Origin of the sequence: Vreelandella neptunia (assembly GCF_000712975.1) — a bacterium.
Taxonomy (GTDB): Bacteria; Pseudomonadota; Gammaproteobacteria; order Pseudomonadales; family Halomonadaceae; genus Vreelandella; species Vreelandella qaidamensis.
The window spans coordinates 57,672-173,014 of sequence record NZ_JHQL01000004.1; the positions used below are offsets into that span (position 1 = coordinate 57,672).

At 52.4% G+C, this 115,343-nt stretch carries 100 protein-coding genes, 1 pseudogene and 1 riboswitch (2 of these 102 cut by a window edge); of the genes and pseudogenes, 48 read left to right on the forward strand and 53 right to left on the reverse strand.

Annotated elements, in window-relative coordinates:
- Positions 1-1,251: the 3' portion of a bifunctional GNAT family N-acetyltransferase/carbon-nitrogen hydrolase family protein gene (locus CR46_RS0112390; protein WP_030073342.1), read on the forward strand. 318 nt of this gene lie to the left of the window's left edge; only the last 1,251 of its 1,569 coding nucleotides appear in the window; its start codon lies off the left edge, out of view; the stop codon is at positions 1,249-1,251.
- Between the two features lie 67 nt (positions 1,252-1,318).
- On the opposite strand, the gene CR46_RS0112395 is transcribed toward CR46_RS0112390, so the two are convergent.
- The 4 genes from CR46_RS0112395 to CR46_RS0112410 form a co-directional block, all read right to left on the reverse strand.
- Complete coding sequence (locus CR46_RS0112395) at positions 1,319-1,618, reverse strand: MGMT family protein (protein ID WP_030073344.1); 300 nt, start codon at positions 1,616-1,618, stop codon at positions 1,319-1,321.
- 27 nt (positions 1,619-1,645) lie between these two features.
- Positions 1,646-2,251, reverse strand: a complete 606-nt coding sequence (locus CR46_RS0112400; protein WP_030073346.1) for an FMN-dependent NADH-azoreductase — start codon at positions 2,249-2,251, stop codon at positions 1,646-1,648.
- A 182-nt stretch (positions 2,252-2,433) separates the two neighbouring features.
- Entirely contained in the window at positions 2,434-3,885 is a 1,452-nt protein-coding gene (locus CR46_RS0112405; RefSeq protein WP_030073348.1) for an alanine/glycine:cation symporter family protein, read from the reverse strand.
- Between the two features lie 114 nt (positions 3,886-3,999).
- Positions 4,000-4,419: a secondary thiamine-phosphate synthase enzyme YjbQ gene (locus CR46_RS0112410; protein WP_030073350.1), complete on the reverse strand. Its 420-nt coding sequence runs from the start codon at positions 4,417-4,419 to the stop codon at positions 4,000-4,002.
- 171 nt (positions 4,420-4,590) lie between these two features.
- Between CR46_RS0112410 and CR46_RS0112415 the strand changes: the two genes are divergently transcribed.
- Positions 4,591-5,202 (forward strand): lipocalin family protein, encoded by a 612-nt coding sequence (locus tag CR46_RS0112415; protein WP_232222386.1) that lies wholly within the window; start codon positions 4,591-4,593, stop codon positions 5,200-5,202.
- A 17-nt stretch (positions 5,203-5,219) separates the two neighbouring features.
- Positions 5,220-6,293, forward strand: coding sequence for a tartrate dehydrogenase (locus CR46_RS0112420; protein WP_030073353.1), 1,074 nt, complete (start codon positions 5,220-5,222; stop codon positions 6,291-6,293).
- Positions 6,294-6,356: 63 nt separating this feature from the next.
- Here CR46_RS0112420 and wrbA read toward each other — a convergent pair whose 3' ends face one another.
- Positions 6,357-6,956, reverse strand: coding sequence for an NAD(P)H:quinone oxidoreductase (wrbA, locus tag CR46_RS0112425; protein ID WP_030073355.1), 600 nt, complete (start codon positions 6,954-6,956; stop codon positions 6,357-6,359).
- A 247-nt stretch (positions 6,957-7,203) separates the two neighbouring features.
- On the opposite strand from wrbA, the gene CR46_RS0112435 reads away from it, so the two are divergent.
- From CR46_RS0112435 to CR46_RS0112475, 9 genes are all read left to right on the forward strand, one after another.
- Entirely contained in the window at positions 7,204-7,644 is a 441-nt protein-coding gene (locus tag CR46_RS0112435) for a hemerythrin domain-containing protein (protein ID WP_030073357.1), read from the forward strand.
- A 192-nt stretch (positions 7,645-7,836) separates the two neighbouring features.
- Positions 7,837-8,820 carry a succinylglutamate desuccinylase gene (locus tag CR46_RS0112440; protein WP_030073359.1) on the forward strand — a complete coding sequence of 328 codons (984 nt, stop codon included), beginning with the start codon at positions 7,837-7,839 and terminating at the stop codon, positions 8,818-8,820.
- A 244-nt stretch (positions 8,821-9,064) separates the two neighbouring features.
- A complete protein-coding gene (locus CR46_RS0112445; RefSeq protein WP_030073361.1) occupies positions 9,065-9,835 on the forward strand; it encodes an ABC transporter ATP-binding protein in 771 nt (256 codons plus the stop codon).
- 15 nt (positions 9,836-9,850) lie between these two features.
- On the forward strand, positions 9,851-10,552 hold the full coding sequence (locus CR46_RS0112450; RefSeq protein WP_030073363.1) for an ABC transporter permease: 702 nt from the start codon (positions 9,851-9,853) through the stop codon (positions 10,550-10,552).
- A 1-nt stretch (position 10,553) separates the two neighbouring features.
- Positions 10,554-11,285, forward strand: a complete 732-nt coding sequence (locus CR46_RS0112455; protein ID WP_030073365.1) for an ABC transporter permease — start codon at positions 10,554-10,556, stop codon at positions 11,283-11,285.
- A gap of 168 nt (positions 11,286-11,453) precedes the next feature.
- Positions 11,454-12,224: a transporter substrate-binding domain-containing protein gene (locus tag CR46_RS0112460; RefSeq protein WP_030073369.1), complete on the forward strand. Its 771-nt coding sequence runs from the start codon at positions 11,454-11,456 to the stop codon at positions 12,222-12,224.
- A gap of 347 nt (positions 12,225-12,571) precedes the next feature.
- Positions 12,572-13,369, forward strand: a complete 798-nt coding sequence (locus CR46_RS0112465) for a transporter substrate-binding domain-containing protein (RefSeq protein WP_030073371.1) — start codon at positions 12,572-12,574, stop codon at positions 13,367-13,369.
- 93 nt (positions 13,370-13,462) lie between these two features.
- A complete protein-coding gene (iadA, locus tag CR46_RS0112470; protein ID WP_030073373.1) occupies positions 13,463-14,611 on the forward strand; it encodes a beta-aspartyl-peptidase in 1,149 nt (382 codons plus the stop codon).
- Between the two features lie 109 nt (positions 14,612-14,720).
- Positions 14,721-15,545, forward strand: a complete 825-nt coding sequence (locus tag CR46_RS0112475; RefSeq protein WP_030073375.1) for a TraX family protein — start codon at positions 14,721-14,723, stop codon at positions 15,543-15,545.
- Here CR46_RS0112475 and CR46_RS0112480 read toward each other — a convergent pair.
- The 3 genes from CR46_RS0112480 to purE form a co-directional block, all read right to left on the reverse strand.
- Positions 15,523-17,166 (reverse strand): sensor domain-containing diguanylate cyclase, encoded by a 1,644-nt coding sequence (locus CR46_RS0112480; RefSeq protein WP_030073377.1) that lies wholly within the window; start codon positions 17,164-17,166, stop codon positions 15,523-15,525. The genes CR46_RS0112475 and CR46_RS0112480 overlap by 23 nt on opposite strands.
- Positions 17,167-17,329: 163 nt before the next feature.
- The gene (locus CR46_RS0112485) at positions 17,330-18,469 is read right to left on the reverse strand and encodes a 5-(carboxyamino)imidazole ribonucleotide synthase (RefSeq protein WP_030073379.1); all 1,140 of its coding nucleotides are present in this window, start codon (positions 18,467-18,469) and stop codon (positions 17,330-17,332) included.
- Positions 18,470-18,481: 12 nt separating this feature from the next.
- Positions 18,482-18,994 (reverse strand): 5-(carboxyamino)imidazole ribonucleotide mutase, encoded by a 513-nt coding sequence (purE, locus tag CR46_RS0112490; protein ID WP_030073381.1) that lies wholly within the window; start codon positions 18,992-18,994, stop codon positions 18,482-18,484.
- A 217-nt stretch (positions 18,995-19,211) separates the two neighbouring features.
- Between purE and CR46_RS0112495 the strand changes: the two genes are divergently transcribed.
- The 4 genes from CR46_RS0112495 (at position 19,212) to CR46_RS0112510 (ending at position 24,795) form a co-directional block, all read left to right on the forward strand.
- Positions 19,212-19,484, forward strand: coding sequence for an XRE family transcriptional regulator (locus CR46_RS0112495; RefSeq protein ID WP_030073383.1), 273 nt, complete (start codon positions 19,212-19,214; stop codon positions 19,482-19,484).
- Between the two features lie 275 nt (positions 19,485-19,759).
- Positions 19,760-20,536: a sulfate reduction electron transfer complex DsrMKJOP subunit DsrO gene (gene dsrO, locus CR46_RS0112500; protein WP_030073385.1), complete on the forward strand. Its 777-nt coding sequence runs from the start codon at positions 19,760-19,762 to the stop codon at positions 20,534-20,536.
- Positions 20,520-21,707 (forward strand): NrfD/PsrC family molybdoenzyme membrane anchor subunit, encoded by a 1,188-nt coding sequence (gene nrfD, locus CR46_RS0112505; protein WP_030073387.1) that lies wholly within the window; start codon positions 20,520-20,522, stop codon positions 21,705-21,707. The genes dsrO and nrfD overlap by 17 nt, the downstream gene beginning before the upstream one ends.
- Positions 21,700-24,795, forward strand: coding sequence for a molybdopterin dinucleotide binding domain-containing protein (locus CR46_RS0112510; RefSeq protein WP_030073390.1), 3,096 nt, complete (start codon positions 21,700-21,702; stop codon positions 24,793-24,795). The genes nrfD and CR46_RS0112510 overlap by 8 nt, the downstream gene beginning before the upstream one ends.
- Before the next feature lie 19 nt (positions 24,796-24,814).
- Here the strand turns inward: CR46_RS0112510 and chrA are convergent, their stop codons facing one another.
- Entirely contained in the window at positions 24,815-26,008 is a 1,194-nt protein-coding gene (gene chrA, locus CR46_RS0112515; RefSeq protein ID WP_030073392.1) for a chromate efflux transporter, read from the reverse strand.
- 301 nt (positions 26,009-26,309) lie between these two features.
- Positions 26,310-27,986, reverse strand: a complete 1,677-nt coding sequence (gene ilvD / locus CR46_RS0112520; protein WP_030073394.1) for a dihydroxy-acid dehydratase — start codon at positions 27,984-27,986, stop codon at positions 26,310-26,312.
- A gap of 152 nt (positions 27,987-28,138) precedes the next feature.
- On the opposite strand from ilvD, the gene recC reads away from it, so the two are divergent.
- The 5 genes from recC to recD all read left to right on the forward strand — a co-directional run bounded on the left by recC (position 28,139) and on the right by recD (position 38,764).
- Positions 28,139-31,753: an exodeoxyribonuclease V subunit gamma gene (gene recC / locus CR46_RS0112525; RefSeq protein ID WP_030073396.1), complete on the forward strand. Its 3,615-nt coding sequence runs from the start codon at positions 28,139-28,141 to the stop codon at positions 31,751-31,753.
- Between the two features lie 115 nt (positions 31,754-31,868).
- Complete coding sequence (locus CR46_RS0112530) at positions 31,869-32,159, forward strand: hypothetical protein (protein WP_035536706.1); 291 nt, start codon at positions 31,869-31,871, stop codon at positions 32,157-32,159.
- Between the two features lie 3 nt (positions 32,160-32,162).
- On the forward strand, positions 32,163-32,450 hold the full coding sequence (locus tag CR46_RS18685; RefSeq protein WP_030073398.1) for a type II toxin-antitoxin system RelE family toxin: 288 nt from the start codon (positions 32,163-32,165) through the stop codon (positions 32,448-32,450).
- 96 nt (positions 32,451-32,546) lie between these two features.
- Positions 32,547-36,377, forward strand: coding sequence for an exodeoxyribonuclease V subunit beta (gene recB, locus CR46_RS0112540; protein ID WP_030073399.1), 3,831 nt, complete (start codon positions 32,547-32,549; stop codon positions 36,375-36,377).
- Complete coding sequence (gene recD / locus CR46_RS0112545; protein ID WP_030073401.1) at positions 36,374-38,764, forward strand: exodeoxyribonuclease V subunit alpha; 2,391 nt, start codon at positions 36,374-36,376, stop codon at positions 38,762-38,764. Before recB ends, recD begins: the two co-directional genes overlap by 4 nt.
- A gap of 140 nt (positions 38,765-38,904) precedes the next feature.
- Here the strand turns inward: recD and CR46_RS18450 are convergent, their stop codons facing one another.
- The 8 genes from CR46_RS18450 to CR46_RS18195 form a co-directional block, all read right to left on the reverse strand.
- Positions 38,905-39,072 (reverse strand): hypothetical protein, encoded by a 168-nt coding sequence (locus CR46_RS18450; protein ID WP_167520875.1) that lies wholly within the window; start codon positions 39,070-39,072, stop codon positions 38,905-38,907.
- A gap of 1,001 nt (positions 39,073-40,073) precedes the next feature.
- Positions 40,074-40,682, reverse strand: a complete 609-nt coding sequence (locus CR46_RS0112560; protein WP_030073405.1) for a hypothetical protein — start codon at positions 40,680-40,682, stop codon at positions 40,074-40,076.
- A 3-nt stretch (positions 40,683-40,685) separates the two neighbouring features.
- Positions 40,686-41,711 (reverse strand): hypothetical protein, encoded by a 1,026-nt coding sequence (locus tag CR46_RS0112565; protein WP_030073408.1) that lies wholly within the window; start codon positions 41,709-41,711, stop codon positions 40,686-40,688.
- Between the two features lie 52 nt (positions 41,712-41,763).
- Positions 41,764-42,621: a DUF2806 domain-containing protein gene (locus tag CR46_RS0112570; RefSeq protein ID WP_030073410.1), complete on the reverse strand. Its 858-nt coding sequence runs from the start codon at positions 42,619-42,621 to the stop codon at positions 41,764-41,766.
- A 194-nt stretch (positions 42,622-42,815) separates the two neighbouring features.
- Positions 42,816-43,139, reverse strand: coding sequence for a DUF427 domain-containing protein (locus CR46_RS0112575; RefSeq protein ID WP_030073412.1), 324 nt, complete (start codon positions 43,137-43,139; stop codon positions 42,816-42,818).
- Between the two features lie 406 nt (positions 43,140-43,545).
- On the reverse strand, positions 43,546-43,713 hold the full coding sequence (locus tag CR46_RS18190) for a helix-turn-helix domain-containing protein (protein WP_084180493.1): 168 nt from the start codon (positions 43,711-43,713) through the stop codon (positions 43,546-43,548).
- A 14-nt stretch (positions 43,714-43,727) separates the two neighbouring features.
- On the reverse strand, positions 43,728-44,063 hold the full coding sequence (locus CR46_RS0112585) for a zinc ribbon domain-containing protein YjdM (protein WP_030073414.1): 336 nt from the start codon (positions 44,061-44,063) through the stop codon (positions 43,728-43,730).
- A 140-nt stretch (positions 44,064-44,203) separates the two neighbouring features.
- On the reverse strand, positions 44,204-44,617 hold the full coding sequence (locus CR46_RS18195) for a HigA family addiction module antitoxin (protein WP_084180477.1): 414 nt from the start codon (positions 44,615-44,617) through the stop codon (positions 44,204-44,206).
- Positions 44,618-44,948: 331 nt separating this feature from the next.
- On the opposite strand from CR46_RS18195, the gene CR46_RS0112600 reads away from it, so the two are divergent.
- The gene (locus CR46_RS0112600) at positions 44,949-45,917 is read left to right on the forward strand and encodes a zinc-binding metallopeptidase family protein (RefSeq protein ID WP_030073419.1); all 969 of its coding nucleotides are present in this window, start codon (positions 44,949-44,951) and stop codon (positions 45,915-45,917) included.
- A gap of 137 nt (positions 45,918-46,054) precedes the next feature.
- Here CR46_RS0112600 and CR46_RS0112605 read toward each other — a convergent pair whose 3' ends face one another.
- Positions 46,055-46,438: a response regulator gene (locus tag CR46_RS0112605; protein ID WP_030073422.1), complete on the reverse strand. Its 384-nt coding sequence runs from the start codon at positions 46,436-46,438 to the stop codon at positions 46,055-46,057.
- Positions 46,439-46,668: 230 nt separating this feature from the next.
- Here CR46_RS0112605 and CR46_RS0112610 point away from each other — a divergent pair, with 230 nt between their 5' ends.
- The 9 genes from CR46_RS0112610 (at position 46,669) to CR46_RS0112650 (ending at position 62,579) form a co-directional block, all read left to right on the forward strand.
- Positions 46,669-49,791: a PAS domain-containing hybrid sensor histidine kinase/response regulator gene (locus tag CR46_RS0112610; RefSeq protein WP_030073424.1), complete on the forward strand. Its 3,123-nt coding sequence runs from the start codon at positions 46,669-46,671 to the stop codon at positions 49,789-49,791.
- 423 nt (positions 49,792-50,214) lie between these two features.
- Positions 50,215-50,652 (forward strand): hypothetical protein, encoded by a 438-nt coding sequence (locus tag CR46_RS0112615; protein ID WP_030073426.1) that lies wholly within the window; start codon positions 50,215-50,217, stop codon positions 50,650-50,652.
- Between the two features lie 36 nt (positions 50,653-50,688).
- On the forward strand, positions 50,689-51,462 hold the full coding sequence (locus tag CR46_RS0112620) for a hypothetical protein (RefSeq protein ID WP_030073428.1): 774 nt from the start codon (positions 50,689-50,691) through the stop codon (positions 51,460-51,462).
- 95 nt (positions 51,463-51,557) lie between these two features.
- Positions 51,558-52,820 (forward strand): OmpA family protein, encoded by a 1,263-nt coding sequence (locus CR46_RS17980; RefSeq protein WP_232222398.1) that lies wholly within the window; start codon positions 51,558-51,560, stop codon positions 52,818-52,820.
- A gap of 44 nt (positions 52,821-52,864) precedes the next feature.
- Positions 52,865-53,413, forward strand: a complete 549-nt coding sequence (locus tag CR46_RS0112630) for a hypothetical protein (RefSeq protein WP_030073431.1) — start codon at positions 52,865-52,867, stop codon at positions 53,411-53,413.
- A 262-nt stretch (positions 53,414-53,675) separates the two neighbouring features.
- On the forward strand, positions 53,676-60,155 hold the full coding sequence (locus tag CR46_RS0112635) for a hypothetical protein (RefSeq protein WP_030073433.1): 6,480 nt from the start codon (positions 53,676-53,678) through the stop codon (positions 60,153-60,155).
- 225 nt (positions 60,156-60,380) lie between these two features.
- Entirely contained in the window at positions 60,381-60,974 is a 594-nt protein-coding gene (locus CR46_RS0112640; RefSeq protein ID WP_030073434.1) for a peptidoglycan-binding domain-containing protein, read from the forward strand.
- Between the two features lie 194 nt (positions 60,975-61,168).
- The gene (locus tag CR46_RS17985; protein WP_198023727.1) at positions 61,169-61,735 is read left to right on the forward strand and encodes a peptidoglycan-binding domain-containing protein; all 567 of its coding nucleotides are present in this window, start codon (positions 61,169-61,171) and stop codon (positions 61,733-61,735) included.
- A gap of 82 nt (positions 61,736-61,817) precedes the next feature.
- Positions 61,818-62,579, forward strand: coding sequence for a SapC family protein (locus tag CR46_RS0112650; RefSeq protein ID WP_198023728.1), 762 nt, complete (start codon positions 61,818-61,820; stop codon positions 62,577-62,579).
- A gap of 162 nt (positions 62,580-62,741) precedes the next feature.
- Here the strand turns inward: CR46_RS0112650 and CR46_RS0112655 are convergent, their stop codons facing one another.
- Both CR46_RS0112655 and CR46_RS0112660 read right to left on the reverse strand, forming a co-directional pair.
- Positions 62,742-63,071 (reverse strand): hypothetical protein, encoded by a 330-nt coding sequence (locus tag CR46_RS0112655; RefSeq protein WP_030073440.1) that lies wholly within the window; start codon positions 63,069-63,071, stop codon positions 62,742-62,744.
- Positions 63,072-63,281: 210 nt separating this feature from the next.
- Positions 63,282-64,145, reverse strand: a complete 864-nt coding sequence (locus CR46_RS0112660; RefSeq protein WP_030073442.1) for a response regulator transcription factor — start codon at positions 64,143-64,145, stop codon at positions 63,282-63,284.
- A gap of 549 nt (positions 64,146-64,694) precedes the next feature.
- Here CR46_RS0112660 and CR46_RS0112665 point away from each other — a divergent pair.
- Positions 64,695-65,084, forward strand: a complete 390-nt coding sequence (locus CR46_RS0112665) for an Hpt domain-containing protein (RefSeq protein WP_198023729.1) — start codon at positions 64,695-64,697, stop codon at positions 65,082-65,084.
- On the opposite strand, the gene CR46_RS0112670 is transcribed toward CR46_RS0112665, so the two are convergent.
- The 7 genes from CR46_RS0112670 to trpB all read right to left on the reverse strand — a co-directional run bounded on the left by CR46_RS0112670 (position 65,075) and on the right by trpB (position 71,567).
- Entirely contained in the window at positions 65,075-65,776 is a 702-nt protein-coding gene (locus CR46_RS0112670) for a response regulator transcription factor (RefSeq protein WP_030073446.1), read from the reverse strand. The genes CR46_RS0112665 and CR46_RS0112670 overlap by 10 nt on opposite strands.
- 633 nt (positions 65,777-66,409) lie before the next feature.
- The gene (locus tag CR46_RS0112675; protein WP_030073448.1) at positions 66,410-66,772 is read right to left on the reverse strand and encodes a hypothetical protein; all 363 of its coding nucleotides are present in this window, start codon (positions 66,770-66,772) and stop codon (positions 66,410-66,412) included.
- A 556-nt stretch (positions 66,773-67,328) separates the two neighbouring features.
- Positions 67,329-68,231 (reverse strand): dihydrodipicolinate synthase family protein, encoded by a 903-nt coding sequence (locus CR46_RS0112680; protein WP_030073450.1) that lies wholly within the window; start codon positions 68,229-68,231, stop codon positions 67,329-67,331.
- A 115-nt stretch (positions 68,232-68,346) separates the two neighbouring features.
- Positions 68,347-68,811: a YpsA SLOG family protein gene (locus CR46_RS0112685; protein WP_030073453.1), complete on the reverse strand. Its 465-nt coding sequence runs from the start codon at positions 68,809-68,811 to the stop codon at positions 68,347-68,349.
- An 80-nt stretch (positions 68,812-68,891) separates the two neighbouring features.
- Positions 68,892-69,212, reverse strand: coding sequence for a hypothetical protein (locus CR46_RS0112690; protein WP_030073454.1), 321 nt, complete (start codon positions 69,210-69,212; stop codon positions 68,892-68,894).
- 277 nt (positions 69,213-69,489) lie between these two features.
- Positions 69,490-70,329 carry a tryptophan synthase subunit alpha gene (gene trpA / locus CR46_RS0112695; protein ID WP_035536717.1) on the reverse strand — a complete coding sequence of 280 codons (840 nt, stop codon included), beginning with the start codon at positions 70,327-70,329 and terminating at the stop codon, positions 69,490-69,492.
- A gap of 20 nt (positions 70,330-70,349) precedes the next feature.
- The gene (gene trpB / locus CR46_RS0112700; RefSeq protein WP_030073459.1) at positions 70,350-71,567 is read right to left on the reverse strand and encodes a tryptophan synthase subunit beta; all 1,218 of its coding nucleotides are present in this window, start codon (positions 71,565-71,567) and stop codon (positions 70,350-70,352) included.
- Between the two features lie 139 nt (positions 71,568-71,706).
- Between trpB and CR46_RS0112705 the strand changes: the two genes are divergently transcribed.
- Positions 71,707-72,600, forward strand: a complete 894-nt coding sequence (locus tag CR46_RS0112705) for a LysR family transcriptional regulator (RefSeq protein ID WP_030073460.1) — start codon at positions 71,707-71,709, stop codon at positions 72,598-72,600.
- Between the two features lie 153 nt (positions 72,601-72,753).
- Here CR46_RS0112705 and CR46_RS0112710 read toward each other — a convergent pair whose 3' ends face one another.
- Entirely contained in the window at positions 72,754-73,356 is a 603-nt protein-coding gene (locus tag CR46_RS0112710; RefSeq protein WP_030073462.1) for a glutathione S-transferase N-terminal domain-containing protein, read from the reverse strand.
- The gene (locus CR46_RS0112715; RefSeq protein WP_030073464.1) at positions 73,356-74,561 is read right to left on the reverse strand and encodes a YbfB/YjiJ family MFS transporter; all 1,206 of its coding nucleotides are present in this window, start codon (positions 74,559-74,561) and stop codon (positions 73,356-73,358) included. Before CR46_RS0112715 ends, CR46_RS0112710 begins: the two co-directional genes overlap by 1 nt.
- A 147-nt stretch (positions 74,562-74,708) precedes the next feature.
- Here CR46_RS0112715 and CR46_RS0112720 point away from each other — a divergent pair, with 147 nt between their 5' ends.
- Entirely contained in the window at positions 74,709-75,578 is an 870-nt protein-coding gene (locus CR46_RS0112720) for a LysR family transcriptional regulator (RefSeq protein WP_030073465.1), read from the forward strand.
- Positions 75,579-75,683: 105 nt separating this feature from the next.
- On the opposite strand, the gene CR46_RS0112725 is transcribed toward CR46_RS0112720, so the two are convergent.
- On the reverse strand, positions 75,684-76,313 hold the full coding sequence (locus tag CR46_RS0112725; protein ID WP_030073466.1) for an SDR family oxidoreductase: 630 nt from the start codon (positions 76,311-76,313) through the stop codon (positions 75,684-75,686).
- A 106-nt stretch (positions 76,314-76,419) separates the two neighbouring features.
- Positions 76,420-76,809 carry a VOC family protein gene (locus CR46_RS0112730; protein ID WP_030073467.1) on the reverse strand — a complete coding sequence of 130 codons (390 nt, stop codon included), beginning with the start codon at positions 76,807-76,809 and terminating at the stop codon, positions 76,420-76,422.
- Positions 76,810-77,163: 354 nt separating this feature from the next.
- Here CR46_RS0112730 and CR46_RS0112735 point away from each other — a divergent pair, with 354 nt between their 5' ends.
- Positions 77,164-78,096: a glycerophosphodiester phosphodiesterase gene (locus tag CR46_RS0112735; RefSeq protein ID WP_030073468.1), complete on the forward strand. Its 933-nt coding sequence runs from the start codon at positions 77,164-77,166 to the stop codon at positions 78,094-78,096.
- Between the two features lie 17 nt (positions 78,097-78,113).
- On the opposite strand, the gene CR46_RS0112740 is transcribed toward CR46_RS0112735, so the two are convergent.
- Entirely contained in the window at positions 78,114-78,743 is a 630-nt protein-coding gene (locus CR46_RS0112740) for a hypothetical protein (RefSeq protein ID WP_030073470.1), read from the reverse strand.
- A gap of 143 nt (positions 78,744-78,886) precedes the next feature.
- Complete coding sequence (nfsA, locus tag CR46_RS0112745; protein WP_030073472.1) at positions 78,887-79,618, reverse strand: oxygen-insensitive NADPH nitroreductase; 732 nt, start codon at positions 79,616-79,618, stop codon at positions 78,887-78,889.
- Between the two features lie 212 nt (positions 79,619-79,830).
- Between nfsA and CR46_RS0112750 the strand changes: the two genes are divergently transcribed.
- Positions 79,831-80,598 carry a class I SAM-dependent methyltransferase gene (locus tag CR46_RS0112750; protein ID WP_030073474.1) on the forward strand — a complete coding sequence of 256 codons (768 nt, stop codon included), beginning with the start codon at positions 79,831-79,833 and terminating at the stop codon, positions 80,596-80,598.
- A 141-nt stretch (positions 80,599-80,739) separates the two neighbouring features.
- Here the strand turns inward: CR46_RS0112750 and CR46_RS0112755 are convergent, their stop codons facing one another.
- Complete coding sequence (locus CR46_RS0112755) at positions 80,740-81,801, reverse strand: NAD(P)-dependent alcohol dehydrogenase (protein WP_030073476.1); 1,062 nt, start codon at positions 81,799-81,801, stop codon at positions 80,740-80,742.
- 198 nt (positions 81,802-81,999) lie between these two features.
- On the opposite strand from CR46_RS0112755, the gene CR46_RS0112760 reads away from it, so the two are divergent.
- On the forward strand, positions 82,000-82,893 hold the full coding sequence (locus CR46_RS0112760; protein ID WP_030073478.1) for an AraC family transcriptional regulator: 894 nt from the start codon (positions 82,000-82,002) through the stop codon (positions 82,891-82,893).
- 36 nt (positions 82,894-82,929) lie between these two features.
- Here the strand turns inward: CR46_RS0112760 and CR46_RS0112765 are convergent, their stop codons facing one another.
- A complete protein-coding gene (locus tag CR46_RS0112765) occupies positions 82,930-83,355 on the reverse strand; it encodes a VOC family protein (protein ID WP_030073480.1) in 426 nt (141 codons plus the stop codon).
- 185 nt (positions 83,356-83,540) lie between these two features.
- On the opposite strand from CR46_RS0112765, the gene CR46_RS0112770 reads away from it, so the two are divergent.
- Both CR46_RS0112770 and CR46_RS0112775 read left to right on the forward strand, forming a co-directional pair.
- Complete coding sequence (locus CR46_RS0112770) at positions 83,541-83,786, forward strand: DUF3820 family protein (RefSeq protein WP_030073482.1); 246 nt, start codon at positions 83,541-83,543, stop codon at positions 83,784-83,786.
- A gap of 43 nt (positions 83,787-83,829) precedes the next feature.
- A complete protein-coding gene (locus CR46_RS0112775; protein WP_030073484.1) occupies positions 83,830-84,597 on the forward strand; it encodes a DUF1499 domain-containing protein in 768 nt (255 codons plus the stop codon).
- A gap of 71 nt (positions 84,598-84,668) precedes the next feature.
- On the opposite strand, the gene CR46_RS0112780 is transcribed toward CR46_RS0112775, so the two are convergent.
- Both CR46_RS0112780 and CR46_RS0112785 read right to left on the reverse strand, forming a co-directional pair.
- The gene (locus tag CR46_RS0112780) at positions 84,669-85,031 is read right to left on the reverse strand and encodes a ribbon-helix-helix domain-containing protein (protein WP_030073486.1); all 363 of its coding nucleotides are present in this window, start codon (positions 85,029-85,031) and stop codon (positions 84,669-84,671) included.
- Between the two features lie 156 nt (positions 85,032-85,187).
- Entirely contained in the window at positions 85,188-85,757 is a 570-nt protein-coding gene (locus CR46_RS0112785) for a DJ-1/PfpI family protein (RefSeq protein WP_030073488.1), read from the reverse strand.
- A gap of 264 nt (positions 85,758-86,021) precedes the next feature.
- On the opposite strand from CR46_RS0112785, the gene arfB reads away from it, so the two are divergent.
- Both arfB and CR46_RS17805 read left to right on the forward strand, forming a co-directional pair.
- Complete coding sequence (gene arfB, locus CR46_RS0112790; RefSeq protein WP_030073489.1) at positions 86,022-86,438, forward strand: alternative ribosome rescue aminoacyl-tRNA hydrolase ArfB; 417 nt, start codon at positions 86,022-86,024, stop codon at positions 86,436-86,438.
- Between the two features lie 127 nt (positions 86,439-86,565).
- Positions 86,566-86,784, forward strand: a complete 219-nt coding sequence (locus tag CR46_RS17805; RefSeq protein ID WP_035536721.1) for a DUF1289 domain-containing protein — start codon at positions 86,566-86,568, stop codon at positions 86,782-86,784.
- 1 nt (position 86,785) lies between these two features.
- Here CR46_RS17805 and CR46_RS0112800 read toward each other — a convergent pair whose 3' ends face one another.
- From CR46_RS0112800 to CR46_RS0112825, 6 genes are all read right to left on the reverse strand, one after another.
- Positions 86,786-87,835, reverse strand: coding sequence for a proline racemase family protein (locus CR46_RS0112800; RefSeq protein ID WP_030073490.1), 1,050 nt, complete (start codon positions 87,833-87,835; stop codon positions 86,786-86,788).
- The gene (locus CR46_RS0112805) at positions 87,832-89,013 is read right to left on the reverse strand and encodes an alcohol dehydrogenase catalytic domain-containing protein (protein WP_030073494.1); all 1,182 of its coding nucleotides are present in this window, start codon (positions 89,011-89,013) and stop codon (positions 87,832-87,834) included. The genes CR46_RS0112800 and CR46_RS0112805 overlap by 4 nt, the downstream gene beginning before the upstream one ends.
- Before the next feature lie 164 nt (positions 89,014-89,177).
- A complete protein-coding gene (locus CR46_RS0112810) occupies positions 89,178-89,756 on the reverse strand; it encodes an NnrU family protein (protein WP_030073496.1) in 579 nt (192 codons plus the stop codon).
- A gap of 114 nt (positions 89,757-89,870) precedes the next feature.
- Positions 89,871-90,839 (reverse strand): magnesium transporter CorA family protein, encoded by a 969-nt coding sequence (locus tag CR46_RS0112815; RefSeq protein WP_030073498.1) that lies wholly within the window; start codon positions 90,837-90,839, stop codon positions 89,871-89,873.
- A gap of 34 nt (positions 90,840-90,873) precedes the next feature.
- Entirely contained in the window at positions 90,874-92,265 is a 1,392-nt protein-coding gene (locus CR46_RS0112820; RefSeq protein ID WP_030073500.1) for an SLC5/6 family protein, read from the reverse strand.
- A riboswitch (TPP riboswitch) is annotated at positions 92,255-92,362 on the reverse strand. (Overlaps the previous gene by 11 nt.)
- 111 nt (positions 92,363-92,473) lie before the next feature.
- Positions 92,474-93,058 (reverse strand): peroxidase-related enzyme, encoded by a 585-nt coding sequence (locus CR46_RS0112825; RefSeq protein ID WP_030073502.1) that lies wholly within the window; start codon positions 93,056-93,058, stop codon positions 92,474-92,476.
- 202 nt (positions 93,059-93,260) lie between these two features.
- Between CR46_RS0112825 and CR46_RS0112830 the strand changes: the two genes are divergently transcribed.
- Complete coding sequence (locus CR46_RS0112830) at positions 93,261-93,956, forward strand: hypothetical protein (RefSeq protein WP_030073504.1); 696 nt, start codon at positions 93,261-93,263, stop codon at positions 93,954-93,956.
- A 98-nt stretch (positions 93,957-94,054) separates the two neighbouring features.
- Here CR46_RS0112830 and CR46_RS0112835 read toward each other — a convergent pair whose 3' ends face one another.
- On the reverse strand, positions 94,055-95,554 hold the full coding sequence (locus CR46_RS0112835; RefSeq protein ID WP_030073506.1) for a CoA-acylating methylmalonate-semialdehyde dehydrogenase: 1,500 nt from the start codon (positions 95,552-95,554) through the stop codon (positions 94,055-94,057).
- 231 nt (positions 95,555-95,785) lie between these two features.
- Between CR46_RS0112835 and CR46_RS0112840 the strand changes: the two genes are divergently transcribed.
- Positions 95,786-96,844, forward strand: a complete 1,059-nt coding sequence (locus CR46_RS0112840; RefSeq protein WP_030073508.1) for a zinc-binding metallopeptidase family protein — start codon at positions 95,786-95,788, stop codon at positions 96,842-96,844.
- Positions 96,845-96,850: 6 nt separating this feature from the next.
- On the opposite strand, the gene CR46_RS0112845 is transcribed toward CR46_RS0112840, so the two are convergent.
- Together CR46_RS0112845 and CR46_RS0112850 are read right to left on the reverse strand one after the other, a co-directional pair.
- Positions 96,851-97,849, reverse strand: coding sequence for an alpha-E domain-containing protein (locus tag CR46_RS0112845; protein WP_030073510.1), 999 nt, complete (start codon positions 97,847-97,849; stop codon positions 96,851-96,853).
- 4 nt (positions 97,850-97,853) lie between these two features.
- On the reverse strand, positions 97,854-99,338 hold the full coding sequence (locus CR46_RS0112850; RefSeq protein WP_030073512.1) for a circularly permuted type 2 ATP-grasp protein: 1,485 nt from the start codon (positions 99,336-99,338) through the stop codon (positions 97,854-97,856).
- 545 nt (positions 99,339-99,883) lie between these two features.
- On the opposite strand from CR46_RS0112850, the gene CR46_RS0112855 reads away from it, so the two are divergent.
- From CR46_RS0112855 to CR46_RS0112865, 3 genes are all read left to right on the forward strand, one after another.
- The gene (locus CR46_RS0112855) at positions 99,884-103,234 is read left to right on the forward strand and encodes a transglutaminase family protein (protein WP_030073515.1); all 3,351 of its coding nucleotides are present in this window, start codon (positions 99,884-99,886) and stop codon (positions 103,232-103,234) included.
- Positions 103,235-103,298: 64 nt separating this feature from the next.
- On the forward strand, positions 103,299-105,704 hold the full coding sequence (locus CR46_RS0112860; RefSeq protein WP_030073521.1) for a circularly permuted type 2 ATP-grasp protein: 2,406 nt from the start codon (positions 103,299-103,301) through the stop codon (positions 105,702-105,704).
- The gene (locus CR46_RS0112865; protein WP_030073524.1) at positions 105,701-106,570 is read left to right on the forward strand and encodes a transglutaminase family protein; all 870 of its coding nucleotides are present in this window, start codon (positions 105,701-105,703) and stop codon (positions 106,568-106,570) included. Before CR46_RS0112860 ends, CR46_RS0112865 begins: the two co-directional genes overlap by 4 nt.
- On the opposite strand, the gene CR46_RS0112870 is transcribed toward CR46_RS0112865, so the two are convergent.
- From CR46_RS0112870 to CR46_RS0112885, 4 genes are all read right to left on the reverse strand, one after another.
- Positions 106,557-107,822: a TRAP transporter large permease gene (locus CR46_RS0112870; RefSeq protein ID WP_030073529.1), complete on the reverse strand. Its 1,266-nt coding sequence runs from the start codon at positions 107,820-107,822 to the stop codon at positions 106,557-106,559. The two genes, CR46_RS0112865 and CR46_RS0112870, sit on opposite strands and share 14 nt — an antisense overlap.
- A gap of 33 nt (positions 107,823-107,855) precedes the next feature.
- Positions 107,856-108,413, reverse strand: coding sequence for a TRAP transporter small permease (locus tag CR46_RS0112875; protein WP_030073530.1), 558 nt, complete (start codon positions 108,411-108,413; stop codon positions 107,856-107,858).
- A gap of 1 nt (position 108,414) precedes the next feature.
- Positions 108,415-109,401, reverse strand: a complete 987-nt coding sequence (locus CR46_RS0112880; RefSeq protein ID WP_030073533.1) for a TRAP transporter substrate-binding protein — start codon at positions 109,399-109,401, stop codon at positions 108,415-108,417.
- Between the two features lie 127 nt (positions 109,402-109,528).
- Positions 109,529-110,236 (reverse strand): DUF3581 family protein, encoded by a 708-nt coding sequence (locus CR46_RS0112885; protein ID WP_030073535.1) that lies wholly within the window; start codon positions 110,234-110,236, stop codon positions 109,529-109,531.
- A gap of 107 nt (positions 110,237-110,343) precedes the next feature.
- On the opposite strand from CR46_RS0112885, the gene CR46_RS0112890 reads away from it, so the two are divergent.
- Complete coding sequence (locus tag CR46_RS0112890) at positions 110,344-113,307, forward strand: hypothetical protein (RefSeq protein ID WP_030073537.1); 2,964 nt, start codon at positions 110,344-110,346, stop codon at positions 113,305-113,307.
- A gap of 100 nt (positions 113,308-113,407) precedes the next feature.
- Here the strand turns inward: CR46_RS0112890 and CR46_RS0112895 are convergent, their stop codons facing one another.
- Entirely contained in the window at positions 113,408-114,124 is a 717-nt protein-coding gene (locus tag CR46_RS0112895) for a trimeric intracellular cation channel family protein (protein ID WP_084180481.1), read from the reverse strand.
- Positions 114,125-114,214: 90 nt separating this feature from the next.
- Positions 114,215-114,712 carry a CopM family metallochaperone gene (copM, locus tag CR46_RS0112900; protein ID WP_030073540.1) on the reverse strand — a complete coding sequence of 166 codons (498 nt, stop codon included), beginning with the start codon at positions 114,710-114,712 and terminating at the stop codon, positions 114,215-114,217.
- A 156-nt stretch (positions 114,713-114,868) separates the two neighbouring features.
- On the opposite strand from copM, the pseudogene CR46_RS0112905 reads away from it, so the two are divergent.
- Positions 114,869-115,343, forward strand: a pseudogene (locus CR46_RS0112905) (NfeD family protein) (it continues 19 nt past the right edge of the window).

Consider the following 115,343-nt stretch of genomic DNA (forward strand, 5'->3'; position numbering starts at 1 on the left):
ATCCATCCAGACTACCGTGGTTATCGTTTGGGCCGGAGGTTGTATGAAGCACGTAAAGAGCTGTGTCGTTCACACAATCTGCGTGCCATTTTGGCGGGCGGGCGCATTCCTGAGTATCACCAGCACGCCAAAGAGCTCACACCGGCGGAATATATCGACAAAGTCTCCCGCAAAGAGATTTATGACCCTATTTTGTCGTTTCAATTGGCGAACGACTTCCAAGTTAAGCGCCTGCTGCGCAAGTATCTGCCTGAAGATGAACAGTCTCGCGGTTATGCCACGCTCTTAGAGTGGAATAATATTCTATTCGAGCCTGCTGAAAGCGTGCTGGATACCCGCCCAACGCAGGTACGGGTTGGCGCCGTACAGTGGCAAATGCGTGAGTTCGCGTCGGTGGAAGCAGCCCTTCAACAAATTGAATACTTTGTTGACGCGCTGTCAGACTATCAAAGTGATTTTGCCGTCTTCCCAGAGCTGTTTAACGCGCCTCTGATGGGCCTACAAGACCGCGCGGCCCAGCAGGATCAAATGGGCGCGATTCGCTTTTTAGCAGGCTTCACCGAACGCTTTAAAACAGAGCTTTCGCGGATGGCGGTGTCCTACAACATCAACATCGTCGGCGGCTCAATGATTGAAGTCGGCGACGATGACCGTCTTTACAACATTGCGTACTTATTCCATCGGGACGGCGAAATTGAAAGGCAGGCAAAGCTGCATATTACCCCCCAAGAGCGCCGTGACTGGGTAATTGAAGGCGGTGACAACCTACAGGTCTTTGACACCGATGCAGGCCGCGTGGGCATTTTGATCTGCTACGACGTTGAGTTCCCAGAACTTGGCCGTCTACTAGCCGACCAGGACATGGATATTTTGTTTGTACCGTTCTGGACAGATACCAAAAATGGTTACCTGCGAGTGCGCCATTGCGCCCAAGCCCGAGCCATTGAAAACGAATGCTATGTGGTGCTGTGCGGTAGCGTTGGCAACTTGCCTTCCATTGAGAACCTGGATATCCAGTATGCGCAATCGGCTGTTTTCTCGCCGTCGGACTTTGCCTTCCCGCATGATGCCGTGCTGGCGGAAACCACGCCTAACACCGAAATGATTTTCTTCTCGGACTTGGACCTGACCCGTCTCACGGTTGTGCGTGCCGAAGGTTCAGTGACCAACCTGAAAGACCGCCGCAAAGATCTATTTGACCTTCGCTGGCGCGACTGGTCCTGGAAATCCGGGGCTAACCTGGAAGAGTAAACCAACAACGCCGCCCAATGAACTGACCACCAGCCGTTGGGCGGCGTTATTTTAAAGCGCTTCTGGCTCAATCAGGCCAAACAAGATGGGCAGGCACACGCCCTTTGCTATCAAACATAACGCCTTCATCGCGCAGTTTCTGATGCTGGCGTTCCGCCCCACCGTGGTCGGCGAGCGTTAACGACGCGGCAATGACACGGTGCCAGGGCAACAGATGCCCTTCTGGCAAATGACGCATCGCCGATCCAACCATGCGCGGCGTTGCGCCATCGGTCATTGCTGCGATACGCCCATAAGTCGTTACCCGCCCAGCAGGAATCTGATCAACAATGGTATAAATCTGTTCGAGCAGCTCTGGGCGTGGCATGGTTACCCTTCGTCAATCAGCGTGTTATTACAGTGTTGCGACCAGTTGATCGATTGCTTGGAACGCCTCTTTTAGCGCGGCATCGCGATGATTGTCGCCCATGTTCAACCCTTCAGCAAAGACGATCTCCACATCGCTAATGCCCATTAAACCGAGCATGGCTTTTAGATGCGGCGTTTGGCTGTCTAAGTCAGTTCCCGCGTATTGACCACCGCGAGCAGCTAAAATAATTGCCCGTTTACCTTCAATCAAACCCTGCGGACCGTTTTCAGTGTAGCGAAAGGTTTCGCCAGCGCGCAGTACACGGTCGAACCATGCTTTTAGCTGGGAAGGAATACCTAAGTTATACAACGGCACCGCCAGCACTAGAACCTCATGCGCTCGCAACTCTGCCAATAGCTCATCAGAGTGAGCCGCTAGCGCCTGCTGCTCAGCGCTGCGCTCTTCAGCTGGCGTTTGCCACGCACCAAGTTCTTCAATGGCAAGGTGCGGCAGTGTGTTTGCCACCACATCGCGATGGGTGAGGGCAATATCGCGGGCTTTCACTTTGGCTTTAAAATGATTGGCTAGCGCATTGGACTGACCATTTTCGCCAAGAATAGAAGAAGTAACCAGCAGTGTACGTTGGGTCATGTAAAAATTCCTGCCATATCAGTGAGTTCGTTGGCAGCTATTCTACGTCGCTTTTCGATTAGCAAAAGCGCAACGTTTTCCCAGTTTCATTCTAAAAAAACGAATTGATGCCCAACAAAAAGCCCCACACCGTCAGCTTCAACAGTAGCGGGGCTTTCAACTATCGCATTACCAGGGAGCGATTACTTACGCTTTGGCCACGCGTTAGGGTCTACTTTATCTACCAGCTTGGGGAATTTGCTGGGGTCAAACACTGGCTCTTTGCCTGCTTTTAGCTGTGCGTCATAATCACGGAATAGCGCAAAGGCAATCGGTGACAGCAACAAAATGGCCACTAAGTTAATCACTGCCATCATGCCCATGGAAAGGTCAGCAAAATTCCAGATTGCGCCCAGGCTTGCCACCGAACCTACCATGACCATGCCCAATACCGCCAAGCGATAAATGAGTACCGCCACCGGTGCACGACGGCCTGCTAAGTACTCAATATTAGATTCGCCATAAGAGTAATTAGCGATCACAGAGGTAAACGCAAACAGTAAGATCGCCACGGCAATAAACATACCGCCCCACTCCCCTACGTGGCTAGAGAGCGCCATCTGAGTCAGCTGGATACCATTGTTTTCCTCGCCAGCCAATAGCTCAGGCCCTGCCATAATGATAATAGCGGCAGTGGCGGTACAAATGACCAAGGTGTCTAGAAACACGCCCAACATTTGAATAAAGCCCTGTGCGGCAGGATGGTCTGGACGAGTGCTGGCGGTCGCAGCCGCATTGGGCGCCGAGCCCATACCGGCCTCGTTGGAAAACAGCCCACGCTGAATACCATTCATAATCGCTTGTGAAATGGCATACCCCATAGCGCCACCCGCCGCCTGCTCTAAGCCAAAGGCACTTTGAATAATGGTCATAAAGGCCGCAGGCAAATCACTTATATTAAGTGCGACTACCACCAGTGCCAGTATTAAGTACAAGAGTGCCATCAGCGGCACCACGAGCTCAGCTACCCTAGCAATCGACTTTAGGCCGCCAAAGATGATCGGGGCAACCACTGCCATCAAGACTAACCCCATGGCCCAGGTGGGAATGGCAAACGCCTGTTCCATGGCCTGGGCGATGGAGTTGGCCTGTACGCTGTTAAACGCCAAACCGAACGCAATGATCAAACAGATTGAAAACAGCACCGCTAGCCAGCGAAGCCCTAGACCACGCTCAATATAACGCGCTGGACCACCACGGAATGTGTTATCGCCGTGATCGACTTTATAGGCCTGCGCCAGGGTAGATTCTACAAAACTGGTCGCCATACCCACCATGGCGGTCATCCACATCCAGAAGATCGCACCCGGGCCGCCAAAATAAATCGCGACCGCCACGCCCGCTAGGTTACCAGTACCCACCCTTGCCGCTAAGCTAGTAGAAAGTGCCTGAAAGGAAGAAATACCACCGTTAGATTGACGCGAACTGCGCAGCAGCTTGAACATGTGGCCGAAATAACGTACCTGAATGCCACGGGTCATGATGGTGAAATAGAGACCAGCCCCGATCAGCAGGTAAATCAGCACACTGCCCCAGAGAAGCCCGTTGCCGCGATCAACCATCGCCGTCAACAGAGGGGGAAGAGTAAAATCCATAGGTAATGCGTCCTTTTTAAAACAATGGAGGCGCATCATTCTTCACGGCTGCACCAAAATGGCAAGAAAAACGGAAAAATTAGTGCCGTCGCCGGATTTAAATCTTCATTTCTGCTAGCAACCAGTTAATGTCACTAAAATACGCCGCGAACCACCATGCTCTCGATGCTCTCCAAGCCAAATACCCTGCCATGTGCCCAATGCTAAACGACCATCTCGAACAGCTAAGCAAAGTTGAGTGCCCAATAAGCTAGAAGCAACATGGGCAGGCATATCATCAGGCCCTTCAAGCGTATGACGAAAATAACTCAGCCCTTCCGGTACTAAGCGACGAAGAAATGCGTCTAAATCATGACGAACATCGGGATCAGAGTTTTCATTTAGGGTAAGCGAGGCAGAGGTGTGCATTAACTGTAGATGTAGTAAACCTTGACTACACTCGGCCAAACACGGCAGCGCTCGGGCAATGTCATTGGTAATTAAATGAAAGCCCCTGGGCGTTTCAGGTAAGTGAATTTCTTGTTGATGCCACATAAACACTCCTTTGTTATCGCTATTGTAGAGGGTTATTGGGTACAGAAATACCATAGCCTATTTGGGCTTCCTTTCGGCAAAAGTAGCGTAAAAGGAAACCGCACATAGCGCTTATTTCTCCATACTGATAGATTTAACACTTATATACCATGCAGTCATAAGGAGCGTTTAATGCTCACTTTCGCACGAACTTCAAGGAAGATACGAATTTCAGGAAAGATACGAATTTCAGGAAAGAGAGCGGGGAAAGCCGCAGGACTAGTAGCAATCAGCAGTGTTGCATTAGCTGGAGCTGGCTGCACTGGCATACCCGATGGTACTGAACCAGTGTCTGGTTTTGAGCTTAACCGCTATTTGGGTCAATGGTATGAAATAGCCCGCCTGGATCACTCTTTTGAGCGAGACTTAGACTGCGTAACGGCGAGCTACAGCTTACGTGACGATGGCGGCGTACGCGTTATCAACCGTGGCTACAACCTCGCAGAGCAAGAGTGGAATGAAGCTGAAGGCCGCGCCTACTTCATTGACGATGAAAACATCGGGCGGTTAAAAGTCAGCTTCTTTGGCCCTTTTTATGGCGGCTATAACGTTTTAGAACTGGATGACGACTATCAATGGGCACTGGTATCAGGCCCAAACCGCGATTACTTATGGATTCTCTCGCGCACACCAGTCATGGAGAGCGCGGTGGAAGAGCGACTACGCCAGCGCGCTGCCGAACTCAACTTCCCCACCGATGAGTTGATTGACGTCGTACAAGATCAAACGTGCCCTGAACGTTAATAACACAAGGAGCCACTATGGCCCACCGTATTGCAGTCATCGCCGGCGATGGTATTGGTACCGAAGTCATGCCCGAAGGCATTCGCGCCCTGGAAGTAGCTGCGAAGCGTTTCAAGATTGATTTAGCTTTCACAACGTTTGAATTTGGTAGCTGTGACTACTATTTAGAACACGGCAAAATGCTGCCCGACGACTGGTTTGATCAGTTAAAGGATTTTGATGCGCTGTTTTATGGTGCCGTCGGCTGGCCCGACAAAGTGCCCGACCATATTTCATTGTGGGGCTCGCTGCTACAGTTTCGCCGCCAATTTGACCAGTACATCAACTTGCGCCCCTGCAAACTGATGCCCGGCATCAAAAGTCCATTAGCAGGCCGCGAGCCGGGTGACATCGACTTTTACGTGGTGCGCGAAAACACCGAAGGCGAGTATTCAAGTGTCGGTGGCAAAATGTTCGAAGGCACCGAACGTGAAATTGTTCTTCAAGAGACGGTCATGAGCCGCGTCGGTGTTGATCGAGTTTTAAAGTATGCGTTTGACCTTGCGCAAACCCGTCCGCGTAAAAAACTCACCTCGGCCACTAAATCCAACGGCATTTCAATCACCATGCCCTACTGGGATGAGCGGGTTGCCGAAATGGCCAAGCACTATCCCGAGATTGCAGTAGATAAATTCCACATTGATATTCTGACTGCTAATTTTGTTCTACACCCAGACTGGTTTGACGTGGTGGTTGGCAGTAACCTATTTGGCGATATTCTTTCAGACCTTGGCCCCGCCTGTACAGGTACTATTGGCATCGCGCCCTCCGCTAATATCAATCCAGAAGGTAAATTCCCCAGCCTGTTTGAACCAGTACACGGCAGCGCCCCCGATATCGCGGGTAAAGGCATTGCTAACCCCATTGGCCAAATCTGGTCTGGTGCCATGATGCTAGAGCACTTGGGCTACAAAGAAGCCGCCGATGCAATGGTAACGGCTATTGAAGAAGTGTTAAGCGAAGGCAGCCGCCAAGTACTGACCCGCGACGTTGGCGGGCAAGGTAGTACGGTAAGCCTAGGCCAAGCGATCGCTGAACGTATTGGCGGCTAAGAAAAAATGCCTCGCTGTAAAAACAGTGAGGCATTACGTTTCTAGCGTGTCGGCTGAGGGGAGTTAGCTCGCCAGCTTGGCAGCAATTTCTGCGACATGCTTACCTTGAAAACAGGCAATTTTTAGTTCACGTTCATCCGGCTGGCGTGAACCGTCTCCGCCGGCAAGCGTGGCTGCGCCATAGGGTGTTCCACCGCTCACTTTGGAAATATCAAACTGCTCTTCAATACCATAGCCAATCGGCACAATGACCATGCCGTGATGGGCTAATGTCGTCCAGGTGGAGGTAATGGTCATTTCATCACCGCCACCAGTCCCGGTAGACGTAAACACACTAGCCACCTTGCCACGTAGTGCGCCATTAGCCCACAGCCCACCGGTTTGGTCTAAGAAAGTACGCATCTGTCCCGCCATATTGCCGAACCGCGTTGGCGTGCCAAAAATAACCGCATCGTAGTCCGCAAGCTCCTGTGGCGTCGCTTCTGGCGTGGTGAAGTCTTGTTTACCTCCAGCACTTTTGAAGGCGTCCTCTGGCATAGTTTCAGGAACGCGTTTAACAGTAACGTCAACACCATTAACGCTTTTTGCGCCCTCTGCCACCGCGGCAGCTAACGTATCTATATGGCCGTACATGGAATAATAAAGAACTAATAACTTTGTCATTACTCACTCCTTGTCGTGCTGTCGGATAATACGATGTAAACGCCTTAAGCTTATGAATACCTGCTAATAAAGTAGCTCAGCTTCGCGTAGAAAAAAGCGAATGTTTTCGACGCGCTGCTTCGATTTTGTCGATGCTTCCCCGTTCTCGCCTTGCGCTTTCAACGCTTGCACACTAGTTTTTTACATCTACTACTCCTACGTTCAATTTTTAACACTTTCTGCTAGAAAAATAGCCACGGAGACAGGCATGACCATTTTCGAAGCTTTGCGAAAAGATCACGATATCCAGCGAGATTTGCTAGCACGCTTGGTGGAAACCCACGGCGACAGTGAAGAGCGCGATAAGCTCTACAAAAAAGTGCGTGCCGAGCTTAAATATCATGCCAACGCCGAAGAGCGTTCACTCTACAACCCCATGATGGATATTGACCTAACCCAGGAAAAAGCTCGCCATAGTGTTGCAGAGCATCATGAAATTGATGAAATGATAGAGCTGCTCGATACGACCGACTACAGCGCAACCAACTGGTTAACCCATGCCAAGCAATTACAACATTTGGTTACCCACCACCTAGATGAAGAGGAGCAAGAGGTCTTTCAACTGGCAGGTCGGGGATTGAAAGAGCAGCAAAAGACATCACTGGCTACGCTGTATCAGGCAGAAATGCAGCGCCAACGTTCAGAATAACGTTTATCTTTAGCCAACCCTAAACAAAAAAACGCTTATGCAGCAGTCTGCATAAGCGTTTTTTTATCGAAAGTTTTTCATGTTCGCACCCGCGTTTTTCATGCTATCGACGTCTCCCCTTGTGGTTAAGCTTCAGCATGTTAAAGGTAAAGCATTACAAAAAGCTGACGCTCCCTGCTCAAGGAAAACTTCATGCTTGGCCAATGGCTAGATTGGACACTCGATGGCAAATCGCCTTCTTCGCAGTTAGGCCGCTTTAAAAGCGGCACCTATCAATTGCATGCGCCGGGAATCTTAGAGATAACCCCAACAACAGTTCAACCAACCGCTCGTGCCTGCGTGTTTTCAGCTGCCATACATGGCAATGAAACAGCACCGGTGGAACTACTGGGCAGTTGGCTCTCTGCTATTGAGGCTGGCACGGTAACGTTAGGCGCACCTGTGTTAGTGATCATAGGCAACCTTCCTGCCTTAAAGGCTCAGCAACGCTTTATCACTACTAACCTTAACCGTTTGTTTAACCGAGAACTCATCGAGACAGGTGAAGAGCCAGACCGTGCCCGCGAACTGATGTCGGCAGTGGATACCTTTTATGAGCGACACCACACACTGCCCAAACTCCACTACGACTTACACACGGCCATTCGCGACAGCCTTTACACACGTTTTGTCGTCGAGCCCTTCGCAGAGACAGTAATAGATCCTGAGCAGTGGCAATGGCTAGCAGCGGCGGATATGCAAGCAGTGCTGCACCAACACCAACATAGCTGGACATTTTCGCACTATAGTAAGCACTATCATGCAGCCCAATCGTTTACCTTTGAACTAGGCCGTGTTGCGCCGTTTGGAAAAAATGATATGACCGCGTTAACGCCAATGTTAACGCTGATTAGCTCTCTTAGCGCAGGACTAGAGCCGCCCACCAAGCCCGCTGAGACAATGACGTTTTTCCAGGTTAAACATGAGCTAATACGCAAAGCAGCAACATTTAGCCTTTGTTTTGATGAAGACGTTCCCAATTTCAGCCGTTTTGAGCCAGGCACCTGTCTCGCCAAGGATAGCGTAGCGGGGGATTTTATAGTGGGCGATACACCTTTACACGTGGTATTTCCGAACGCCCACGTCGAGATTGGTGCGAGAGCCGCTCTATTGGTCGTTCCAACACATGTCGCTTAACCTTATCAACGCCATCACACCAACCACGACAACAGCATAAATTGTATTAACAACAATAACGTAGAGGTGATCACAGGCCTGCCAATGTGCTACAAAACAAATCCCTTGCCTATTTTACGTCTAGGTAGGGCGCGCAATGTACGCAAGGCCTGATAGAATCGCCCCTTTTTTCGCGCCAGCCGCAAATCAAGCATCTGTTTTAAACCTGTTGCTGCTGCGGCAACCCTGTACTGGAGCCACTGTTATGGCTGATACGCCTACTCCCCTTGAAGTACGCAATATAAAAAAGCGCTTTGGCGATACAGAAGTTCTTAAAGGCCTCTCTCTCGAAGCCCAAAAGGGTGATGTTATCACTCTAATTGGTGCCTCAGGGTCTGGCAAAAGCACCTTCTTACGCTGTATGAACCTGCTTGAACAGCCCGACGAGGGCGAACTTTTCGTTCACGGCGAGCAAATTCGCTTTAAAACTACCAAGCATGGTCGCGAACCCGCTGATTGGAAGCAGGTCGTACAAATGCGTGCCAAGCTGTCGATGGTGTTCCAGAGCTTTAATCTCTGGGCACATATGACGCTGCTTGAGAACATCATTGAAGCGCCTATCCATGTGTTGGGCAAACCTAAAAAAGAAGCCGTCGAGCACGCTCGTGCACTGCTTGAACGGGTAGGACTAAGCGCGCGCGCCGATGCTTATCCTGCACAAATGTCGGGCGGTCAGCAGCAGCGTGGGGCAATTGCCAGAGCACTCGCGATGGACCCAGAAGTGATGCTGTTTGATGAACCAACGTCTGCCCTCGACCCCGAGCTAGTCGGCGATGTTTTGAAAGTCATGCACGGCTTAGCAGAGGAAGGCCGTACCATGGTAGTGGTGACGCATGAAATGAGCTTTGCAAGAGATGTATCCAGCAAAGTGATTTACCTCCACCAAGGTTTAGTAGAAGAAGCTGGCGCACCGGCTGATGTACTTGGCAACCCGCAGTCACCGCGCTTGAAGCAATTCCTAGCCCCTAAATATTGATCAGCGAGGCATACCATGCTTGATTTGCAAGGTTACGGCCCCCGCCTAATTGAAGGGGCAGGAGTCACCATTCAACTAGCGGTGCTATCGCTGATACTGGCCATTGTGCTTGGCCTATTAACAGCAACGGCAAAAATGTCACGCAATTGGTTTTTACGGCGCACCGCAACGGTCTACACCACCGTAATTCGCGGCGTGCCGGATCTGGTGCTGATGATGCTACTGTTCTTTGGCGGGCAAATCGGTGTCAACGCCATTAGTGACATGCTCTACTACAACTACGAAATTGATATTTATATTAATTTCAACGCCTTTGCGGCGGGTGTTATCACCATAGGGTTTATTTTCGGTGCCTACATGGGCGAAACCTTCCGCGGTGCTTTCATGGCGGTTGATAACGGCCAGATTGAAGCAGGTAAAGCATACGGCATGAGCAATGCCTTGGTGTTTCGGCGTATTCGCTTTCCACAAATGATGCGCCACGCACTGCCTGGCTTGTCCAATAACTGGATGGTACTGCTCAAAACAACCGCACTCGTATCAGTGATTGGCTTAACTGATATGGTCCGCGTGGCCGCAGAAGCTTCCCGAGCCACTCACGAACCCTTTGCTTTTCTACTTCCTGTTGCAGCGGTTTATTTGCTGATTGCTAGCGTCTCCGAATGGATTTTTGTGCGGCTACAAAAACGTTACGACATTGGTTTTGGGGGGCAGTGAGATGCTGGATATTTCTGCGTGGTTCAACGACCTGCTGGCTGGCAACCTGATTTTCACCCCTACCACCTTAGGCTATTACTGGGAAGGGTTAGTCACGACAACTCAGCTTGTCTTTCTTTCGCTGATTGCAGGGTTAATACTTGCCGTACCACTGGCCATCATGCGCAGTTCGAAGCGCAAGTGGATTAGCTTGCCGGTCTATTTTTACACCTATGTATTTCGTGGCACACCGCTACTGATTCAGCTCTATATTATTTACTACGGCGTTGTGTTTATCGACGGCATCCAGGAAACCTTTTTGTGGCCAGTCCTACGGGAAGCTTTCTACCCTGCGTTAATTGCCTTCACCCTTAACACGGCGGCATACACCACCGAGATTTTCCGTGGAGCTATCAAAGCCACGTCTAAAGGGGAAATTGAAGCAGCCAGGGCCTACGGTATGTCCCAAAGCCTAATGATGCGACGAATTATTCTGCCCAGTGCCTTCCGGCGCGCCCTGCCCGCCTATGGCAATGAAGTGATCTTCATGCTGCACGCCAGCGCCATTGCTAGCGTTGTTACGTTAATGGATCTTACCGGTGCTGCGCGCTTTGTTTACGCCCGTTTTTACGCACCGTTTGATGCCTTCTTATTCGTCGCAGCTATCTACCTGTGTCTTACGTTTGCCATTTTATATTTCTTCCGTTTTTTGGAGAAAAAGCTGCTGGCCCACTTGCGGCCGCAAAATACCTAGCCTCACCAACGGTTAACCACATACGCCTGCGGCGAGGAAACAATCTAGGTTGGTTTAACGTCAAACAAACGTTAGTTCTTAGTCACGCTCCCTCTTTTCGTTCGTCCCAACCTAGGGTACGTTAAGAGGGATTCTATTTGGTGAACCTGTTTCTTACGGAGTATAAGAATGAAAAAATTACTAACAGTGTCTGTGCTTGGCTTAGCAATTGCGGCGGCTTCTTCTGCTCACGCGCGGGATTACGATCATGTTCGTATTGGGGTTGATGTTCCCTACGAGCCGATGGAATACCGCACCGCAGAGGGTGAGCTGACCGGTTTTGATATTGACCTTGGCAACGCCCTGTGTGAGCGCATTGGCGTCACCTGTGAGTGGGTTGAGCAAGAGTGGGATGGTATTATTCCTGGCCTGATGTCGCGTAACTACGATGCCATCATGTCCTCAATGACCATTAACGATGAGCGTCGTCAGCAGGTGCTGTTCTCCGACCCCTACATCACCATGCCGTCTGCTTGGTTCGCTCCCAGCAGCTTAGACATCAGCGAAGCCAATGAAGAAACCCTAGAAGGAAAAACTATTGGTGTTCAGCGCGGCACGCTGCAAGATAATTACGTGACCGACAACTTCAGTAACGTTGCTAGCATCAGCCGCTACTCCACCGCCGACGACATGGTGCTGGATATGGAAGCGCAACGCTTAGACATCGTGTTCCTCGACTTCCCGATTGGGCAGTCTACGCTGTTAGAAAGTGAAGAAGCGGAATACGTTGTGGTCGGCGAGCGCATCAGCGAGCCAAAAGAGTATTTTGGTGACGGCTTTGGCATCGCTTTCCGTCAGCGTGATGAAGCGCTAGCTGAAAAATTCAATGAAGCCCTTGCTGAGCTTCAAGAAGATGGCACTTACGATGAGATTTTTACTCGCTATTTTGGCGAAGAGTAAGCGCTAGTAGCCTATGTATGCCTCTCCATTGGAGAGGCATATAACGCGAGAAGCCATCATGCATACACATCACTTTTTAGCGCCAGTGCTGTTGCAATTGCCAGCCATATGCGCGCTCCGCCCAGGTACTAGCGGTGATATCGCTTGCTTTTACCTGAGCGAATGGTTCGACGAATAGCCTTCCCCTCTTGGCACGCCCGTGCCATCCCACGCCCCTGCGCGTGATCTTTGTAATGCGGAAATAACGCATTACGACCCTGCGCTTAGCGCACCCCACATGCTTTAGCTCATAAAAAATCGCCGCTAGGCATGTAATCAATACCTAAAAAACGCTTCAGGAGACGACTATGCGTTATGCAACGCTGCCCCTTGCCGCTATTTTAGCGGTTGGTTTTTCGACGACTTTTGTTACCCAACAGGCTGACGCCCGAGACTACGATGACATTCGTCTCGGTGTCGATGTCCCTTACGAACCCTTTATGTACCGTGAAGCAGACGGCACGCTGACTGGCTTTGAAATCGAGCTGGGTAACGCAGTCTGCGATTACCTAGAAGCCAACTGCACCTGGGTCGAACAGGACTGGGACGGTATTATTCCCGGCCTACTCGCCCGTAACTACGATGCCATTATGTCATCCATGGCGATTACCGATGAGCGCGCCCAGCGCGTGCTGTTCTCGGAGGCCTATTACACAACGCCCAGCGCGTGGATCACCACACAAGAGCGTGATATCGACATTGAAGACCGCGCTAGCCTAGAAGGTCTGACCGTCGGTGTTCAGCGGGCGACGCTACAGGATAACTACGTCACCGAGCTCTACGGTGACGTACTGGAAATCCGCCGCTATACCGGCGTAGACGATGTGGTGACCGACCTTATGGCCGGACGATTGGATCTCACCTTCATGGACTACCCAATTGCTGAGGCCGCGATTGATATCGATACGCCAGACAGCGACTTCCAGCGCATTAGCGACTTCATCAAACAGCCAGAGCATATTTTCGGCAAAGGGGTAGGTGTCGCCTTTCGCCAGCGTGACGAAGCCCTGGCAGAGCGTTTCAACGAAGCATTAAGCGCGCTGAAAGAAGATGGCACTTACGATGAAATTATGAACCGCTATTTCAACTACGATGTACGCTTGTAAGTACGTTTTATAAGTACGGTTTATAAGCACGATCTCTGCGCCGGCCGTTGGTCGGCGCATGTTCACCACCTGCTGATAACCCCTGGGAAGTACATGCTGACTCTTGTTAAAAACGCCCAGCTTTTCTCGCCAGAACCCCGCGGCCTGTGCCATCTACTTATCGCTGACCAGCGCATTGCAGCGGTAATAGACGCCTCCGAAGCGGTGAACTTAGGGCCATTAATTAGCACCGTCGATCTTGAAGGGCGTCGGGTCATTCCTGGTTTGGTCGACCCTCTGGTGCACTATATTGGTGGCGGCGGTGAAGGTGGTTTTGGCAACCGAACGGCAGAACTCAGCCTGCAAGATGCCTACGCCTCTGGCGTCACGACACTGATTGGTGCCTTAGGTACCGATGCGCTGACGCGCACCCCGGCCAATTTAATTGGTAAAGCCCGTGAACTCTTAGCAGGTGGCTTAACCGCTTATGCTTACACTGGCTCGTATCAACTTCCCCCAGTCACACTCACCGGTTCTATCGCCAGCGATATCCTCTATATTCCAGAGTTTATTGGCGTGGGCGAAGTCGCTATTAGTGATCACAGAGGCTCACAACCCACCACCCAAGAGCTAACCCGACTAGCCTCAGATGCGCGTACCGCAGGCTTGCTGGCAGGAAAATCAGGGATTGTTTTCATCCATACGGGCGATGCCGACTCACACCTGGAACCGCTGCGCGAGGTTGCCAAGCACAGTGCTATTCCGCTCTCACAATTCTACCCCACCCATATCAACCGCACCGCTGACTTATTCGAAGATGGCCTACGCTTCGCCCGCGAAGGCGGGTTTATCGACTTCACTACCAGCACCACGCCTGAACTATTAGCAGGCGGTGAAGTACCAGCATCAGAAGCAGTCGCTAGAGCGCTAAAAGCGCGTATTGACCCGAGCCAGATAAGCCTATCTTCCGATGCCAATGCCTCACTGCCAGAATTTGACGAACAGCACCGTTTTGTTGGTCTAAAACCCGGTAAACTAAGCAGTCTGTTCGAGGTGCTGGGTGAATGTATCAATGAACATCACATCACTATGGAGCAGGCGCTGAGATGTGCTTCAACAACCGCTGCTGACATCCTAAAGCTGCCCCGTAAAGGGCGTCTAGAAGAAGGAGCAGACGCCGACTTTATCGTGCTCGCCGAAGGGCCCTGGGCGATTGACCAAGTATGGGCCCTGGGCAAATCAATTTACGGTAGTAACCCTTAAGGTTGAACGACCAACCGACATTCCCAGACACCTTACCACCTGACCGAGTACCGAACTTGCTCAGCCAAATTGAGTCTGTAAACCAGTATAAAATTCACAAGGAAGTCTCATGGCTGAACAAACTACTGCAAACGTATCCTCCGAGACAGCTCCAGCTTGCGATATGCGCCCCTCATCTCACTGGACTGCCTGGGGGCAATGGCTGGCGCTATTCACCATGACCGTGGATCACCTTACCCGCTATGTGTTACCGGGAGACTGGGACTTAAGCTGGGCGGGTTCTTCGATTGGCCGTATTGCGTTTCCCTTATTTGCGGCCATGGTAGCCTGGCACGGGCTGTTTAATACCCGCAACCCACTGCGTTACTCACGACGCATACTGGTTATTGGCCTAGTGGCTCAGCTTCCTTATATGCTGATGCCGCGCTCGTCTGACGATTTTATTCTTAACGTCTGCTTCACCCTTGCCTGCGGTCTAGCGCTGGGAGCCTTGGTTCGCCAAGGTTGGCAGCACTATCAACAGCAGACCCTTGAGTTAGCGTGGTTACTGCTAGGCGCAGCAGTAGGCGTAACCGTTTGGTATTTGCTAGGGTTCTGGGTCGAGTACGGTCATAACGGTTTGCTACTGATCCCGCTCTTAATGTTTGCTATGCAGGCGCTAAGTGAAACCCGCGACGCGATGAAGTCGCGCTTATGGGCAGGTTTAGCCGCGTTTCCCGCACTTTGGATAGCCGGTCAAATGAATGCTTCCGACATGGCCAAATCATTTACCGTAGGCACCTGTGTAGTGGTGCTCATGCTTGCAGCAGGTGCCGCCCAACGCGTCCCTCCTGTTGCTTTGGCCATGCCCCGTCGCCTGTGGCTTGCTTGGTATCCAGGTCACTTTGCGCTAATTGCATTGTGGCTGTTGCTTAGCGGTCAGCTGGCGGGGTAATGACAGGCTCTGCGATACGCTTATTTACTTCTTCGCTCATCCAGGGTTGGTAACGACGCAGCCGAGCCCGACCCTCGGTTTTGGCCTGATACATTGCAATATCTGCCTGTTTTAATACGTCGCTATGGTCACACTTAGACGCATTAAAACAGGTGTACCCCATGCTCGGCGTTACCGTTAACCAGCGTTTTTCCAACCGATACTGTTCCGACAATACCTGCTGAATTTTACACATATAACGCTCGGCCTGTTGGTCCAGCTCCTCTGAAGCAAGCTCTTCAAATAATGCTAACAGTACAAACTCATCACCACTTAAACGCGCAGCTATGTCACCCTCGTTCAAACACTGCTCTAAGCGCCTTGCTACTTGCACCAATAAATCATCGCCTGCTGCGTGGCCTAAGGTGTCGTTAATCAGCTTAAAACGATCCATATCCAAAAACATCACTAACCCAAAGCGCTGCTCGCTAATCCGCTCATTACACAGCTTTTCTAAGCGTTCAATAAAGAGTCGGCGGTTAGGTAAATCGGTCAACGCATCATAGTAAGCTTGGCGATAAATAATTGCTTCGTTGCGTTTACGCTCAGTAAAGTCCTCTATAATTGCCACCCCACCAATCATTTGGTTACTGGCGCTTAGCACGCCGTTAAAAAACGCCCTTAGCGGTATCCCAGCAGTTGCTTTTGGGAACCGGTAAGTGCCTTCGTAATAGCCCGTACCTTTTTCTAGCGCATCATTAACGGCTTGCGCTACCTCATGATCAGCAGAGCGGGCCAGCATGTGGTAGCCAATCAACTGTGCCCGCCCAACGCCTAAAATGTCCAACAGTTTACGGTTGCAGTCAGTAATCACTCCCTGCTCATTGAAGTGCAATACCCCTAGCGGTGAGTGCTGAAATATAGAACGATAGCGATTCTCGCTTTCTCGCAGCTGCGTTTCCCGCGAGGCCATGCTTACCCGCAGTGCAATATTGTCGTGAATAGTGCGACTAAAACGGCGGCTCGTAGTGACAATCAAGCCTAAAAAAAGCACCAGCATTAAGCCAATCAACACAGAGAGCGGCGACCCCTGTAGTAAAAACTGCAGCTTTAGGGGCAGCAAAATTGGCAACACGAAACCTAGCGCGACCCACCAAACAGAAGAAAGCGTGGTAACGCCTCCCGCAGAGATACCCGCCAAAACAATCGAAAGCGCCGCAATTTGTCCCGGATGGTCATGGCTAAAGAGCAACAGACCTGTGGCTCCCCAGACACAGCCAGATGTAATAGCGCCAATAGCAAACCAGCGCAACCAGCGGCGGCGCTGTTGATGCGCAGCTGGCAAGCGCTTAAAACGCTGCGCAAGCAACAAACGCAGTCCAGAAATCGCGGTAAGTGTTATAAACCAACCAATTAACAAACTAGCGTCCACCACTGGCCACATCGCAGCTATCAAGAGCCCGCCGGCTGCCACACTACTTAACACTGGCTGCCAAAGATTATCGTAAAGCAGGCGCACTTTTTCACCGCGTAAGCGCAGTTGTGTTAAATGGTGTTCACGCTGATAGTCACTGCGTAGACCCGAGGCAGTCGCGGTTTCTCTTACGGATGCTCGTCCGGAAATCGTCGCAGGGGGTGCCATACAAACTTCCTTTTAATTAGCTGGTTTATAAACCAATCTTTTTAGTTCATTGCATCTATTCCTTTGCTATCTCTTTTAGCACGTTTACCAAGTAAACGTAGCCTATTCACTCAATAAAAAAGCCGCCAGAAATAGGCGGCTTCAACAGTGTTCACTATTAAAATTAAAGCGATGCTTCAAAACTCCACGCCACGGGCGGAGCTTCCGGCAGTAGTGTGTGGCAGGCACGCACTTTTTCAAGCAGCTCGGCATGCGTGTCAGCGACGATATTCACATGTGCCAGCTTCCGCCCTGCCCGCTCTTCCTTGTCATAACGGTGCAAGTGCGCATTGCTAATCGCCAGCATTGCGGCATTGTCGCCTTCCTGTCCAATCACATTCACCATACAGGTCGGCGCAATGGCTTGGGTGCTGCCAAGCGGCAGGCCTTGAACAGCACGCAGATGATTCTCAAACTGGCTAGTGACCGCACCGTCCATGGTCCAGTGACCGGAATTATGCACCCGTGGAGCCATTTCGTTAGCCAACAGGCTGCCATCACGCGTTTGAAATAACTCCAATGCCATCACACCTACGTACTCCAGCTCATCCAACAGCATGCGAATGTAGCTGTCAGCAGTCTCTTGAACGCTGGCTGCTAAGTCCGGCAGTGGCGCAACCGAATAGCGCAGAATGCCATCCACGTGCTGGTTTTCCGCCATGGGGTAAAACACCACTTCCCCATCGCGACCGCGCACGGCAATCATCGAAACTTCCCGCACAAAATCGACAAACGCTTCAACAATCAGTTGGCGATGACCAATGCTGTTCCACGCCTCTTCCGCCTGCTCCGGCGCTTTTAACACCGCTTGACCTTTACCGTCGTAGCCTTCGGTGACCGACTTGGCAACCACCGGATAGCCCAACTCATTGGCCGCCGCTTCAAGCTGCTCAGCGCTTTCAACCACACGGTAAGCAGGCGTCGGAATTCCTAAATGGTCAAACAGCGCTTTCTCTTCTACCCGGTTTTGACACACCGCGATGGCACGGCTTCCTGGGTAAACAGGCTTGTGCTGTTCGATTTGCTCTATCAGCGCGACCGGCAGGTGCTCAAACTCATAGGTCACGACATCGACCTTATCGAGAAATTCTGCCAAGTGCTGGTTATTGGGGTCGACGATGACGTCGCCAATACCTGCGCTCGGGTTGCCGGTAGTGTCTAAAAACGTGAAGCGATTACCTAGCGGGTAGCCCGCCAGCGCCAGCATGCGGCCCAGCTGGCCTGCGCCTAATACGCCGATGTTTTTTGAAATGCTAGCGTTCATGACCAGAACTCCTTAGTTCGCTTCCGCATCAGGCCGTGGGTCTGGGTTATCCAACACCAGTTGGGTTTGCTCAGCGCGGAAGGTCTCAACCGCTTCGCGCACGGTGCTATCTTGCAAACCAACAATCTGTGCCGCCAATAAGCCAGCATTGGTCGCGCCCGCTTTACCAATCGCCAGTGTGCCAACAGCAATGCCGCCAGGCATCTGGGCGATGGAAAGCAGCGAATCTAGGCCTTTCAGCGCTTTAGATTCCACCGGCACGCCTAGCACCGGCAGCGCCGTTTGAGAGGCCACCATGCCGGGCAAGTGGGCAGCACCGCCAGCGCCAGCCACAATCACTTGCAGGCCGCGTTCAGCAGCGCTTTTAGCATAGTCGAACAGCAAGTCAGGGGTACGATGGGCAGAGACAACGCGGGTTTCATAAGGAACACCTAGCCGCTCTAGCATCGCCACTGCGTGCTCCATGACGGGCCAATCAGATTTCGACCCCATGATCACGCCCACTTTAGGTGCGCTGTTCGACATGCAAAAACTCCTCGGCCAAAGGCCTACGAAAGCAATAAAGCGTTTAACAAGCCGCTAACCACAGGCGGCTTACCAGGAAATTAGAAGGCGCATAGTCTACCAGAGCGTGTGCTTTTGGGCGCGTTTGTAAATAGATCGAAATTTTAATCAAAGTAGCATTGAAAAGCGCGCGACTTGGCGGCATTGTGTGATTGTCATTTCAGACTGATGGAGTCCCATGAGTACGGCATACTCAACTGCTCACGCAGACACGCTAGATCCTCCGCGAAGCAGCCCTGACCTCGATGTCAGGGATTTAGAAAAACGTACGCGCCTTATGCGTATCATTACCCGCCTGATCGCCGTATCAGATTTGGGAAGCCGCGAAATCGCCCGCCGGGCGGGGCTTCCAGTGCAAAAGATCAGCGACCTACTCGCCGGAAGGCTAGAGCATTTAGGCATTGACGAACTCAATGTCTTACGTCGCACTCTAGAACTGGAGACGCCATAGCAACAGTTGCTACCTAACGTCACTATTTACCCCATATTTATCTTTTATTTACTATCAGGCTGGCCCATGGGCTAGCCTGTTTTCGTTTTAAAACAGTTCGTTAGCGCTCTAAGATTAAGGGAGCATTAAGAAACCTGCGCTAACCCATTGACACGCATCAATTTTTTATACTACCAAAGGCGTAACCTTAGCGTATCCACTTCATTCGCCTGCAACAACGACGTTTTATTAGCGACGTTGGTAACAGCGACATTTTTATTAGCTAAGGAGGCGTTATGGACGCCATACGCCGGTCGTTACTAGGCCAGCTGGCCCGCCTAAGTGCAGGCGCTGCCCTAGTACCGTTTTCCAGCCTTGCCAGCGCAGGCATCAATCAGCAGCCTGTTCGTCGCGAAGGCGACCCCACCAAACGTTATGGCATGTTGATTGATCTGCGCCAGTGTATCGGCTGCCAGGCCTGCACCGTGTCGTGTCATATCGAAAACGCCGCGCCGTTAGGCCAATTTCGTACCACAGTTGCCCAGTATGAAGTGCAGCATCAAGAGAGTGGTGAGCTAGCTACGTTTATGCTGCCCCGGCTGTGCAATCACTGCGAAAACCCACCCTGCGTGCCAGTTTGTCCCGTTGAAGCGACCTACCAACAGCAAGATGGCATCGTTGTGGTGGATAGCGACCGCTGTGTCGGCTGTGCGTACTGCGTTAACGCCTGCCCCTACGATGCACGCTTTATTAACGAACGCACTCAAACCGCCGACAAATGCACGTTCTGTGCCCATCGTCTAGAAGCTGGGCTGCTACCCGCCTGTGTTGAAAGCTGCGTAGGCGGCGCGCGGATTATCGGCGACATGCGCAATCCAGACAGCCAAATCAGCCGTCTGATCAACGAGCATCGCGACGCCCTTATGGTGCTACAGCCAGAAAAAAACACCCTCCCCCAGGTGTTCTATTTAGGTATGGACGAACGATTCACCACACGCCCCGTGGCAGAACCCGTGGCGCTTGAAGTGCTCGACCCCCACGGCCAGGAGATGGGCTATGAATTCCACCATTGAATTACTCGCACCCCGTTACGACATCGCCTGGTATCCCTGGGCGGTACAGTACTTTTTTATGATCGCAGTCTCCTACGCGAGCCTATGGCTAGCAGCCCCGGCATTAATCTTTGGCAAAAAAGCCTGGCTGCCCACCGCACGTCTAGCGCTCATCGCCTGCGTCAGCACAACGTTAGTCGCACCGGTGGCTCTATTAGCAGACCTGCACCAGCCACTGCGCTTCTGGCACTTCTACGCCTATGCCAACACTCACTCGTGGATGTCGATTGGCAGCGTGGTACTGCCGCTCTATCTGATCAGCGTCTTAGGCTTCGCCTGGCTGGCCTGGCGTCCCGCACTGCAAGCTCGGCAACAGACAGCGGGGTTCAGCGGGTTGATCGCCAAGTGGCTGAGCATGGGCAGTGGTTCAACGCCCAAAGTACTGGTGGCAATAGTGGGGTTAGCCGCCTTGTTACTGTCTAGCGGCATCATGCTCTATACCGGCGCGGAACTGGCTATCGTCAAAGCTCGCCCCTTATGGAACACGATTTGGCTACCGCCCATGCTGGTCGCCACCGGATTTATCGCCGCCGCTGGGTTAGTACTGGTGTTAAACCGTGTGAGCGGTATCTGCTCATCCGCCACCACCCGGCAAATGCTCTATGTCCTGTTGGCCTTTTGTGCGCTGGCAGGGCTTATCGCGCTTAGCTGGCTATTAGATGGCCTGAATGCCCACGTTGGCTCAGTAGCGGCGGCGCTGGAGTCTGTCCGTTACAGCCCCTCTTGGCGCAGTACCGCACTGTGGGGTGGCATTACCGGCGTTGCGCTATTTGCCAGCATTGTGTTTCTGCTAACACGCACATCAAAGCGCCAGCCAGCACTGTTTGCCTGGGCATGGTTACTGGGGCTGGTGGCCATTCATATGGGCTGGATGTTCCGCTGGGTAGTGCTGATGGATGTTCAACACGTAGCCCGCAACAGTGCAGGTTTCCACCACTACGGCATTCCTGCTGGCTCTTCCGGCATCTTAGGCATTGTCGGCACCTTTGGGCTGTGGCTGGCGGCCATTTTACTGATCGACCTATTACTTCCGTGGCGACAGGCCCAACAAGGTGGCCAGCTATCCGCCAACGACCAAGACGCGTCTCGCGCCCCACTTACTGCTAATAAAGGAGCGCCTAGTCATGGCTAAGTCTGCTCAAGACCCCTCACGCCGTCGCTTTCTAAAAGGGGCTGCTGCCGCTGGCGGTGCCGCTACCTTTGCAGTGGGCTACGCCGACCCGCTGGCCAAAATGGCCAAAGGTATTACCGGCAGCGCGGGTGAAAAACCGCTGCACAACATTCATGGCAACTCATTAACGCCTGAATATCGCGTTGATTTAGCGACCGGCGAACTCACCCTAACACCCGATCAGCGGGTCGCTTTTACCATTTGCTACGGCTGCACCACCCAGTGCGGTGTGCGCGTGCGGGTCGATGACACCCGCGGTGAAGTGCTACGAGTCTCTGGCAACCCTTATCATCCGCTTTCTGCCGATGACCATTTGCCTATGCGTACGCCGGTGGCGGATGCGCTGCGCAGTGTGAGTGCTTACGCAGAACAGGGCCAAGTCAACCGCTCTACCGCGTGTGCCAGGGGCAACGCGATGATGAGCCAAATTACCAACCCATTTCGTGTCGACCACTGCCTTAAGCGGGTCGGTGAACGAGGCAGCCGCGAGTGGCAAAAAATATCGTTTGAGCAACTGATCGAGGAAATTTGCGAAGGGGGCGACCTGTTCGGTGAAGGTCAGGTAGACGGCCTGCGTGACATTCGCGACCATGACACGCTGATTGACCCCAACAATCCGGAGTACGGCCCCAAGGCTAATCAGCTGATGGTCATGGAAGCCACCGACTACGGGCGCTCAGATTTACTTAAACGCTTCACCTTAAACGCCTTTGCGACCCGCAACTATGGCCACCATGGCGCTTACTGTGGTTTGGCATTCCGCATGGGCTCTGGGGCAGTGATGAACAACATCGTCACTAACGCTCACGTAAAGCCAGATATACAGAACGCACGCTTTATTATGTATATCGGCTGCGCGCCCAGCCAAGCAGGCAACCCGTTTAAGCGCCAGGGCCGCTTGATTGCACAGGCACGCGCCGCCGGTACGCTGGAATATGTGGTGGTAGACCCTGCGCTGAACGCTGCCACCTCCCACGCCGCTGATAACAATCGTTGGGTACCTATTCGCCCTGGCACCGACAGCGCCTTTGCCATGGCGCTTATTCAGTGGCTGCTGGAAAACGACGGCTATGCGCAGGCGTTTCTTGAGCTGCCCGGCCAAGCTGCCGCCGATGCAGCAGGCGAAACCACCCACTCCAACGCCACGCATTTAGTGATTGATACCTTCGAGCACCCGCGCCGGGGTTACTTTTTGCGCGCCAGCGACCTTGGTTTTGCCGACCCAGGTAGCGATGCCGACATACCGGTAGTGGTGTCAGAGGGCGAACTTGCCCTCAGTGAAGAGGTAATGACCGCCGAGCTGTTTGCCGAACGCCCAGTCACCCTGGCGGATGGCACGACGGTCACCGTCAAAACTAGCCTTGCGCTACTGCGTGAATCCGCCAATGAGTACGACATAGATACCTACGCTGAACATTGCGGCATTCCCAAGGCAACGATTATCGAGCTTGCCCAACGTTATGCTAGCCATGGCAGAAAAGCCGCCGTTAACTGCCACGGCGGCATGATGTCAGGCAATGGCTTTTACGCCGCGTTTGGTGTGCAAATGCTTAACTTGCTGGCTGGCAACTACAATATGAAAGGTGGCAGCGCCGTAGGTGGCGGCACCTACAGCGGCACCGGCGAAGGCCCCCGCTACGACCTCGCCAACTTCCCTGGCAAGCGTGGCCCTCAAGGGGTATTTCTCTCCCGCTCTCGTTTTCCCTATGAGAAATCCTCGGAGTACCAGCGCAAGGTCGCGGCAGGCGAAAACCCCTATCCGGCGAAAGCTCCTTGGCGCTCACTGGCACCGCCAACGCTTACCGAGCACTTACCTTCCGCGCTGGATGGCTACCCCTATCCCATCAAAGCGGTGATTGGCTGTATGGCTAACCCGATTTATGGTCAAGCTGGCCTGAAAGGCGTGATTGTCGATAAGCTGAAAGACCCCAAGCGGTTAGGGCTATTTGTGGCCGTCGATGGGTTTATCAACGAAACCAACCGCTACGCCGACTACATTGTGCCTGATTCGGTAATGTACGAAGTATGGGGCTTTGCTGGTTCCTGGAAAGGCACCCTGGGCAAACTCTCCACCGCCTGCTGGCCAGTGGTAGAACCCCGCCAGCAAAAAACAGCCGAAGGCGAGCCAGTATCTATGGACAGCTTCTTTATCGCCGTTGCTAAACGGCTAGGGCTGCCAGGCTTCGGCGACAACGCTATTCCCGATGCAGATGGCAATCTTCACCCGCTCAACCGCGCTGAAGACTATTACCTACGGGCGGCCGCCAATATCGCCTTTCAAGATGAACCGCTGCCAGAAGCGAGCGCCGCAGACATTACTCACGGCGGCATTGCCCCGCTGCTGCCCAAACTCGAACGTACACTTAAAACCGACGAGCGCGGCCGCGTTGCCTACCTTTACGCCCGGGGCGGGCGCTTCGAGGATGCCAGCGAACACTTTGTCGGCGAGCACTTGAAACACCAGTGGAAAAGAACGCTGTGTATTTACAACGAGTCGGTAGGCACCAGCATTGATACCACTAACGGGCTCCCCAACAGCGGCGTGCCCTGTCACAAGTTGCCCCAGCTCGCCAACAAGCGACCCATGCGCGAGGTATTTTCAGAGCAGGAGTGGCCGCTGCTAGCGTTTTCATTCAAATCTAACCTGATGAACTCTTACGCTATTGGCAACGAGCGGCTAAGAATGATCAAGCCGTACAATCCTGTGCAAATGCACCGCCAAGACGCCGAGCGCTTCGGCATCCAGCATGGCGACACCATCCGCATTGAAAGCCCAGGCGGAAGCGTCGTGGGGCTTGCGCTGGTTAGCGAAAGCGTTGTGCCCGGCGCATTGGGCATTGAACACGGCTACGGCCATCGGGATTTAGGAGCCACACCGCATACCATTGATGGCAAACCTCAGCCAGATATGCCCTGGATGCGGGCCGGTATCAACATCAACGACCTAGGCTTTCAAGACCCAACACGGGAAGTAGGCGGTACATGGCTAGAACCCATCAGCGGTGCCAGCGTGCGCCAAGGCTTACCGGTTAAAGTGAGCCGCGTGTAACGTGGATGGGGTAGTGACGTTACATAGCGATCACTACCCCACCCAAGGCGATGACAATCACCACCATCCACGCAGGCAGTTTCCAAACGGTCAGCAGTAAAAACCCCGTCAACGCCAGAACAAATTCATAAGGCCCAATAATCGCGCTGGTCCATACTGGTTGATATAGCGCCGCGCCTAAAATACCCACCACTGCCGCGTTAGCGCCGCGCATCAACGCCTGGGCGCTCTGCCAGCGGCGAAAATGATTCCAAAAGGGCAACACCCCCACCAACAGCAAAAAGCCAGGAATAAAGATCGCCAACAACGCCAGCAGCGCACCCACCACACCATTCATACCGGGCAGTAATGCGCCTAAGTAAGCAGCAAAGGTGAACAGCGGCCCTGGCACCGCCTGGGCAGCCCCATAGCCTGCCAAAAACTCATCTGCGGTAATCCAGCCGGATTGCACCACTTCCGCTTCCAACAGCGGTAAAACCACATGCCCACCGCCAAATACCAGCGCGCCAGAACGATAAAATGCATCTGCTACCGCTAGCCACGCGGCGCTACCGGCCAACAACGGCAGCAAACCCAGCAGCGTCGCGAATAGCACTAACGCGATAGTGCCTGCACGGCGAGATACCGGAAAATGCAGTGGTTCGCTAGGCGTAGCAGTAGCCACCATACGGCACAGCGCCAACCCCGCTATGCCACCCAGCACAATAGCGGCGACCTGCCCCAGCGGCCCGCTGACCATGACCACAACAAACACTGCCGCCAGCGCAATCCCCACCCGGGTTTTATCGGGGCAAAGGTTACGCGCCATGCCCCACACCGCGTGGGCCACAATGGCCACAGCCACCACTTTTAAGCCATGAATAATGCCGCTGGCAATCGGGCCATCCAGTACCGCCGCGCCAAACGCGAACAGCACCAATACAATGGCGGAAGGTAGCGTGAACGCTAGCCACGCCATGGCCGCGCCCCAAGGGCCAGCGCGCATTAACCCCAAGGCAAAGCCTACTTGGCTACTGGCTGGCCCCGGCAAAAATTGGCACAGCGCCACAAGATCCGCGTAGGCGCTTTCACTTAACCACCGGCGGCGCTCCACAAAGGCCGTACGAAAATAGCCTAGGTGCGCCACCGGCCCGCCAAACGAGGTCAACCCCAACGCCAAGAACGCCCAAAACACCTCGCTTACCCGACCGTTCAGATGCTGTTTTTCAGCCATAGCGTACGCTACCCCGTGTGAACAAAAGGCCTAACCTACCTATTAAAACTGACACGGTGATGACAATGTGCACCATCACCCAGCCGGATGAGCCGCCACCGCGGGTGCGCTGACGCTTACACCGCGCTACAAAACCTGCCTATTCAATGCGTTAAGTAGCGCGTGGTAACGAATATCGCGAGGAACGAGCGAATGAGGCACCCGCGGCAGGCGGCGGAACGACGCCCATCGCCGCTACTCTCAACCTCCGTGGGTGCGCTAACGCTTACACCGCGCGACTAAACCTTCCCTTATATGCAGGTTAGTCAGTAACCGCACCCGTGCTGGCAGAGCTGACCAACTTGGCATACTTCGCCAGCACACCTTTGCGATAGCGCGGTTCTGGCTGCTGCCAGGCGGCACGGCGACGCATCATTTCTTCATCACTGATGTCGACATCAATGGTGTCGGCTTCAGCATCAATGGTAATGGCATCACCATCTTGCACCAGCGCCAACGGGCCACCATCGAAGGCTTCCGGTGACACGTGCCCGACAACAAAGCCATGGCTGCCGCCGGAGAAACGCCCATCGGTAATTAGCGCCACATCATTACCCAACCCACGCCCCATAATGGCAGAGGTTGGCGTAAGCATTTCGCGCATGCCGGGTCCGCCTTTCGGGCCTTCATAACGAATCACCACCACATCGCCTGCCACCACGGTGCCGTCGTTAATGCGCGCCTGGGCTTCTTCTTCAGAGCCAAACACCCGTGCCGAACCGCTAAAGCGCGTTCCTTCTTTACCCGTAATTTTGGCCACTGCGCCTTCCGGTGCTAGGTTGCCAAACAGGATACGCAGGTGGCTTTCGGCTTTAAGCGGGTTACCCAGCGGCGCAATAATCTGTTGATCCATAGGGTAAGGCTCAACGTCTTCCAGGTTTTCGGCCAGCGTTTTACCCGTCACCGTTAAGCAGTCGCCGTGCAGTAATCCAGCATCCAGCAAAATTTTCATCAACGGCTGAATACCGCCAATCGCCACCAGCTCGCTCATCATATAGTGGCCGCTGGGGCGCAGATCAGCGACCACCGGTACGCGCTTGCCAATCTCAGTGAAGTCAGAAAGCGACAGTTCAACGCCAATGGTGCGCGCCATGCCAATCAAGTGCAGCACCGCGTTAGTCGAGCCACCCAGCGCAATCACCACGGTAATCGCATTTTCAAATGCTTCGCGGGTCATGATGTCAGAAGGTTTGATGTCACTGGCCAACAGCGCCAGCACGGCCTCACCTGCCGCTTTGCAGTCATCACGCTTGTCTTGGGAAATGGCGTTCTGCGCCGAGCTACCCGGCAGGCTCATACCCAATGCTTCAATGGCAGACGCCATGGTATTGGCGGTGTACATACCGCCACAGGAACCCGGGCCAGGAATCGCGGTTTCTTCGATGTTTTTGAGCTCGATCAGATCAATATCACCGCGGGAGTGCGCGCCCATCGCCTCAAATACCGACACGATATCGGTATGGCCTTTACCGGGCATAATGGTGCCACCATACACAAACACGCTGGGGCGATTCAGCCGCGCCAAGCCCATCACGCAGCCCGGCATATTTTTATCGCAACCGCCGATAGCCACCAGCCCATCAAAGCCTTCACAACCCGCTACGGTTTCAATGGAATCAGCGATCACCTCGCGGGAAACCAGCGAGTACTTCATGCCTTCCGTGCCGTTAGCGATGCCATCGGAAATAGTAATGGTATTAAAGATCACCCCTTTGCCACCCGCCGCGTCGGCACCGTCACGGGCGAACTCTGCTAACTCACCAATGTGGCTATTGCACGGGGTCACCATGCTCCAGGTAGAGGCAACGCCCACCTGGGGCTTAGTAAAGTCATCATCGTTAAACCCCACCGCCCGCAACATCGCGCGGCTGGCCGCTTTGCCAGGGCCGTCCACTACTTGAGAAGAGTGGCGGCGGGTATTGTTAGTAGGCTCGGTCATAGGGAGTTCCTCTTTGCTTGACTCACATCGCGTTACGCACGGTATCCGCATAGCTTGGCGATATAACGCGCATCCCGCAAGACACTTAACTTATGGCACCATAGTGCTACGCGCTATTCCCACTGCCTAATGCCGCGAAGGAACACCACCGCATGCCTGCCAATTCACACTGCTCACCAACACCGTTCTCGCCAACGTCGCTTACCCCTGGCTTTATGGTGGTGCACGCTAACCGCCTGGAAGACTTGCGCGGGCTGGTGGTTCAGTGGATGCGCTTGCACCCGTTGGGGCCGCTGGAAAACGAGACCATTCTGGTGCAGAGCAACGGCATTGGGCAGTGGTTAAAACTAGCGCTGGCGGAAGACCCAGAAAACGGCGGCGCAGGCATCGCCGCCGCGTTGGATGTCATGCTGCCTGCGCGGTTTCTATGGCAGGCCTACCGCACGGTGCTCACCCACGTTGATCAAGATGGTGACGCGGTACCTGAAACCTCGCCGTTTGATAAATCGCGCTTGGTATGGCGGCTGCTGCGCCTGCTGCCCAGCCTATCTGGGCAGGAAGTGTTCGCACCGTTGGCACAGTTTTTGGAAGTCGACCGCGACCAGCGCAAACACTACCAACTGGCCGAGCGGCTGGCGGATTTGTTCGACCAGTATCAAGTCTACCGCGCCGACTGGCTGGATGCCTGGGCCAACGGTGACGACGTACTGATAACCGCTCGGGGCGAACCCCGCCCGCTGGAAGAGCATCAGCGCTGGCAACCTGCGCTATGGCGCATACTGCGCGAGGATGTCGCCACCACCCAAGGCGATGCAGGTCTGAACAGTAGCCGCGCCCAGGTGCATCGGCGCTTTTTGAACGCCACTGAACAGCTGGAAGGCCAACCCTGCCCGCGCGGCCTGCCCCGGCGGCTAATCATTTTTGGTATTTCATCGCTGCCCCAACAAACCCTGGAAGCGCTAGCGGCGCTCTCGCGCTGCTGCCAAATTGTGCTGTGTGTACACAATCCCTGCCAGTTCTACTGGGCGGATATCATCGAGCACAAGGATTTACTGCGCGCCAACCGCTACCGCCAGCGGCGCAAAACCGGTATGCCCGAAGCGCTAGATGTACTGGGCACTGGCGACGCCGACGATGCCCTGCATCTACACGCCCAGCCGCTACTCGCTGCCTGGGGCAAGCAGGGCCGCGACTACCTGCGCCTGCTGGATGAACACGACGATTCGGGCAACTACCAAACCTTGTTTGAGCAGCAGGCGCTGCGCATTGATATGTTCGAGCCGTTTAACGGCGTTGATCGCGACTGCCTGCTCAGCCAACTCCAAGATGATATTCGCGAACTTCGCCCCGTGGCGGAAACCAAAACTCACTGGCCCGCGCTAAGTTCGGCAGATGACTCCATGGTGTTTCATATTGCCCACGGCCCCCAGCGGGAAGTTGAGATTCTTCACGACCAGTTGCTGGCCGCCTTCAGTGCCGACCCCGATCTGCGCCCACGGGATATCATCGTCATGGTGCCGGATATCGACCGCTACGCGCCGCATATCGCCGCAGTGTTTGGCCAGCTACAAAACGATGACCCGCGGCATATCCCCTATACGCTTTCCGACCAAGCCAGCCGCCACCGCCTGCCGCTAATGATTGCCCTGGAAAAGCTGCTGCGCCTGCCAGAGCTGCGTCTTTCGGTCAGCGATTTGCTGGATCTGCTCGATGTGCCCGCTCTGCGCCAGCGCTTTGGGCTTGAAGAGCGTGACCTGCCGGTGCTAGAGCGCTGGATGGAAGGCGCAGGCATCCGCTGGGGGCTGAACGCCAAGCAGCGCCAGACTCTCGAACTTCCTGGCGGGCTAAGCCAAAACACCTGGGCCTTTGGCCTGCGCCGCCTGCTGCTGGGCTACACCGTGGGCGAAGGCCACGCATGGCAAGGCATTGAACCGTTTGACGACATCGGTGGGCTGGAAGCCGGCCTTGCCGGGCCGTTAGCCACCCTGCTGGAAAAGCTCGAAGAGACCTGGGAAACCTTCTGCCAGCCCACTGATCCCGCCAGTTGGGTAGCGCGGCTGCGCACGCTGCTAGAAACCTTCTTTCTTACCGACGACGCCCAAGAAAGCGTGATGCTCACCAAGCTGGAAAACGGTTTGCAGCAGATGCTGGAAAGCAGCGCAGAAGCTCAATTAAACGACCCGCTGCCGCTTTCCATGGTGCGTGAACACTGGCTGGCACAGATTGATGAACACAGCCTTTCCCAGCGCTTTCTAGCAGGTGCGGTTAACTTCGCCACGCTAATGCCCATGCGCGCCATTCCGTTTAAGCGCGTGTGCCTGCTAGGCATGAACGACGGTGAATACCCACGCTCCCAGCCACCGCTAGATTTTGACTTAATGGGCAGTGACTACCGCCCCGGCGACCGCTCCCGCCGGGAAGACGACCGCTACCTGTTTTTGGAAGCGCTGCTCTCCGCCCGGGACCAGCTCTATATAAGCTGGGTCGGCAGAAGCCAAATCGACAACACCCCGTTACCGCCTTCGGTGCTGGTCGGCCAACTGCGTGACCACCTAGAAGCAGGCTGGCAGCTCGAGAACGGTACGCCGCTGCTGGAAGCGCTGACCACCGAGCACCCGCTGCAGCCGTTTAGCCGCGTTTACTTCAACAACGCAGCAAACCGACTCTTTACCTATGCACATGAATGGCGCGAGGTACACGCACCGCGCACGCCTCAGGCTGCCCAAACTACACTTCCCCCACCGGAAAACACCCCGACCAGCCTGACGCTTGGCCAATTGGGCCAATTCCTGCGCGAGCCAGTACGTGCCTTCTTCAATACCCGACTGGGGGTGTATTTCGAGCAGGAAGCAATTGCAGAGCTGGACGAAGAACCGTTCGCCCTGGATGGCCTGCAAAACTGGCAGCTGCAAGACCAACTGATCGCCGCCCAGCGCTACGCCATTGATCGCGGCGAGCCACGCATCGAAGCACTGCACGCAGCCCTTGAACGCTTCCAGGGCCAAGGTGTACTGGCCATGGGCGCCTTTGGCGAGCGCATGCGCGATGCGTTAGCAGAACCCATGGAAGCGCTGTTCACCGGCTATGAAGACGCTCTAGGCGCTTGGCCGATTGCGCTAGGTGACCCAGAAGCCATTCACTTGGAAGGCAAGAACGGTATTACGCTGGAAGATTGGCTGGGCGAACTACGCCAGGATGATGCGGGCAACCGCTGCCGCCTGTTATTACTCAGCAGCAGCCTGGTCAAGAACGGCAAGTACCAGTGGCATCTGCTGCTGCGCCACTGGGTTGCGCATTTAGCTGGCAACCTCAGCGGCCCGATGACCACACAGCTGCTTTCCAAGGCAGGCAATATCACCCTGGAACCTGTCGCTGCCGACACCGCCCGCGCCCACCTGGAAACCCAGCTAAACGCCTGGCAACATGGCCTGGAAGTGCCGTTACCGCTGGCCCTCCAGGCCGCCTTTGCGTGGCTGACAAAGCTGGGCACACCAGACATTGCCACTGAGAAAGGTCAGGAAAGCGACGCCTACGCCGCTGCCGTAAAAGTCTATGAGAGCGGTTACAAAACCACCGGCGAAGTCGAGCAAAGCCCTTATCTCGGCCACCAGTGGCCCCGCTTCGAGCGGCTGTTTTTCGACCGCATAGAAGCATCTGATGATGGCCAGACACACACCTTCGCCACCCTGACAGACGCCCTCTACGCCCCGCTATTCAAGGCCGTCAAAAAGCCAGAGGGTAAAAAGCCGGAGGGTAAAAAGCAATGAAACGCCAGAAGGCCATCAGCGATACACCTTGCTTAACCGACCATCTATACATAGAATTGTATGTATAATAAAACATATTTTAATACGTGTAGTTTAATACATCCAGAGGTTAACCATGGCCACCTTACTTGAACGTCCAGAAGACGCGGTCTCAGCGACTGCCATGGCGCGCACCTTCAGCGCTCGACTCAAAGAAATATCATCACGTTCGACGGATAGACTCGTGGTGTTCAAGGATAACCAGCCTGCCGCGGTACTGATGAACGTTCAGGCCTATCAGGATCTCGTTGATGAGCTTGAAGACCTGCGTATTGAGGCTATCGCCCGAGACCGCCTAGCGAGCTACCAGGCAGATCAGGCCGTCTCGCACGATGACATGCGCGCTCTATTTAGTCAGAACGATTGAGCCATGGCCTGGCATCTGCGCTATCACCCTGATGTTCAAAATGATCTCACCCGCTTGGGCTCCGCTGCAGCGAATCGCCTCCTTGATGTTATTGAAGAGAGGATCCGCGACGGCGAGCCTGACAAACTCGGCAAACCCCTTCGAGGCGCTCTAGCAGGCTGTAGGCGGATGCGTACGGGTAATACGAGAATCATCTATAAAGTGGATGGATCCGCTATCCAAGTGCTCATCATAGCGGTAGGAGCCCGGCGGGATGACGAAGTGTACGAACTTGCCAACCGGCGTATATAGCCAATCGGGCTTGTGTCTTGCTGGAACTCGGCTCTGACACTCGACCCAGGCTATTGCGCTGGCCCAGTCACAGCCCATTGACACAGAGAAAGCCGCATGAGCCAGGCTGACACACCCACCCCACTCAACCCGCTCACGCTACCGCTTCACGGCAGCCGCCTGATTGAAGCCAGCGCGGGCACGGGCAAAACCTTCACCATCGCGCTGCTCTACGTGCGCTTGGTACTGGGCGGCCAGCGCAGCGAAGACGACAGCGCGTTTGTGCGCCCGCTCACCCCGCCGGAAATTCTGGTAGTCACCTTTACCAATGCCGCCACCCAGGAACTGCGTGAACGTATCCGCAACCGGCTGGTAGAAGCCGCTGCGGTGTTTAGAAAAGCACCGGACGCGAAGGAAACAGGTCACGGAGAGGGTCTTTTTCCAGGGATGGAAAAAGTAGCGCCCAAGGATGGGTTTACAGCGCCCTCGCAGTGGCCTGCTTCCGAGCCTGCTGACGATCCTTTGCTCATCCAACTCCGCAGCCAATACACAGAGGCCACCTGGCCCGCCTGCGCCCGCCGCCTGGAACTAGCCGCCGAATGGATGGACGAAGCCGCCGTTTCCACCATCCACAGCTGGTGCTACCGCATGCTGCGCGAACACGCCTTCGATAGCGGCAGCCTGTTCTCACTCAACCTGGAAAACGACCAGCGCGAACTGGAACAAGAAGTGGTACGCGACTACTGGCGCACCTTCTACTACCCGCTGGATGCCGACGCCCTGGGCAGCATTACCCGCTACTGGAAATCGCCGGATAATCTCCATGAAGAGGTGCGCAAGCTGCTCCACGAAAGCGAGGCACTCGGCAGCCAACGCCACGCGCCAGCAGAAACGTTAAGCACTGCCGACGCCGAACGCAGCGCACGCCTTGAAGAACTCAAAGCTCCTTGGCGAGCGTGGGTAAATGAACTCCGGCAGCTTTTTGACGATGGCCAAACAGCCAAGCACTTTGCCCCTGGCAAAATGCGCAAAGATCATCGAGGAAAATGGCTGGATAAAATTCAGCAATGGGCGGAAAGCGACCTTGTCAGTCCTGATATGGATAAGAAGGCCACTGCATGGAAGCGACTGACACCGGCGGGCATTGCTGAAATCTGGAGCGGAGAGCCACCGAGCCACCCAGCGTTTGAGGCGTTTGAGGCACTGCCCGCCGCCCTCAACGCCTTGCCGGAACCGCGTAACGACCTGCTGATTCACGCCGTGCAGTGGTGCAAAGTGCGTATGGAGCGCGAGCAAGAACGCCGCGCAGAAATGGGCCCCAACGACCTGCTCACCCATTTAGACCGCGCCCTGCAAGGCCCCAACAAAGACGCCCTGGCAGCGCAGATTCTGCGCCAGTTCCCCGTCGCGCTAATTGACGAATTCCAGGACACTGACCCGATTCAGTACCGCATCTTTAACGCGGTCTATGACGTCGCCAACCCACGCCGCGACGCCGCCATGCTGCTGATCGGCGACCCCAAACAGGCCATCTACGCCTTTCGCGGTGCGGATATCTTCACCTACCTGCAGGCTCGCCAAGACACCGCAGGCCGCCACGTCACGCTAGGCACCAACTTCCGTTCCAGCCGCGCCATGGTGGAAGCCGTCAATCACTGCTTCCACTACGCCGACCAGCACCCCGCCGGGGCCTTTCTGTTCCGCGAGACAGACGGCGACAACCCGCTACCGTTTTTGCCGGTAGCCGCCAAAGGCCGCGACGAACAGCTGGTTCACCAAGGCCAGCCGCTGCCCGCCATGACGCTCTGGCCGTTAACCAGCGAAGAACCACTTTCCAAAACCGCCTACCAAACCGAGATGGCCGAATGCTGTGCCTCCTACATGGTAGAACTGCTCACGGCAGGCCAAGGTGGCAATAAAGAAGGCAAAAGCGGTTTTCAGAAAGGCGATGACCTAACCCCACTAAAGCCTTCCGATATGGCGGTGCTGGTCAACGGCCTGCAGGAAGCCCGCGCCATTCGCTTAGCGCTGGCCAGCCGTGGAGTAAAGAGTGTTTACCTTTCCGACCACGACAAGGTGTTTAGCTCGCCCATGGCGAAGCAGGTAGAACGCTGGCTGCGCGCCTGTGCCGAGCCACTGGCCAGCTCCCGCCAGGCCGAAGCCCACCTGCGCGCCGCTTTGGCGACGCCAGTGTTAGGGCTCAGTTTGGCCGACCTTGATCATCTGCAACAGAACGAACTGGCTTGGGAAGCACGGGTAGAGCAATTCAGCCACTACCACCGCCTATGGCAGCGCCAGGGTGTGCTGCCGCTGGTACGCCGCATGATGGTGGATTTCGATATTCCAGCCCGCTTGCTGGGAGAATTCGAAGAGGGTGAGCGCTTGCTCACCGACCTGCTGCACTTGGGCGAACTGCTGCAGCAGGCAAGTGCTGAACTAGACGGCGAACACGCGCTGATTCGCTTTCTGTATGAGGCCATTGCCGACCCGGAAAGCCACGGCGACAGCCACAAGCTGCGCCTAGAAAGCGATGCGGAGTTGGTCAAGGTGGTCACCATCCACAAATCCAAAGGGCTTGAGTACCCTCTGGTATTTCTGCCATTTATCGCCAACCACCGCCCGGTGAGCGATAAAGACATACCGCTGCGCTGGCACGACGCCCAAGGCAACCTTCAGCTCAGCCTAAGCGCCGATAAAGAAACACAGGCCACCGCCGACCGAGAACGCCTGGGGGAAGACCTGCGCAAGCTTTATGTAGCGCTGACCCGCGCCCGCCACGCGACTTGGCTGGGGCTAGCCCCGCTGCAGGGGTTGGAAAATAGCGCCCTCGGCTACCTAATTAGCGGCGGAAAAACGATGGCACCGGCAGAGCTAACCACCGCGCTGGAAGCGCTGGCTCAAGGCAGCGAGATTGTTGTCAGCGAGCCACCGGCACCCACGGCCCAGCGCCTTGCCCTCTCTGAACAAAGCGCCGAACAAAACGCCACGCTTGGGCACGCCCGCACGCCCACACGCCCGGCCAAAGAGCACTGGTGGATTGCCAGCTACTCGGCGCTGCGCCTTTCCGGCACGCTCAGCGCCCCCACGGCAACGCCCCTGGAACCCACCACCGCCCAGGAAGCCACCGCGTTTGAAGTATTGGATGAGCCGCAGGAACTATCCCAGTTGGCCCAGCCAGACACTTTCCACCTGCATAAATTTCCAAGGGGGCCAGGGCCGGGCACATTTTTGCATGGGCTTTTGGAATGGGCAGGCAGGCAGGGGTTTGAAGCCGCTGCCAACGACCACGATTCACTCAACGATATGCTATGGCGGCGCGTGCAGCTGCGTGGCTGGCAAGCATGGCAGGAACCGCTGGCTGGCTGGCTTTCAGCGCTACTCACCACACCGTTACCGCTAGCCGCGCCAAATCAACAAAGCGTCGCGCTGACCGAACTCAGCAGCTACCAAGTAGAGCTAGAGTTCTGGCTGGCCGCCCAACGAGTCAACACCCAGGCGATTGATGCGCTGGTCAGCAAGCACTTACTGCCAGGGGTTGAGCGCCCAGCGCTGGATGCCGATACCCTAAACGGCATGCTGAAAGGCTTTATTGATTTAGCCTTTGAGCACCAAGGGCGCTTTTACGTGCTGGACTGGAAATCGAACTATTTAGGGCCGAATGACAGCGATTACGAACCGGACGCCTTGCGCCATGCGTTGCTGGCCAAACGCTACGACCTCCAGGCCGCGCTTTACCTGCTAGCTATGCATCGGCTGCTCAAAGCGCGCCTGCCCAATTACGACCCGCACCAGCATCTAGGCGGTTCGATGACGGTATTTCTACGCGGCAGCCGCAGCCCAGGGCGCGGGGTATTTTCCGAACCCGCCCCGGTTGAACTGATCGAAGCACTGGATAGCCTGTTTGCAGGCGCATCGTTTTCAAGCCCCGCACAGGAAGCGACGGTATGAGTAAGCCAAAAGACACCCACACCTTCGACTTGTTTGGCGATGCCGTCGAGATACAGGATGCCCAGCCTTCAATAGCCCCCGCGCCAGTGAGCGCTCACCCTGCGTTAAGCGATACCACCGAATTGCTAACCCTATGCGAGCGCTGGGTAGCCAGGGGCTGGCTGCGTGATTTAGACCGCGCCCTGGTGCGCTTTCTAGCGGCAGAAGCACCGGATGCCCCAGCGCTGCTGCTGTTAGCCGCCGCCCTGGCCAGCCACCAGCTAGGCCGAGGCCATGTGTGTCTGGATTTAACCGCCACGCTTAACGCACCGGATTTCGCCCTTTCGCTACCGCCAGAAGGGGATGATTTAACCGACCCACCACCGCTGCCTAGCGACGTGCTGGCAACGCTTACGCTAAGCGAATGGCAAGCCGCGCTGCACCACCCGCTACTCACCAGTGAAGGCCCTGGCAAAACGCCGCTGGTGGTAGTGACCGCTCACTCAGCTTCAGAAACGCGACTCTACCTACGCCGCTACTGGCAGTATGAACAAACCCTGCACCAGCAAATCGCCAGCCGCTTAGAAGATGAAAACATCACACACACACAGGCGGTGAATGTTAACGCCACGACGGCAACTGATAACCGTTGTAGGAGGCCAATTTATTGGGCGATGGGTGACGATAGTCACCCCGGCCTTCTCTCCCAGGCGCTGAACGTTCTGTTCAAGCCAAGCGACGACCTCGACTGGCAAAAAACCACCTGCGCCCTGGCCGCCCGCAGCCGCTTCGGCATTATTACCGGCGGCCCCGGCACCGGCAAAACCACCACCGTGGTGCGCCTCCTCGCCCTGCTGCAAACGCTGCAACTGGCTCACTCACCCAGCCAACCGCTGCGCATTCGCCTAGCCGCCCCCACCGGCAAAGCCGCCGCCCGCCTGAATGAATCCATCGCCGGGCAGGTAAGCAGTTTGCCATTGGCACAGTTAGAAAAACTCTTAACGAATTGCGTTATGAGCGAAGATGAGACAAGGCGAAGCGCGACGAAAACGCGGAGTTTACATCCTGTAAATGAGCAGTTTGAGGAGCGCTTCAACACAGTATCATCAAGCGCAATAGCAATTCCCACTGAAGTGACAACACTGCACCGCCTTCTAGGTGCCCGCCCCGACACCCGCCACTTCCGCCACAGCGCCGCCAATCCGCTAGCGCTGGATGTGCTGGTCATCGACGAAGCCTCCATGGTAGATATCGAAATGATGGCCGCCGTACTGAGCGCCCTGCCCGCCAATGCCCAGTGCGTGCTACTGGGGGATAAAGACCAGTTGGCCTCGGTAGAGGCTGGCTCGGTACTTGGCGATTTATGCCGCCGCGCCGAGGCCGCCCACTACACGCACGAAACCGCCCAATGGCTGGAAAGCGCCACCGGCCAGCCGCTACCGCCAAAGTACCTGGATGCTGAAGGCCAGCCACTCGACCAAGCCATTACCATGCTGCGGGTAAGCCACCGCTTTAACGAACACAGCGGCATCGGCCAGTTGGCCCAGGCGATTAACCAGCCCAGCCATACCCAAACTGATCGGGAAAAACAGCAGGCCGTTAACGCCGTGCTGCGCCATGGCTACCCAGACCTGCACCACCTAACGCTTTCAGAGGACACCGCGCTGGATAAGCTGGTCATTCACGGCAGCGCGGATAAGTTTCTGAATAGTGGTGAAGGCCGCACCAACCACAAAAATGAACCCATCGCCCCGCCCACCGGCTATCGCCATTACCTAAAGGTGCTGAACGCGCAGCGCCCGCGTGGGGAATCGTTTGAGGACAACCCAGCGGCCTATAATGCCTGGGCTGCTGAGGTTCTCAGCGCCTACAGCCACTTTCAATTGCTATGCGCGCTGCGCAAAGGCCCCTGGGGGGTAGAAGGCCTAAACCTGCATATCGCCAAAACCCTGCGCAGCGAAAAGCTGCTGTTTGGCAGTGATTACACGTTAGAGAAAGGCTGGTATGAAGGCCGCCCGGTGCTAGTCACCCAAAACGACTACGGCCTAAAATTGATGAACGGCGATATCGGCATCACCCTCGCCGTGCCAGACCCGCGCACGCCGGGTAAATCGCTATTACGCGTTGCCTTTCCGACAAGCGACCCGGAAAAAACCATCCGCTGGGTGCTGCCCTCCCGCCTGCATGCGGTAGAAACTGTATTTGCGATGACGGTACACAAATCCCAAGGCTCGGAGTTCTTGCACACCGCCCTGCTGCTACCGCCCACCATCAACCCGATTCTCACCCGCGAACTGGTCTACACCGGCATCACCCGCGCCCGCGACTGGCTCACGCTGGTGGAAGCCAAAGGCGGGGTGTTGAATGAGGCGGTGACTAGGGAGGTGATGAGGGTGAGTGGGATGTAGGAAATCAAAACCGATATTAGTGGTGATAATGTCGGTCTTCGGCCAAGAGCGGATGTTAAAGAGTTTTCAGATTAATGATGTTCACAACATCTATTCCACGCCCCCTGCCCTAAAACGCGGAGCGTGGCGGGCTGGGAATGTCAGTTTCCGTCCTTGAATTTTGCTTTACAATTGCCGCTCATGCACATGGTACAGTAGTGCTCTCTATCCTCATGCTGGGTACCCTCAGCGATGATAATGCCGCAGCCGTTGCAGAACAGGGTGCCAATCCCGTCTTCGAATTTCACAATTGCATGTTCGTAGTCCATAAAGTTCTCCGCGAAGACCCCATCCTGCAAGAACGGGTAGTAATAGCTTGTCAGCAAAAGCCGACCTTTATCTGATATTTCCTTCGATGGCGCTATCAGGCGTCAGTTCAATTTCCTCTCGACCATCAGGTTGATACAGATAATAACAACGCACCTAAACAGCACAGGCTAAGCAATTCTCTCCCTGGCAACAGATGCATTCAGTGCCATAATTCTCGGATATGCAACTCTGCATCACCAAAGTTGGCTTGGCCGCTATCGGCCAAAAGTGGTCTTTAAGAAAGTTCTGATTAACGCCTCAATAACCGGCAGCGTTGTGGCGAAGCCACACTTTTAGCTGTCCGGCGCCACAGGCGCGAAGTTGATTGATTTGTTAAAGGTCATGGTCGTACGCATGAACTTGAGAAAATGCCTCAGCAAATGCCTCCTGTAATTCAGGAGGAGGTACAATTAGGAAGGTAACAGCTATAGTCATAAAAGCTTCAACTCTTTCAATATTACTCCCGAAATTTGCCTGAGGCCTAAATATATTAATCACTTCGTTCATCGCATTTACGTCAAGCTGTTCTAGATCAACGTCTATTCTATGAGCAAATTTATTTCTAATGCTATTGAGACGCTTAATCCCTAGCTTAATAACTGATGCAGCAGTACCCGAAGAAGGTATAAGCTCGACCTTCTGCGCAAACGACAGCCTTATTGAATTAATGTCGTCAATTCCAAATGGTCTGTCCGAAATAGACAGTTAGGTAGTGCTCCAGAATTAAGTGTGCTTTTAAGACTCGGCCCATGACATCGTAGTCTTGCTGCAACAAAGCTATGAATTTTTCATTTTCTGAATCGAAGTGCAGATTAAATTCTTCCCATCTCAGACGCAGAACTTCCAAAGCGTGATCTAGACCCTCGATTTCCCTCATATTTTTTGACCTTTAACGCCTTGCTCACCGGAAACTTAGGAGCGCAGCGAGTAATTTTTCCGAGTGCAGGGGCTTGTTACATTCTCACTCTTGATGATACTCCCACCTAAGCATGTTCATTACTATAGCGTAAATATTAAAAACGAATGACTTTAAAAGCAGCAAAAGGTAAACAAAGCTACTCCCAGTGATCGCATATGCAATATTCACCACTACTGATTTTACACAATCAGAATTAGGAACATACTGTACAATATTAGACAACAACCCGCCCGACTGTCCAAATAACAATATAAAAGCATAAAAAAGGAGAAATGCTATATACGCAATAAAAACCTTCATGAATGCAAAAAAATTATACTTTAACGTCGGCAGTCCAGTTTCTTTGTTAATATGATCCATCATAGCTAGCATCATTTTTGGCTTTGAAAGAGTCGAGAATATCGTAAAACCTGCAATTAAAAACCCAAGAATTGTAATAGCAAAGCTAAAACCCATTTCAGACCATTTCCTTACGTCGTCAATGATTACTTGAACATTAGAAGAAAAGATAAAAGAATTTGCAGCTAATGCTAAAAAGCTACCCAAAACAAAAAGCACCTGCAATCGGCTAGGCACTATTCGTCTCGACAGCTTATATACATCCCAGAGCGATTTTTCGCTTGTCAGGTCAGATTCGTCGAAGGAGTGCATGCCTTATAGCCTTTCAAAGATATCTTTGATTTTGTTGATGACACCAATCGCCACCTCAGGCAAGGCGATTACGTTGGCATGAGCCAAATGTTTGAATTGTGCATATTTTTGGCTAGCTGCTCTTTCTGCATCCTTTGGAAGATCTTCCAGTTCGACGGTTAGATTGAAGTCTTCGTTACTTCCTCGAATAGTATCACCTTGAGAATCATACCCTTTGAACTTTATATCTGAATTACCGAGATTTGAGGCAGAACTAGCCTGCTCATAAACTTTATCACCATCAAGTCCCTCTTTCGTATTCGCGAATTCGACTTTCGCGTTTTTGCTATTCATTTCATCACGTCGCCTACCGAAGTCAGACCAGAAATCGTCGTTATCTATTTCTTCCTTGTTTGTAGGGAGGAGCTTTATTGTCACCCGATCAATATGTTCGAGGCGGCTAACAAAAGCTCTTAGAGACTCCTTATCTGAAAGCGGCGTAATTCTCAGAACTGGTGCAGGATACTCTTCGAACAAGTATTTTTTTGTAACACGATCTAACTCCGGGTTTTCTTTCCTTTGAATCTTGGCTTTTTCGAAATTCTCTTCAATAAACTCTTTGTGTCTCTTCTTTAAACAGAATTGGCTAGTACTTTGAAAATTTTGGATCGTAGGTGCTCCGGGGACTTCTTTGCAAAGGATAAGCCTGTGGTTGTTGAGTATTAGTAGAAATGTAGAACTTGGCGCTGTTTCAAGCTCACTCCTGTCTTCAATTATTCCTCCTTTCGGTCTATATATTTGCTCTCGCCTTAATCTGGTATTCTTTACAATCCGACCGGCTATGCCAAGAACAGGGTATTCTGTAGACTCATCCAGCACAACTAACTTTGTGTCTAAGAAAAAATAGTCCCCTTTATCTTTAAGGTGTCTTACAAAGCGCATCTCATGAAAGGAAGGCATAACTATTTCATCAAAAAGGTCTAGAAGCACCTTTTTATCTCCAAACTTCAGCGTGTAGTTACCGAATTCTAATTTTTTTAGGAATGCCACGTTGTCTCCTTAAGAATGTAACGCCACTCATTGGTCCTGCTGCAAGGCTTTATTAGGAGCTTTCTTCATCAGGTAGATGTGCTTTCCACTTTCCCTTTACATAATCTACAAAACCATCCATACCAGGAGCTTCCGAAACTCTTGCTAATTCCATTCCAGCCTGTGTCAAAAGGACTAATCCAACATCAAGTTCATTATCTTTATCATTCTGCATAGTTAGCGCGAGAGGCTTACCACAATAACTTACTTGAAATTGTTTTGGTAAACCTTGCTGAGAAAACCCTGATATACCATTGAATTGTATTAAGCCTAAGCTATCCAAATGGGATAGGCTGTTGAAGTTAATTCCAACTTTATTATAGATATCATCTTTTGGATTAAATACTACCGGCGTAAAAACCCCTATAAACCAACCAAATCTACACAAGGAATAAAATAATTCAGCATCCTTCTTATCCAAATCCCCAAGTAAGTTAACGGTTCGTTTTGAGTAGGAACCTGGCGAATTAGCTTCTCCAGCTAATACCTTAGCCCATAGTGACTGCATTTCATCGTCAGAAATAATTCTGGATTTATCGAAAAAGTTAGTCACCCAATCATCATCCATATTTTCCGGAGAGGACTCATCTTTCAGTAATGAAATAGATCTTTTCGTTATCTCTTCCATATTTTCTTGGCGAGTAGCTTCTTCTTCAACAAATCGGTGCATTGCGCGCCGATGAAGATCTGTTATCTCAATTTCCGATTTAGCTTTTATTAGGCCGGCTTCAGCTTCAGCTTTTGCTACACGCTTAATTTGCCATGGTTCAAATATTCCTCCAACAGCACTGGAGACCTTTTTAACCAGCGTATTAGCGGGCTTAGAAAGTTCGCCTAGATTTATTAAGGAAGTTGATTTGTCGTCTGACATTGTTGCTCCTAACAGCGTATTATACGGCGCGTTCTATGATTGAATGAACGTGCTAGCACTTTTTCTCGGCAAATACAGCCTGCCAGATTCTTCCAAGCCCATGATTTTTATAGCCATTAATTCCAATTAGGCTATATCTCCAAAATTCGCGCGCCTACTGCATTTCTGGCATGTCCGCTCAGGGTCGAACGTCATCATTCGCTCAATTCCTCATAAAATACCACCCTACCCGCAATAGCTTCCATGCCTTCAATCAGCTGCTCGTAGCTGCAAGCAATATCCTGCCGCCCACCTAACGAAAAATACCCCGTATACTCTTTAAACGGGCAAAATATGGTGGTTTCTGACACGGTGAGTAAGTCCATTCGCACGTCTTCGCGAGGAAAGTAATGGCGTGGCGGGTAGCCGTATTCGCAAAGTTTAATCGTATTGGTGGAGTCGGCGATTAACGTGCCATCAACATGCGCCTGCACGCGTTGGCTAATAGGGTGACGCTCAATGCGTGAGGCATTTGGCATTAGGTTGTTCCCTGCGGCGTTTATCGCTCTAGTAAAATTAGCCTAGCAGCTAAATTTGTTTAAGCCCACCGCAAAGGAGTAGCACTTTAGGCTACGGAGTTGATCTGGGTCAGAGTTGTGGGAGGACTGGCTTACTGCCTGCTCTATATGTTGGTGCCTACTTCATCGCGAGCTGAAGCTCCCTCCTACAAGATATCGTGCCACTGCTCTATTGTAGGAGGCCACTTCTAGTGGGCGATGGCGGCGTAGCCGCCCTTAGCCAGCTCTATCATCATCGAAGTGTAGAACCAAAGCTGAAGCTCCCTTATACAACCAGGGCCAGTTTGGGTGGATAAGCATGTCTCGCGGGTGCCTCATTCGCTCGTTCCTCGCGAGATTCGTTACCACGCGCTACACGTTGTTTTACTTAGTGAAGCTGTTCAAAGACGTCGGGGTGTTGCTCAGCAATTCGCAACAGAGCAACTGCCGGGTCTTGAGGCTCTCTGCGGCCTTGTTCCCAGTCCTGAAGTGTACGTATGCTGACCCCAAGAAGACCTGCAAAGGCTGATTGCGATAGATTCAGTTTATGCCGAATTAATTGTCATCTATTCAGGCTTTCTTCACAAACTGGGCGGTGACCATCATGTCGCCAGCGCCATCGACCTTGCAATCGAGCTGGTGGTCTTTGCCTTCCTTAAGCCGCTTGATAACGGCCTTGGTGCCAATCTTAAGCACGATTGAGCTGCCTTTGACCTTGAGGTCTTTGATTAGCGTTACCTTATCGCCTTCAGCCAGCAGAGTGCCATTGGCATCTTTCACCATGACGGTGTCTTCCGCTTCAACCTCGGAAGGGTTCCATTCGTGGGCACATTCTGGGCAGATGAACAGGCTTTGATCCTGGTAGACGAAGTCAGAGTGGCAATTGGGGCAAGGTGGGCATGACATGGAAGGTGGCTTCTGTGATTGGGTTGGCTACTTATGATACTGAGCCTTTGCAGCCTTGGCGAATGCCTACCCCCTTGTGCGGAAGCCATGGCTAGTTAACACCACTCCCAATGGTGCGTATTGTTACCTGAGTGAAAGCGCTAGGCCATTTTTTGCCAATGCGTTACCTCTTGAATACTGGATAAGTCGTCGTGTTCTAGCTGCTCTGCTTTGTAAAGATCCCAGCGCATTTGTAAATTCATCCAAAAATCGGCTGAAACGCCAAAGAAACGCGCCAGTCTCAACGCCGTACTGGGTGTTACACCGCGCTTTTTATTCACTAGCTCATTGAAGCGGATGCTGTGCTGTCCGAGCCTGTCGCCTGATAGCGCTTCGAGTCGGTTGCCTGGCGGCACCTTTAGTTCCTCAAGCCTCTGCCTCTGCACTGAGTCCAGCAAGTCGAGTTTCCGTGATGCGATCTTCCATAGAGACGACGGGCAAAGCTTACGAGCCGCCTTGGTGTGCTCTCCATTGAATAAGTCTTCTACCGCTTTGTCTTTGAAATTTACGATCATTAATACGCAATAGCACGGAGCCCATGCTATTCAAGCCGGTTAAGATTGATGCGTTTTTCTAAAACTTGCTAGCTCACCGCTGAGCTGACTGAGCAGCTCACACGCTTAGCCAGCCAGTGAGCATTCGATGAATACTTCCACACCAGCCCTAACGCGGCGGCTTTACACGGGCAGTTGGGCGAGCACGATAGCGGGCAGTGTGCACACCAGCACTTTATTGACCTAGTAGCGGTGGCTACGTGTTCATATTGGCATGGTGCTGCAATCGCTATTCGCTTATCCGCGCCTTGCCTCCTAGACTGAAAGCTCATTTCTTTTGAGTTACCGACCTATGCGTGTGTTTTCTAATCCGGTCGGTGCCGGTTCACTGTGGTTTGATAATTTGGTGACCGCCGACGGCGTTCCTGTGGCTTACGACCCGCAGGCGCGCGCCTTTCTACCGATGCCGCCCTTCTGCGCTAACCGAGAAGTGATTGGCTGCAACTGGATTGCCCCTAAGCAGGGTGAATTCTGTCGTGCCTGCGCGATGACCGCCCTTGCCCCCGACCCTTCTATTTCAGATGCCATGCCTAACTGGGCGCAAACCGAAGCCGCAAAGCGCTGGGTAATTGATAACCTGGGCCGCTGGAACTGGTTTCGCCCGGAAGACCCTGGTGCGCCACCGGTGTTTCATATGTTGGCGGAAGGCGGAACGCCGGTGCCCATGGGGCATGTGGGCGGCGTGGTAACCATCAGCGTGGCGGAAGCTGATGCGGTGCTGCGGACAACGCGCAAAGAGGCGTTGGATGAGCCATACCGCACGATGATTGGCCATATGCGCCATGAAATCGCACATATGCTGTGGTGGCGGCTAAGTTTGCGGGATGACTTTCTTGATGCGTTTCGTGAAATGTTTGGCGATGAGCGGGAGGATTATCCCGCCGCGTTGCAGCACTATTACCACAATGGCCCGCCTGCGGATTGGCGGCAGCGGTTTCTATCTACCTATGCGTCCTCCCACCCTCACGAAGATTGGGCGGAAACCACCTCTCACCTGCTGCACTTAACCGATATCACCGATAGCTTTGTGTCGGCGGGCATGACCTCTCCGGCGTTGCCCAACACCTATGGCTGGGATGCGTATGCCGAACCCGATGCTGAGCGCTTGATTCACATTGCGGCATCCTTAGTTGCCGGTGTTAACCATGTAAACCGCTCGATGGGGCTTTCGGATCTGTATCCGTTTGTGCTTTCCGACGCGGCGATGCGCAAGCTAGCGTTTGTCCACGATTGGCTACGGCGCGGTGCTCAGGGGCTTTAATTCGCTTAACTAGAATTACCTGATAACCTGTTAGCTTAATCAGCGTTTATCTCAGAAGATCGATACACGATACCGTTAATAAAGAGCAGCCTGCAGTATCACAGGCTGCTCTTTATGATGGGCGTCGTTCAGCTTTTTCACACCGCTTCTTTCAGTAAACCATGCAAAAAATTGGCTAAAGAGCGTAGCTGGAACGGTTTAGTAATCACATCCGTGGCACCGGCTTCTAGTGCTTTACGCCGCGTTTCTAGATCGTCGCTACCGGTCAACATTACTAGGGGTAAGAAAGCCCCTCCCAACATTGAATGCATGGCACGGACTAGCTGGAAACCATTCAACCCAGGCATGGAGACATCAATAAGCACGAGATCTGGCCGACGGGTACGAAAAAGCTCTAACGCAGTATGCCCATTGTCAGCTTCAAGGACACAGAAACCCAAGTTTGCAAGCCCGGCGCCTAGCAGTAAACGTATCGTTGCATCGTCATCGACCACCAAAACCGTCGCGCTGGTTGATGTCATTACACACTCCCCTCAGTCATTAAAACGTTAATTCAGCACGCTAATTCAGAACGTTAGCCCAAAAAGTTAACCTAGATTAACAATAGTTGGATGCTAAGGGAGGCCCAAGGATGTGAACAAATGTCACAGTTGTTTACAGTGCTACTGCATTAGGCTTCTATAGGGCGCATCGTCCATCACTATTTGTGCACCATGTAGGCACTTGTGATAAGCACTTATGGAATGCACCTATGGAACTGTTGTGGCCCAGTAACTCTCCTTCTACTCTTGAGGCGCAGCGTGACAGAATCGCGCTAGAAGCCGCTGGCCTAGGCGTCTGGGAGTTGGATCTAGAAAGCGGAAACACCGCCTGGAATGATCAAATGTATGCGCTGTACGGTTTATCACCTAACAGCCCAACGCCACGATTCGATGAATGGTTAGCCTACGTACACCCAGCAGACCGCGACTCTGTTACTGATGCGTTTCAGCGCTTATTGGCCAACCATGCGCCAATGACCATGGAATTTCGCATACTAAACAGCGGTAACGACGTTCGCCATCTGCGGGCTGTCACCCGCAGCCTGCATAATGAAGAAAATATTCCACAGTGTTTGATTGGGATTAACGAAGACATTACACATCAAACTCAGGACCGCCATTTAGCCGCCAACAAAACGCGTGAACTACAGAGCTTCTTTGATGTATCGCCAAGCCTAATCTGCATAACCACGTTAGGGGGTCAATTTCTAACGGTTAACCAAGCATGGAAACGCCTACTTGGTTTTGCCGAAGATGAATTAGTAGGCACTTTTTTTCTGACGTTAGTACATCCCGAAGATCTTGAAATCACCCGTGCGGCCATCGCAGACCTGCAAGAAGGCCGTGTCGTGTCTGACTTTGTTAACCGCTACCGCCATAAAAATGGTGACTTTCGATATATTGAGTGGTGCGCAACATCTAGAGAAGACCAAATTTATGCAACCGCCAATGACGTCACTTCACGAATTGCGCTTGAGCAGCAAATCGCTAAAGAAAAAGCCTATCTACAGTTGATTATTGACAGCCTGCCAAGCCCTATCTTTGCTAAAGATTGGCAAGGTCGTCATACACTGGCCAATAGCAACGTAGCCACGTTATTTGGAACCACCCCAGAAGAGATGCTGGGTCGTACTGATTGGCAAATGCCTATAGACAAAGCCTTAGCGGCAAAATTTCAACTAGATGACCGAGAAGTTATGCGCAGTGGCAAACACAAAGTGGTTGCCGAGGAGCTGATGTACGACACCTTGGGCAATAAGCATTGGTACCAGGTTATTAAGGTGCCTTTGATGTGTGAAGCGCCGGTTAAAGAGCGTCAGGTCGTAGGTATCGCTACAGATATCACTGAGCGCAAAGATAAAGAACAACAGCTGAAGCGACAAGAGCAGCTCTACCGGAGCCTGGTGGAGTCGCAACTAGACTTAATAGTGCGTGTCGACAGTCTTAATCAATTTACTTTTGTTAACGACGTATATTGCGATTTGTTTGGCAAAACAAAAAATGAGCTGATTGGAAAAAGCTTTGTACTGTTGGTTCACGATGATGATATGGGCGATACAATCGCTGCTATTAAGCGCTTAAAAAATGCTCCCCATAGAACACACGTAGAGCACCGAGCCATGACCCGGCAAGGGTGGAGATGGCTCTCCTGGGAAGGCAGTGCCATTCTCGACAACGATGGCAATATGTTGGAAATTCAGGCCGTTGGGCGAGACATTACCGCGTTAAAGCTGGCCCAGCAGCGTGCCCAAAGTGCCAGCCATGCCAAGAGCCAATTTCTAGCTAACATGAGCCATGAGATTCGCACGCCGCTCAACGCCATTATTGGCTTTAGCGAACTTTTGACCCAAAGCCCGCTGACAAAAGAGCAGCAGGAGTGGCTAGAAAATATATCAACGGCATCACACTTACTGCTCAGTATTGTTAATGACGTCTTGGATTACTCTAAAATTGAAGCTGGCAAACTTGAGCTTGAATCTTTACCGTTCTCTATTGAGCAGCTTATTACCCAACAAAGCGCTTTATTCACCTTATCAGCACAGGATAAAGGCCTAACTTTTCACATGTGGCGTGAAGGCGATTTCTCTACGGTACTGCTGGGGGATGCCATGCGCCTTGGTCAGGTGTTAACTAACCTGGTTGGCAATGCCATTAAGTTCACCCAGCACGGTAGCGTTGAACTTTGCTTTCGGGCTGTTCGCACTCAAGACAATAAATGTCAGCTTACTATTGATGTAAAAGATACCGGCATTGGCATCACTGCGGCGCAAAAAAGCCGTTTGTTTGATGCCTTCACTCAGGCCGACAGTTCGATCTCACGACGCTTTGGCGGCACAGGTTTAGGTCTTGTCATCTGCCGTCGGTTGATTAAGCAGATGGGCGGTACTCTAGGGGTCAGCTCCGAAAAGGGAGTTGGCAGTTGTTTTAGTATCAAGCTAACGCTTCCCATCGCCTCACAGCCAGAAGCCCAAGCGAGACAGTCTCCCCCCTTAAACACGCACAACTTGGTTGGTAAACGCGTGCTATTGGCTGAAGATAATCCGGTTAATCAAGCACTAACGAGACGCTTGTTAGAAGATTTAGGGCTAGAGGTCATCGTTGTTAATAATGGATGCGAAGCCCTAGAACAGTTGCAAAAGCGCGATGTAGAACTGATTTTGATGGATTTGCAAATGCCTGAGATGGACGGCTTTGAAGCAGCTCGACGCATTCGCCGCAAGAATAATACTCTTCCTATCATCGCTCTCTCTGCCGCGGTACTGGACGAAGAACGCCAAAATGCGCTATCAGCCGGAATGAATGAGCACTTGGCTAAACCCATCAACTCCCAGCAATTAGCCGCTGCTGTGGTTCGTTGGCTAACGGGTGAGCGACCAGCTAGCCCTGTGACTTCGCTCGGTTCCACCAACCCAAACGCGTGTCACGCCCATACACCAGAAGCGACGCCTAAAAACACCTGGCTAACCATGCTTGAAACAAACGGTGTTGATGTTCAGGTTGGGCTTGATTCAGCAGCAGCAGATTTATCGCTGTATCGCCAAGTGCTTGGGCTGTTTTTTGACCAGCTTAGTGAGCGCTATGCCCACCTACCAACAAGATTGTTACAAGCAGCAGGATTGGAAATCACTGCCTATGAGGAAATACAGCGCGATATTCATACACTCAAGGGGTCGGCAGCCTCGGTAGGAGCGGTAGAGCTAGCAGACTGTGCTTGTCACGTTGAAACGTGTTTGAAACAGCACCAGCATATTCGGCAAACCGATATCGACCAACTATCGTTAGTATTAAGAAATACTCAGCGCTTGCTTGCGTCAGCCCTTAAAAAAACATGAAGCAACAGAACGCAGCCCCCTCTACTACGTGATAGCGTTAAGGCAGAGATAAGGGCGCTGCTTATTACTCCCCTCCCCTCCCCTCCCCTAAGCACATCTTCTACGCTCTTAACTTTTTTCTAGAGCGGCACAAGAAGCTTCTTTGATAATTATCTCTCAATTCTAAAGCGTTTAACCCTGCTCATTATCACTTGGCAACCCATTCGTTTTCTAACCGCTAATAGCAACTATCAACGTGCGTGGACTAGCAGGGGCTAACTTCCCCCCTAGATTAGTTCCACTCGTTGAATTGTGACAGAAAGCAAAAAAACACTAAAAAGGTTTTCATTATTAGCGCGAAATGCAGGTTTTTGTCGGAAAAATATCCTTTCACAATGGCTATGATGGATACAGTTAAAAAGTTTTATCCTAAGGATTAAAAAAATGATGCTTGCAATGTCGACCAAACAAAAAACAGGCATTAATGAAGAACGCCGAGCGTGCCCACTTAAACAACAGCCAGCTCTAGATTATGGCAGGGGCGCTAGCGTTGATTATCGCACTTATTATCGTACCTATGACCACACCTATGTTGGCAACGCTGGCTCGATTCCAACGCTCGCACTGCTAATAGCCAGGTCACATATGATGATGAGCGCTATAGAGAATGGGGAACAGGAAAACCTACTGCAACATCTACAGCGAATTATTTTCTTAGCAACACAATGTGACATGCCACATATCGTGAATGAAGCAGAAGCAGTCGTTCATCGTTTTAATGAAAATAATTTTAAGAACATGAGCATACACGAAATTACTGCGCACTGTGCCCGCCTTCACCACAGGGTTAGCGCAGCATTTTCACACGATGAAAATTTATAATTTCACTGTTCACACTAAAAACTTTTGGAGTCAGCCATGGTGAGGCTAATAAATTTAAAGCGGCATCTTGCTTGCACTAATACGCTTCAACTCAATATGCTTCAATTAAAAATAGCTGGCCTGGCTATATGTTCACTTTTCATTTCTCCTGTACAAGCTAATGGTTTCGGAGAAAACACCCCCTGGCAGTTCAACACAGCCAATGACCGCATCGCTAAAACAAGTACAGCCGATCTTATTGAGCGAAAGCAAGGCGGATATTATGACAGCTTTCAAGTAAACAACACTTACAACACTAGTAATATTACAGACATTAACGGTGATCAAATAAACTGTTTTCAACAAGCAATTACTACTGGTAATGATGGCACACAGTTTGCTGATGGCGCCTCATCTTCACCGACTACCGGCAGTCAAGGTGATATTGGCTCATCAGCTGTCGGCAATGAAAGCTATTCCGATGTTAGCGGTTCCAGTCGCGATAGCAGCAATCAATACGGTCTTGATAGTTCAACGCCAAGCAACTCAAAACTCAGTGACTCAAAAATAAGCAACTCCACAGTAGATAACCCAACCCAAGCAAACCAACAAGCCAGTATCCGTCAAGACAATTTAAACAGTCAGCAAACATCTTCCGTTAGTGACTCCAATATTAGTAGCCGTGTCGGAAGCGTCGACGCTTCAGGTGGCAGAACCAGTCAAGCCCTTAACTCAAGTCAAACAAACCGAGATAGTCACTTACAGGCTTCTATCACGGGAAGCACTGGCTGCTCATTTGTGCGTCCCGCCTCAACCAGTGCGTCTCCATGATGAATATTTCACGTTCCTCAATAAAAAAAGTTAATCGCTTTAACGCTACCGCTCAAAAGCCATTTATTAAAAAGCATCAAGGAGTGAGCTACGTGATGAAGGTTGCCACTAAGTTACGAATCAGTTCTGCCTTGGCATGCGCCTTGTTCCTGTCTGGCTGCGTGAGTGTTTCAGCGACCCAGAAGCATCCGATGGAATCTGCCGTACTTAATGGCCCACCCGTCACCGACAACCGCACGCCCATTGATGATGCGCTTCAGTGCTATGCCCAAAGACTGCGTGACGCCCAATCAACCACCTCAGCGCCGCTCAAACTTGCCGTTGGCAATATTAAAGATTACACGGGCAAATTTAGCGAATTAGACGGTGGAAACCCGATCACCCAAGGTGGCTCTCTGATGGTCATTTCAGCGTTGGGTAAGTTACGAGGAGCCGTGCAACTTTTTGAGCGATTTGACACGCAAGTGGCCGAAATGGAGTTGGGCTATATGGATCAGCGCCGCTTGGGCGACGGCCAGATACATGTGGTTAACGACGCCGGTACCCAACAGCAGGTGCCGTGGCGCCCCTACTACGGCGGCTCCATTATGGAAACCGACTATTACATCGTTGGTGGTATTACCGAGCTTAACTACAACATTAGTTCTGGCGGTGCCGAGGTGCGTGTCAACGGCATCGGACCAAGGGTCAGAACTTACACGGTCAATGTTGCCGCTGACCTACGCATTGTTGATACCAAAACGTTGGCTGTTGTCGACACCACGTCGTTGCAAAAACAGATCATCGGCTACGAAGTTGGCTTCGAAGTGTTCCGTTTTTTCAGTGACAACTTGGTAGACATCAACGCGGGCAACAAGAATCAGGAGCCGCTTCAGCTAGGTGTTAGAACAACGCTAGAAATGGGCGTGATGGAGCTACTAAGCACCGCTACTGGAGTTTCCTATCGTGAATGTCTTGATTTCAACAGAGCTGCCGAACCAGCTGTCAGCCCACCGTTGCCGCCCCCTGAAACCGCTGCCATCCAACGGCATCACGAAGTTCGCTTTGATGCGAACAGCGCTGAACTGACGCCTGAAGGCAATCAAGTGGTCGCCGACGCTGCCCAGGAGGCTCTAGCAGGAGCAGGAGCAGACCTGCTAGTAGAAGGCCACACCGACTCCGCTGGTGATGACGTTTACAACCTCTACTTATCCCGCACCCGTGCTGAAACCGTGGTAGACGCGCTGGCTACCTACGGTGTTCCTAGAGCGCGTATCTCCCTGGCCTGGTATGGGCAATCAGCACCCGCCATTGATAGGGGTGACGGTGTCTCTGAAGCCGCTAATCGTAGAGCCATCATTCACATTTTGGCGGAATAAGTTTCCTTTCGACCATGGAAGGTCTCATTGGGAGTGCTACACCTATGGGGCGAAACGTTGAGTGCGCGTACTGCCACACATGCCTAGATCACTGGAAAGCACTTTTATTAGCGCGCTGGTTAACTGCCTGTGTGCTGCTAATGAGTTTAATTGGCTTTTTATTAGTGGCCTCGGTGGCTCAGGCCCACGTGACACAGGCACAAACACAACGCATGGCGGGCGTTGTCTTGGCACCTACGCTAAGCGCACAGCGTAAAGCGTGGGTACAAGCATCCATTGCCCACACGCTTACCACCCAAGCGCTAACAAGTTATGCAACGCGCGTCCCTCTCAATAGCGTGTTTACACCGCAGAATGACTCAGTACCACCCGCCACTGCGCTTGTAGAGACGCCTACCAGGACACCGCGCCAGCGGGCCATCCAACGGGGGCTGTTCACCACCCCTCTAGCCTGGCACCACGGGTTTGGCGCAAGACCGCTGTTATATCGCGCACCTGGGGCATCTATACCGTGGGCACCTAGGCCACCCAACCAGTTCTCCCCTGCTGATCGCCAATGGCTGCTTAACCCCCTCCCTTGGTGGGAACGCTAACGCCATGCCCTTAGCGATTAGCCGGTTTTTCAACAACGCGCCAACCGTGGCGCTCAGCAATAGAAGGAGGTGCCCAATCAATCTGTTACCACTTTGGCGCGTTGTAGGCGCAGGCGTAAACGTAAACGCTGCTCTGCATTTTCCAGCCTAAGGTGCGGCCTGTCACAACGCGGCTCGACGACTAATAAGAAACAAAAGCAAGCGGTAAAAGAAGCAAAAAAAGCGCCCCCACCGGGCACTTAACCCAAACAGGAACGCAAGAATGAAATATATAAAACTCGCCACAGCAGCAAGCCTAGCAGCGCTGATGGGCAGCCTGGCAACCGCCAAGGCAGCAGAAATAACGGTCGATAGCTTGTTTGTGCCTTCGGCTAACGGCTTCCAAGGGGTCGCAAACCCTGTCACAAACACCGGTGCTGTTACCGCCAACGCAACGGGAAACACCACGGCAGCAGATGAAGTCAGCACAGGATCTGGCACTGCGCCCTCCACCGCTAGCGTGGCCGGCAACCTGATTTCCGCCGTTGCCACCGGTAATAACTTCACTGCAGGTGTAGACCTTGAGCTAATCAACGATGCGCTAGCAACCGGCGCTAACACCGCTGCAGAAGGCATCGCGGTGATTACCCGTTCGTTGAATACAGGCGTCATTGGCTCAACATCAACGGGTAACACGCTTGAAGTGGTACAGGAGAACTTCACCACCGGCTCGCTGGAAAACGTCGATAACCTGATTACCGCTCAGACCACACTAAACCGTGGCAGCACCGATGTGACCGGCCAAGTGCCCAGCGGTTATGCACCCACGGCATCAGGTAGCAACATTACGTTTGCTTCAGGCTCAACAACTGAACAACTTGCGTCCGATGCCGCTATCGCCACCGGCAGTGTGCAGCTCAACACGGATGGCGCCTCAGGGTCATCTGCCACAGCCGATGGCAACGATATTTTCCTGACAGTGACGCCAACAGCGGGCACCGCTGATGTTAGTGGTTCATTAGCACTGGATAGTAACGGTATCAACAGCCAGTTTGTTGGCAACACTGCCAGCTCGCTGATTGCTGTCGAGGCGGGTACTAACCCCACCTTTACCGGCAGCACAGCACTGAGCAATGTTCAGGCGAATCAAGGCGTCAGCACTACTACAGATGCACAAACCAATGGCAATGACATTATAGCCACGGTGGGTGCGACCACTGGCAGTGCAAGCAACACCCTAACGGGGGCGCTGAGCGTTTCTGCTAACACCATCTCCGCCTCGGCCACGGGTAACACGACCCAGGGTGTCAACGGCAATGCCGGTAACCAGTTCACCCTGGCCGATAGCCTCACCTTTGATGGCATCAGCACCTCGACACCCAATGCAAACGTTAACTTGTCCGGTGGCAACGCAGCGGGCGGAATTGACGCGGATCTGGCGCTGTTTAACTTCCAGGCCAACGACGGTGGGGATGGCCTGACCAGCGAGACAGCAAGCAACACCATTCGCGCCTTAAGCCAGAACCTAGACAGCGGCAGTATCGCGCTGGAAGGCAACGCGATTACCTCAACCGCTCGTGGCAACACCGGCAGCAACGCGATTGATGCTGGCGGCACCACCCGCGCTGCGTTTGAAGGCACAGCAGCATTAGCCAGTGCGCAGGTCAACAATGCCAGTGACACCACCGCGACGGTAACCGGCAGCACCATTGAAGCCCAGGTGGGTAATGATACCACTACCGATCCCGCCGTAGGCAGCGCGATCACTGCGGGTAGCGTTACCCTTGATGCCAACCGCGTCACGGCGAACGCCATTGCTAACCAGATAGGCAATAGCCTAGACCTGGGGGCGGCTGACCTCACCCTGCTGCAAGAGGGTGGCAACCTTGGTAACAGCATGGCGGTATTAACCGGCGGCGACCGCGACAACGGCATTGCTGACAGCACCGCCGGTGCCAGCATTACCAACGTACAGGCCAACTTTAACAGCGCCACAACGGCCACTAACACCAACACCGCACTGCGTATTGATGCCGGTGACCTAGCGGGTGATGCCAACGGCGTTGACGGCAGCACGCTGGCGATTCTAGGCGGTTTAGGGGCAGATATTGATGCCGTGGCGGCAAGCTTAAGTGCCAGCAATAGCCTGAACCTTTCAGGCAATGCGATTAGCGGCAGCGCAGGCCTAAACAACCTGCAAGTGCTGGGTGAAACCGCCACCAACAACACTGTGTTGGCTTCGGTAACAGGCCCCACGGTTGAAATTTTGGCCGATACTGATCGTGGCACTGCCGCAGAAGGCATCACAGGTTCCAACCTAGAAATTCGCGATGTGGGCACCCGCGCCCTGGCCTATGGCACCACCGCCAACAATACGTTTAACGTAAATGCAGGCAGCGGCGTCACGCTAGCGAACGATGGCCCCCTGACGACGACTTACGCCTCAGAGGTAACAGTAAATACTGGTGCAGATGACGGTCAGTTCTTCGATGCCGCCGACGTGCCTACGGTCACCGCCAACTTTGGCCTGCTGAGCAACCAAAGCGCCACCGCGGATACGATCTCCGCCGAAATTACCGGCACTACCGCGCCTTATCGAATTGAGGTCGGTGATAGCAGCGTCGATCCGAATGTAGGAGACGTATTGGCGAGCAGGGTTGAGGTCGAAAACAACGCTCTCAGCGCGCTGGCCTTTGGTAACCAGTCCACTAACGATATGGACCTGGACTTAGGCAACGTCACCCTCGCTACATTTGCCGACAGCACCTATGCGCCGGTCGCTAATGTCACCAACGTACAGTCGTTAGGTGCCGATACCTCGGTCTCTTCCACCATCAACACCGGCGGCGCGGGCTTTGAAGCAGTGGTCGCTTACGATGTCACCGATTCCACGGTGTCTGTTTCTGATAACACCACCCAGGCCCAGGCCTTTGGCAATAGCGCCGCTGGCAACCGCTTAGCGGTGACCGGTGGTGACATAGTAGTGGCACCGACCATCCCCGAAGCCGTACTTTCAGGTATCAGCCTGAGCATTGGCGATGGCGACAACATAGCCGATGCGGCCTTCTCGGTGCAGAACGCCCAGTCCGGTGCCAATAGCGTTAGCGCTGGCCTGGATGATGGCGCCGCTTCTGCCAATATGGGCAGCCGCATTGCCATTGGCGGCGATGTGGTCAGCAGCAACGTGATGCAAGACGGCAACCAGTTCTCCGCCACGGCGGTTAACAACCAAGCGGTCAACGACCTGGTATTTGAGGACGTCACCACCCTAGGGGCCACCGGTGGCATTGCCAACTTCCAGGTAGTCAGCAGCACCACAAGTGCATCGACGGGGGTAGCGGGGACTGAGCCAACTCTGGGAACATTGGATCAGCCGTTTAGTGTTTCGGTTTCGGCTTTAGTACCTGCTAATTTGACTCAAACTGGCGCAGGTGCGGAAGTTACCCTTACTGGTGGAGTTTTAGTTGCCGATAGTTCCAGCTTTTCTACTGATCAGATCGCTGCTTTAACGGCAGATGGCTGGGACTACAATTCTACGAGTGAGCAATTATCTATATCAGCAAGTACCCTCGGAACTATTTCACTCACAGACTACACTGCCCTTTTTAATGGCGACCCTGTTAGCTTAAATAACCAAGTCGACGGCATTCCACCCTCCGACGGCGACCCCGCCTCCAACGCCATTCTGACTCAGATTGGTGGTAATAGCGGTAGTATCACTGACTCCACCGTCTCGGTTTCCGAGAACATGGATATGGCGACCACCCGCGCCAACGATGCTGTTAACCGCCTAACTGCCAGCGCGGTTACCCTGGAACCAGCGCGTGGTGAGACTGAAGCCTCAGCATCCATCGATTCATCAGTGTCCGCAGATGCCGACTTTGCGCTGGGCAACTACCAGCAACTGCGCAATACGGGCACCACCGAAGCTGACGCCGCTATGACCCTGGGCATTACCGTTGCCGATCCAGGTAATTCTGCCGAGGCCGTGACCAGCGATTCCTCACTGGCCGTGGACGATAACCGCCAGCAGGCCGATGCGATTGGCAACAACGCCATTAACCGTATCGATATCAGCGGCACCAATGCTGGTGATACCAGCATAGCAGCGGGCGGTGGCGTTACCAGCGCACTAGCCTCGTTCCAGCAGGCAGAGAACGGCGAAAACGTTAACGCTAGCAGCTGGATGGAAGCTTACGCCCCCGCCAGCCTGCGTGACGGCTCTAGCCTGAGCATTTCCAACAACGAAACGGTCGCCACAGGCACCGTAAACCGGGTGGATAATGCCAGCACGGTTGACGTTAATACGCTAGCAGGGAGCTTAGGAGGACAGGTATCTGCAGGCGTGACACTCGCTGGCACAGCCAACCTAAGTGTTGCGAGCGCATCTGCCGATCAAGCGCTGCTTAGCCAGCAAGCGGCGGGTACTGGCACGCTGAGCACTGACGCCACTCTGCGGTTATTCAACCAGGAACTGAACGGCGCGGGCGATATCGGCATTGTGGATAGCAGCGTCACCATGAGCGGCAACACCGCCCAGGCGACCGGCCGTGCTAACCAAGCCAATAACCTGCTAAGCCTCTCGGCGAACACTCTGGGTGCCACCGGCGCACTGGCCAATGCCCAGACAAGCGCCACTGCGGTAGACACAACCGCGACGGGTAACATCAGCCTGCAGATGAATGCGCAGGACACTACGGGCGATGTGAGCGCGCTGCAAGCCTCAACGGTTGAGCTGAACAGCAACCGTGTACTGGCAGCGGCTGAGGGCAACCGGGCTAGCAACGAGTTAGCGCTGGACGCTTCAGCAGGCTATGGCGCACTCACGCTATCGGCAGCGAACGCTAATCTATCGTTAACCAGCCCACAGGTAAGAACGGCACCCTTTGGCCTATCTAGCTACCAAGGTAATACAGGCGCTATTGATGCCGACGCTGAGGGTGGCGTGCTAGCTGAATTTGCCAGCAACGAAGTCTCGGTGGTCAACGATTCGACTGTGACGCTTAACGCTAACGTATTTGATGCAACAGCCTCTGCCAATGTGGTTAGCAACCTGATGGAAGAGCGGGCAGCAGCTGGTGGCAATGCCAGCCTGGCGCTAAGCAGCGGTCAGATCAATGAAGGAGCGGTAACAGCAAACGCTGGCACGTCAACCACGCCGTTGTATATCGACATCGCGGCTTCAGGCAGTGCTACTGGCACGACTGATGCCATCATCGTCGACTCTGCCCTGGCAGTGCTGGATAACCGCATGTTGGCAACCGCACGTGGCAACACCGGCAGCAACGTGATGGACGCTCAGGTGGGCCCGCAAACCACGGCTAATACCGCTGGCCCAGCAATCGCGAGCGATGATATTGCTGTTGGTACCTCAGCCACCTATGCGTTGTTCAGCGGCCAGCGCAATACCGACAGCGTGACTGCCGGTGCAGTCACCGAGATTGGTGTCTCCGCTGAAACGACCAATGACTTGGTGGTGGATAGCAGCTCGATTACCCTGAGCGGCAACATTCAGCAGGCCATGGCGGTAAGCAACAATATCGCCAATACGCTAATGCTCAGCGGTACCAATAACGGCGATGCTACCGGCCAGGGCGTCACTTCCAGCCTGGCTTCCTGGCAGGAACAATCTGGCACTACTAACGCAGTCGCGGCCAACAGTGACCTGACGCTAAGCGCACCAGCGCAGCTAACGGATTCCACCACGGAGATCACCAATAACGCCAGTGTCGCTATGGCGGTGTTGAATGAAGCCAGCAATATGGCCTCCATTGACTTCACCAACCTAGGGTCCTCGGCTGCTCCTGCCTCGCCTACCCAAGCAACGCTAAATGCTGGGATTTCTGCCTACGGCACGGCGGATAATCTGGTGTCTAATATCCAGCTAGCCAACGCCACGGATAGCACTGTCTCCAGCACGGCCTCTCTCGAAGCGATCAATCAAGAAGCCGCTGCGGGTGCCTTTGCTAACGGCGTTAATGCCAGCAATATCGGCATTATGGGCAACGTGGCCCAGGCGCAGTCGGTGGCTAACCTGGCCAACAGCACGCTTAACCTGAACGCTGACGGCAATTTGTCTGCGACTGGCGGGGTGGTTAACTTCCAGGAAAATGCGGTTGCTACGTCAGCAAACGCCTTGGGAGCGCTAGGAACTTCTCTAGATACCACCGGCACGGCAATCACCACACTGAATGGCTCTTCTGTACGGGTTGACAATAACCGTGTAGTGGCCACTGGGGTGGGTAACCAAGCGACCAACGTGCTGAACGTTACCGCCGGTGCGGGCTATCAGAGCCCAAGTGCTGCTGGTGCTACGGCGTCGGGTGCTACCAACACCGACGCGCTGGCCACAGCAAGCTTTGCGGTGCTGAATGCCCAGAGCAACACCGCTGGGGTCACTGCAACGGTTAATGGCAGTGCGTTAGCCAACTTTACTGGCGGTTTTTCACCAGGCTTCCCCACTGTGGATGGCTCTAGCCTCTCAGTGTCTGGCAACCGCTTTGCTGCCACCGCCACGGGTAACTCGGCCACTAACCTGATGACCGCCTCAACGCTACCGTCCGGCAATGCCGGTATGGCGCTGACCAGTTCTCAGGTGAACAGCGGCGCGGTGTTGGCCTCGGCGAATAGTGTGAACATTGGCGTCAACACCGGTGGTGTGGGCACCCAGGGGTCTACGACCAGCATTGGCGGCAATGCCATCACGGCCAGCGCAACGGGTAACGTTGTTAGCAGCCGTTTGGCGAGCACTAGCCGCTTCTAAACGCGGAGTAACTAACCGGGCGGGCATGCTCGCCCGGTTTCTTAACTATCTTTTTTCAGCGTCACTTTTATTTTTAATAGGCTTAGGTTCGTGGTTAGCCGTTTAGCGCGCGTGCGCATTAAACGCCTAATTAACCACCATTACTCACCATTGCCGCTCGCCGCTTTAGCGCGTCGTTAAAGATAGCAATGGGTTAGAACCGTATAACGTGAACAGGAACGAAGTATGAAAAACACACTATATGCATTCGCGTTCGCCAGTATGGTGCCTTTCGGTCTAACCGCCGTACACGCTGCCGATGATGCAGGCAACTACGCCGTACGCGGCGCGGGAAGCTTCAGCTGCGAACAGTTTCGTAACAGCGTGGAAGCCGACGACCCAGCGGAGCTGAACCAGTTCCTTTCTTGGGTGCAAGGGCATATCACCGCCAGCAACAGAGCCACTGACGACACCTTCGATCTTTACCCGATCCTCAGCCCAACGCGCATTGGGGCGATGCTTTACAACCTGTGTGGCAACTACCCAGAAACCCGCTTAGAAGAGGCCGTGGTCAGCCTGAATGACTTTATGATGCCAGGCCGCGTTACCCAGCAATCAGACATTGCCCAGCTGTCATCAGGAGAAGCCAGCGTGGCAATTCGTAGCGAGACCCTCGCCCGCATTCAACAGGCACTGGTGGATGCTAATTATTATGAAGAAGAACCAGACGCGCTGTTTGATGAGCGTATGCAAAACGCCTTACGCCAGTATCAGCAAGACAACGATTTGCCGGTCACCGGCTTGCCAGACGCCGACACTATTATGGCGTTGTTTTATTAACTCGCTTTGTTGAACCGCTGTATTGAACCGTGTCTGCCTATATGACATGGCTCATTTTTCTGCTAGTTGGAGTCAATATCACCATGCTGGGAACAAAAATAACCGCGCTAACCACCGTTTTGGCTACGTCTCTATCCGCTAGGTCTTTTTTAACCAGGTCGATATTAACCGGGTCACTTTTAACCGGGTCACTGTTGTTAATAGCGCCCCTGCAGGCGGCCGACACGGAAGGCAACTACGCGATACGCGGTGCAGGTAGCTTTACCTGCGAACGTTACATGACAGCCGTTGATTCGCAGAGCGATGATGTGCGCCAGTTTGTGCGCTGGATGGAAGGCTACGCGACCGCCTTAAACCGCCTACAACCAGACACCTTTGATGTCTCGCCGTTGCTTGAAACCACCGCAATGGCCAACCTTATATTGACCGTGTGCCAGCAAACCCCTGAGATGGCATTTGAAACGGCCGTAGCACAAAGCTTAAGCAGCCTAGCGCCGCTGCGTGAACGCGCTGAATCCGATACCCGCACCCTCACCCATAACGACCTTTCCGTGCCGGTGCGCCAAGAAACGCTGCGCCGAGTGCAACAGGCGCTAAGTTCGCTAGGCCATTACACCAGCACCGTTGACGGCCTTTATGGGCCAGGTACACGGCGAGCTATTACCACCTTCCAAGAGAACGCCGGGCTAACCGTTACCGGGCTACCCGACCCCGATACGCTGCTTGTGCTGTTACTGGCGCGCGATAGCGCTGATGAATAGTGGCCTAGCCTTTAAAGACGATGGTTATCCAAACCAGCGATTACTCAAACCAACAATTACACAAACCAGCGAGAAACCAGCCATGTTTAAGACTTTGGAAGCGCTTGATACTCAACAACACGCTCAGCTTTGCTACCGCGGGGTCGACAGCTATGCGTTTGCTCAACAGGTGAGTTGGGCGCCCTTAGCCTGCAGTGAAATAATACAAGCCGCCCGTGAAATGCCGGTGATGTTTACCACCGGCGAACACGTGCGCCCAGTGGCCCTCATGGGGCTAAGGCGTGATACCAATGCACTGGTTAGCCGCGATGGTCGCTGGAAAGGCCGTTATATTCCGGCACACCTGCGCCGCTACCCGTTTCTATTGGGAGCTACCGGCAAAGCCAATGAGTTTGTCGTGATGATTGACCGTGCCGCTCCTCATTTTAGCCTCGCTGACGAGCAGGTAGAAGGCGCGTTAGCCATGTTTGAAGGTGGGCAACCAATGCCAGAAGGCATCGTGGAGCAAGCGCGCACCTTCCTGCTGGACTTCCATCATGAACTCGAACAAAGCGAGCGCTGGCTGGCCCCGCTTAAGGAGCACGACGTGCTGGTAGAGCGCCAGTTAACCTTAACCCGCGACGGCAAAAAGGAAGTAGCGGTAAATGGCTTCGCCATGGTCGATGTTGCGCGACTTAACGCGCTGGACGATGCCACGTTGGCTGCGTGGGCACGCAACGGGCTGTTAGGGTTGATATTTGCACACCTACACAGCCAAACGAACAGCAACGGGCTGATCCAAGCCTTAGAAGAGCCATTGGCTGAGACAGAGACAGCAATAGAGACAGAAAAAATGGAAAGTTAAAGCTTTAACAGAAAAGCCATAAGACAAGTCTTATCACCAGTAAAATAGCTTCTTAAACCACGTAGCGTTAACGATGGTTCCTTTCTGCAGAGGGGGGCCATTGCTTCATACTATCAATGGCTATTGTGATTTCTCTTGGGCTGGAAAATCAGTAAAAAAAAACTAATCCATGCAAAATAACAAAATACTACTATGCAGCTTTTTACAACGACGCATAGTATGGTTAGCATCCAACCTGGCTAAATCATCGAGTATTCTAACTGCATCACAAGCTAACCATAGAGCACCTGCCTCTTCCGAGAGCTTGCTGATTACAATCAAAAAATAACACAAAAAAAACTGATGCGGCTTTCCTAATTCGTCCCACATTGCATAAGAAGCTTTCAACAATTTTTTCTTTACTTCTGGAAGACACACATCAGACTGATAGTCACATGAAAGAGCTGCATTAGAATCTTCCTTAATCATCAAATATGGCTTTAACATTTTCATTATAATGCAGCTCCACTATAACCTTTGCGCTTTAGCTTAAACACCAAAAGTGACAACTAACCATAAAATCAGGTAGCAAGAAGACAATATATAGATAAATTTAAAATTAATGGCGCTTCACACATCCATCAACCATTGCTAATAATCTAGCTGGCTTTATCAAAACTAATATCTGCTTATTCCAAACTATTCACCCACACACTTGTTACATCAATGCATGAAGCGGATAGGAGCAGTAAAAGCGTAGCCACTGCCATGAACAGTATTGACTGGTAGTGCCTGCTTTGTTTCAAATTCCACTTTATTTCTCAGCCGGCGGACTAAGCTTTCTAAACGGCGCACATCATAATCATTAGGATTAAAACCCAACGCACTAATAAGTACCTCACGAGAGACGCCCTTACCTGGAAGCTTGCTAAGCTCACTAAGAATAATCACTTCTCGATATACTAGAGACACCTTTTCTCCCTGGGGCGTGTGGAGAATCCAACGTAAGCTATCAATCTGCCACTGATCTGCAAGTACTTCGCCACCGAAACGACTTATCAAGTTATTAATAAGTAGTGGTATTTCCTCTTTCACTATAGGTTTGTACATCAGGTAGTCGCTGCCTACCGCCGCACAGCGAACACGCATTTCAGTCGACTTATCTTCCGTACACACCATCAACCTTGGTCGTACCTCTTTGCAATTATTAGCAAATGTATCAAATGCATTACTATTACCTAATGCTGGATCCAAGATAACAATATCAGGCGCCCCTTCCATCATGTAATGCGTCAACATATCTAGCGTATCAGCGATCTGAATCGAAACGTTTTCATCGGCTAATGCTTCTTGTATCAAAACACGATGAGAAGCATCAGGATCGGCAATAAGAATGCGGTGACTGATACATGGAGTAGCGTTAACTAGCTTGTTAACAGTGCTATCAGAAGCACTATCAACAATATTATCAACTATGTTATCAGTAGCTCTTCCAGCGGTACTTTTAACAGTACCTCTAAAAGCATTTTCGTTGGCAGCGATTTTTTTATCCGCGCGTTCAGTCGTTACAGCTACATAATATGCCATGTAATCACCTCAAGTCGTCCGTTGGTAGTCGTCTCACAGCCCAATTGACACATTAGCGACGTTTCTTTTAAAGATCTGCCAGCTTGACTAGGCGTCCTAACACATTTTTATCCTGCCTACCCAACAGTGCCACTGACCTTGTAAGTCTAATCCGACAAAACAAAAACAAATACCCTCGAAAACATAACAATTGTCACAACTATAAAAAGGAATGATGACCTACCAGCAACTTAGTATCAAAATGATGTATCAACGCTCTCATGGCACAAGAGCACTGTCTATCAGCCAATTTTTTACGCCATGAAAAAAAGCAACATAAAATTTAAATATGATTTTTATGTTACAGCCTTTATATTATCAAACTATAATTTTAGCCATATTGCCGTCTAGTCAGAGTAATTGACGACAGCTAGCTACGACATAGGGGTGGGAGGGGGCAAAATGCGGAAATCATTAACACCTTTCAGGCTAAGTAGCGCCATTGCAGATATTAATATAGATATAAATAAAAATAGGGACATGAACATAGATTTAGCCATAGACCCTATCATGAACACACCTACCTTATCGGCTTTTACCATGACTGAGTTGCTTGATACTTCCACACTGGCCGCTATGAGGGAAACGCTGGGAGAGGAGATGTGTCGCGAACTGATCGAACGTTTTTTAGAGCGCTTAAACGCACGGCATAGGCGTATGTCTCAAAGCTTAGCGCGTAAAGACCGATGCGACCTTGCCGAAGCAGCCCACGCGATGAAGGGGGCGGCTTCCACCATGGGCTGCATTGGTCTCGCGGGTATTGCCACCGTACTGGAACGCCAGGCCCATAGCGCTAGTTTGGAAACGCTTTACTCACATATAGAAGAACTAACCCTGCTGTCAGAACAAACGCAACGAATGCTAGTCCAGCAGGGTTATATTTGCTCTCTTCATGCCTGATGAGCCAGTCGCACTTCCTCAAGTCGATAGCCATACTGATAAACACTATGTAAACGCAAACCAAAGCTACCATCTAGCTCAAGCTTTCGCCTTACCCGACTGATATGTGTATCCAGTGTACGTGTCTGTACGTCGCCTTGTAGTCCCCAAACCAGTTCAAGTAGAAAATGGCGCGATAACAATTGACCAGGATGTGTGAAAAATAGATTTACTAGCTGATATTCTCGCTCGGTCAGTGGTACCGATTCTCCGCCGACCACCACACCACGGGGCACACGCAAAAGCTGGTACTCACCTAACGACAGCGCATCAGCCGTTTTCTGTAAATGAGGGGTACGACGTCCCAAAGCATTGACTCTGGCACGAAGCTCAGCCGGATGAAGCGGTTTGTGTAAAAAGTCGTCAGCTCCTGCTTCTAATGCGGTGACCACTGCATCTTCTCTGGGCGCTGCTGTGATAAACAAAATTGGCTGTTGCCATGCGTGTCCATGGCGTAAATGCGCCATTACCTCTAGCCCGCTGGCATCAGGGAGGTGCCAATCGAGAATCAACAGGTCAAAACGTTCCGTTTGCAAATGGCGGTGTAGCTCGCCTGCACGATGCATTAACACTACATCGTGCCGATCCCCCTCCAAACAACGACCAATGAAATCTAGCTGATCAAGATCATCCTCAAGCACGGCAATACGCATGGCAAAACCTTGTACAGTGATTGTATAAACAGTCTACGCCACAAGCACCACAATACTTAATTTACTTAGCATTTATTGGCACTTACCGCATATGACACGTTACTAACTTATCCTGCCAATCAACCTCGCTCCGACCACCTTCCTATAAACGCGCTAATAGCCCACCTTAAGTTATTGTTTTGCAGCTTTACTGCTTGGTTTTATCAGCCACTGAGCCTAGCTATTAAATGACACAAGAAAATTCATCACGTCATAAAAAAATGTCACACGCTATACTCAGTAAAATTTACCTTACAACACTAAGAACCCACGGCGGCCTTCTACCGATCAAAAGCGTTTTAGGTCGGTTAAACAAGCCACCTAATCAACAATTGTGTTGGACATGAACACCACTCTTTGCCAGCACATGCCCGTCCAGAACCAGAGAGGGCGGATTGCCATCAACAATCGCGTGGCGCAATGCTGCCCCCTCTATGTACGAACCACTTGGATAGTAAGTAGTCACCACATTAAATGCGACAATACCGACTGATAACGTGACATTGATTAACATTTTTCGCTGTAAATGAAGAAAAATAGTGGAAACGCCATATAATAAGGCGCACGAAACAGCAATAAACCAGCTAAAAGCGCTTAATGATAGTTTAAGGAGCGCAGCCGATGCTGCGAAGCAAGGTAAGTGTCCAGGATAGTGTGGTGTAATTTACTTACCCAGCGCTGAGTCTCATGCGGACAACCGTAAGGAAGCTGCGCAATCAGCTGGTCTACTGCATCATGAATAGCGGGTATACCCGCTTCACTAGCAATCGTACGGATCCGCATCAAATGTATGTCTAATAGTGTGGATTCTTGGTGGTTGAGGTCATAAATCATCAGCTCGGCTCTCGCCATAAGACTGACGAGGTGGCGCGCATGGAATACCGTGGCAGACTCTAGAGTGGATAGAGCAGAAAGCTCTAAGCCGTGCGCATTATCCGCGTGATGAGCTACCTGCATCAGACCTTTACTCCCTGGTTTTTAAACGTAAAAAGAACTGGTCTTCAATAAAAGTAATCATAATTCACGTCCTAAGATTACCTGGCAGCAGCCTCTAGTACAGCCCAAGCCCATCAATTGTGACAATCATTTACATTGTTGTTAGCTGGATCATAAAAAAGTAGTGTTTTCAATATTTTCTGAATGCAACTTCATGCACTTAAAAGCATTAATTCATTGAAGCAGCATTAACTTAGCGGCTTTTCACTGACAAAAAATCCCTAATAACACCTTGTATTAGCTAAATAAAAATAGAAATCACCATTTTTCAAACATCAAAGTAAACTATAAAAAAACATTTGGTTTACTTTACTTGTTCTTACTTGCCCATACTCGTACAACGCAATTTGCTTGTTGAAGCATCCTTCTTTAATGAAAGGGTTGAGCTATTCATGCTGAACAGAGGGCTTGTAGAGCCGTTAGCTACTGCTAAATCCGCCAGAATTATCTGCAAAACATGGGCAAGGTTGGTAACGCTGAGCTAACGGCATCACCAAGACTTCTAACAGTGTGGTATTTATAAGCCTGTTGACAGTGAGAGCTCTTCAACCACCGCCGCTACCCTTTTCCGCGCATCGCCTTGCAGCGTTTGAAGCGGCAGGGGCAAACAAGGCTGGCTTACTTTGCCGGTAAGTTCTGCAATGGTAGCGGCCACCCGCAGGCTGCCGCCGTAGTCACGATAAAGTGCCCATAACGGTTCAAGTGCATCGGACAGTGCGCAGGCCTGTTTTACGTCTTTCGCTTGGGCGGCACGGGTTAGCGCCAGCGCAGTCTCTGGGTATAGCCCACCAATCACCGAGTACCAGGCATCGCAGCCAGCCAGCATTCCTGTGGCGGCGGCTGGGTCGCCGCTAATGCCGATGGTTACGTCGCTGGGAATTAACCCACGCAGCCGTGCCACGCGCGCCTGTGCGGCGGCTATGTCATTCTGTACAGGGGGTATTTTAATCGAGTGAACCTGGGGTAGCTGGGCGATGCGCCCATGCAGTTCATCGCTAAATTCAAAGTGCGTAGTGCCTGGGTTGTCATAGACACATAGCGGCACGCTCAGCGAACGACAAACCGTCTCGAAAAGGCTAAACACCTCATCATCGGTGAGCTTTTGATAGGAAACCGGTGCCAGAAGCACGCCGCTAGCGCCTGCTTGCTGGGCGTTTTCTGCATGGGTTAGTACATCACGGGTGCGTAATGCGCCTATACCCACCACCACTGGTACGTCAGCAGCATGCTCAACGCAAAGCTTGGCAACGCGGGCACGCTCTTCACCACTTAAATAAGCGTAGTTGCCCGTCGAGCCCAGCACGCCGATGGAGTCCACCCTAGCCTCCACCAAGCGCTCCACCAAACGAGTGAACTCATACTCATGAATACCTTGCTCGTTCATGGGGGTTAGCGGAAACGCGCTCAGGCCAGTGAACATGATGGAGAATCCTTGTGAAATGTCTGCCCTATTAAAAAGCTTTATACGCCCCTGGATACTAGCAGCTGACTTCGGATTGTGTGTTCGTGTGGATCTCACCTAGCAACAGCGTAACCTAACGAGACTGCTTGATAACCAGTTCAATCGTTTGCTTTACGTACGCATACATTACCGGACAAGTGCTGGCTCTGGGGCCTGCCACGTTAAGCACGTTAATGTGGCGATCATGCACAAAGTCGGCTAGCAGCATTGCTGCGTGAAGCGGATCAATCAACTCTATATCAATCAGTTTATAAGGCTTTGATTGCTGAATGCAAAAGAGTGCTGTGGCCTCTGTTCCCCCTTGAAGATAAGACGCATAGAAGATGGCAGTACCATCCGCATCTTGTACATTTTTCTTAGTACGCTGGCGGTATCCACCGCCAGTTTCTTCAAGTAAGTAGACGCTACTGATCGGTCCATCTTCGGCCATTCTGCCAACGGGGCAGGTTCCACCAATGGGGAAGTCTAATGTTAATGCAGCGTCTAGTGCCGCCCTATCAGCGCCTGTTTGGCCGCCGCTTATAATTTTAGTCAACATAAAAGTGGCTATATATCTCTGATCGCGTGGCAAACACATCGCCACACGGTATTAGGAAGTAAAAGTGAAAGGGCTAAAACCTACTGACCAAAGCCAATGCTTAAGCGCAGCGCTTGAAGGCCATCGAACTCGACGTTGACGTCGTCAGAAAATACCGGGTGGCCGTAAACCACCATGTCCACTGCTGCCTGCGAGCCACGGTAGCTAACAGTTACGCTGAGGTCTGCAGAGGTGGTAATCGGTGCAAGCAGGCCATACTCAACCTTATCAACGCTCAACGACGATAGGCCGCGGGCATCTAACTGATGCTGCACTTCTTGTTTTACAACGACGCCGTAATAGAAATAGATACCCGCATAGCCAAGAGCCAGCAGTAAGATCAGTGAAAAGAGCTTTCCCATTCGTTTCCCTCGGGGTGATGAAATCCTTGTAGTTGCCGCTTTTAGCAGACAGCCGCGAGCGCTGATAATGCCTGCGGTAGTAAGTAGCCACAAGCATTGAAAAATGAACATTATTTACAAACAAAAGAGAAAAGTTCTAATGGTGAGGTGTCGGTAGTTGGTGAAGAGTAGTTGATGAAGAATAGCTGATGAAGAGTAGCTGATGAAGAGCAGGCGCTGCTGGCCTGCTCTCTTAACGTATCGTTCTTTTTACTCTGCCTGTATCAATCTGCTTGTATCAACAGACTTGTGGCTCACTCGCTGTGCGACATGCCCTGATACTCTCAGCAAACTCTTTGACTAAACCATGCACGCGTTCAACGGCGTCGTCAGGCGTGTTGGCATGCTCAATACAGTCAACCAGCGCAGAGCCGACCACCACTGCATCGCTAAAGCGGCCAATGGTGGCTGCTTGCTCGGCGGTACGAATGCCAAAACCAACGGCAATGGGTAGCTCGGTGTGCTCGCGCAGTTGCTCAACTGCGCTTTCCAACCGCGCTGGCGTGGGTGCACTGCCACCGGTAACCCCCGCAACGGAGACGTAATAGATAAATCCAGAAGCGTTACTCAACACTTTGGGCAGCCGTTTAGCATCCGTGGTCGGGGTTGCTAAGCGAATAAAATCAATGCCGTGTTGCACCGCTGGCTGGCAGAGTTCTTCATCGTGCTCGGGGGGTAAATCCACCACAATCAGGCCATCTACCCCTGCACGGGCGGCATCCGCTAGAAAGCGCTCAACGCCATAACAGTAAATCGGGTTGTAGTAGCCCATCAGCACGATAGGCGTGGTGCCATTTTGTTCGCGGAAACGGCGCACCATGTCTAGCGTCTTGGCTTGCGTTTGGCCGCCTTCAAGTGCACGCAGCGCGGCTTTTTGAATGGCGGGCCCATCGGCCATCGGGTCACTGAACGGCATACCAAGTTCGATGATGTCTACACCGGCTTCTGGCAACCCATGTAGCAAGCGGCGCGAAGTCTCAGCATCTGGGTCGCCTGCCGTCAGGTAGCTGACCAGCGCTGGGCGATTTTGCTGTTTGAGCGCCGCAAAGCAGTGCTCAAGGCGAGAAGAGTGGTTCATAGCTGGCTCCTTGTGCGCGCTCATAGGTGTTTAACGCCGAATTTGTCGCCCAGGTGATGGGCCACGCTCATCATGTCCTTATCGCCACGACCGCTTAGGTTAATCACCATTAGGTGCTCGCGTGGCAACGTTGGCGCACGCTTGGCGACTTCGGCCAGGGCGTGTGCGGTTTCAAGGGCAGGAATAATGCCTTCTTGGCGGCAGCAGACCTGAAAGGCTTCCAGCGCTTCGTCGTCGGTGGCGGAGACGTACTCTACCCGCCCCTGCTCATGAAGCCATGCGTGCTCTGGGCCAATGCCGGGATAATCCAACCCCGCTGAAATTGAGTGGGCATCAATAATCTGGCCATCTTCATTCTGCAGCAGGTAGGTGCGGTTGCCGTGCAGCACCCCTGGCGTGCCGCCATTCAGGCTGGCTGCATGCAGGCCGCTTTTAACCCCTTTTCCGCCGGCCTCTACGCCAATCATCTTCACATCTGGATCGTTGATGAAGGGATAGAACAGCCCCATGGCGTTAGAACCACCGCCGACACAAGCGACCAGTGAATCCGGCAAGCGGCCCTGCTTTTCAAGCATTTGACTGCGGGTTTCATGGCCAATCACCGCTTGGAAGTCGCGCACCATGGCGGGGTACGGGTGCGGCCCAGCCACGGTGCCAATAATGTAGAAGGTGTCGTCGACATTGGTTACCCAGTCGCGCAGCGCTTCGTTCATGGCGTCTTTCAGGGTGCCGGTGCCTGATGTGACCGGCACGATTTCTGCCCCCAACAGTTTCATACGAAAAACATTGGGCTGCTGACGTTCGATGTCGGTTGCGCCCATATAGATAACGCAAGGCAAGCCAAAGCGCGCGGCTACCGTGGCGGTGGCCACCCCGTGCATACCAGCGCCGGTCTCGGCAATAATGCGTTTTTTGCCCATCTGCTTGGCTAAGAGCACTTGGCCGATGCAGTTGTTAATCTTATGTGCGCCGGTGTGGTTTAACTCTTCACGCTTAAGGTAAATACTCGCCCCGCCGAAATGCTCGGTCAGACGTTCAGCGAAATAAAGCGGGCTTGGCCGCCCCACATAGTCCCCTTGAAAATAGGCGAGCTGGCGTTGGAACTCGGGGTCTTTTTTCGCGGCGGCGTATTCGTCTTGCAGCTCTAGAATGAGCGGCATGAGTGTTTCAGCGACAAAGCGGCCGCCGAAGCTGCCAAATAGCCCGTTGGCATCGGGCAGATTCACGAATTGGTTCATCACGACCTCTGAGTACACGTTGGAAATTGGCAATGAACTGAAGGTAGCGCAGGCAGGCGGGGATAAAAATCGATAAGATGTCATCAATAGGTGAGTTTTAGTCAACTGTTAAGTCATTTTCAACATTACTGGATACGCCATGCAGAACAGCATGCCGCCGCTTAGCGCCCTGCGCGCTTTTGAAGCCACCGCCCGTTTGGGCAGCGTGACCGCCGCCGCTGATGAGCTAAACGTTACTCATGGCGCGGTTAGTCGCCAGTTAAAAAGCCTGGATGAACATTTTGGTGTGGCGCTCTTTGCTAAAGCTGGCCGCGGGTTGGTACTGACGCATCACGGTGAGCAGTTGCAGAGCGGCGTGGGCGAAGCATTCAGCCGCCTACGTGACAGTTGCGCAGCGCTCAAGCATGAGGTGGAAGAAGCATCCTTTACCCTGGCCTGCCCAGGCAGCCTGTTAGCACGCTGGCTAATACCTCGGCTAGATCGCCTTCACCGTGACCTACCTGAGCTAAAACTACAGGTGGTGGTGAGTGATACTGAGCAACCCGGTAAGCCTACTGATGCCAGCGCTACCTTGGCGTTTACGGAGCCGCCCTGGCCTGCCGATATAGAGGTTATATCACTGATGTCCGAACAGATTTGTGCAGTGGCAAGCCCGGCGCTGGCAGCACACATCGACCCTACCAAACCGGAATCGCTGTTTGCCAACACGCTGTTGGTAACCGCTTCACGGCCCCAGGCGTGGCCGCAGTGGGCCAGTGCTAAAGGGTTGGAGCAAGGTGCATTGAAGGACGCTCTTCAGCAGGGCCAAAGCTTTGCTCATCTTTATTATTTGATTGAAGCAGCCGTGGCCGGTTTAGGGATCGCCATCGCGCCAACACTGTTAGTAGAGGGTGAGTTGAGCAGCGGGCGGCTGATTGCCCCATGGGGCAGTATCGAAACGTCCGCGCAGCTCTGCCTGCTGCTACCTAAACACGCCAACCTTCGCCGCAGCGAGCCACTGGCAGAGTGGTTTAAGCAGGCGCTTAAAGGGTGAGACCGGCGCCTTGCTGGGAGGCTACGCCTCCATTCGCGGGTGCCTCATTTGCTCGTCCCTCACAAGATTCGTTACGCCGCGCTACAGAACCCAAGCCATTGAATTTTAATATGTCGTAGCGCGGCGTAAGCGTCAGCGCACCCGCGGGGGCGGCTACACAAAGGCTGTTTGCTGAAAACTATCTCTGGCAATCACTACGCCATGCCATTTCCGTAACGCTGGGTGCTCTTCCTTCCAGTTCACTTCTGGCAGCCTGAAGGCCAAATAATCTAGCGCTACAGCGATAGCGATTTCACCAAGAGTCATCGACGGCGTCAGTTGACTTTCGTTTAGCTCGCTGCCAAGTTGCTCAATGATGCGTTGCATCGCCCGTTGGCGCCTGCGCCCAAGCTCACTTTGATCAATCTCAGGGCCATGGTGTTTTCTAGCAATCACCGTGGTGAAAGCGGCGTCCATAAGGTTTTGGCCAAGCCCCGCTAGGTGCATTACATCAGCCAAGCGTGATGGGGGCATCATCGGCACGCTGGGGCTGATGCTATCAAGATAAACAGCGATCAGCATCGATTCGCTCAGCGTCGTACCATCGTTTGTCACTAGCGCAGGAATTCGCCCAGCGGGATTAACGTCCAGCAACGCTTGGTCATCTGCCCAAGGGTCGCACCAGCGCAAGGTAACGTCACCTGCCAGACCTTTTTCCAGCAATATAATCCGCGCGAGGCGCGCATAGGGTGACGTGGCGTTCAGGAAGAGTTGCATTACTGTCTCCGTTTTTGGCCTAAAAAAGGAACGTGGCGCTGCTCCACACCACGACTAAGCAGCACCAGTACAAAGCCACCTATCAACACTACACTGCTAATCAAAAATAGCGGCAAGTACGTACCCCACGCCACATATAGCCCAGACATCACGTAACCAGAAAACGCCTGAGCCGCAGCGAAAGCAGCCGTCGCTTGCCCCCAGAGTTTTTTGTGGGCTCCTGGGCCAACTAACTCAGCAAGTCGACCAGACGTTAGCGCCACAATGCCAGGGATCATCGCGCCCACCACGAACGATGAAACTGACTGGCTAAGCAGCGCGAGCGAAAAGACAGGCAGAGATACAGCGGCCGCCTTGGCTAAAAACGCGAGGGTTAAACCACGATGCCAGCCCACTTTTCGCGCTAACGCTCCTACTACCAGTGGCCCGCACACAGCGCCCAAGCCGAAAATCCCCCACTGAAGAGACGCTGCTTGATGCCCTAAGGCATTTTCTCGGGCGAGATAGTCCACCCAAAATACGGTATGGGGAACAAACCCGATGGCGTCCAGGGCATACGCACCGATCACCAATAGCACGGCGACGTTTACCGCTGCATACCCGTTCTGGCTCGCCGCCCCTTCGTTACCTGTCACCGGCGGTAAGGAAACCCGAGTAACACCGCGGTCACCTACCAACCCCGCCACGATGCATAGCAGGCCAAGCGCGCCCCAAGTAGCGGTTAGGCTGAACTCCAGCAGCATAGGTACTACCGATGCTGAAAGCAGCGCACCGAGCCCAATGCCAGTGAAAACCAGGGCACCGACACCGGCTCGTCTTTCCGGGGGCGTTGCCGATAGAGCCATCGATGGGCCAACCACCATCAGAATAGCGCCAGCCATACCTGAGACTAATCGCCAAAAGAAGAACCAACTAAAAATGCCAGCCCCCGCACATAGAAAAAAGCTTAGCGCGATCGCCACGAAACATGCTCCCATCACCGCGCGAACAGGAAAGCGTTCACTCAAGGAGTGAGCAATCAATGCACCGATAAAGTAACCAAGAAGATTGGCAGCCCCCAGGTAAGCCCCTTGGCTGGCGGTAAACCACCCCTCTTGAATCAGCGCCGGTAATAGCGGTGTGTAGGCAAAGCGGGCAATGCCGATGCCTGCCAAGGTAGCCATTACGCCGGTCACCAGAGCAGGCAAATCTTTGCTGTTGATCATATCGTGTCCTTACTGAATCGCTGTGTGGAAAGTGTGGCGTCGGGCGTATTTGCTAGTAGCCTACTCACACCAACAATTCTTTAGAAACGATTTATAATGATAATAGCTATCTTATTTAGAGATAGCAGAAGCTTGGGGGAGATGGGAATGCAATTGAAATCGTTGCGGCTGTTTAAGGCGGTGGCAGAGACAGGCAGTTTTATGGCCGCTGCGAAGCAATTACACACGGTGCAATCTAACGTGACCACGCATATCAAAAAGCTGGAGGAAGAGTTAGGCGCGCAGCTGGTTCATCGCGCTGGTGGCGTGCGCCTTACCTCTGCCGGGCGGGCATTACTGGGTTACGCCGAACGGTTGTTAGCGGTACATGACGAAGCGTTAGCGCTATTTCAAAATGCAGAGAACGCAGCTGGCCAGCTGCGCTTAGGATCGATGGAAACTACCATGGCGCTGCGTCTTCCCCCAATACTGGCGGCCTATCATGCCAACTTTCCAGAAGTGGATATAACGCTGGCGACAGGCCCCACCGCCAGCTTGATCGAGAAACTTATGGTCGGTCAGGCGGATGGCATTTTTGTGGCAGGCGCTGTCGACCATCATCGCTACCATTCGCTCAAGGTGTTTAGCGAACAACTTGTACTGGTAAGCTCAACCCCTATGACCAGTGTACCCAGCGCTGAAGAGCTGCTGACAGCTACGTTTTTAGCATTTCGCCAGGGATGTAGCTATCGCCAACGTATTGAATTGCTGCTGGCATCTCAGGGAATTAATGCGGTGCGTGTTTTTGAATTTGGCACGCTAGATGCCATGCTTGGCTGCGTCGCGGCTGGGATGGGTTACACCGTGTTGCCACGTATTACTATTGAAGCCCACCGGCACCGCTTCGGCATTCACACGATGGAACTGCCCTCCGCCATTGCCAATATCGATACCTATTTTGTGACACCAGAACCCGCCTCTTGGTCACCCGCATTAGCGCGCTTTGTTGATACGCTACATCAGGAAGCTGGGCTATAGACTCGCCCTCACTCTTCATCTCATGTCTTTTGAGCAATCAAGTACGCGCCCCGTGCAACCATAGCCAATATCGGCGGGAGTCATCGGGGCCTTTTCAAGACGAGGTTACTGAACGATTTCCTCAATTGAGCGTTTGCCATCCAGCAATGTGTATTCCTGATTAATAATGCTCGCCGTTTGCACCACATGCAGCAGCGCATGCGCGACGTTAGCCCGTGAGATTTGGTTATCGCCCGCTTCATCCACTGAGCTAGCAAACTGGCGGCTGGCTGTTTCGTCGGTCAAGCGTCCTGGTTTAAGGATCACATGAGGGAGATCGCTGTTGCGTAAATGCGCATCGGCAGCGAATTTAGCAGCCATATAAGGACGCAGCTTTTCCGGTGCTTCCAACGGGTTTTCTGCTCTCATGGCACTAACCATAATATAGCGAGAGAGACCTTTTTGACTGGCCACATCCGCAGCGCGAATGGCACCAAAAAGATCAATCATCAACGTTTTATCTGGCCCGGTGTGAGGACCAGACCCCGCAGTAAAGACAACTTGGTCGCAACCTTCAAAGGCATGTTCAAATTCACCTTCCAAATCGGCGACAACACTGTCAATGCCACGCTCGTTAAACCATGATGCTTGCTCTTCGCTTCGGATCATCGCTTTGACAGGCGTGCCTGCCTGCTGCGCCAGCTCGCAAAACTGTTTACCTATCTGGCCGTTTGCACCAATGACTAGCGTCGTCATGCCTATTTCTCCTTTTGAGTGTCCTCTATCCTTTAGTTGCAGGCATTTTTGTTGAATTCAACCTTTACTAAGGCGTTGCTTGTTGATGTTGCATTGACTTTAGCGCCTACCGATGAGGATAGACGACAAACGCTAGCTTGTTGCCGTCTGGGTCTCGCACGTAAGCTGAATAAAATCCTGCGCCATATTGCGGTCGATAACCAGGTGCACCTTCGTCGCTGCCGCCATTGTGAATGGCTAACTGATAGAGCGTATCGACCTCTTTAGGGTCAGCAAAGTGAAACGCTGTCATGCTGCCATTGCCAGCGCTAGCTGGATAACCATTAAAGGGTAAACCCACAAAGAACCTCGGCACATCGACATCATCCGGGTCTCCAAACGACACACAGGCATCGTCTTGCCAGCACACATCTAGCTCCATCGTGCTGAACAACGGCGCATAAAAATGAAGTGCACGCTCGAGGTTATGCGTTCCCACCATTGTGTAAGCAATCATTGTGGCTACCTCTTATCGTCAATCTCCCTGTTTATCTGCTTATTTTATCTACGTCCTTTATTTACTTAAGTCAGATAAGCTCCGATCACGGGGTGACCAGTGAGAAAATAAATAGCCCTCCGGTCCCTACTCTCACATCGCAAAGCCACGCTTCTAGCTCGCCTAGAGTCAGGGCTATTGCCGAGTAGGCGATGAAAGCGTTTATTTAAGAATAGCGGATGTTGCACGGCGATAAGCGTTAAATGACATAGCCACTTATCAAAGCGTGCTGTTTTGTAGTAAGGGCTACCCATTTGATATTTGCGTGGCGAGAGCTGTAGGATAATTGAACAATCATTCAATTAAGGAATTTCTATGCAACGTCATCCACTGATTGCTGCCGTGTCATTGGGTCTTTTTGCTGGTGCTGCTGCGTCCACTGCTACCGCAGAGACAACACCGCTAGAGCAACAGCTAAAGGATCTGGAATCGTTTCAGGTGATTGCCCATCGCGGTGCCAGCGGCCATGCGCCGGAAAGCACCATGGCAGCCTATGAGCTAGCCCATGAGTGGGGTGTGGATTACTTAGAGCTGGATGTTCAGCTCACCTCCGATGGCGAGTTAGTGATCTTTCACGATGATGCTATCGATCGCACAAGTGACGGCGAAGGCAAAATTAATGATTACACGCTAGAAGAACTCATGGCACTGGACACCGGTACGTGGTTCAACGAAGCCAATGCTGAAAAAGCTGATGCGGCCTTTGAAGGTGCACAAATACTTACCCTCGAAGCGCTATTTGAGCGCTTTGGTCACGATGCGCGTTACTACATTGAGACTAAATCTCCCCAGTTAAACCCAGGATTAGAAGAAGCCCTGGTTGAGACGCTTGAAAAGCACGAAATGATTGAAAATGGCCGTGTGCTAGTGCAATCGTTTGAACAAGATAGTCTGCTAAAAGTACGTGAGCTAAATGAACGTGTCCCGCTCATTCAGTTAGTGTGGTACTCGCCTAGCGAAGAAGATAATGATCGTTTAGTGGAGTGGACAGGCGTTACCCCAGGGCCAGCAGAGATTACTGATGAAGACTTTCAAGCTATTGCAGAGTACGCGGTGGGTATTGGCACTAACGTGACGTATAACGGCGAAGACGTTATTAATGCGAGTTTTATTCGCCAAGCTCAAGAAAACGGCCTTCCCGTGCACGTTTACACCATCAATGAAACTGATGAGATGAAGCGTTTGCAAGACTGGGGCGTCAACGGTTTGTTTACCGATTACGCTGACCGTCTTCTTGATATTTTATAACCCACGTATGGGCTCATTTACGACGTAGCCGGTTGTCTAAAATCCTGAACTGAAACGCTGGCGAATTTTTCTAAAAAAAACACCAGCGTTTCAGGATGCTGAAAGCGGCGTTCAAATGTCTCTTGACCATTTCTGCCTCGGCGTATCACCTTGGCATGATAGTGATCGCCTATTTTAGTGACATTAACACTATTTTCTTGCTCTCCTTCGCAATGAACAGCAGACAGAGGCGAAGCGCTATCGAGCAAGACTGTAAGCTGCTGCGCTGCATCCGCTTCTTGAGGTGTTGCCCATAGGGGCTGATCACGCTTGCCGTAATGGAATAGCACAATGACCAGCATGACTGAGAAGATACTGCTTGTTAACATCCAGGTTAAAGCGACATTTGACACCGGCATGGTAAAAATTACCAACAGCTGCCCTACGGCCATAACAGCCAGTACTAACGCTAATGGTTGCCACATGCGAGGGTTCATAAACCCACGTTTTAATATGTAACCCCACAGCCCTATTACAGCCAGTGCCCCCACTATAAGGTGGGCTGCAGCAAACGGTGTGCCCCCTCCTGAAAAAATGGCGATTAGCCCGATAAGTGGAAGTAAGCTGTAAAAAGCCGCTAGCAGGTAATAAGCGCGCTGAAGGTTCATCCATAGCTCCTTTTATTGTTATCGGCACTCATCTTGATATCCCACCAGTATAGATGAAGGCTGCAAACGTGCAGCGCAAGAAGGCTTGCCTTTTAAACGCCTTGCAGCAGGAGATGGTAGCCTCCTCGCGCTTGACCCGCTGGTTACTTCATTTCAAAGCCGCGCTTAACTAGAAAATCACGCATGTGGGGGCGCAATTTTGAATCGAAAAGCGGCGTTAGGTTATGTGACCAATCCGACACTTTATTGCCAGTACTGCGTGATTGGTAGTATGCCTTCATGGTGCTGTCAAAAGCGTCGACGTGATCGGTATCTTCACAATAAGTATCTTCTTTGAGGATGGCCTCTACCGGCAAACGCGGTTTGACCTCAGGCTCATGGGCTGGATAGCCAAGGCACATACCAAACACCGGATAGACATGGTCAGGCAGCTGCAATAGCTCACTAATCGCTTGAGGGTTGTTGCGGATACCACCGATATAACAAATACCCAGCCCTTCTGATTCCGCCGCTATCGCCACGTTTTGAGCCATCAAAGCCGTATCAACGGTGGCGACCAACAGCTGTTCGGTCATGCCTCGTTCTACGTTGGCGCCGGTACGTTTAGAGGCCTCTGTTGGGCGCTTCATATCAGCACAGAACACTAAAAACACCGCACTACTTGCCACGTAACCTTGCCCACCAGCAAGCTCAGCAATTTTTTCACGATTAGCCGCATTTTTTACGTTAATCACTGTGTAGGCCTGTACATGACTCGATGTCGCAGCAGCCTGACCTGCCTTAATGAGTTCTAACAATAATCCGTGGGGTATTTCCTGATCAGTAAACTTGCGTATCGAACGGTGAGATTGAAGCAGTTTAATAACATCGTTCATTTCGTCTCGCCTCTTTATGCTTGATATAATGAATGTAAGTGCTAAAAATGCCCTCGCCTATTTCATTAGCGATGCACGTTAGCGGTTCGCTGCTTGTGCTCTTGAAATGCTTGTGCTGCTAAATTCAGGTTTAGCGCATGCTATTAATAGCAAGCTATACTAAATCAAGTCATTGGGTCACCCCCAACAAATACCGACGCTAGGAAGCCGATATGTCTAATGCCCCTCACATGCCGTCAGGGCAGGAATGGAATGCCAGCCACTATGCGCAACATGCGGGTTTTGTCCCAGCGTTAGGTGACGATGTCATGAAGCTGCTAGCACCCCAGCCTGGACAGCGCATATTGGACCTTGGCTGTGGGGATGGCGCGCTCACCGAACGCATTATGCAAACAGGTGCTGATGTGCTCGGCGTCGATGCCTCAGAAAACATGGTGGCCGCTGCCCAGCAGCGCGGCGTCAACGCTCGGGTTGTCGATGGGCATCAGCTGCCTTTTGACCATGAGTTCGATGCAGTATTTAGCAATGCGGCGCTGCATTGGATGCTAGATCCTCAGACGGTGTTAGCAGGCATCAAGCGCGCGCTAAAGCCTGGCGGACGTTTTGTGGCAGAGTTTGGCGGGCACGGAAATGTTGCAGCTATTTGCACAGCGCTGATTGCCTCGCTTCAATTTCGCGGCATTAGCTCGCATGGACGCCACCCGTGGTATTTTCCAACCACTGAAGAGTATGCACACCTGCTTCAAACTGTTGGTTTTCAAGTTGATACAATCGAGCTGATACCCCGCCCTACCCCGCTACCTACCGGCGTAGCGGGCTGGCTCGAAACCTTTGCAAGCCCCTTTTTGCACGGGCTAGATGAAGATCTGCGCAACGCCATTATCGATAACACGATACAGCTGCTCGCTCACAGCTTAAGCGATGGTCAAGGTAACTGGACCGCTGACTATGTCAGGCTGCGTGTCTCGGCCCACGTGTAGTAGAACCTTCATCCGCCCTAAACAGGAAAAACCCACTGTTACGAACGGTGGGTTTTTCGTTATTAGAGCATTAATGTCGGTGCAAGCTGCTAGGCGGTATAGATATTAATACGAGTGTTGATATGGATGTTGATAACCACACTACGCCGTGGTGTTTTTCAACGTCGCCATATCAATAACAAAACGATAGCGCACGTCGCCTTTCTCCATACGCTCAAAGCCTTCATTGATATTATTGATATCCAACATCTCGATATCGCAGGTGATATTGTGCTCAGCACATAGCGCGAGCAGCTCTTCAGTCTCAGCGATACCACCAATCAGCGAACCGGCAACGACCCGGCGCTTGAACACTAAGTTAAACGCTTCGATAGCAGGCTCAATTGGCTCCAGCAGGCCAACAATAATATGTGTACCGTTGTACTTCAGCGATGCTAAGTAAGGGTTAAGATCATGCTGAACCGGAACGGTATCCAACATGAAGTCGAATGTTTCAGCGACGGCGTCCATCTGCGCTTGATCACTCGATACCACAACATGATCGGCTCCGTTACGCTTGGCTTCTTCCACTTTAGCGTCAGAACGAGTAAACACGGTCACTTCCGCACCCAGCGCTTTAGCTAGCTTAACGCCCATATGACCCAGGCCACCCATACCAATTACACCGATTTTGTGCCCCTTGCCAACGCCAAAGTGTTTAAGCGGCGAATAGGTGGTAATACCGGCACAAAGAATGGGCGCAGCGGATGCTAGGTCAATGCCATCTGGCATTTGCAACACAAAATGCTCACTCACCACGATAGAGTCGGAGTAGCCGCCCTGGGTTAACGTACCGTCTTGGCGGTCTGGGCTACCGTAGGTCATGGTGAAGCCTTCTAGGCAGTACTGCTCCACGCCGTCTTTACAGGCAGAGCAAGTGCGGCACGAGTCTACCATGCAACCAACGCCCACTAAGTCGCCCGTTTTAAAGCGTGTCACATCCCCCCCTACGGCGGTCACACGGCCAACAATCTCATGCCCTGGCACCACAGGGTATTGGCTCATACCCCAATCATTGCGTGCAAAGTGCAAATCACTATGGCAAACGCCACAGTAAAGAATATCGATGGCAACATCGTCTGAACGTGGTTCACGACGATCAAAGGCATACGGTGCGAGTGGTTTATCAGCGGAGAAGGCAGCGTAAGATTTTGCTTGGCTCATGGAAACTCCTTAATAGGTTTTCCGCGTAAGTGGGAAAGTGCCTTTATTATTCGCTGCTAAACGTTAGATAGCGATGAGCGAAGCTATTTTTTTTTTGCTTATTTCTCTATTTAAATGCAATAAAATAACAAAAAATCCCAAAAAAATATCATAATCGTCGTGTAATCCTGATTTCCAACCCAGTTAGGAGGCTTCATAGTGGCCAGTACTGCTCTCGCAGGCAATGCGCTCGCTGACTTGATCGCACCGCTAGTAAAACGTGATGGAATAAGCGTTTCTCGATTGTCCAGAGTGGGGGTGCTTTGCTTGGCACGACGTCAGGAACGTACTCCTTTGATGTACGAACCTAGCCTAATCATCATCGCCCAAGGCCGAAAAGTCGGCTACTTAGGTGATCGAGAGATTCACTACAACCCTGGCCACTATCTTGTGCAAACCCTGCCACTACCCTTTGAGTGTGAAACTCACGGCTCACCAGAAGCCCCCCTGCTAGGTATATCAGTGACATTGGACCCAGGATTACTGAGCGAAATGGTTACCGCCATGGGCAACATGAGCCTACCGTTCACTTCACCTAAACCGATGGCATCAGTTGCTATGAATGAGGGCATGCAGGCCGCTATGCTACGGCTAGCAAGCACGCTACATGATGATATTGAGTGTTCAACGATGGGGGAAGCGCGTATTCGAGATGTGGTGTTTGAGGCACTAAAAGGGGAACAAGGCCCAGCACTGCGGGCATTGGTTAAAGGGCACGGGCACTATTCGCGCATTGTTCAGGTGCTATCGCAGCTGCACAGACACTTTGCCGAGGACTTTACCGTTGATCAGTTAGCCCAGCAGGCCAATATGAGCATATCGACGTTTCATCAGCACTTTAAGCAAATTACGCGCTCGTCTCCCGCGCAGTACTTAAAGCGACTGCGCCTACTTAAAGCGCAGCAGCTTTTATTGCAAGATAGCCACAATGTGAACCAAGCTGCGCAGGCAGTCGGTTATCGCAGCGTTCCCCAATTCAGCAGGGATTATAAGCGCTACTTTGGCGCATCGCCGCTACAGCATAAACGCCAGGAGCAGGCGTTACGCGCCTAGACGCCCAACATGTTGGAAAACACTTGTTGATCGTGTTTATTTAGCAAAAATCTGGCTCTGATCTTTAAACGCTTTGAATTCCAAGGCATTACCGCAGGGGTCGAGTAAGAACATAGTCGCCTGTTCACCGACTTCGCCTTTAAAACGTATGTAAGGCTCAATTACGAAATCTGTCTTCCGCGCTTTTAAGCGCTCGGCTAAAGCTTCCCATTCACCCCACTCTAAAATGACACCAAAGTGCGGCACTGGCACATTATGGCCATCGACAGGGTTAGTGTGGGCGCTCTCTTGGCCTGGGGTTTTAGGATGTTCATGAATAACTAACTGGTGGCCAAAGAAGTTAAAATCGACCCAGTGATCGCTAGAGCGCCCCTCCTCTAGACCAAACACATCGTTATAAAACACTCGCGCCAAAGCGACATCGTAAACAGGAATGGCTAAGTGGAAAGGGGAAGGGCTCATGAATGTCTCCCATTGATTTGCAGTGGTTGGTTAATAGCAGGGGAATGGCGTTACTTTCGATGACTAGCGCGTTGCGCTGTCACTGTGCAAACATCCTAAAACGCGCCGTAAAAAAATAAAATCAATCATTAACTGAACTCAACTGAAAAACGCCTTAATACACTAAATTGAACAGAGCTGACCCTATGAACCCTGAAGATCTCGAGAAGCTAGTAACGCGCACCATGCCATTTGGTAAATACGAAGGCTGGTTGATTGCCGACTTGCCTGGTCCTTATTTGAACTGGTTCGCACGAGAAGGGTTTCCAAACGGAGAAATTGGCCAACTTCTACACTTGATGCATGAAATTGACCACAATGGTTTGAGTGATTTACTGAGTCCTCTACGTAAAGAAACGCCCAAAAAAGCGGGTAATCAACATTCAAACTAACGTAGGCTGCCATTATTAACTGCGTCATTATCAGGAGGCCGACATGGCAAAAGGCGCGAACCACCAACAACGAAGAGCCAGCAAAGCCACCGTGCTACTTGCCTGGCTGAGCATGTTAGCGCTGATCGTCGCAGCTTCCTTATTAGCAGGCGCAGGGCCAGCCTATCGCTGGGAGTTGATTGGCCTGGGCGACGCCTTTAATTTTATGCGCAATGGTGTCTATGCCGCCACCGCCGCTGTAGGGTTAAGCGTTCTGCTACTCCTGATAAGCATCTTTACTCGCCGTATTGGCGCCAGCGTCGTGGCTATCTTCGTTATTGTTGCAACCGCTGCCCTGTTGTATATGCCGTGGCAGCAGTGGCAGCGTGCACAGCAGGCACCCGTCATTCATGACATTACCACCGACACCCAAAACCCACCCGCCTTTGTCGCATTAAGAGCTGCTCGTGAGGCGGCGCCCAATGCGGTTGATTACCCTGGGGAAGCCACCGCACACCAACAGCAAAATGCTTATCCTAATGTGCAGCCTATAAACGTAACGGCACCTAAAGCGACTGTGCTTGCGGCCGCTCAGGCAGAAGTAGAAGCGTCTGGCTGGCAGATTGCTGCGATAACAGAGAGTACTATTGAGGCGACTGCGACAACCCATTGGTTTGGCTTTGAGGATGACGTCATTATTCGCCTGACCGAACAACAAAATGGCGTGCAGGTAGACATGCGCTCCGCGTCCCGACTGGGGGCCAGCGATGTCGGCACCAACGCACTACGTATAGAGACCTTCCTGGATAATCTGGGCAAGCGGTTAGAATAACGGTCCTATCTGATGCGGCTTTCACCTGTGGACTGAGTTAACGATAGCAAACCAATTTCAGTGCATTTCTTTCAGTGCATTTGGTTAGTACGCGTGGCGGCTTCTCTGCTCAGAATTTGCTGCGCGTCTAACGAGCCAATGGCTACCTCTACGTTTCTTGGAATATCACCGCTTAATTGAAGCGCTTGGTAACGCAGCGCACAAACCCTCAAGAACGAGGTAAAGTTGCCAAGATCATGCCCTGCATCTATCGACTCGTGATAAAGCCGTGTGATGAGTTGGGCGGTATTCATTCCATCCCGTTGCGCCATCTCTTCCAGAAGGTGCCAGAAGTAGTTCTCCATGCGGACGCTAGTTACCATGCCATCAATACGCAGCGAGTGTGTGGCGCTTCGCCATAGCTCAGGGTCTGCATCAATAAACAGTTTGCACATCGCTAGCCTCTTCTCTTTTTACCGGTCTCTTTTCTATCGGGCTCACTATAAAGCTGTGCTATCGAGCAAATCGCTTGCTTTTCAGCATAGCGGCTGACAAAAAATACGCCCAGCCGTATGACGCGATATAACTGGGCGCAGATGGGTAGCCTGCTACTACTTATCTAATAACGCCATAAACTGGGCAAGCCATGCGGGATGTGCGGGCCAAGCAGGTGCGGTTACCAAGTTGCCATCTGTCACTGCATCGGTGACCTCCAAGTTAGCGAAGTGTCCGCCAGCGAGCTCCACTTCTGGTTGGCAAGCCGGATAAGCCGAACACTGCTTGCCTTCTAGCACCTTCGCCGCGGCCAACAACTGCGCGCCATGACAGATTGCTGCGACCGGTTTCTGGGTTTCAAAGAAGTGTCTCACCATCGCCAGTACTTCTTGGTTTAAACGCAAATACTCCGGCGCACGGCCGCCAGGAACTACCAAAGCATCGTAGTCAGCGGGATTAACCTTGGCAAAATCGGCGTTCAGAGCGAAACGGTGACCAGGCTTTTCAGTGTAGGTTTGGTCACCTTCAAAATCATGAATTGCCGTTGCCACGGTATCACCGGCTACTTTGTCGGGACACACCGCGTCGACGTGATGTCCAACCGCCATCAGCGCCTGGAAAGGCACCATCGTTTCGTAATCTTCAGTGAAATCTCCGGTAATCATTAAAATTCGCTTGTTGCTCATCTCACTTCTCCTTGTCGTTATTGGTCGAGGCCCAGAGCACACGCGTGGCGTGTTAGATGAGAGTAGCAAGCGCTTTTACTCAGTGGGTAGTAAACCGCTACTACATCTAACATTGGTAACCATGGCGCTCCGCTAGTGCTTGCAGCAGGCCAGCGCTCGGCTATTCCTGACACACGCCATGACTGATGGGCCATCCACCTCTGATCGGCTCCTTGGTGCTAAGTGTGCTAGCCTTATGAGCCATATTCGACATAAAGGAACTGAATGCTCACTATTTCTAATAGCGTGACGATAGCGGATTGGGAGATTGATATCAGCCAGATCAGAGCTCAAGGCTCGGGAGGCCAAAACGTCAATAAAGTCGCTTCTGCGGTGCATTTACGTTTCGATATTCAAAGCTCTACACTACCGCCGATCTATAAAGAGCGTTTAATGGCGCTGTCTGATCAGCGCATTAGTAAAGAGGGTGTAGTGATTATTAAAGCCCAGAGCTATCGCACCCTGGAATTGAACAAAGAGGATGCTCTTGCTCGCTTAAAAGCATTGATTCAAAGCGCAGGAAAACAACAGAAAATGCGTCGGCCAACGAAGCCCACCAAAGGTTCGCAGCGCCGCCGTGTGGATCACAAAACTCGTAAAGGCAAAACAAAGTTACTGCGTGGTAAAGTATCGATCTCGTAAAATACGCACTGACTATAAGCTATAAGCGGTTCAAACTGGTTATAAAATATTCACCGATCATAAACTGTGAGCTGAGTATGTAATGCTCGCTTAGTCGTTTTTTCATCACTCATTGAGTCTTTTCATCATGTCCAACGCCTCATCACACTCTACCCTTCGCGTTGCCCGCCCACTGTCGCCCTGCATTCAGGTATGTACCATTGAGCCCTCCTCTTCGCTATGCAAAGGCTGTGGTCGGACGCTAGATGAGATTGCCTGTTGGGGCAGTATGACCGAGGCCGAGAAGACCCCGGTGTGGGATCGGCTTGAACAAGAAGGCTATATCGACGCACAGTACGCCAAGTAAGCTAGATCTCGTCTGTATGCCGGTCGCTTAAAATATGGTGCAGTTCGCCACATGACACCATCGGATCATCGCAGTTAATCACGATCTTTGACTCTGCCAGAACATAGCTACGGCCTGTTGTGGTGTTTTCCACCACTTGGTAATCACCTTCTTGATGGGTGCCAGTGAAGGTGCCAATAAATCCGGTTTCACGCAGTGACACGGTCTCTAACTTATCGCCAACCGTCAGCCGACCTTCATAATTCATCAGTGCTAAGCGCGCTGAAGTACCGGTGCCGGTAGTGCTACGGCAAATAACACCGGGATGCACATAGGTGGTTGAACGCGAGCGAATATAGCCTTCTGCTATTTTCTCTTCTGGCCCCATAAAGTGTAAAAACGGCAATGGCCCGACGTCACCTAAGGTGTAATGCGAAAAACCGCGCTGCGCCTGGATCGCCTCAACTATTTTATAAGCGCAAGCGGCAAGTGCCTGCTCCTCATTGCGCACTAATTTAAAGCCCAGCTCTTCGGCATCGACCAACGCATAAAACCCACCGCTGTATGCGACCGAGTAAGTAACAGTGCCTATTTCGGGTACTTGAATGGTGTCGCGATAGGTATCGATATAGCTTGGCAGACCTTCACAGGTAACTGATTCCACGACCCCATTACGCACCTTTGCTTCAATTTGCACCAAGCCTGCGGGTGCTTCTAGTTTAAAGCGTTGAATCCCTTCCTGCTTAGGAACAAGGCCGCTCTCCAAGACCGCCGTGGCAGTGCACAGTGTGTTAGAGCCAGAATAAATCGGATACCCCATCACTTCCATAATAATGTAGCCCGCCACTGCCTCTGGATGCGAGGCTGGAACAAGCAAGTCCACCGACATTTCTGGAATGCCGTACGGCTCTTCTAATAGCAGTCGCCTTAAACCATCAGCATCATCACGCATGAACTCCATTTGTTGGCGTACCGTGGCACCTGGAAGTAGATCAATGCCCCCTGTCACAATGCGGCTAACATCGCCACCAGCATGGGTATCCATCAATTGAATCGTATGCAGCTTCTTCATAAACCTTGCTCCTCAGCAGTAGCAAGGGCAAACGGTGCGCCGTGGGTTTCCCACTGTGCATCAGGAACAATCACAATCTTGCCCAAATAGTTACTATCACGGTTCACAAAGTAACGCTCAGCGTTATGCAGGTCTGAGAGTTTAAAGGCGCCGTGCAGCACGGGTTTTAGTGCTCCGCTACGAATCCATTCAATCAGTTGCTCGGCCTCTTCCCGGGTGCCATGAGAAACACCAAAAATTTGCACCTGATACAGATAGATCCGAGTCCACATCATCTCGCTAATATTGCCGCCACTCGCGCCAGCAATGGATAGCCGCGGATAGCGGCTACGCCCCTGCATGTCGACAATCATGGTGTCGATAAACAGATCGGTCATTTGCCCCCCGACCAAGTCCATCACTGCATCAATCGGCTTGCCACTGGTTTCGGCCAACACACGCTCAACAAAAGTGGCTAAATCACCACGGTCGATCACTGCCTCAGCACCCAGTGCCAAAAGTGCATCGGCCTTATCCAACTGGCTGACCGCGTAAGGAATAGCCCCCACGATTCTGCACAGCTGAATTAATGCTGTTCCAACCCCACCACTGGCACCTGTCACTAACACGCGTTCGCCTGCACTTATGTTGGCAGAGGTCATCATGTGATAGGCCGTCTGATATGAACACATACCCATTGAGGCAAGCTCTGCATCTTGCAATTCAGGGTTAGGCACATGGTGGAACTGATCAGCGGGTACTACGACATACTCGGCGTATCCGCCATCTGCGCCATGCCCGTAATAATCAGGCGTCAGGTTAATATCGCGGCGTTCATCAGCGTAAATATTAAAGTCGAGCAGGCCTCGCTCTCCAATACGGGAAACGTCTACACCCTCGCCTACTGCCACCACACGGCCGGCAATATCGGCACCTTGAATACGAGGAAAGGTCAGCGTGGGTGAGCCTCCCATCGCAAACGATGTGACTTCCTCTTTGCCCTTCGTTGGGTAAAGTCCTTCACGCGCTTTTCGGTCGGTATTATTTTTAGCCGTTGCCGTTACTTGAACCAGTACTTGCCCCGGCCCAGGTCGGGGGGTAACGACATCCTGCCGATACTGCAGCTTATCTACATCACCGTGGCCAGTTAATAGCATGGCAGACATCGTCTTGGGGAGTTGAGGTGCAGCTTCGGCCATAAATTTGCTCCTGTTTAAAAGCGTGGACGAACCGAACTGACAATAGCAAATGTTGCCAGTAACAAACGACGACAATAACAAACTTTGATAATTACTAAAGAGATAAAAACAAAACGGCGTCAACGGAGTGCCACCGTTGACGCCGCTAATATTTATTAATAATTTCAGCTAAATACAGGCACACCGATAAGCAGCATGTGTAGATAAAGTGCAAAAACAATATACGCAACCAGTCCCACAACCACAGTGGCTATTGTTGCCGGGATAGAGATAACGGTCGCTGGTGGCGGGGCGGCACGATCACGTTTTTTGGCTGCTTTAAACGCCAGGATAGCCCACACCAAAAACGCTGCAAAAAAGATAATATCGCCAAGCCTGCCATTGGCCAACAGATGAGAAAATGCCCAAATTTTAACGGCCAACATCATTGGGTGGCCAAGCTTCGCTTTAATCGCATTGCGCGGCACATAGGCTGCCACTAGCATAATAAAGGCGGGAATCATCAGCAGCGCTACCGCATGGCGTAAGCCCATAGGCGGGAACCAAACGTAAATAGAGTCTAAGCGCATTTGGCCAAATCCGTAGATAGCGATTGCCAGTCCAATCACTGATACTACGGAATACGCTAGCTTCCAGGAGGTTTCGCCATGTTTAGTAATCTGCTGCTGACGCCAGTCTTCAGCAAAGATACGCACGGAGTGGCTGCCAAGAAATATCAGCAGGCCAATAATCATGATGGTCATAAAGGTGGCTCTCAGGTTGTTTGCAGGTCGTTGGTCGACTGCGAGCATGCCACACTCACGCCCAAACCACATGGCGAACTATCAACTTTTCGCTAACAGCGAAACTATCTCGATTTAAAACCAGCTTTTGCGTTTAAATAGCCAAATCAAGCTACCACCGATACCCAGCATAGCCCCCCAAACAAAAAAATAACCATATTGATAGCGCAGCTCTGGCATGTATTCAAAGTTCATACCGTAAATACCAGCAATGAACGTTAACGGTACAAAGATCGCCGTAATCACCGTTAATACACGCATGGTGATATTTAGCTGATGAGAAGAGATCGAAATATAGCCATCGATAAGGTCACCGCAAATGTCATAATACATTTGCGTCAAAGTATAAAGACGTTCAAAGCGCTCCTCTACATCCGTAATGGCATGCATCGTTTCACTTTCACCACGAGGCAGATGAGCGTAATCGTAGGCTGTAAGCTCTTGGGTAATGCCCTTATGATAGCTAAAAATACGGCGCATCTTCACCAAACGTGAACGGTAGGTGGTGATTTTTCGCATCAGCACATCGTTACCATTCTCTAACAGCTCATCTTCTATGTCGCTTAGCTCAGTTTCGAATTCCAATAAGCTATCAATATAGAAACCTGCTGAGGTATACATGATTTTCAGCGCGACACGCTCGGGAGATAATGCCAGCAGCGTTTTGCCATGCTCATTAAAAAGCCGTTCAATGCTGAGCGCTTCACCCGCATGCAAGGTGATCAGAAAGTGCTCACCAATGAAAAAACACACCTGTTGAGGCACGAACTTGAGCTGGGCATCAAACGAAGAAATACCTCGGTAGATAATCAATGTATGATGCTCAAACTCTTCAATTTTAGGCGGGTGACGCTCCTTGTGGGCATCCTGAATGGCCATTGGATGACAATTAAAACGTTCCAGTAGCTGGCGCTCACGCGTTTCTGACTCGCCTTTCATATCTATCCATAGGTGGCTGCCAGGCGTTGCCTGCCAAACATCAATAAGGCATTCATCACCTTCATGCACATCGCCATCCGGCATCGTTAGTAGGCTGCGAATCATCATCGTCCCTGTTAATTTGGTTCACGGCTTAACGTTACTGCCTAACGCTTTGACGACGATTAGGCAGATAGGCCAGCGTCACACTGACAACAATAGACGCCAGAAGCGCCCCTAAAAATGGCCCAAGCGTGGGAATACTGCCGGGGAACGTTGCTGCCACAATACCCGCGCTGACACTTCCCTGACTTATCCAGCCTGGCAGTATTGCTCCTACCAACCCTGCCATACCACCCCCTATCGCCGCCAGAGGCGTCATACGTTGCCACAGGCCAAGCAGCACCGGCACCACGATGGCAGCGCACAGTAAGTCAGCGATTAAGAATAGTCGCAGTACCGACAACCCCTGCAACGCAATCAGCACTACTGGCACCATCATGGCGACCGTTATCCAACGAGCAGTCGTTAAAGAAGCTGTATGCCGTTCACCGCCACGTCCAACAATCAGCGACGCGATGCCATTTTGAAGCGTATCAACACTTGAGGTTACCAACGTGACAGCCAGCACTAAGGCGGGCAGTGCTACCCACACCGGCGCATCGGTTAACAGTGCAAAGAAGGGAATAGGCGGCTCTCCAAGTGGCACTCCACTCATCGCGGCCATCATGCCGACACCGCCAATGACCATCACCACCAACACGGTCATACCGCCGCCTAGCCAAGCACCTCGGCCTAAGCTCTGGTCATCCTGGGCAGCCCATACACGCTGCCAATAGCCTTGATGGAAAAGATTGGCGGCGGTCACCGCAATGACAAGTGTAAGAGCAACGCTGAGCGCACTTGTGATAGGAATAGAAGGCATCACTGCGTCATTCGGCATGGTTGGCAGCCGCCATATGGCAACGCTGCCAACAGCTGCTAACAGGGCCAACAAAAGCCACGCTTGCCAGCGATCCGTGGCGAGGCTTGCCCGTAGCCCACCAACCACCGTGTACACCAAGGTTGTGAGCGCAACACCAATAATCACCAGCGCCGGAGGTACCTCTGACAGCAGCGAGGTAATCGCGCCGATGGCCGTTAGTTCCGCCGCTAAAAAACAGCCCATATAAGCAACAGAGGCCAGCGATACCCAGCGACGCACGCCTTTGCCATAACAGGCATCAGCAAATTCAGCAATGCTTCTGCCCTCTGGCAAAGCACGGCGAATTTTTGGCCCGTAAAGCCCTAAGACAATAAACGGCAGCGCAGAGCCTATTGCATAGCCTGCGAGCGCTAATGGCCCAACAAACGCACCTATTTCAGGCGGTGCAAACAAAATCCAAGCGCCCATTCCCGAGGCTAAAAATGAGAACCCCAGCGTGGACGCCGTTTGCGAATTGCGTGCTGTCACGTAGTCATCGAGCGACCCCTGCACATGGCGTGCCCGAAGGCCCAAAAAGGCAAAGCAAAGTAGTGCCGCACCCAGTACGGCTGATGTTAGGTAAGGCATGTCGCACTTCCTCCGCCGGTATTAACCGGATCAGGTTCCAGGGTCTGCGCAGTGCGCATTCTCAGCCCATCAGTGTGGAGCTCCCCTGGCGACAGTGAATGGAGACGCTATCCTCGGTGAAAGTGGTTCGTTAGTAAAGGTTGGGCGTTAGTAAAATCTGTCAGTGAGTAACGCCTAGGTGGGTAACTTTTTTCCTACTATTTTCCCTTTATGATCGCGGTAGGCGTCCCATTAAGTAGAACTCTTCATTAGGTGGGGTGCCTGCCATGGTAACCAATCGGTTCGACATTCCAAAAAAAGCGACAATGGCACCAATGTCCCAACAATCTTCCAGCGTGAAACCAACTTGCTCTAATCTGGCCTGCCATTCGGAAGAGAACTCACCCACTTCAATACCGCAATGCATTGCAAAATCCAACATCATGCGATGACGTTCGCTCAGTCCTGCGGTCAGGTGATTAATTGCAACGTTGTCTGCTACTAACGGGTCCTTGCTATAAATTCTCAATAAGGCCCCATGCGCAACGACACAATAAAGACAACGATTGCGTGCACTTGTGGCTACCACAATCATCTCTTTTTCAGCCTTGGTGAGCGTGTCGGACTCACGCTCCATTAGCGCATCGTGGTACGCAAAAAACGCGCGAAACTCATCGGGGCGGTGGGCCAACATTAAAAATACGTTGGGTACAAAGCCCGCCTTGCTTTGAACATTTACTATTGCTTCACGAATATCATCAGGCAGTTCGTCAAGGGTTTCTGGCACATGGAAACGGCTAAGTGGGTTTATCATCGCGGTTCCTCTTTTCCTAAAAGCAGGTTTTAAATTTTTGTTTTGGTTAAACATTTATACTGCTGACTGAACGCTATTCAGTAACAAAATACTAAACAAAGTGACTTTCAATCGCGGCTCACGCTGTCCATACTCTTAACAACTCAATAACCTATAAGCCGCGCAATGAACGCGTAAAATGGCACCTTACAGGGACACTCACATGCAGCATTTCGAAGCGAAAGAGCATACGCCAGGGCGCTTACACACACTTTTTGCTGACCCTTACCGCGCGTTCGACAACGATACCGATGAGCGGCAGCTACACATTCGAGTCATGCTGCACATCCTCTTTGCACAGCCCCTGCAACAGTCGCCGATGACCCTTCGGGTCATTCATGGTTGGGAAAACGGCAGTTTCGAGCCAAGCGAATTGAAGCACATTGATTATCCGCTTACTTCGCTAGAAGACTTACACCGAGTGACAAACGAATTTTCCCAGGCCTCTCAACAGCGTCAACCACTACCAGCCGAAGATACCTCGCTTCTTACTGCGCCATTAGCCAAACTCTTTGCCCAGGCAGAAGAGGCAGAAGGACGTATCATTACGGAAGCGACGCGCAATATACCCGCACGCTGGCCTGCCTTACCGGGTGGTTTAGCAATTTACACGCTATTCAAAATGTATCATCGCCTTGTATATGGTGAAGACGACAATTACCGTTGTTCTCAATGCGAAACGCCTGAGGGTCTCCAAGAACTCCATGAATTTCATATTGAAGAAGGCGAGTTCGCGCTGTTAACGCCCCCGGCTCACTACAAAAAAATAGTGCCCACCATGCTGATACTGCATGCTGGCCAGCTTGGCCCTATTGAGCAACTTATCCGCGAAAGTCTGCCTTTGTTTCCAGATAGATAACCCGTTATTTATCAAGCTAAAGTTATTTACTCTGAAGCCATGCCATCCGACGCCGTACACCAAGAAGCCCCGTTTTCACGGGGCTTTATTGATCACGATTAGCTTAAGGAAATAGTACTGTTGATGCCGCTAGAGACATTTTCTGGCTCAAACCAACGGGCGGTAACCGTTTTGGTTTGCGTCCAGAACGTAATTGCCTGTTTGCCGTTTGGCCCCAGATCACCAAGCTTGGAAGCACGCGACCCAGTAAAGCTAAAGTAAGCCACAGGGACAGGAATCGGCACATTGATACCTATTTGGCCAACGTCAATGTCTGTTTCAAAACGTCGTGCCACCCAACCTGAATTGGTAAATATCGACGTACCATTTCCATTCGGGTTCGCGTTGATAAACTCGATCGCGTCATCCAGTGTTTCCACATTGACCACACACAGTACGGGGCCGAAAATTTCTTCTCGGTACACCGTCATATCAGCGGTCACATCGGCAAACAGGGTTGGGCCAACAAAATTACCGTTTGGATAGCCATCTACCGTGCAACCACGGCCATCCACCAGCAGTTTAGCGCCCTCTTTTTCACCCGCCGAAATCAAGCGCTCAACGCGATCCTTCGCTTGGGGAGAAACAAGCGGGCCTAGGTCTGCATCGCGCTGAGTGCCCGGCCCTACTTTCATACGGCGCGCGCCTTCCTCAATATCTTTCAGCCACTCACGGGCTTCACCCACTAGCACGACAACCGAGTTAGCCATGCAGCGCTGGCCAGCGGCGCCAAATGCCGAACCCAGCAGGCTATCAATAGCTTGGCTGCGGTTAGCATCCGGCATCACCACACAGTGGTTTTTAGCCCCCATCATCGACTGCATACGCTTGCCTGCAGCTGCAGCACGGTTGTAAAGCAGCGAGCCGACATGGGTCGAACCGATAAACGAGAGTGCTTTAATATCCTGGTGGTCGGCGATCTGATTGGCGACATCTGGACCACCATGCACCACGTTCAAAACACCGGCGGGTATGCCAGCTTCATGGGCAAGCTCCACGAGACGCATTGTGGAGCTAGGATCTTGCTCCGAAGGCTTCAGTACAAAGGTGTTGCCCGTAGCAATGGCCATCGGGAACATAAAACAGGGCAGCATAATCGGAAAGTTAAAGGCGGTAATGCCCGCGCCAACGCCCAGTGGCTGGTGCATGGTGTAAACATCGACTTCATTAGCGGCGTTTTCCGCCAGCTCACCCAGCTGCAGCGAGGTAATCGAACAAGCGTGTTCAACTACCTCTAAACCGCGCCCTACCTCGCCTTCGGCATCTGGTAAGGTTTTACCATGCTCTTGCGTAATCAATGCGGCTAACTCAGCGGTATTTTCCCGTATCAGAGCCTGAAGCTTGAGCATAATGCGCATGCGCTTGCCAAGCGGCACTTTACGCCACTCTTTGAATGCTGTTTTAGCACTCGCAACCGCACGCTCCACTTCTTCGGCGGTACAAAAGGGCACACGGGCAACAACTTCTTGGGTCGCCGGGTTCACCACATCACGCCAATCCTGGCTTTGTGACATGACTGGCTGACCATCGATATACATAGGGATTTCACGAACAGACATGACTACCTTCCTCATCGTTATGTTTATTATGAGACGTAAATATGAACCCTAGGGTATAGCAGCAAGTTGACGTAAACGTCAATTAGCCACTTGATAAAGATAAAACTCACCTAGCACTACTATTTACGCTTTCCCTCCTAGCACTGCCCTCGCTATGCTGGCTAACAGCAGGCCAATGACGTGAGCCCAGTTGTTTAGACGCGTACGTGTTCAACACCCCAGGAGGCATCCATGCAGACCTTTAGCTGTCGCTGTGGCAACCCGCTTTTTTTTGAAAACACGTATTGCTTGGCCTGCGAATCCGAGGTGGGCTGGTGCCCAACCTGCTCAGCTATTGTAGCTCTTGAACCGCTACCAAATGGAGGATACCGCTGCACTCACCCAGACTGTGGATCCACCTTAATGAAGTGCCATAACTATGCGGTTGAGAATGTATGCAACCGAATGGTAGTGATGGTCGAGGGGCATGCCGATACGCTTTGCGACTGCTGCCGCTTTAATGAAGTGATTCCCGACTTAACTATCAATGGCAACCGGGAGCGCTGGGCTGCGCTTGAAGCTGCCAAGCGACGGCTATTTCTCACATTAGACTTACTCACGCTTCCCTACGGCGTCAGCGGTGAAAACATTCGTGTTCCGCTTAGCTTTTCGTTTATGGCAGATGCCTTGCCCGATCAAGGCCTTTGGCGCTCTACCGCTAGCCAGGAAAAGATATACACCGGCCATGCCAATGGTCATATCACGATCAACGTGAAAGAAGCCGACGACGTTGAACGCGAGCGCCTGCGGGTTGATATGAATGAGTCCCACCGCACTCTCATCGGCCACTTCCGCCATGAAATTGGTCACTACTATTGGGATTTATTGGTAAAAGGACGCGATGAAGACACCTGCCGCCACGTGTTCGGAGATCACAACAACCCTACCTACGGTGATGCCTTAGAACGGTATTACCAACAGGGAACGCCTGCTGATTGGTCAACACAGTTTATTTCTGCCTACGCCTCGATGCACCCCTGGGAAGACTTTGCGGAAACCTTTGCGTACTACTTAGATATGGTCGCTGTGCTCGATACAGCGCGTCATATGGGGCTTTCCCGCACCGAACACAACGGCACATTAGACGGCATGTTACGAGCATTCCATCAGGTAGGCATGGCCGTAAACGAACTCAATCGTGATATGGGACTGCTGGATTTAGCACCGAGCGTCATTGCCCCGGCGGTGAGACAGAAGCTGACGTATCTGCATCAACTGATTCTTAATGCGAACGCCAGCCCCCGTACTTAACAACCGTTAATCGTTGTCGTGCTCTCCTGCGTGGCTTTGCGACTGGCGCTGGGTCACGCGGGGAACGCCATCACTGTTGACAAAATAGGTTGCGCTTAGCGTGTCGTGAATCGCCGCGAAACCAATCTGCAGTTCATCCACAAACGCGTGTAGTTTGCTGGGGGAGTGAGCCAACGCCTGAATGTCGGCGTCGACCACATCGGCTCGTACAAGCGACACCGTTGCCGCCGCTCGGTCTTGCCTGGGTAACAGCTGTAGCTCGTGCCCCACCGTTTCCAGGCTGCAGGCAATAGAGCGTGGTAGGTGGGGGTCCTGCAGCAAAAAGCGCAGCACGTCAGGCCCACGCACCCGCAAACGGACTTGCTGCCGGTACATTTGGTAAGCAGTGAGCGACTTCAGCACGCTCATCCACTGCAAATTTTCAAACGGCAGCAGTTCCTCTGGATTTTGCGGCAGCAAACTGGCGGACCGAACATCGACAATTCGGGTCGTCATATCTGCCCGCTCTAAATGGCGACCTAACTTGATGAAGGTGCGAGCAGGCCCATGGCTTAGCGTACCTTCTATTAAGCCTGTCAATGTCTGGCAGCCGCGAATTACACTTTTCAAAAAGGTGTCGCGGCGCCGCGGACTAACGCCATTTTCGGCATGATCTGCAACACTCAAATAGAGTTGATTGACCTCTTCCCAGATCTCTCTTGGCACGACATCACGAGTGGTACGCAGGTTTTCCCTAGCGCTCGCTAAGGCGGCAAGAATAGAGCTGCCATTTTGCGCGTCTGCACACAGAAAGTGCACCACGCTACGCTCGTCAAAACTTGAATGTCGCTCATTAAACGCTTCCAACGTGCCGGTCATTTCAATTAACGGCGCCCAGCCCAGGGGCAAGTGACGCGGCAGATCCAGCATTAGGTGGCTATTAACACTCAGCAACCGAGCAGTATCTTCGGCCCGTTCGATGTAACGCGCCATCCAGTAGAGGTTTTCAGCAACGCGTGACAGCATGGCGCTAGACTCCTTCCTGCTCAGCGGCAACTGCCGCGTTCTCATCGGTTTCAACAATCCAAGTATCTTTACTGCCGCCCCCTTGAGAAGAGTTAACCACCAGTGAGCCCTCCACCAGGGCGACCCGGGTCAAGCCACCAGTGGTGACGTGGGTTTCCGGCCCAGAAAGAATAAACGGGCGAAGGTCTACGTGGCGCGGCTGGGGCAAGCCGTTAGCCAGCGTCGGCGTCGTCGAAAGTGCCAGCGTTGGCTGTGCCATATAGTTACGGGGATTGGCTTTAATTAAGCGTGCAAACTCATCGCGAGTTTCTTTAGTAGAACGAGGGCCTATCAACATGCCATAGCCGCCGGATTCATTTGCTGGCTTCACCACCAGCTCATCCAAATGCTCCAACACATACTTGCGATCATCTTCAAACATACATAAATAACTTGGTACGTTTGGCAGCAGCGGTTCTTGGTCTAGATAGTAACGAATGATTTCAGGGACAAAGGCGTACACGACTTTATCGTCGGCGACTCCCGCCCCAGGGGCATTAGCAAGCGCTACTTTCCCCGCCCGCCAAGCGCGCATTAGGCCGGCCACCCCAAGCATTGAATCTGGATTAAACGCTTCAGGATCGAGAAACTCGTCGTCTACACGACGATAAATCACATCGACACGGCGCAACCCTTCCACAGTCCGCATATAAACCACGTCGTCGTCATCGACCAGCAAGTCGCTACCTTGCACTAACTCAACTCCCATTTGCTGAGCAAGATACGCATGTTCAAAGTAGGCGGAGTTATAGATACCAGGCGTTAGCACTACCACTTGAGGGTCGTCACCTGGGCGAGGCGACATCGACGCTAACATGTCATATAGCTGGGCAACGTAGTCGTCTACGGGAAGAATTTTGCCAGATGCAAAAAGCTCAGGCAGCACACGCTTGGTTACATTACGATTTTCCAGCATGTACGAAACCCCAGAGGGAATACGCAAATTGTCTTCTAGTACATAAAGCGTGCCATCACCGCCACGCACTAAGTCTGACCCGCAAATATGCGCCCAAATGCCATGAGGAGGGTTGATACCAACACACTGGGGGCGGAAGTTAACCGATTGCGCCAACACTTCAGCAGGTAACACTTTGTCTTTAATTACTTTTTGATCGTGATAAAGATCATCAATAAATAGATTAAGCGCTTGCACGCGTTGTTTTAAACCCGCTTCAGTTTTACGCCACTCACTGGCAGGAATAATTCGCGGCACAATATCAAAAGGCCAAGCGCGATCAATCATCGCGCCTTCTGAATAAACGGTAAAGGTAATCCCCATGGTGCGAATGGCAATTTCTGCTGCGGTTTTACGCTCTGCCAACTCCTCTGCACTAAACCTTGCCAACATATTACACAGCTCATCAGCCGAGGCTCGTGGCTTGCCTGGCGCCGCTAGTAACTCATCGTAATAGTCACGGCACGCATAGTTATTCCAATTCACTTGGCTCATGGGCGCTCTCCTGGCGCAATGGTGGAAGCGGCAACTTCCTCTTACGTAGTGCAGGCCTAGCCCCGCGCGATCTACGCAGTTCTCTTCACATATAAGCACGCAAAATGCATACCATCTTTTTCGCTATTTCAACGTTAAAAGGATGCTTTCAATACGCACCCTCGCCCACCGTCTACTAGCGACGCTACTACTACTGGCAGCGCTACTAATAACTACGCTACTAATAACAATGCTGCTTATAACAACACTGCTAATAACACGCTGCTTATAACACGCTGCTAATCTCTCTAATGCCCCCTCTACTGAACCGTTACTTTTAGTGAATAGCTGAGCGCTCACTTAAAGCCACAAACAAAAGCACCAAAATAGTGCGCACCACTAACTCTAATGGTGCATTTTATGTTTTTCACACTTCTTAAACGGCTTAGTTAATTTTGCAGCTGCAAAAAAACCTAACTACAACGATACTGCCGTAACTTAGCTCTTTTTATCGAGGCGTCTTAATGACGAATCGGTTGATATAGACTTAACCCAGAGGGTGGCTTATGACCATTCGTGTTGCCTTGTATCACCGAACTACTTATCACTTTGACCGTCCGGTGAAGTTGTCACCCCATGTTGTTCGTTTGCGCCCAGCACCTCATTGCCGAACCCATATCGATGCCTATTCGCTGAATATTTCTGGTAATGATCACTATCTAAACTGGCAGCAAGACCCCTTTGGTAACTTTAATGCCCGCATTGTGTTTCCAGAGCCTCGCAAAGAACTAACCATTGCGGTCGAACTTATCGCCCCAATGACCGTTATCAACCCGTTTGATTTTTTCCTCGACGACATCGCACAAAAAATCCCGTTTGCCTATCCAGAAGAACTCAGCAAAGAACTGGGGCCTTATCTTGAAGTTACTGAGGCAGGCCCAAAGCTGATGGCGTGGCTTGAAGAAGTTCCCAGGGAGCCCACTGTCAGCGTTGATTTTTTAGTGGCCCTTAATCAGCGCCTTCAGAACGACATCAGCTATCTGGTGCGTATGGAGCCGGGCGTTCAGAGCTGCGAAGAGACATTGACCCTGGCCAGCGGCTCCTGTCGCGACAGTGCCTGGCTTCTGGTTCAGATTCTGCGGCACTTGGGGCTTGCCGCCCGCTTTGTATCGGGTTATTTGATTCAGCTAGCGCCTGATGTCAAAGCACTTGATGGCCCAAGCGGCACAGAGGTCGACTTCACCGACCTGCACGCCTGGACAGAAGTTTTTCTACCCGGCGCGGGCTGGGTTGGCTTAGACCCAACGTCAGGCCTCTTTGCTGGAGAAGGCCATATTCCCCTTGCAGCCACGCCGACAACCGGTAGTGCCGCCGCGATTACCGGTTTTTCTGATAAATGCGAGGTAGAGTTTAGTGTGGAAATGCGCATCGAGCGTATCCACGAAGACCCACGCGTCACTAAGCCCTACAGTGAGCAGCAGTGGCAGGAAATTTTGCAGCTGGGCGACCAGGTTGATAAGGAGCTTAATAAGCAAGACGTCCGCCTGACCATGGGCGGCGAACCTACGTTTGTTTCCGTTGATGACATGGAAAGCCCACAGTGGAACATTGAGGCGCTTGGTGACCATAAACGTGAACGCGCCGAAGTGCTGCTGAGCCGTTTGCAGGAAGCTTATGCTCCTGGCAGCGTCATTCAACAGCAGCAGGGTAAATGGTACCCCGGCGAGCCGCTGCCCCGCTGGGCGCTAGCATGTTACTGGCGTAAAGATGGCGTACCGCTTTGGCGTGACGCCAAATGGCTTGCCTGCATGGAGGGCGCCCCAAAAGTAGCGGTTGATGATGCCATGACACAGCGGTTTACCCAGGCGCTTAGCGAACGTCTAGGCATAGCCCCACATTATTGGATACCCGCTTTCGAAGACGCCTACTACTATCTTTGGAAAGAGCAGACGCTCCCGGTCAGTATCGATCCGCGCAAAGCCGATTTAAAAGATGATGCCGAACGCCGCCGTCTGGCACGGCTACTTGAGCAAGATTTAGCGGCAGTCGTTGGTTATGCCTTGCCACTGCGTCATTCAGTTTCCCAATCCCATCGCTGGGAAAGTGGGCGCTGGCCACTCAAACGCGATCATTTATTTTTGGTGCCTGGCGACTCACCTATGGGCCTGCGGCTGCCGCTTTCTGCGCTGCCCTGGGCCGATCCTGAAGAGCAGCCCCAGCCTGAGTCACTGTTCGCGCCACGACCGGAAATTGGCGACATTCACGGCGAAGTCGCCAGACGACACGCCGAACAACACCGTTTGAGTAGCGTCGAGCGCCATGGTCAAAGCCTCCACCCCAGCCTGAGCCATCCCGAAGGGGAAGCCGTTCAGCAGCAGCCCCTTCCCGAGAATGACCGCGATCATAAAGTGATTCATACCAGTCTGTGCATAGAGCCCCGTGACGGTCGTCTGCATATCTTTTTGCCGCCGCTCACCCGGCTAGAACACTACTTGGACCTCCTCAGCAGTATTGAAGAGTGCGCACGAACGCTTAGCTGTCCAGTGATGATCGAGGGCTACTCGCCGCCCCGTGATCCGCGTCTTGAAAACTTTATGATCACCCCCGACCCCGGTGTTATCGAAGTTAACATCATGCCAGCGGCTAGCTGGAAAACCCTGGTCGCTCAAACCGAGCGACTCTATGAGGAAGCCCGGCTAGCACGCTTGTGCACCGAAAAGTTTATGCTCGATGGCCGTCATACGGGCACCGGTGGCGGCAACCATGTCACTCTTGGCGGTATTACGCCCGATGATTCCCCCTTCCTGCGCCGTCCTGATTTATTAGCAAGCCTGGTCACTTATTGGCAGCACCACCCAAGCCTTTCGTACCTCTTTTCAGGCCTGTTTATTGGCCCTACTAGCCAGGCTCCACGTGTCGATGAGGCTCGCCATGAGGCGCTTTACGAGCTGGAAATTGCATTACAACAAATGCCTGAAGGAGACGTTGTTCAGCCTTGGCTAGTGGATCGCTTGCTGCGCCACCTGCTCACCGACTTAACCGGCAACACTCATCGTGCTGAATTCTGCATTGATAAACTTTACTCGCCAGATAGTGACAGCGGTCGTTTAGGGCTTTTAGAACTGCGCGGTTTTGAGATGCCACCCCACGCTCGCATGAGCTTAATGCAGATGCTGCTGATTCGCGCGCTTGTCGCCCGCTGCTGGAAAGCGCCCTACCGTGCGAAGCCTGTTCGATGGGGAAGCGCTCTACAAGATCGTTGGATGCTACCCCACTATTTGTGGGAAGACTTAGGCGATGTACTGAGTGACCTGGGTCATCATGGCTTTGATTTTAAGCGTGAATGGTTTGCACCTTTTCTTGAATTCCGCTTCCCTGTTCACGGACGACTGCATACCCCAATGCTGGATATTGAGCTGCGCCAAGCTATCGAGCCCTGGCATGTGCTCGGTGAAGAGACCTCTGCTGGCGGCACCTCCCGCTACGTCGACTCCTCTGTGGAGCGTTTGGAAATTAAAGTCAGCGGTATGAGCGGCAGCCGCTATAAGGTGACCTGCAATGGCCGTCTGGTACCACTATCTCCCACTGGCCGTAACGGTGAAGCGGTTGCCGGTGTCCGCTACCGCGCCTGGCAGCCACCCTCGGCGCTACATCCGCAAATCCCTATTCATGCCCCACTGGTATTTGATGTATTAGATACCTGGAATCAACGTTCCGTTGCAGGCTGCACCTACCATGTGACACACCCCACCGGCCGCAGCTTTGAAACATTCCCCGTGAATGCATTTGAAGCGGAAGCCCGTCGTCTAGGTCGGTTCAGTGATGATGGCCACCGCCATGGTTACCAGTCGCCTAGCGCTGAAACACCTAGCCAAGAATTGCCCAACACGCTAGATCTTCGCTGGAGGCCAAGCTAATGCTTTCCTATTGACACAAGCTGCAGGATAATTCGCAGCCTATTCGCTTAGGACGACAAGGAAAATGACGGCCCCAGTCTCTCCCACTCTTCTCGAGCCCGGCACAGCCGGGCTTGTGGAGGACTACTTCAACCAACTTTGCGAGGGACAGCCAGGCGTCTTTGATGCCATGGTTGACCGTTATGGTCAGCTGCGGCCAGGTTGGGAAACCCTTCTTAGGGCGCTTGAAGCACTCGGGACCGATGGCCGCCTTCAGCAGCGTGAAGAAATCCAGCGACTGTTGGCTGAAAATGGCGTTATCTTCAACATGCATGATGAGGCCAAGCGCTCCTGGCGGCTGGACCCGCTGCCCTGGGTGATTAACCACACCGACTGGCAAGCGCTTGAAGTAGGCTTGCGTCAACGCACTCGCTTACTCAATGCTCTCTTTGACGATATCTACGGAGCACGCCGCCTGTTTGATACCGGCCTACTCCCTACCCAGGCGCTGCTTGCTTCGCCGCATTTGCTACTACCGTGTCACGGCTCGCAGCCAAGTGACCGTCCAGCCATCAACTTTCACGGCGTTGATGTGATTCAGGATGCCGAAGGTCAGTGGCGCGTGATTGGCGACCGCTTACAGGCTCCTTCCGGTACCGGTTTCACCCTTGAAAACCGCATATTGATGGCGCGGGCACTGCCTGACATGTACCGCAATGCGCCACTTAAACGATTAGCGGGCTTTCTCGATAATTACCACCGCACGCTTATTGCCCTTGCCTACCAGCACCGTGACAACCCAAACGTTGTACTACTGACACCTGGACCGGGCAGCCCACGCTATTTTGAGCACGCCTACCTGGCTAACTATCTCAATATTGACCTTGCCGAGGGGCAGGACTTAATCGTTAGAGATTCACAGCTATGGCTTCGCACTCTAGGCGGTTTGCAACCGGTGGATGTGGTGCTGCGCCATTGTGATGACGCCTACTGCGACCCACTTGAGCTGCGCGGTGACTCTCAGTTAGGCGTGCCCGGTTTACTTCAAGCTGCTCGTGCCGGAGGGGTAGCGATGTCCAATGCGTTAGGCGTAGGCATTTTGGAATCACCCGAGCTTGCCGATTACCTGCCTGCCCTCTGCGAGCATTTGCTAGGCGAAAAACTGCTACTGCCGAACGCCAATGCCGCCACGCGACCGGCCACGGCACCCATATTTGACCATCAGATGCAGCGTTTATCGCCTACCACCATGAACCTGCGCTGTTTTATTACTCGCTCGCCGGGAAGTATCGCCAGTTCAGGCCAGCAGCCAAGCGACTACCACGTTATGCCGGGTGGTTTAGCCTGGGTAGGTACGCCGGGTTCGCCATCGTTGAATAGTCCTGTTGTGAAAGATGTGTGGGTAACGGCCAGCACGCCCCAGCCTCATGTCAGCCAACTTCGCCAGGCCCGCGGCCCAGTAGTCGCCACCCGGGATGGCACAGACTTACCCAGTCGCGTGGCCGAAAGTCTGTTTTGGTTAGGACGCTACGGCGAACGCCTGGATGCACGGGCACGCTTGCTACGTGAAGCGCTGATGCGCTTGCTGGAAGTTGATCAAGATGAAATCGCCGACCAGTTACTTGATGAACTGTTGATCGCCCTGGAAATCACTACGCTTAACGAAGATAGCGAAAACAGCAAACCGCCGCTGGTCGGCTTTGTGCAGAAACGCGCAGCCCTGCTAGCCCAATTTGACACCACAGACACCCAGGCCTTACATGCCCTGTTTGATCAGCTACTGCGTAACGCCCGTAGCGTACGTGACCACCTAGGCGATGACTCTTGGCGGGTGATTAACCAGCTTCGCCAACGCGTCAGCGGTTTTAACTCAAGCCTGGGTGCCAGTGCCGCACGACGTGCCTGTGAAGGGCTTTCTGCTCAAATAGCCGCTTTTTTTGGCTTATGCAACGAAACCATGCCCCACCACTACGGCTGGCGGTTTATGGATATTGGGCGCTTTTTAGACCGCGTCTTAGGCCTGCTGTCGCTGCTCAAGCTGACCCTTAATGCTCCTCACTCTCCCGGCCTTGCGCTCTGGGAAGTAGTGCTGGCCACCACCGACAACTTTACTGCGTATCGCAGGCGCTATCGCAGCGAGCTACATCCAGAAGCGATTTTAGACCTACTGCTCTTTGATGAAACTAACCCGCGCTCCGTGGGCTACATGCTCAAACGCCTTGAGCGGCAAATGAACCGCCTGCCTGGTAGCTCTTCACCCTATCGTAACGCGGAGCGGCGCCTGTTAATTCAGGCCAACGCCGCTCTGCATTTGGCCGATATTGATCGCCTTAGCCACCTTACCGACACCCCCGAAGCGCAAGAAGCGCTAGAGCAGTTGCTTGATGAACTGATTGAACCGCTAACAGCACTTTCCGATGCTATCAGCCACAGCCATTTCAGCCATGTCGAGCGGCCGCGCCAATTAGTTAGCATGGAGCCTGATGCATGAAGTACACCCTGCGGCACACCACGCGCTATCATTACAGCGCACCCGTCACACTATGTCATAGTGAGGCACGGGTGTTGCCGCGCAAAACGCTGCACCAAGAGTGCGGCGCATCCGAGCTAACCATTAGCCCACTGCCGCAGGTTCAAGCAGAACGACGCGACGTATTCGGTAATCGCGTACTTTATTTTGCCATGGAGGATATTCACCAGACGTTAGACGTCACGGTGGTCACCCAGCTGAATACCCAGCCGCTGCCCCCACTGCCCACGACGTCTCCTGGCTGGGAGAGTGTCGCCGAACAGCTCAACAGCGATTGCCGCTTTGATATGCAGCTGTATCGCCTGGACTCGCCGTTTATTCGCCGTAACGAGGACTTAGCCGCTTTTGCTCGCAGCTGCTTTACGCCCGGGCGTCCGCTGGTAGAGAGCGCCTTGGCGCTCAATCAACTGATCTACGATACCTTCGAGTATGACCCCAGCTTCACCACGCTTGCTACTCCGCTTAGTGATGTGCTGGCTAACCGTCGTGGGGTATGCCAAGACTTTGCTCACCTAGCGATTGGAGCGCTGCGCTCGATAGGCTTGGCCGCACGCTATGTCAGCGGCTATCTAGAAACCCAGCCGCCGCCCGGACAGCCAAGGCTGGTGGGGGCAGACGCATCTCACGCATGGCTTGCGACCTGGATTCCCGATTGGGGCTGGCTAGCACTCGACCCCACCAACGGTACCCTTGCTGGCGAACAGCACCCAGTGCTGGCCTGGGGACGTGACTACGCGGATGTTGCACCATTAAAAGGGGTAATGAATGGCGGCGGCGACCATAAGCTAGAGGTGGAAGTGGATGTGATGCCAATTAGCGCTGAATAAGCCCATTGGTTAACCAAGGCACCCAGGCAAGAAGCACTAGAGTCACTAAGGTTGCCAACAAAAATGGCAGCAGTGCGCGAAATATTTTGAGCGGCGGTGCGCCGGTCATCGAAGAGGCAATAAACAGTCCCGCCCCCACCGGAGGCGTTAATAAGCCCATTACCAAGGTTAAACACACCACCACACCAAATTGATAGGGGCTAATCGCGAACTGGCTTTGAGCAATGGGCATTAAAATCGGCACGACCAAGATCAGTGCCGCAATACCGTCAATTACCATTCCCACCAACAGCAGCGCGCCAATCACCAACAGTAAAAATACAAAGGGGTCGCTGGTAAACGCCGCAATCCACGCTGCGGCCATTTGCGGCAATCGCTCATAAATCACCACCCAACCAAACACACCCGCGGCAGCAATTAGCATTATCACCAAGCCCGCGTTGATCGCTGTGCGAGTCAGTACCTGAGGTAGCTGACTTAAACGCAGGTCACCGTATACAAAGCGTCCCATTAATAGCGCCGCCAGCGAAGCTAACGCCGCTGACTCAGTGGGCGTGGCAATCCCCCATAAAATACCGCCAATAATGATCACGGGTATGAGCAGTGCAGGCAGCCCCCAAAGCAAGTCATGAAGCGCCTGACGACGGCTAGGCCATTGGCCTTTAGGGTATTGCTCTACCAAGCCTATCAACGCAATCACGATAAAAAAGCTTGCCCCTAAAAGTAGCCCTGGCAGTAATCCAGCAATAAACATCTCTGCAATGGGGACTTGGGCCATAACACCAAACAACACAAACAGCATGGAAGGTGGAATAATCGGCGACAGTAAACCACCGGCTGCGGTAATCGCTGCGCTATAAGATTTGTCGTAACCTTCCTGCTCCATTGCCGGCACCATCGCACGGGACATAATGGCAATTTGCGACGCCGCCGAACCAATAATCGCGGCCATCATCATATTGGCCACTAAATTAATGTAGGCAAGACCGCCACGAAAACCGCCCACTAAAATACGCGCCAGCGCGATTAAACGACGGGTTAAACCACCTTCATTCATTAACTCGCCCGCCAGCATAAATAGCGGGATCGCCAGCAATCCATAGCTTTCAATGGCACTAAACAGCTGCTGCGGATAGGAATCAAATAGCACCGTATTACCTGATGCTTGGATATACCACATCGCGGTCAGTGCCAATACCAGCGCAATCGGCACGGCACCGAGCAACAGCAGCAAAAACACAGCAATCGTCATAAACGTACCGTCACATGATAAGCAGGATTAGCGTCACGTTTTGGCAGTAGGTTCTTGAGTCGGGGTGCGCCACTGGTTGAGTGACTGGATAAGATTTGCCCAGCCATGCAGACTAAGAGACAGTGCAAACCACGGCACAATCAACCACGCCCAGAACTTTTTAACGCCAAGAGTGGAAGTGTTTTCAGCGTAAATAAAATTAAAAGTGTGCCCCTGGAACGCACGGGTGTCGAACCCTGCTTGCGCAAGTTCAAGAGGCTGATACCAACGCCAGCACAGCCACACGAGCAGCAGTGCAAATAGCAGCACAATGGCATCTACCCAAAGACCAATTAGTTTTCGCCCCGTTTGCGGCAGTAGATCGCTCAACAGTGTTACCGCTATCCCTTGGCGGCGTTTAAATACCGCGCCGGCAATTAAAAAAGTCATCCAAATCATGGAATAAATTGCCAACTCACTAATCCAATAAAGCGGACTACCCAGCGCACGAAATGCAATATTGGTGAGAATTAAGCAGGTAACTGCCGCTGCTAAAGCAGCGGCGGCTATCTCTTCGCAACGGGCAAGCCTTGAAGAAAAACGTTGCAGCATCTTACTCGTCGCGCAGCCGTTCAGCTTCAGCACGTAACGTTTCTAACATAGGCGCTTTCGGCGCCCAGATGCTTTCCCACTGTGCAATGGCGTCAGAGAAGAACTCAGCATCCGCTTCAACAATGTTGATATCTAAAGCACGGATTTCCTCTTCCTGAGCGGCATCCATCTCTTCAAAGCCTACCAACACGTTTTCAAGATGCTCCGCCATTGCGGTATCAATCAGCTCACGATCATCTTCCGACAGCTCGCGCCACACTCGACCAGACACCACGCCCACCATAGGGAACATCATATGATTAGAAATCAGCAGATTTTCCGCCTGCTCGTAGAATTTCAAAATCAAAATAGAGTCGAAATCCATATCAATAGCATCGACCTGGCCGTTAGCCAGCGCATCATATACTTCTAATAGCGGCATGGGCGCAGGGGCAGCACCAGTGGCCGTATAGAAATCACGGATTGGCTCAAATGGGGTAATACGTAAACGCTGCCCCTGCAGATCGTCGGCGCTTTCAATAGGATCACGGCTGAGCACTTGGCGCATACCCACCATGCCGTAACCAACGCCAATTAAGCCGACTTCTTGCGGCATTAATTCGAGTAGTTCTCCAGCCGCGTCAGAACGTAACAGCTGTGCCGCATGGTTAACGTCATCCACTAGATAAGGCGCATAAAGCGCACCAAAATCAGGAATACGATTTGAAATTTCGGCAATTGTTAAAAAAGCCATATCTAATGCGCCAGTTTGAAGCTGCTGAACCATCTGCGCTTCATTGCCAAGCTGCTGGGCTGGAAAAACGCTAACGCTATGCTCGCCATCAGAGCGCTCGTTAAGCGTTTGGGCAAAGGCTTCCGCCTCGGTGGACCAAAGATGCTGTGCAGGCGTGATAAGACCGAGACGAAAATCCCGCGCTTGAGCACTCATGGCTGAAACGGCGAGCGTGGCTGTTGCGCAGGCAAGCGTAAGCGTTTTGATGCGATTCATGCAAAGCCTCTTGTATCCAGCGGAAGCGCCCATAGCGCTTCGCGTGTTTTTTTAATTGATAGACTTTGAGAATACATTAGCGTTAGCGTTAATGGCACCCGCCATTACGCTAACGCAACGACGCTACTTACGCTGCTTCGTAAGCCGCTTTTAAGCGGTAAAACTCATCAACAATTGCTGCCATTTCAGTCGCGTCGTAATCACACAAGCCACTAACCACTAATTTCTTAGAGCCCACCCCAACCGCTTCTCCAGCAGACTCAATCGAAAACTCAAGCAAGGCATCGGCGCGCTTACCCTGCACTTCTAGCGAGGAGCTTGTTAGCGCTAAGTTCGGCGAAAAACCGTCTAAACGCTCTAGGGAAAAGCCCATGCTGTCGTAAATAACCAAGGGGCGCTTAGGATTAAACATTACCCCATGCTGCTCCATCAAAGGTTTTAAATAGTGGGGAAAGTTTTTACCCGAAAATGCCACATAGCAGCGAGCAAAGGCCTCAATAGCCGCTTCATCGTGAGTCACTTCTCCACCACGAGTTACCTGAAGGTAGCATTTACCACCATCATCGCAGACATGTAGATGACCGTTCTCGTCTTCACTAAATTTGAGCGGTGTGTCGGCTCCCACCATATTGGTGAAGCGAAATTCCATTTGTCGCGACAACCCAAATTTCACCAATACCAGCGTAAATAGCAGGTCACCAGGTACGCAAAAACGGCGCGCATCTGGATTATGAATCGGGTTGTAATCGCCGGCCACGCCCTTGGCGAAACGGCTGGCCTGCTCAGCAGAGATCACAACATACTCTCCGCGCTGCGCGTAAAAATCCTTGAACATGGCTTTGCTGCCTGCCTAGCGTTGAAATCGAAAACCCATTACGGTCCCACGACGCGCATAATGCCATAAAACACGCGCCGACAGGAGTCATCTGCAAGGAAGCCCGTATGCCGAACGAGAACCCAAGATCAAAACGTCTACCCCGTGTCCTGATCATCCTACTATTAAGCGCATTAGTGGCGACGTTGGTGTGGGTAGGTGGCAGCACCTGGCTGCTCAATAGCCAATGGCTACCAGAACGACTTTCTCAGATCGAAGGGGTCGACGTGCGCTGGACGAATGCAAACAGCCTTCACCCAGGACGCTGGGAAGTAGAAAATCTTTACTTGGCACGAGAAGACGACAGTTTGCCAATATCCGTTGAAGCCCAGCAGGCAACACTTTCGCTATCATTACTGGCACTCCTGCGCGGTGAGCTGCACATACAGGCATTGGATGCCAACGGCATTCGCCGCTTAACCGTCGGCGATATTGCCTTAGAGGCACAAGGCCAACTACAGGTGAAGGATACCCAGTTAAGCCGCGCTGCGTTAGCCGTCCCTAGCGTATCGTTGGATATCAGCCAAGGTCGCCTAATACGCCTTAGCGACCAAGCCTCGCTGGTGCAAGATATTCAGTTACGCGCAGATGCCTCCTTAGAGAGCGTCACTACCGCGCAAATCCCCCGCGAAGAACTCACCGCGGAGTTACTCAGCGCCCTGTCTGCTCAACTGACCATAGAGGCCCAAGCAGATGCCTGGGACGTCTTTATGCCCTACTTAGAAGCGCTACCCTGGTTGACACTTGATGGTCATGGCAACTTAACAGGTGAGCTTAACCTGAGCGACGGCGAGCTACAGCATGGCAGCGTGCTAACCTTAAATGCGCCTGAATTGCGCTTATCGGTGAACGAACAGCGCCTGCGACCCCGCGAAACAGACAACCTGCGCTGGTTGATTGCAGAAGCACCGCCTCCGCTCCACACCGCCGTTGGTGAAGGCGCTGTGCGCTTGGCGGTAGAAAACGATGAGCTTAACTTTTCAACCCAGCTCATCGATGTCGTATTGGCGGATACCCACCCCTACGCCACCAATACGCAACTTCGCCTAGCGACCAGTATGCCCAATCAGCGCCTAGACCAACTAGACCTTCCCACTGGCGCCTCACTTGAACTAAAGGGCGACGTCACTCGCCTGGATATGCTTGACCGCTACCTGGCACATACATTTGACGGCCAAGGAGTTCGGCTTGCCGGTAACGGTCAAATTGAGGCTAGCGTGACACTACGTGACGCCAAGCCTTATCACGCATCGTTAGCGATTCAAGCGCCAACACTTGCGGCTAATTTACTTGATTTCACGGCTCAAGGAAGCGGCTCATTGGCCGCACAACTGTCAAACGAAGAGGCGATAGACGCGACACTCACCTTCACTGACGCCACCCTCAGCCACCATCAGCGAACGTTGATGGCCGATGCTGCCATTACGCTGAATGCAAGTAGCCCACTAGACCCAACGTTGGCGCAAGGAAACGCTACTGCTCGCCTAACCTGGCAATCCGCGCGCTTACCCGACATTAGCGTGTTACAAACCTATCTTAAAGCCGCCTTGCCCGACCCAGCCCCCTTACAGCTGCTCAGTGGCCAAGCGACTAGCAGTGGGCGGCTCGACTTCACCACCGAGCAAACGCAGGGTGAGATCCTTTTAGAAGGAGAGCAATTAGCCACCCGCTGGCAACACACGGAACAGAACGGTGTACTGGAAAGCAACGCGCAGCTTAGATTAGCCATTCGACAAGCGGCTCTGGACGGCACAAGGCTTGATATCAGCGGTTCACGTCTGCGCTGGCAAGTAGCGGATAGGCACGCTACCAGCGAGCAATTAGAGAGTATTCTAGTACTCAATGATGGCCGCTTTCAGCGCAATGGAAGTAACAGTGATGGGGATAAACCGCTCAGCGGCGAGTTTTCACTCGAAGGTAGCGTTCAGCGACTGGGGTTCTTAAATATCTTTTTACCCGACGCCCACGGGCTGGCACTTTCCGGTAACGGCCAACTATTCGCTCAGGGAGCTTTTCGTAATGATCGCTTATTAGCACCCACTCGCCTACGGGTGAATGCCAACCAGCTTGAGGTGGCATTTTTAGATTACATCGCTACTGGGCGCGGCGAACTGACGGCCCAACTCGACACGTCTGAGCAGGCCCGGCTTTCGTTAGGCATTCCACACTTTGCGCTGATGCGCCAAGACGATGACCGCCCCCATTTGGAGGGCCGCCACTTTGCACTCACAACTGAAACAGCCCGCTTTAGTGACGTGCTGGAGTCGCCAGAGCCCGATTTATTCACTACTCGCATCGCGCTGCCTATTACGGAGGTGCCTGACTTCACCCGTTATAACCGTTACCTACCTGAAGATGCAGGAGTTACCTTGCTGGGCGGCCAAGCTAGCCTAACCAGCGAATGGCTACTGGATGGACTTACCGCTCAGGGAGATATTACCCTACGTGCATTTGGTGCCGAACTAGCACTACTTGATCAGCAGTTAAAGGGCGATGTTGAACTACATCTGCGGCTTACCGAAGGTGATTTAGAAACACGGCGCTTCAACGCCAATGACTCTTTCCTGCGGCTAGAAAATGTTTTTCGGCAAAGCTCGGAAGGCGCACAAGATGCTGGCTGGTGGGTGCAACTTAGCATGGACGAAGCACAGCTTGAGTGGGGTGACCCTATTCGCTTAACTAGCCAACTGCGCCTTGGCATGCGTGATACCGGGCTATTGGCCCGGCTCTTCCTAGCCCGCGCCAGGCAAAGTGACTGGCTGGGGCGGCTATTAAACGTCCATGGCATTAACGGTAACGCGCAGCTTCAGATCAACGGCGAACGCATACGCCTACATAACCTCACGCTTACCGGTGGTCCGCTGTTACTGCTTTCAGATGTCACATTATCTGACAAAAGCGCCAACGGTGCGCTCTATGCACACCTTGGCGCATTAGGAATAGGCGTAGAGCTGATCGATAGCGAACCCACATTGAAGGTAGTGCAACCAAGGCGCTGGTTTGATCGCTGGCGAGAAGCACGTGCATTTTGAAAGTAAATGAGAGAGAAGATAGCGACGAACACAAGAAAAAATGAAGGAAAAGAATAGGCGCGCCTACTTTTAGCGACATCGCAAAAAGTAGGCGTTCAGGCTAACGCTTTGTGCGTTCCCGGCGAATCATCCGCACCCGCTCTTTGGCTTTCTGAGGGGTTGATAACGGTACGGCAGACTCATCATGGGTTTTCGGTGGTAGGGTTACCCAGGCAAACACCGGTAACGCCAGGTGCCAGTAAATCGCCGCTAGGCGCAACCCAAGTGTCACTGTTAAAGCAGCTGCAATTGCAACGGTTAGCGGCGCCTCTAACGCATCGAACGCCACGTAAACAATGCCCCCCGCCAAGGCTGCGGTCGCGTAGATCTCTTCACGGAGCACCATGGGCACCCGCTGGGCTAGCACATCACGAATCATGCCACCTGCCACACCGGTCATCATACCCATTAACACCGCCACAACGCCTGATGTACCCAGCAGCAATGCTTTATGAGTGCCAATGACGGTAAATAGCGCCAGCCCAAATGCATCAGCAACAGGTAGAAAGCCCCGAGAAAGGCGATGAATATAGTGAAACCCTACCAAGGATACGCCCACTGTGGCTAATATCACCCACAAATAGGTCGGATCTGTCACCCAGAATACCGGGCGAACGCCTAGCACCAAGTCCCTGAGCGTGCCGCCACCGATGCCCGTCACCGCCGCGAGCACCAGCATACCGAAGGGGTCCATCCGCGAGCGGCATGCCAAAATCACACCTGACAAAGCAAATACGATGACCCCCGCCATATCCAACCAGTAAATCACACCCGACACGCGACGCTCCTTAGAGACATGCTTAATAAGGCGAGCAGAATAGCACTCCTGTGAATGGGAGGGTCATCCCAAAAGCGATGAAAATATTAACTAGTGACCATGGCGCTCTAACCATTCGCGAAGGAAAGCAATTTCACTCTCTTGAGCAGCAACAATATCTTCTGCCAGTTGGCGAATCTCAGAATCTTCGCCGTACTCCAACACAATTTCTGCCATAGCAATAGCGCCTTCATGATGAGGAATCATACCTTTAGCGAAATCTATATCTGGGTTGCCTGTAAATGACATTGCCATATCTTCATGCATACGATCACTGGCAGTTTGATACGCTGTAACGGCTGGATTTTCTTCCTGTGCCTGCGCCGGTGCTCCATGGTGGCCATGGCTACCATGCTGTGTACGGCTATCTTGTTGTGTATGGCTATCATGATGGTCATAGCTGCCATGATGGTCATAGCTGCCATGATGATCAGCAAACAGTAAAGGAGCCGCCATCAAACTCGCCATGGCGACAACACTCACCGCCACGTTTAATGGATTTAATAAACGTGCACTGGCTAATTTACATGTTAAAACAACGAGCGACATAGCAACTCTCCCAGAGAGTGATAAAAGCATGAAATAAGAGGAAATAGAGTTTAAAACCTATAGGCAGCACACAGGTCAACAGACGTCGAGTAGGTTACTCTAGTGGACAGCTGATTCTAGTGAACAGCTTCACCCATAGACTGCATAGGAGCACACATGGACTGGAACCCTGCTTATACGTGGTTGGTGATTGCCCTGTTGCTAAGCTTGGCAGAACTAACCTCCGGCGCAATGCTACTGCTTGCGCTGGGGATCGCTGCGGCGCTGACCGCCGCGGTAACGGCGCTGGGGTTATCGCTACCTTGGCAGTTGCTCAGCATGGGGGTTTTCGCAGGCATTCTAGTACCCTTAGGCGTTATGGTAATCCGCCCGCGCTTTTCGCCAAAAGGCGTTGCCTATGGCACAACGGGTACCGGCGTTGAAAAAGACAACCAGTACAGAACGCTGATACGTGACTTTGACAGTGCAACCGGTATTAAAGTGAACGGTGACTTCTACCGTTTACGGGTGATCGAAAGCGGTGATACTGAGCTGCCGCCAGGAACCCAAGTGGTCTTTAAACGCTTTGAAGGTACAACGGCCTTAGTGACGCTGACACCTTCAACAGACGCTACTTCCCAGGATGCAATTT

Excerpts from the sequence above, each read along its gene's own strand:
- CR46_RS0112395 (WP_030073344.1), bottom strand. The coding sequence starts at position 1,618 with ATGCCACGCCCAGAGCTGCTCGAACAGATTTATACCATTGTTGATCAG.
- CR46_RS0112400 (WP_030073346.1), bottom strand. The coding sequence starts at position 2,251 with ATGACCCAACGTACACTGCTGGTTACTTCTTCTATTCTTGGCGAAAAT.
- CR46_RS0112405 (WP_030073348.1), bottom strand. The coding sequence starts at position 3,885 with ATGGATTTTACTCTTCCCCCTCTGTTGACGGCGATGGTTGATCGCGGC.
- CR46_RS0112410 (WP_030073350.1), bottom strand. The coding sequence starts at position 4,419 with ATGTGGCATCAACAAGAAATTCACTTACCTGAAACGCCCAGGGGCTTT.
- CR46_RS0112415 (WP_232222386.1), top strand. The coding sequence starts at position 4,591 with ATGCTCACTTTCGCACGAACTTCAAGGAAGATACGAATTTCAGGAAAG.
- CR46_RS0112420 (WP_030073353.1), top strand. The coding sequence starts at position 5,220 with ATGGCCCACCGTATTGCAGTCATCGCCGGCGATGGTATTGGTACCGAA.
- wrbA (WP_030073355.1), bottom strand. The coding sequence starts at position 6,956 with ATGACAAAGTTATTAGTTCTTTATTATTCCATGTACGGCCATATAGAT.
- CR46_RS0112435 (WP_030073357.1), top strand. The coding sequence starts at position 7,204 with ATGACCATTTTCGAAGCTTTGCGAAAAGATCACGATATCCAGCGAGAT.
- CR46_RS0112440 (WP_030073359.1), top strand. The coding sequence starts at position 7,837 with ATGCTTGGCCAATGGCTAGATTGGACACTCGATGGCAAATCGCCTTCT.
- CR46_RS0112445 (WP_030073361.1), top strand. The coding sequence starts at position 9,065 with ATGGCTGATACGCCTACTCCCCTTGAAGTACGCAATATAAAAAAGCGC.
- CR46_RS0112450 (WP_030073363.1), top strand. The coding sequence starts at position 9,851 with ATGCTTGATTTGCAAGGTTACGGCCCCCGCCTAATTGAAGGGGCAGGA.
- CR46_RS0112455 (WP_030073365.1), top strand. The coding sequence starts at position 10,554 with ATGCTGGATATTTCTGCGTGGTTCAACGACCTGCTGGCTGGCAACCTG.
- CR46_RS0112460 (WP_030073369.1), top strand. The coding sequence starts at position 11,454 with ATGAAAAAATTACTAACAGTGTCTGTGCTTGGCTTAGCAATTGCGGCG.
- CR46_RS0112465 (WP_030073371.1), top strand. The coding sequence starts at position 12,572 with ATGCGTTATGCAACGCTGCCCCTTGCCGCTATTTTAGCGGTTGGTTTT.
- iadA (WP_030073373.1), top strand. The coding sequence starts at position 13,463 with ATGCTGACTCTTGTTAAAAACGCCCAGCTTTTCTCGCCAGAACCCCGC.
- CR46_RS0112475 (WP_030073375.1), top strand. The coding sequence starts at position 14,721 with ATGGCTGAACAAACTACTGCAAACGTATCCTCCGAGACAGCTCCAGCT.
- CR46_RS0112480 (WP_030073377.1), bottom strand. The coding sequence starts at position 17,166 with ATGGCACCCCCTGCGACGATTTCCGGACGAGCATCCGTAAGAGAAACC.
- CR46_RS0112485 (WP_030073379.1), bottom strand. The coding sequence starts at position 18,469 with ATGAACGCTAGCATTTCAAAAAACATCGGCGTATTAGGCGCAGGCCAG.
- purE (WP_030073381.1), bottom strand. The coding sequence starts at position 18,994 with ATGTCGAACAGCGCACCTAAAGTGGGCGTGATCATGGGGTCGAAATCT.
- CR46_RS0112495 (WP_030073383.1), top strand. The coding sequence starts at position 19,212 with ATGAGTACGGCATACTCAACTGCTCACGCAGACACGCTAGATCCTCCG.
- dsrO (WP_030073385.1), top strand. The coding sequence starts at position 19,760 with ATGGACGCCATACGCCGGTCGTTACTAGGCCAGCTGGCCCGCCTAAGT.
- nrfD (WP_030073387.1), top strand. The coding sequence starts at position 20,520 with ATGAATTCCACCATTGAATTACTCGCACCCCGTTACGACATCGCCTGG.
- CR46_RS0112510 (WP_030073390.1), top strand. The coding sequence starts at position 21,700 with ATGGCTAAGTCTGCTCAAGACCCCTCACGCCGTCGCTTTCTAAAAGGG.
- chrA (WP_030073392.1), bottom strand. The coding sequence starts at position 26,008 with ATGGCTGAAAAACAGCATCTGAACGGTCGGGTAAGCGAGGTGTTTTGG.
- ilvD (WP_030073394.1), bottom strand. The coding sequence starts at position 27,986 with ATGACCGAGCCTACTAACAATACCCGCCGCCACTCTTCTCAAGTAGTG.
- recC (WP_030073396.1), top strand. The coding sequence starts at position 28,139 with ATGCCTGCCAATTCACACTGCTCACCAACACCGTTCTCGCCAACGTCG.
- CR46_RS0112530 (WP_035536706.1), top strand. The coding sequence starts at position 31,869 with ATGGCCACCTTACTTGAACGTCCAGAAGACGCGGTCTCAGCGACTGCC.
- CR46_RS18685 (WP_030073398.1), top strand. The coding sequence starts at position 32,163 with ATGGCCTGGCATCTGCGCTATCACCCTGATGTTCAAAATGATCTCACC.
- recB (WP_030073399.1), top strand. The coding sequence starts at position 32,547 with ATGAGCCAGGCTGACACACCCACCCCACTCAACCCGCTCACGCTACCG.
- recD (WP_030073401.1), top strand. The coding sequence starts at position 36,374 with ATGAGTAAGCCAAAAGACACCCACACCTTCGACTTGTTTGGCGATGCC.
- CR46_RS18450 (WP_167520875.1), bottom strand. The coding sequence starts at position 39,072 with ATGGACTACGAACATGCAATTGTGAAATTCGAAGACGGGATTGGCACC.
- CR46_RS0112560 (WP_030073405.1), bottom strand. The coding sequence starts at position 40,682 with ATGCACTCCTTCGACGAATCTGACCTGACAAGCGAAAAATCGCTCTGG.
- CR46_RS0112570 (WP_030073410.1), bottom strand. The coding sequence starts at position 42,621 with ATGTCAGACGACAAATCAACTTCCTTAATAAATCTAGGCGAACTTTCT.
- CR46_RS0112575 (WP_030073412.1), bottom strand. The coding sequence starts at position 43,139 with ATGCCAAATGCCTCACGCATTGAGCGTCACCCTATTAGCCAACGCGTG.
- CR46_RS0112585 (WP_030073414.1), bottom strand. The coding sequence starts at position 44,063 with ATGTCATGCCCACCTTGCCCCAATTGCCACTCTGACTTCGTCTACCAG.
- CR46_RS18195 (WP_084180477.1), bottom strand. The coding sequence starts at position 44,617 with ATGATCGTAAATTTCAAAGACAAAGCGGTAGAAGACTTATTCAATGGA.
- CR46_RS0112600 (WP_030073419.1), top strand. The coding sequence starts at position 44,949 with ATGCGTGTGTTTTCTAATCCGGTCGGTGCCGGTTCACTGTGGTTTGAT.
- CR46_RS0112605 (WP_030073422.1), bottom strand. The coding sequence starts at position 46,438 with ATGACATCAACCAGCGCGACGGTTTTGGTGGTCGATGACGATGCAACG.
- CR46_RS0112610 (WP_030073424.1), top strand. The coding sequence starts at position 46,669 with ATGGAACTGTTGTGGCCCAGTAACTCTCCTTCTACTCTTGAGGCGCAG.
- CR46_RS0112615 (WP_030073426.1), top strand. The coding sequence starts at position 50,215 with ATGATGCTTGCAATGTCGACCAAACAAAAAACAGGCATTAATGAAGAA.
- CR46_RS0112620 (WP_030073428.1), top strand. The coding sequence starts at position 50,689 with ATGGTGAGGCTAATAAATTTAAAGCGGCATCTTGCTTGCACTAATACG.
- CR46_RS17980 (WP_232222398.1), top strand. The coding sequence starts at position 51,558 with ATGAAGGTTGCCACTAAGTTACGAATCAGTTCTGCCTTGGCATGCGCC.
- CR46_RS0112630 (WP_030073431.1), top strand. The coding sequence starts at position 52,865 with ATGGGGCGAAACGTTGAGTGCGCGTACTGCCACACATGCCTAGATCAC.
- CR46_RS0112635 (WP_030073433.1), top strand. The coding sequence starts at position 53,676 with ATGAAATATATAAAACTCGCCACAGCAGCAAGCCTAGCAGCGCTGATG.
- CR46_RS0112640 (WP_030073434.1), top strand. The coding sequence starts at position 60,381 with ATGAAAAACACACTATATGCATTCGCGTTCGCCAGTATGGTGCCTTTC.
- CR46_RS0112650 (WP_198023728.1), top strand. The coding sequence starts at position 61,818 with ATGTTTAAGACTTTGGAAGCGCTTGATACTCAACAACACGCTCAGCTT.
- CR46_RS0112655 (WP_030073440.1), bottom strand. The coding sequence starts at position 63,071 with ATGAAAATGTTAAAGCCATATTTGATGATTAAGGAAGATTCTAATGCA.
- CR46_RS0112660 (WP_030073442.1), bottom strand. The coding sequence starts at position 64,145 with ATGGCATATTATGTAGCTGTAACGACTGAACGCGCGGATAAAAAAATC.
- CR46_RS0112665 (WP_198023729.1), top strand. The coding sequence starts at position 64,695 with ATGAACACACCTACCTTATCGGCTTTTACCATGACTGAGTTGCTTGAT.
- CR46_RS0112670 (WP_030073446.1), bottom strand. The coding sequence starts at position 65,776 with ATGCGTATTGCCGTGCTTGAGGATGATCTTGATCAGCTAGATTTCATT.
- CR46_RS0112675 (WP_030073448.1), bottom strand. The coding sequence starts at position 66,772 with ATGCAGGTAGCTCATCACGCGGATAATGCGCACGGCTTAGAGCTTTCT.
- CR46_RS0112680 (WP_030073450.1), bottom strand. The coding sequence starts at position 68,231 with ATGTTCACTGGCCTGAGCGCGTTTCCGCTAACCCCCATGAACGAGCAA.
- CR46_RS0112685 (WP_030073453.1), bottom strand. The coding sequence starts at position 68,811 with ATGTTGACTAAAATTATAAGCGGCGGCCAAACAGGCGCTGATAGGGCG.
- CR46_RS0112690 (WP_030073454.1), bottom strand. The coding sequence starts at position 69,212 with ATGGGAAAGCTCTTTTCACTGATCTTACTGCTGGCTCTTGGCTATGCG.
- trpA (WP_035536717.1), bottom strand. The coding sequence starts at position 70,329 with ATGAACCACTCTTCTCGCCTTGAGCACTGCTTTGCGGCGCTCAAACAG.
- trpB (WP_030073459.1), bottom strand. The coding sequence starts at position 71,567 with ATGAACCAATTCGTGAATCTGCCCGATGCCAACGGGCTATTTGGCAGC.
- CR46_RS0112705 (WP_030073460.1), top strand. The coding sequence starts at position 71,707 with ATGCAGAACAGCATGCCGCCGCTTAGCGCCCTGCGCGCTTTTGAAGCC.
- CR46_RS0112710 (WP_030073462.1), bottom strand. The coding sequence starts at position 73,356 with ATGCAACTCTTCCTGAACGCCACGTCACCCTATGCGCGCCTCGCGCGG.
- CR46_RS0112715 (WP_030073464.1), bottom strand. The coding sequence starts at position 74,561 with ATGATCAACAGCAAAGATTTGCCTGCTCTGGTGACCGGCGTAATGGCT.
- CR46_RS0112720 (WP_030073465.1), top strand. The coding sequence starts at position 74,709 with ATGCAATTGAAATCGTTGCGGCTGTTTAAGGCGGTGGCAGAGACAGGC.
- CR46_RS0112725 (WP_030073466.1), bottom strand. The coding sequence starts at position 76,313 with ATGACGACGCTAGTCATTGGTGCAAACGGCCAGATAGGTAAACAGTTT.
- CR46_RS0112730 (WP_030073467.1), bottom strand. The coding sequence starts at position 76,809 with ATGATTGCTTACACAATGGTGGGAACGCATAACCTCGAGCGTGCACTT.
- CR46_RS0112735 (WP_030073468.1), top strand. The coding sequence starts at position 77,164 with ATGCAACGTCATCCACTGATTGCTGCCGTGTCATTGGGTCTTTTTGCT.
- CR46_RS0112740 (WP_030073470.1), bottom strand. The coding sequence starts at position 78,743 with ATGAACCTTCAGCGCGCTTATTACCTGCTAGCGGCTTTTTACAGCTTA.
- nfsA (WP_030073472.1), bottom strand. The coding sequence starts at position 79,618 with ATGAACGATGTTATTAAACTGCTTCAATCTCACCGTTCGATACGCAAG.
- CR46_RS0112750 (WP_030073474.1), top strand. The coding sequence starts at position 79,831 with ATGTCTAATGCCCCTCACATGCCGTCAGGGCAGGAATGGAATGCCAGC.
- CR46_RS0112755 (WP_030073476.1), bottom strand. The coding sequence starts at position 81,801 with ATGAGCCAAGCAAAATCTTACGCTGCCTTCTCCGCTGATAAACCACTC.
- CR46_RS0112765 (WP_030073480.1), bottom strand. The coding sequence starts at position 83,355 with ATGAGCCCTTCCCCTTTCCACTTAGCCATTCCTGTTTACGATGTCGCT.
- CR46_RS0112770 (WP_030073482.1), top strand. The coding sequence starts at position 83,541 with ATGAACCCTGAAGATCTCGAGAAGCTAGTAACGCGCACCATGCCATTT.
- CR46_RS0112775 (WP_030073484.1), top strand. The coding sequence starts at position 83,830 with ATGGCAAAAGGCGCGAACCACCAACAACGAAGAGCCAGCAAAGCCACC.
- CR46_RS0112780 (WP_030073486.1), bottom strand. The coding sequence starts at position 85,031 with ATGTGCAAACTGTTTATTGATGCAGACCCTGAGCTATGGCGAAGCGCC.
- CR46_RS0112785 (WP_030073488.1), bottom strand. The coding sequence starts at position 85,757 with ATGAGCAACAAGCGAATTTTAATGATTACCGGAGATTTCACTGAAGAT.
- arfB (WP_030073489.1), top strand. The coding sequence starts at position 86,022 with ATGCTCACTATTTCTAATAGCGTGACGATAGCGGATTGGGAGATTGAT.
- CR46_RS17805 (WP_035536721.1), top strand. The coding sequence starts at position 86,566 with ATGTCCAACGCCTCATCACACTCTACCCTTCGCGTTGCCCGCCCACTG.
- CR46_RS0112800 (WP_030073490.1), bottom strand. The coding sequence starts at position 87,835 with ATGAAGAAGCTGCATACGATTCAATTGATGGATACCCATGCTGGTGGC.
- CR46_RS0112805 (WP_030073494.1), bottom strand. The coding sequence starts at position 89,013 with ATGGCCGAAGCTGCACCTCAACTCCCCAAGACGATGTCTGCCATGCTA.
- CR46_RS0112810 (WP_030073496.1), bottom strand. The coding sequence starts at position 89,756 with ATGACCATCATGATTATTGGCCTGCTGATATTTCTTGGCAGCCACTCC.
- CR46_RS0112815 (WP_030073498.1), bottom strand. The coding sequence starts at position 90,839 with ATGATTCGCAGCCTACTAACGATGCCGGATGGCGATGTGCATGAAGGT.
- CR46_RS0112820 (WP_030073500.1), bottom strand. The coding sequence starts at position 92,265 with ATGCCTTACCTAACATCAGCCGTACTGGGTGCGGCACTACTTTGCTTT.
- CR46_RS0112825 (WP_030073502.1), bottom strand. The coding sequence starts at position 93,058 with ATGATAAACCCACTTAGCCGTTTCCATGTGCCAGAAACCCTTGACGAA.
- CR46_RS0112830 (WP_030073504.1), top strand. The coding sequence starts at position 93,261 with ATGCAGCATTTCGAAGCGAAAGAGCATACGCCAGGGCGCTTACACACA.
- CR46_RS0112835 (WP_030073506.1), bottom strand. The coding sequence starts at position 95,554 with ATGTCTGTTCGTGAAATCCCTATGTATATCGATGGTCAGCCAGTCATG.
- CR46_RS0112840 (WP_030073508.1), top strand. The coding sequence starts at position 95,786 with ATGCAGACCTTTAGCTGTCGCTGTGGCAACCCGCTTTTTTTTGAAAAC.
- CR46_RS0112845 (WP_030073510.1), bottom strand. The coding sequence starts at position 97,849 with ATGCTGTCACGCGTTGCTGAAAACCTCTACTGGATGGCGCGTTACATC.
- CR46_RS0112850 (WP_030073512.1), bottom strand. The coding sequence starts at position 99,338 with ATGAGCCAAGTGAATTGGAATAACTATGCGTGCCGTGACTATTACGAT.
- CR46_RS0112855 (WP_030073515.1), top strand. The coding sequence starts at position 99,884 with ATGACCATTCGTGTTGCCTTGTATCACCGAACTACTTATCACTTTGAC.
- CR46_RS0112860 (WP_030073521.1), top strand. The coding sequence starts at position 103,299 with ATGACGGCCCCAGTCTCTCCCACTCTTCTCGAGCCCGGCACAGCCGGG.
- CR46_RS0112865 (WP_030073524.1), top strand. The coding sequence starts at position 105,701 with ATGAAGTACACCCTGCGGCACACCACGCGCTATCATTACAGCGCACCC.
- CR46_RS0112870 (WP_030073529.1), bottom strand. The coding sequence starts at position 107,822 with ATGACGATTGCTGTGTTTTTGCTGCTGTTGCTCGGTGCCGTGCCGATT.
- CR46_RS0112875 (WP_030073530.1), bottom strand. The coding sequence starts at position 108,413 with ATGCTGCAACGTTTTTCTTCAAGGCTTGCCCGTTGCGAAGAGATAGCC.
- CR46_RS0112880 (WP_030073533.1), bottom strand. The coding sequence starts at position 109,401 with ATGAATCGCATCAAAACGCTTACGCTTGCCTGCGCAACAGCCACGCTC.
- CR46_RS0112885 (WP_030073535.1), bottom strand. The coding sequence starts at position 110,236 with ATGTTCAAGGATTTTTACGCGCAGCGCGGAGAGTATGTTGTGATCTCT.
- CR46_RS0112890 (WP_030073537.1), top strand. The coding sequence starts at position 110,344 with ATGCCGAACGAGAACCCAAGATCAAAACGTCTACCCCGTGTCCTGATC.
- copM (WP_030073540.1), bottom strand. The coding sequence starts at position 114,712 with ATGTCGCTCGTTGTTTTAACATGTAAATTAGCCAGTGCACGTTTATTA.